This is a genomic window from Chitinophaga filiformis (assembly GCF_021646545.1).
Classification (GTDB): domain Bacteria; phylum Bacteroidota; class Bacteroidia; order Chitinophagales; family Chitinophagaceae; genus Chitinophaga; species Chitinophaga filiformis_A.
Genome location: NZ_JAKIRP010000002.1, coordinates 57,672 through 173,014, shown reverse-complemented (window position 1 = coordinate 173,014; position 115,343 = coordinate 57,672). Strand labels below are relative to the sequence as shown.

Annotated in this window: 76 protein-coding genes (2 of these 76 cut by a window edge); 25 read left to right on the top strand and 51 right to left on the bottom strand. The window is 46.7% G+C overall.

Annotated elements, in window-relative coordinates:
* Positions 1-959, bottom strand: the 5' portion of a protein-coding gene (locus tag L3C95_RS07100) for a TIGR03118 family protein (protein ID WP_236386145.1). It extends 70 nt beyond the left edge of the window; only the first 959 of its 1,029 coding nucleotides appear in the window; its start codon is at positions 957-959; the stop codon falls past the left edge of the window.
* Between the two features lie 545 nt (positions 960-1,504).
* On the opposite strand from L3C95_RS07100, the gene L3C95_RS07095 reads away from it, so the two are divergent.
* From L3C95_RS07095 to L3C95_RS07075, 5 genes are all read left to right on the top strand, one after another.
* The gene (locus L3C95_RS07095) at positions 1,505-1,996 is read left to right on the top strand and encodes a hypothetical protein (RefSeq protein ID WP_236386143.1); all 492 of its coding nucleotides are present in this window, start codon (positions 1,505-1,507) and stop codon (positions 1,994-1,996) included.
* 206 nt (positions 1,997-2,202) lie between these two features.
* Positions 2,203-2,730, top strand: coding sequence for an RNA polymerase sigma factor (locus L3C95_RS07090; protein ID WP_236386142.1), 528 nt, complete (start codon positions 2,203-2,205; stop codon positions 2,728-2,730).
* A gap of 1 nt (position 2,731) precedes the next feature.
* Positions 2,732-4,423 (top strand): hypothetical protein, encoded by a 1,692-nt coding sequence (locus L3C95_RS07085; protein ID WP_236386140.1) that lies wholly within the window; start codon positions 2,732-2,734, stop codon positions 4,421-4,423.
* Positions 4,424-4,519: 96 nt separating this feature from the next.
* On the top strand, positions 4,520-5,743 hold the full coding sequence (locus L3C95_RS07080; protein WP_236386138.1) for an AAA-like domain-containing protein: 1,224 nt from the start codon (positions 4,520-4,522) through the stop codon (positions 5,741-5,743).
* On the top strand, positions 5,697-7,205 hold the full coding sequence (locus L3C95_RS07075; RefSeq protein ID WP_236386136.1) for an AAA family ATPase: 1,509 nt from the start codon (positions 5,697-5,699) through the stop codon (positions 7,203-7,205). Before L3C95_RS07080 ends, L3C95_RS07075 begins: the two co-directional genes overlap by 47 nt.
* Before the next feature lie 33 nt (positions 7,206-7,238).
* Here L3C95_RS07075 and L3C95_RS07070 read toward each other — a convergent pair whose 3' ends face one another.
* The 22 genes from L3C95_RS07070 to L3C95_RS06955 all read right to left on the bottom strand — a co-directional run bounded on the left by L3C95_RS07070 (position 7,239) and on the right by L3C95_RS06955 (position 54,673).
* Entirely contained in the window at positions 7,239-9,851 is a 2,613-nt protein-coding gene (locus tag L3C95_RS07070; protein ID WP_236386134.1) for a TonB-dependent receptor, read from the bottom strand.
* Positions 9,852-10,122: 271 nt separating this feature from the next.
* On the bottom strand, positions 10,123-10,704 hold the full coding sequence (locus L3C95_RS07065) for an RNA polymerase sigma factor (RefSeq protein ID WP_236386132.1): 582 nt from the start codon (positions 10,702-10,704) through the stop codon (positions 10,123-10,125).
* Positions 10,705-10,813: 109 nt separating this feature from the next.
* Positions 10,814-11,371, bottom strand: coding sequence for a hypothetical protein (locus tag L3C95_RS07060; protein WP_236386131.1), 558 nt, complete (start codon positions 11,369-11,371; stop codon positions 10,814-10,816).
* A 75-nt stretch (positions 11,372-11,446) separates the two neighbouring features.
* Positions 11,447-12,478 (bottom strand): type IX secretion system membrane protein PorP/SprF, encoded by a 1,032-nt coding sequence (locus L3C95_RS07055; protein ID WP_236386129.1) that lies wholly within the window; start codon positions 12,476-12,478, stop codon positions 11,447-11,449.
* Positions 12,479-12,515: 37 nt separating this feature from the next.
* The gene (locus L3C95_RS07050) at positions 12,516-14,300 is read right to left on the bottom strand and encodes an OmpA family protein (protein ID WP_236386126.1); all 1,785 of its coding nucleotides are present in this window, start codon (positions 14,298-14,300) and stop codon (positions 12,516-12,518) included.
* Between the two features lie 38 nt (positions 14,301-14,338).
* Positions 14,339-15,346 (bottom strand): PorP/SprF family type IX secretion system membrane protein, encoded by a 1,008-nt coding sequence (locus L3C95_RS07045; RefSeq protein ID WP_236386125.1) that lies wholly within the window; start codon positions 15,344-15,346, stop codon positions 14,339-14,341.
* Positions 15,347-15,370: 24 nt separating this feature from the next.
* Positions 15,371-19,546 (bottom strand): PKD domain-containing protein, encoded by a 4,176-nt coding sequence (locus L3C95_RS07040; protein ID WP_236386122.1) that lies wholly within the window; start codon positions 19,544-19,546, stop codon positions 15,371-15,373.
* A 16-nt stretch (positions 19,547-19,562) separates the two neighbouring features.
* On the bottom strand, positions 19,563-28,499 hold the full coding sequence (locus L3C95_RS07035) for a gliding motility-associated C-terminal domain-containing protein (RefSeq protein ID WP_236386119.1): 8,937 nt from the start codon (positions 28,497-28,499) through the stop codon (positions 19,563-19,565).
* A 51-nt stretch (positions 28,500-28,550) separates the two neighbouring features.
* Positions 28,551-29,831 carry a DUF4302 domain-containing protein gene (locus tag L3C95_RS07030; RefSeq protein WP_236386117.1) on the bottom strand — a complete coding sequence of 427 codons (1,281 nt, stop codon included), beginning with the start codon at positions 29,829-29,831 and terminating at the stop codon, positions 28,551-28,553.
* A 37-nt stretch (positions 29,832-29,868) separates the two neighbouring features.
* Positions 29,869-30,780: a putative zinc-binding metallopeptidase gene (locus tag L3C95_RS07025; RefSeq protein ID WP_236386115.1), complete on the bottom strand. Its 912-nt coding sequence runs from the start codon at positions 30,778-30,780 to the stop codon at positions 29,869-29,871.
* A 27-nt stretch (positions 30,781-30,807) separates the two neighbouring features.
* Entirely contained in the window at positions 30,808-32,262 is a 1,455-nt protein-coding gene (locus L3C95_RS07020) for a RagB/SusD family nutrient uptake outer membrane protein (RefSeq protein WP_236386114.1), read from the bottom strand.
* A gap of 12 nt (positions 32,263-32,274) precedes the next feature.
* Positions 32,275-35,931, bottom strand: coding sequence for a SusC/RagA family TonB-linked outer membrane protein (locus L3C95_RS07015; RefSeq protein WP_236386112.1), 3,657 nt, complete (start codon positions 35,929-35,931; stop codon positions 32,275-32,277).
* Between the two features lie 296 nt (positions 35,932-36,227).
* Positions 36,228-37,241 carry a FecR family protein gene (locus L3C95_RS07010; RefSeq protein ID WP_236386110.1) on the bottom strand — a complete coding sequence of 338 codons (1,014 nt, stop codon included), beginning with the start codon at positions 37,239-37,241 and terminating at the stop codon, positions 36,228-36,230.
* Positions 37,242-37,447: 206 nt separating this feature from the next.
* A complete protein-coding gene (locus L3C95_RS07005; protein ID WP_236386108.1) occupies positions 37,448-38,032 on the bottom strand; it encodes an RNA polymerase sigma factor in 585 nt (194 codons plus the stop codon).
* Positions 38,033-38,324: 292 nt separating this feature from the next.
* Complete coding sequence (locus L3C95_RS07000) at positions 38,325-40,412, bottom strand: T9SS type A sorting domain-containing protein (RefSeq protein ID WP_236386106.1); 2,088 nt, start codon at positions 40,410-40,412, stop codon at positions 38,325-38,327.
* 39 nt (positions 40,413-40,451) lie between these two features.
* A complete protein-coding gene (locus L3C95_RS06995) occupies positions 40,452-41,621 on the bottom strand; it encodes a carbohydrate-binding protein (protein ID WP_236386104.1) in 1,170 nt (389 codons plus the stop codon).
* Between the two features lie 81 nt (positions 41,622-41,702).
* Positions 41,703-43,319: a glycosyl hydrolase family 18 protein gene (locus L3C95_RS06990; RefSeq protein ID WP_236386103.1), complete on the bottom strand. Its 1,617-nt coding sequence runs from the start codon at positions 43,317-43,319 to the stop codon at positions 41,703-41,705.
* Positions 43,320-43,477: 158 nt separating this feature from the next.
* Positions 43,478-44,932 carry a T9SS type A sorting domain-containing protein gene (locus L3C95_RS06985; protein WP_236386102.1) on the bottom strand — a complete coding sequence of 485 codons (1,455 nt, stop codon included), beginning with the start codon at positions 44,930-44,932 and terminating at the stop codon, positions 43,478-43,480.
* Between the two features lie 234 nt (positions 44,933-45,166).
* Positions 45,167-49,255, bottom strand: a complete 4,089-nt coding sequence (locus tag L3C95_RS06970) for a glycosyl hydrolase family 18 protein (protein ID WP_317207684.1) — start codon at positions 49,253-49,255, stop codon at positions 45,167-45,169.
* A gap of 320 nt (positions 49,256-49,575) precedes the next feature.
* Positions 49,576-51,873 carry an OmpA family protein gene (locus L3C95_RS06965; protein ID WP_236386101.1) on the bottom strand — a complete coding sequence of 766 codons (2,298 nt, stop codon included), beginning with the start codon at positions 51,871-51,873 and terminating at the stop codon, positions 49,576-49,578.
* Between the two features lie 26 nt (positions 51,874-51,899).
* Positions 51,900-52,910, bottom strand: coding sequence for a type IX secretion system membrane protein PorP/SprF (locus tag L3C95_RS06960; RefSeq protein WP_236386100.1), 1,011 nt, complete (start codon positions 52,908-52,910; stop codon positions 51,900-51,902).
* Between the two features lie 26 nt (positions 52,911-52,936).
* The gene (locus L3C95_RS06955) at positions 52,937-54,673 is read right to left on the bottom strand and encodes a gliding motility-associated C-terminal domain-containing protein (protein WP_236386099.1); all 1,737 of its coding nucleotides are present in this window, start codon (positions 54,671-54,673) and stop codon (positions 52,937-52,939) included.
* Positions 54,674-55,894: 1,221 nt separating this feature from the next.
* On the opposite strand from L3C95_RS06955, the gene L3C95_RS06950 reads away from it, so the two are divergent.
* Both L3C95_RS06950 and L3C95_RS06945 read left to right on the top strand, forming a co-directional pair.
* Positions 55,895-56,560, top strand: a complete 666-nt coding sequence (locus L3C95_RS06950; RefSeq protein WP_106602516.1) for a response regulator transcription factor — start codon at positions 55,895-55,897, stop codon at positions 56,558-56,560.
* 165 nt (positions 56,561-56,725) lie between these two features.
* Positions 56,726-58,816: a S9 family peptidase gene (locus tag L3C95_RS06945; RefSeq protein WP_236386098.1), complete on the top strand. Its 2,091-nt coding sequence runs from the start codon at positions 56,726-56,728 to the stop codon at positions 58,814-58,816.
* Positions 58,817-58,834: 18 nt separating this feature from the next.
* Here the strand turns inward: L3C95_RS06945 and L3C95_RS06940 are convergent, their stop codons facing one another.
* The 6 genes from L3C95_RS06940 to L3C95_RS06915 form a co-directional block, all read right to left on the bottom strand.
* The gene (locus tag L3C95_RS06940) at positions 58,835-59,173 is read right to left on the bottom strand and encodes a DUF4260 domain-containing protein (protein ID WP_236386097.1); all 339 of its coding nucleotides are present in this window, start codon (positions 59,171-59,173) and stop codon (positions 58,835-58,837) included.
* 251 nt (positions 59,174-59,424) lie between these two features.
* Entirely contained in the window at positions 59,425-59,577 is a 153-nt protein-coding gene (locus tag L3C95_RS06935; protein WP_236386096.1) for a hypothetical protein, read from the bottom strand.
* 72 nt (positions 59,578-59,649) lie between these two features.
* Positions 59,650-60,219 carry a Crp/Fnr family transcriptional regulator gene (locus tag L3C95_RS06930; RefSeq protein ID WP_236386094.1) on the bottom strand — a complete coding sequence of 190 codons (570 nt, stop codon included), beginning with the start codon at positions 60,217-60,219 and terminating at the stop codon, positions 59,650-59,652.
* 49 nt (positions 60,220-60,268) lie between these two features.
* Positions 60,269-61,780, bottom strand: coding sequence for a S10 family peptidase (locus L3C95_RS06925; RefSeq protein ID WP_236386092.1), 1,512 nt, complete (start codon positions 61,778-61,780; stop codon positions 60,269-60,271).
* 114 nt (positions 61,781-61,894) lie between these two features.
* A complete protein-coding gene (locus L3C95_RS06920) occupies positions 61,895-63,376 on the bottom strand; it encodes an alpha-amylase (protein ID WP_236386090.1) in 1,482 nt (493 codons plus the stop codon).
* 58 nt (positions 63,377-63,434) lie between these two features.
* The gene (locus L3C95_RS06915; protein ID WP_236386089.1) at positions 63,435-65,750 is read right to left on the bottom strand and encodes a DUF5703 domain-containing protein; all 2,316 of its coding nucleotides are present in this window, start codon (positions 65,748-65,750) and stop codon (positions 63,435-63,437) included.
* Between the two features lie 292 nt (positions 65,751-66,042).
* On the opposite strand from L3C95_RS06915, the gene L3C95_RS06910 reads away from it, so the two are divergent.
* On the top strand, positions 66,043-67,281 hold the full coding sequence (locus L3C95_RS06910) for a glycosyltransferase (protein ID WP_236386087.1): 1,239 nt from the start codon (positions 66,043-66,045) through the stop codon (positions 67,279-67,281).
* Between the two features lie 11 nt (positions 67,282-67,292).
* Here the strand turns inward: L3C95_RS06910 and recB are convergent, their stop codons facing one another.
* The 6 genes from recB to L3C95_RS06880 all read right to left on the bottom strand — a co-directional run bounded on the left by recB (position 67,293) and on the right by L3C95_RS06880 (position 80,813).
* Positions 67,293-70,757 (bottom strand): exodeoxyribonuclease V subunit beta, encoded by a 3,465-nt coding sequence (gene recB, locus L3C95_RS06905; RefSeq protein WP_236386086.1) that lies wholly within the window; start codon positions 70,755-70,757, stop codon positions 67,293-67,295.
* Between the two features lie 16 nt (positions 70,758-70,773).
* Positions 70,774-73,965: an exodeoxyribonuclease V subunit gamma gene (gene recC, locus L3C95_RS06900; RefSeq protein ID WP_236386085.1), complete on the bottom strand. Its 3,192-nt coding sequence runs from the start codon at positions 73,963-73,965 to the stop codon at positions 70,774-70,776.
* Positions 73,966-73,981: 16 nt separating this feature from the next.
* On the bottom strand, positions 73,982-75,787 hold the full coding sequence (recD, locus tag L3C95_RS06895) for an exodeoxyribonuclease V subunit alpha (RefSeq protein WP_236386084.1): 1,806 nt from the start codon (positions 75,785-75,787) through the stop codon (positions 73,982-73,984).
* A gap of 1,222 nt (positions 75,788-77,009) precedes the next feature.
* On the bottom strand, positions 77,010-79,178 hold the full coding sequence (locus L3C95_RS06890; protein ID WP_236386083.1) for a xanthine dehydrogenase family protein molybdopterin-binding subunit: 2,169 nt from the start codon (positions 79,176-79,178) through the stop codon (positions 77,010-77,012).
* A gap of 28 nt (positions 79,179-79,206) precedes the next feature.
* Positions 79,207-80,190: an FAD binding domain-containing protein gene (locus tag L3C95_RS06885; protein ID WP_236386082.1), complete on the bottom strand. Its 984-nt coding sequence runs from the start codon at positions 80,188-80,190 to the stop codon at positions 79,207-79,209.
* Positions 80,187-80,813, bottom strand: coding sequence for a (2Fe-2S)-binding protein (locus L3C95_RS06880; protein ID WP_236386081.1), 627 nt, complete (start codon positions 80,811-80,813; stop codon positions 80,187-80,189). Before L3C95_RS06880 ends, L3C95_RS06885 begins: the two co-directional genes overlap by 4 nt.
* Positions 80,814-81,252: 439 nt before the next feature.
* Between L3C95_RS06880 and L3C95_RS06875 the strand changes: the two genes are divergently transcribed.
* A complete protein-coding gene (locus L3C95_RS06875; RefSeq protein ID WP_236386080.1) occupies positions 81,253-82,722 on the top strand; it encodes a sensor histidine kinase in 1,470 nt (489 codons plus the stop codon).
* A gap of 2 nt (positions 82,723-82,724) precedes the next feature.
* On the top strand, positions 82,725-83,147 hold the full coding sequence (locus L3C95_RS06870) for a response regulator (RefSeq protein ID WP_236386079.1): 423 nt from the start codon (positions 82,725-82,727) through the stop codon (positions 83,145-83,147).
* Between the two features lie 15 nt (positions 83,148-83,162).
* Here L3C95_RS06870 and L3C95_RS06865 read toward each other — a convergent pair whose 3' ends face one another.
* From L3C95_RS06865 to L3C95_RS06855, 3 genes are all read right to left on the bottom strand, one after another.
* Entirely contained in the window at positions 83,163-84,719 is a 1,557-nt protein-coding gene (locus L3C95_RS06865; protein WP_236386078.1) for a UvrD-helicase domain-containing protein, read from the bottom strand.
* 30 nt (positions 84,720-84,749) lie between these two features.
* The gene (locus L3C95_RS06860; RefSeq protein ID WP_236386077.1) at positions 84,750-85,736 is read right to left on the bottom strand and encodes an ABC transporter ATP-binding protein; all 987 of its coding nucleotides are present in this window, start codon (positions 85,734-85,736) and stop codon (positions 84,750-84,752) included.
* Positions 85,737-85,804: 68 nt separating this feature from the next.
* On the bottom strand, positions 85,805-86,695 hold the full coding sequence (locus L3C95_RS06855) for a diacylglycerol/lipid kinase family protein (protein ID WP_236386076.1): 891 nt from the start codon (positions 86,693-86,695) through the stop codon (positions 85,805-85,807).
* Positions 86,696-86,757: 62 nt separating this feature from the next.
* Between L3C95_RS06855 and surE the strand changes: the two genes are divergently transcribed.
* The 9 genes from surE (at position 86,758) to L3C95_RS06810 (ending at position 95,561) form a co-directional block, all read left to right on the top strand.
* Entirely contained in the window at positions 86,758-87,489 is a 732-nt protein-coding gene (gene surE / locus L3C95_RS06850; protein ID WP_236386075.1) for a 5'/3'-nucleotidase SurE, read from the top strand.
* Between the two features lie 269 nt (positions 87,490-87,758).
* A complete protein-coding gene (locus L3C95_RS06845) occupies positions 87,759-88,271 on the top strand; it encodes a hypothetical protein (protein ID WP_236386074.1) in 513 nt (170 codons plus the stop codon).
* 125 nt (positions 88,272-88,396) lie between these two features.
* The gene (locus L3C95_RS06840; protein ID WP_236386073.1) at positions 88,397-88,909 is read left to right on the top strand and encodes a hypothetical protein; all 513 of its coding nucleotides are present in this window, start codon (positions 88,397-88,399) and stop codon (positions 88,907-88,909) included.
* A 537-nt stretch (positions 88,910-89,446) separates the two neighbouring features.
* Entirely contained in the window at positions 89,447-90,679 is a 1,233-nt protein-coding gene (locus tag L3C95_RS06835; RefSeq protein ID WP_236386072.1) for an aspartate aminotransferase family protein, read from the top strand.
* A gap of 13 nt (positions 90,680-90,692) precedes the next feature.
* Entirely contained in the window at positions 90,693-91,715 is a 1,023-nt protein-coding gene (locus L3C95_RS06830) for a zinc-dependent alcohol dehydrogenase (RefSeq protein WP_236386071.1), read from the top strand.
* 10 nt (positions 91,716-91,725) lie between these two features.
* Positions 91,726-92,409: an HAD family hydrolase gene (locus tag L3C95_RS06825; protein ID WP_236386070.1), complete on the top strand. Its 684-nt coding sequence runs from the start codon at positions 91,726-91,728 to the stop codon at positions 92,407-92,409.
* Between the two features lie 6 nt (positions 92,410-92,415).
* Entirely contained in the window at positions 92,416-93,582 is a 1,167-nt protein-coding gene (locus L3C95_RS06820; protein WP_236386069.1) for an MFS transporter, read from the top strand.
* A 32-nt stretch (positions 93,583-93,614) separates the two neighbouring features.
* Positions 93,615-94,676 (top strand): PLP-dependent aminotransferase family protein, encoded by a 1,062-nt coding sequence (locus L3C95_RS06815; RefSeq protein WP_236386068.1) that lies wholly within the window; start codon positions 93,615-93,617, stop codon positions 94,674-94,676.
* Positions 94,677-95,084: 408 nt separating this feature from the next.
* Positions 95,085-95,561: a Dps family protein gene (locus L3C95_RS06810; protein WP_236386067.1), complete on the top strand. Its 477-nt coding sequence runs from the start codon at positions 95,085-95,087 to the stop codon at positions 95,559-95,561.
* A gap of 90 nt (positions 95,562-95,651) precedes the next feature.
* Here the strand turns inward: L3C95_RS06810 and L3C95_RS06805 are convergent, their stop codons facing one another.
* A complete protein-coding gene (locus L3C95_RS06805) occupies positions 95,652-97,259 on the bottom strand; it encodes a sigma 54-interacting transcriptional regulator (protein ID WP_236386066.1) in 1,608 nt (535 codons plus the stop codon).
* Positions 97,260-97,436: 177 nt separating this feature from the next.
* Between L3C95_RS06805 and L3C95_RS06800 the strand changes: the two genes are divergently transcribed.
* From L3C95_RS06800 to L3C95_RS06790, 3 genes are read left to right on the top strand one after another with little or no spacing between them, the layout of a single operon-like run.
* Positions 97,437-97,847 (top strand): OsmC family peroxiredoxin, encoded by a 411-nt coding sequence (locus L3C95_RS06800; protein WP_236386065.1) that lies wholly within the window; start codon positions 97,437-97,439, stop codon positions 97,845-97,847.
* Positions 97,844-99,226, top strand: coding sequence for an alginate export family protein (locus tag L3C95_RS06795; protein ID WP_236386064.1), 1,383 nt, complete (start codon positions 97,844-97,846; stop codon positions 99,224-99,226). The genes L3C95_RS06800 and L3C95_RS06795 overlap by 4 nt, the downstream gene beginning before the upstream one ends.
* Before the next feature lie 4 nt (positions 99,227-99,230).
* Positions 99,231-99,938 (top strand): M17 family peptidase N-terminal domain-containing protein, encoded by a 708-nt coding sequence (locus L3C95_RS06790; protein WP_236386063.1) that lies wholly within the window; start codon positions 99,231-99,233, stop codon positions 99,936-99,938.
* Positions 99,939-99,987: 49 nt separating this feature from the next.
* Here L3C95_RS06790 and L3C95_RS06785 read toward each other — a convergent pair whose 3' ends face one another.
* From L3C95_RS06785 to L3C95_RS06745, 9 genes are all read right to left on the bottom strand, one after another.
* Positions 99,988-100,842: a helix-turn-helix domain-containing protein gene (locus L3C95_RS06785; RefSeq protein WP_236386062.1), complete on the bottom strand. Its 855-nt coding sequence runs from the start codon at positions 100,840-100,842 to the stop codon at positions 99,988-99,990.
* A 112-nt stretch (positions 100,843-100,954) separates the two neighbouring features.
* Positions 100,955-103,330 carry a GAF domain-containing protein gene (locus L3C95_RS06780; protein ID WP_236386061.1) on the bottom strand — a complete coding sequence of 792 codons (2,376 nt, stop codon included), beginning with the start codon at positions 103,328-103,330 and terminating at the stop codon, positions 100,955-100,957.
* Positions 103,331-103,405: 75 nt separating this feature from the next.
* A complete protein-coding gene (locus L3C95_RS06775) occupies positions 103,406-103,855 on the bottom strand; it encodes an ASCH domain-containing protein (protein WP_236386060.1) in 450 nt (149 codons plus the stop codon).
* Positions 103,827-105,929 carry a GNAT family N-acetyltransferase gene (locus L3C95_RS06770; RefSeq protein ID WP_236386059.1) on the bottom strand — a complete coding sequence of 701 codons (2,103 nt, stop codon included), beginning with the start codon at positions 105,927-105,929 and terminating at the stop codon, positions 103,827-103,829. The genes L3C95_RS06775 and L3C95_RS06770 overlap by 29 nt, the downstream gene beginning before the upstream one ends.
* 116 nt (positions 105,930-106,045) lie before the next feature.
* Positions 106,046-106,423 carry a VOC family protein gene (locus L3C95_RS06765; protein ID WP_236386058.1) on the bottom strand — a complete coding sequence of 126 codons (378 nt, stop codon included), beginning with the start codon at positions 106,421-106,423 and terminating at the stop codon, positions 106,046-106,048.
* A 95-nt stretch (positions 106,424-106,518) separates the two neighbouring features.
* A complete protein-coding gene (locus tag L3C95_RS06760) occupies positions 106,519-107,337 on the bottom strand; it encodes an AraC family transcriptional regulator (RefSeq protein WP_236386057.1) in 819 nt (272 codons plus the stop codon).
* Positions 107,338-107,406: 69 nt separating this feature from the next.
* Positions 107,407-108,513, bottom strand: coding sequence for a hypothetical protein (locus tag L3C95_RS06755; RefSeq protein ID WP_236386056.1), 1,107 nt, complete (start codon positions 108,511-108,513; stop codon positions 107,407-107,409).
* Positions 108,514-108,521: 8 nt separating this feature from the next.
* Positions 108,522-109,181 carry a hypothetical protein gene (locus L3C95_RS06750; RefSeq protein WP_236386055.1) on the bottom strand — a complete coding sequence of 220 codons (660 nt, stop codon included), beginning with the start codon at positions 109,179-109,181 and terminating at the stop codon, positions 108,522-108,524.
* Positions 109,159-109,713 (bottom strand): RNA polymerase sigma factor, encoded by a 555-nt coding sequence (locus tag L3C95_RS06745; RefSeq protein WP_236386054.1) that lies wholly within the window; start codon positions 109,711-109,713, stop codon positions 109,159-109,161. The genes L3C95_RS06750 and L3C95_RS06745 overlap by 23 nt, the downstream gene beginning before the upstream one ends.
* A gap of 123 nt (positions 109,714-109,836) precedes the next feature.
* Between L3C95_RS06745 and L3C95_RS06740 the strand changes: the two genes are divergently transcribed.
* On the top strand, positions 109,837-110,802 hold the full coding sequence (locus L3C95_RS06740) for a hypothetical protein (RefSeq protein WP_236386053.1): 966 nt from the start codon (positions 109,837-109,839) through the stop codon (positions 110,800-110,802).
* On the opposite strand, the gene L3C95_RS06735 is transcribed toward L3C95_RS06740, so the two are convergent.
* Both L3C95_RS06735 and L3C95_RS06730 read right to left on the bottom strand, forming a co-directional pair.
* The gene (locus L3C95_RS06735) at positions 110,799-111,437 is read right to left on the bottom strand and encodes a response regulator transcription factor (protein ID WP_236386052.1); all 639 of its coding nucleotides are present in this window, start codon (positions 111,435-111,437) and stop codon (positions 110,799-110,801) included. The two genes, L3C95_RS06740 and L3C95_RS06735, sit on opposite strands and share 4 nt — an antisense overlap.
* Positions 111,427-113,409, bottom strand: coding sequence for a sensor histidine kinase (locus tag L3C95_RS06730; protein WP_236386051.1), 1,983 nt, complete (start codon positions 113,407-113,409; stop codon positions 111,427-111,429). The genes L3C95_RS06735 and L3C95_RS06730 overlap by 11 nt, the downstream gene beginning before the upstream one ends.
* Before the next feature lie 160 nt (positions 113,410-113,569).
* On the opposite strand from L3C95_RS06730, the gene L3C95_RS06725 reads away from it, so the two are divergent.
* Positions 113,570-113,953 (top strand): hypothetical protein, encoded by a 384-nt coding sequence (locus tag L3C95_RS06725; RefSeq protein ID WP_236386050.1) that lies wholly within the window; start codon positions 113,570-113,572, stop codon positions 113,951-113,953.
* A 159-nt stretch (positions 113,954-114,112) separates the two neighbouring features.
* Here L3C95_RS06725 and L3C95_RS06720 read toward each other — a convergent pair whose 3' ends face one another.
* On the bottom strand, positions 114,113-114,502 hold the full coding sequence (locus tag L3C95_RS06720; protein ID WP_236386049.1) for a winged helix-turn-helix transcriptional regulator: 390 nt from the start codon (positions 114,500-114,502) through the stop codon (positions 114,113-114,115).
* Positions 114,503-114,586: 84 nt separating this feature from the next.
* Here L3C95_RS06720 and L3C95_RS06715 point away from each other — a divergent pair, with 84 nt between their 5' ends.
* Positions 114,587-115,343, top strand: the 5' portion of a protein-coding gene (locus tag L3C95_RS06715; RefSeq protein WP_236386048.1) for an alpha/beta hydrolase. Its footprint extends 44 nt past the window's final position; the window shows 757 of its 801 coding nt (coding positions 1-757); its start codon is at positions 114,587-114,589; the stop codon falls past the right edge of the window.

Sequence of the window (115,343 nt, the reverse complement as noted above, 5' to 3'; positions counted from 1 at the left end):
TGCGTCGATGGAGTAGATGGTATATTCTCCAGCGCCCATAACCCATCAATTACAATCGGATTATCCCCTTTCTTCAATTGACCTAAAAACGCTCCATCCTGATCATACACATTAATCTTCCCATCTCCAAAGTTCCCGATAATAATCGTATTATTTACTTCCCAGAATCCGTCGGCAGCAGCCACAATACCCCAAGGGGCATTCAACGCACCCTGTGATGCAAATCTTTTCACAAAAGATCCATCGGGTTTGAAGATGCTCACATACCCATTCCCCTCCCCTTTTACATCATCCTCTTTCACTGCATCCTGTTTTGCATATGTCACATATAGATTACCTCCTATACTCCTGATATTGAACGGCGCATAACCAGCAGGCATAGTCGGATCTACAAATGGTTTGCCGGTGACCATGTTGAAATCCTTGTCAAATACATCAATAGTTCCTGCATAAAAATTAGCGGCATACAGGAAATTAGCTGCACCATCTTTAGCCAATTCCAATCCTTTATAAACCGCATGAGCGGCCGATCTGTCGGCGACAGTAGTTGCTACCGCACCAGCGGCCCAGGCAAGAATAAGACCATCTTCTGTATTAAAGATAAATTTAGCTGGTGCCCCTCCTACCATAAAATCGCTTGTTCCATTATAAACGATACCCGTAGGTCTACCACCGGTGGAGCTTCCGGGAGCTCCGATACTAACGGGCGACTGCAAGATGGCGCCACTTTTATCGTAGACAGTACTGAGGCCGGTACCATTGTTCGTTACCCAGATGGCGCCTGCGGGATTAACAGCGATACCCCAGGGATTTATAAGATTGGCATCTACCTGGCCAGAACTATAAGGACCACTACCAACATCTGTTACAAGGGCCACCTGGTTGTAATTCTTGGTAACGGGAGGAGGATTATTGTTATTATTATAACCGTTGTCTTTACTACAACCTATGTTTAACACAAACAAGACTATTAAGCTGGCAAGGGGCCAAATAAAAGAATTTCGCACTGATGTCCGGATAGATCTGTCTTTACGTGACCCTGCGGTTACAGCATTTATCACCGGGCATCTTTCAAACAACACTATCATTTCTTTCAATTTAACGGTGAACGAATAAGGCATGCTACATAGCATGTCTGTACCAGGAAGACAAACTTGGGCAGGAACCGTACTTTTTACGCTTCACTGGAGGGACCAAACAGGACACAAGACATCTAAACCGCTGTCTATTAATTAATACGTGTGTTTAACCGGAAAAGTTGCCTTAGCATTCCGGGGCATATTTCTGCTGCACTTTTCATTCACTATACTATTTTGACCTTATAATAAGTGCCGCATCATAATACATTACGAATCAACTATGTTTAAGATAGTTTTAAAACAGTCCACTTAATACCCTTAACCGATTGAGCATAAAATATTTAGACAAAACCCAAAGATTTTTTTTCAGCGCACCCAACCTTTTGCCACTCCCCCACCGTTCATCTTTATAAAACAAGTACTCTATGAAAAAACTTATCGGAGTCCTGGCCGTTACCGGGTTTATTATTTTTATTCAAAGTTCCTGTACCAAAGAGTCGCTGCAGGAGAAAATGAAGGGAAAGGGCCTGGCATATGAGCAGGATTCCATTCCTACGGATAGCATTCCTCACGATACCATTCCACATGATTCTATCCCTCATGACACCATTCCTCATGACACCATTCCTCATGATAGTATTCCATACCCACCTCATGATACGTTCCCTTATCCGCCTCATGATACTTTCCCGCATACACCGTATCCACCACATGATACGTTCCCGCATATCCCATACCCACCACACGATACTTTTCCGTCCTATCCTCCCTATACCCCGCATCCGCCACATGACACGTTCCCGTCACATCCAACGTATCCACCACACGATACGTTCCCTTCCTATCCGAATCCACCCCGGCCACCGTATGATTCCTTCCCGCATCACGATACAGTAAGAGTTCGTAAGCGGGGCTAGAGCGATGGCTGTAACTAATCAGGCTCAATATCGTTACAGTAGTCAAAGGCCACAATTGCTACTGTAGCGGAGCAGGCTATATTTGTACTTTTACCGGAGATGCTCATAAGGGGAGCTATCCGGTAAAAGTCATTTTTAACAGCCACCTTCGCAATGCAGGCATAGCACGAGCATAAATTATTGTATACCTATCGGAACAATTTCATTTGGAAGATATTCAGGAATTGATCAAACAGTGCGTAGCGAACGACCGCTTAGGTCAGGAGAAACTTTATAAAAAGTTTTATCCTGCGCTATTCCTGTTATGCCGGAAATTCTTCCCGGAGCAGGCAGACGCACTGGAAGTGCTGAACGATGGTATGCTAAAGGTTTTTAAAAATATAGGACTATTTAAGGACGACAAGGGACAATTCTTCAACTGGGTATATACAATAGTGCGTAATACTGCGCTGGACAAGCTAAAGACCGCTAAATGGACAGAACATGTAGGTGTAGAGGGCATCGATGTTTCGCATAGTGATAATCCACTTTCTGCTATGGAGTCGGGAGATATCTATAAACTGCTGGATGTCTTACCGCCAGCTACCAGAGCTATATGCATTCTATTCTACCTCGAAGGATTTTCTATTAATGAGATATGTGCAAGATTACAATTGAGTCAGGGTACCGTAAAATGGCACCTGAGTGAGACAAGAAACAAATTAAAGCCGGTATTATTAAAGTATTATTCTTAAAATGGCTGAGCAACATCCGGGTAATAAAAACTTCAACAAAGAGGAATTACCAATTCCTATACCGCCTGCCGATCAGGCGTGGCAGTCCATGCGACAAAAGCTGGACGCCGAATTGCCTGTGGATGGGAATTTGCCAGCCCATACCCATGTACGCTACCTGTGGATAAAAGGCGTATTTGTGATAGCTGCTGTAGCGGCAGCCGGTGTACTCTTGTGGTATTACATGCGTAAACAAAATACGGGGTTAGCTGCTGCGGATAATGCTAATCATGATACCAGCCTGGCTTATATACAACCAGTATCTCCGGCGTCCGACAGCCAGACACTGAGACTATCAAAAGAGAACGATACTGCTTTTCAACACGCTATATCTCCAACGATAAAGAGTGCATCAACGATAGTCAATGATGTTCCTGTAACTGCGTCTTCCCAGGCGGCAGCCGGTCTACATCCATCCGAAACACAACCCGTATTACAATCATCGGCAACACAGCGATCAAACGCATCTACGCCATTACTGTCATCATCAACTGCTGGCAAACTACAACCTACAGGTAGAAAAATCATTACGTTACGGTCATCATCCATTGCTAACAAACCACAACCTGTAGCTGGAAAAACTACTAGCCAACAAACAGCAGAGCAATTGGCAACAGGCGAGGAACCTTTAAAGCAGCTTACAAATAACGACCTTCCTCCTATCGAAAAAAAGTCTACCGCTAAGCAACAGACTACCGGCAAACGGCCTTTCAAACAGCCTGTTGCCGGCAAATATCCCCTTACCGAACCAAAGAATTTAGCCAGGCAGGATGCAACAGACAAACAGCTGTCAAAGCCATCTGCATCTGACGGAAAACATTACGGGGGAACAACGCGTACGCCTGTCGCTGAGCCACTGGTAGCACAGAAACAACAGTTGTCAGCCAGTGCTCAGACCAATACAGACAAACACGCAGTGAGGGAAATGGAAGACCATCCCTCACTGCAATTATCATTTATACACGCTCCTGTTGCAGGGTATAAAACCAGCTTACAACATAAAGCAGATCCGCTTGTATTACGTCGCTCAGGCGATCAGCATGCAGAAAAACCCTGGGCTTTATATGCCCAATTGAATGTAGCGCTACCATTCTATGATAGCAGTTTCTATTTCCTGGGACCTAACGGAAAAAAACAATTCTACCGGCGCCTGATCCCTACTGTGAGAATTGAAAGGAGGCTATGGAAAGGCGCGTTGTCTTTGGATGTACAACCTTCAGTCAGCGCTGTTCCTAAATCCAATATACAAACGGACGTTGGCACCACATGGACGCCCTTTGATACCACCAGCTCTTTACTAAAGCAATTTGGTTGGGGACTAGCCTTGCAATACCAGATCCGCGTCCATTCCAGGTGGCAGATAGGTGCGGGTATACAGGCCAATTTCATGCAAAAGGCACTTATGCGGCTGACGGTTATGGACTCTACCATGAGAATCGTAAAAGATGGCATTTTTCCCGCCTCTGCGGCGGATAAACAAGATTTGTCAAGACTTCATATCAATGGCGTGGTGGAACTCGACTATATGGCTGGTAAATGGCAATTTGGGCTGCGCACCCTGGTGCCGGTTACACGGATAAGTAAAACAAAGGATATTTCAGCCAGGCCGGTAAATGTGGAAGTAGTGTTTAGGAGAAGGTTGTGGGCAAAGTAAAATGAGTTACCTCAAATTTATATATGCCAATAATTTTATTGGCAGAAATTTTGCCAATAAAATTATTGGCATATATTTGAAGAAACACGTTTGACAATGAATTGGTTATCCCCAAATACCATCACAGGAGACGCAGCTACTGCGGGACGATATTTTAGAAGAGAGAGAATTAACGAAGAATTCTGGCGCGAAATAAAAAAAGGTAATCACATACTTTTTGTGGCTCCCAGAAGGGTGGGTAAAACATCCATTATGATGGATCTTGCGGAAAACTGCACTGATCAGTATGTATGCATTTACCAAAATATCGAAGGGGTTACATCAAGAAGTGAATTTTATCAACGTTTATTTACGCTGGTCATACAATGCCTTAACAGAAGCCGTGTTCAATCTGTTAAGTCCTATTTACAATCATGTTTTAAGAAGTATGCTATCGAAGAGATTACCACTTCAGGCCTCAAACTTAAAACCTCAGAATTAAACTACGAACTGGAGTTACAGAATCTTATTCTTTCTCTTGAAGAAACAAAAGTACATACAATTCTATTTCTGGATGAATTTGCAGAAGTTATCAGCAGGATGAGCAAGTCAGATCAGAAAGAAGACGCAATAGCAATACTACATACACTCAGAGAGATCCGTAGCTATAAAAAATTTAAGAACTTCTCTATTGTCTACGCAGGATCAGTAGGATTGGAATTTGTAATCAGGAACATTGACAGACCTAAACTCATCAACGACCTCCATCCCATACAAACAGATGCACTCACTAATCACGAAACAAGACAGTTTATCCAACAGTTAACTAAAGACGCCACTATAAGTTTATCTGAACCAGCCATAGCGTACTTAATAAAAGTAGTGGAACATACATTACCTTACTACATCCAACTGATGTTGGAAGAGATTGATCATCTGGCCAGACAGCAGAATAAACCGGAAATATCTACGTCAGATATCGATAATGCGTTTGAAAATGTACTTAAGAAAAACAAGAATTTTGAAGACTGGTTGGAACGACTGAAAGACTACCAATCGGTAAATTTTAAATTTGTTAATGAAATATTAAAACATGCGGCACATAGGGAACAAATAACGATTCGGGAAATCTATGACATTGCCTGCCATGACAGTTATAAAAGGCAGGATGACTATATGGATTTTATAGATCAATTGACAAACGACGGATATTTAATTGAATCCCCCAGACATGTTTATAAGTTCATTTCCCCTTTCCTCAAAAGATTCTGGCTGAGAAAATACCCCGTTTATTATGAACAATTCAATTTATCAACGACATCTCTTTTATCAATCGGCTAACGCGGATGAGGAAACCATCAAGGCGAACTTTCTTATCCGTCTGTCCGAATATGATATTATTATCCAGGACATTATGAGAAATCCCATGAAGGGATCTGTTCAGCATTATTTGCTAATTGGACGTAGGGGCAGTGGCAAATCAACGCTACTAAAAAGGATACAGATTGAGATAGGCTCCAATCCAGCGCTAAAAGACAAATATATCCCCATCAATCTTGCTGAGGAACAGGCAAATATTTATAGGTTATATGACCTTTTGGAAGAGATCATTGGGGAACTGGAGCAGCATGGAATAACTCAAACTCCATTTGAATGGAATGACGATATACACATCTACACAAGGAAATTATTCGATCATTTGCAGCAAAAAATCACTCAATCAGGAAAGAAAATCATCCTGCTATTGGATAATATAGATCGTATCTTTGAAAATATTGAGGATGAAGCCAGCATACTAAGAGAATATCTTCTTAATTATGATAATATTCGGATTATTGGGGGCAGCACAAGAATGACTGAACATTTCTGCAAGTACAATAAACCATTCTACCAGTTTTTTCGCGTACTGGAATTGCGAGCATTAACAACCAAGGAAGTAAAAACTCTATTGCTTAGCTGGAGTGATCAGTTTGACATTCCACAACTTAGAGCTTTTGTAGAAACACGCCCCGGGCAACTGGAGACAATCCGTCTACTTACAGACGGATTGCCAAGAACGCTACAATTTTTTGTAAATATCCTGCTTACTAATGCTCAGGATACGGGGTATGAATACTTACATCATGTGATGGACAATGTTACCCCATTATATCAGGAAAGATTAAATTCATTACCCCCTTCCCAAAGAAAAATTGTGCTTCAATTAGCCTTTGTCTGGGAGGCCGTGGGTACAGGAAAACTGGCAGAAGTGACTAAAATGAATAATAATGCGCTCTCTGCACAGTTGAAGCAGTTAAGTGATAAAGGAATCGTAGAAAAGGTAGAGACTGGAAATAAGAATCATTTATATAGATTGGTAGAACGGTTCTTCAATCTCTGGTTAATTTTCACACAGGGAGGTCCATTGGAAAAAAGGAAGGCCAAATATCTGACTATTTTCCTTGAGGATTTCTATGCCATCGAAAAAATGCAGTTGCTAACTGGAAAACATCAACCAATTATTAACAAAATATCGTCGGGGCAATTTGAAAATCTCCACGAAACAGTACACGCTTTTGTGAAGAATGACCCTATCCAATCACGGCATTTATTACGACAGCTATTGCTACATGGCCAATTTAATCTTGTCTATCAGATATTCCATTCTCCCGAAATGGCAAATACATTACGTGAATTATTTGCGCCTATTTATTATGCCTGTCTCATATTAACGCAGACCAAGGAAAATATCCACTTAAAAATTCCACCAGAAATTACATCGACGGTTAATGTTATTCTTCAGGAGATAAAAGAAAAAAAGTAATATAACTGCCAAACAATGATAATTTAAGCCTTCCTACTTCCCCTTCAACAACCTCATATCCACCTGCAAAGTGGCCATAAAGTACCGTCCTAACAATCTGTTTTGATTCTCCGTCACGGTATTGCCCGATATACTCTGCGACAATCTCGATGTCTCATCCAGCAGGTTGAATCCCTGCAGGCGGACCGTCAGCTTTCTTTTAAAGAGCATCTTCTCTAAAGTAGCGTTTATCATCAGCGGATTAGCTGACAGCGCTCCGCTGTAGCCACTGTTCAACTGTTTATTAATATCAGCTCCCAGGCTGAATGTTTTCAGGAAATACACCTTGCCGTTCAGGTTGAAATTCCAGGTATGGATATTGGTGATATTATTCTGCTGCAGTATGTATACGTTCCGGTTGTAAGTATAAGCCACCCCACCCGTGAGCTCTGCTAATTCCCGCAGCATGTTGGCCCTGAGAGATTGCGTCATCATCAGGTTCTGGCCCGTTTTACGGACGTTGTCCATGTACAGGATATTATTGTTGTAAGAACTGTTTCCGTCCAGGAAGAGGTTGTATTTCCCATCAGCGAGGCGGTAAGACCATCCGTAGATGAAGCGGAAGTTATAATCACCACCAGTATTCAGGAAACGGGTTTCCTGTTTAACAGTATTAAAACTGTCTTTCACCAGAGAGACATTCGTCACCACCTTATCTTGCGTATAGTTACCCGACAGGTGAATGAATAAAGTATTCATTCCCGCATTACGATAATTGAAGAATAGAGAATGTGCAAATGAAGGACGCAGATCAGGGTTACCGATAATGGGAAACTGTGCATTGGTCAGATCAGGCACCGGTTGCAATTGCTGATAGGTCGGAAAGATCACATTGCCGGCGTAAGAAAGGCTCATCATGGCCTGCTTAGGCAGCTTGTACTGAATACGGAAAACAGGCACCAGCTTATTACTGCTCACCACCGCTTTGTTCGCCCCTCCCGCCATGCTGCTGGTCAGACTGGCCGGCTGTAAGCGCACACCGAAGTTGTAATCCCATTTGTTCTTTACCCTGCGGAAGTTCAACTCTATCTGGTGTTGCACCATCGTGTAAATGTAACGATTGCTGAGCGAGTCAATAAAATCGATCTTACCGTCAGGATTGACCCAACGGGTTTCCTGCCCGTTATCAGTATGGTTGTAATTGATCGAATAGCGGAATTCAAGACTGTTAGCAGAGTCGAGTGGCTCTATATAAGACAACTGGCCATTGCCGGTGAAAGTATTGTTCTTCTTATCAAGCAGCTGGTGTAATAAAGAATCCTTTGCAATCGTGCTGTCGGGATTATAGTAACGCAGGCTGTCGGTACCGTCCTGCAGATTATCGTTCTTCGTGGTATTGACATAGAGCCCGAGGGAAACGACCCTTCCCAGTCCCTTGAAGCGATGAGAAGCAAATAAACCCGCCAGGAACACGGGCGTATTGTTGGTGTTCAGACTGTTGGAAATCTGATCCTTACGCTGCAAGCCGCTTTGTATAGCACTGTTCATACTGCTGTTGAACGATTTGTTGCCGCTATAGTTCAGGTTGAAATTGACCATATCCCCCTCTTTCGGCTTGTACTCCGTGCCTATATTGATATTATAATTATCATTACGGCTGCTGTTATTGCTGGTATTAATGCTTGACAGCGTGCCATCGTCAGTCACCGTTTGTGAAGTGCTGAGCGACTCTATCTCACTGGTGGTGCGTCCGCCAATAATGCCCACATTCATTGAAAATTTCTCGGAGTAATTACCCCGGTAGTTAATGTTACCGGTAGAGGTGATAGTATTGCCCACCTGTGCAGAAATGTTGTTGGTATTACCGTTAATAGAGAGCTGCTGTTTTTCACTGAAATAATTCGCCAGTAAGGCAGCATTATACCGGCCATCATTGCCTATACCACCCAATGCCTGCCCCTGGTATACCTTTTCAAGATCGGCCTTCGTCTGGATATTGATGATCTTTTCCGGCTCTCCTACCTTGCGGCCGGTGGCACGCGCCAGATCGCCATAGTCATCTATGAGTTGTACTTTATCAATGAGGTCTGCCGGCAGCAGACGTGTGAGGGTTTTGATATCAGTGATCATGAAGTCTTTCCCGTTGATCCGCACCTTGGTGATCGTTTTGCCCATGGTCTTTACGTTTCCCTCCATATCCACCTGCATACCGGGCAATCGTTTTAAGAGATCCTCCGCTACTGCATTTTCGCGTAAACGGTATTGGTCAGCGCGGTACTCGATAGTGTCCTCCTTAATGACAACAGGCGGCACTGCGCCTTTTACCACCACTTCCTTCAATGTACTTGTCTTAATAGACAGTTTGATAAGCGGCAGATCTATCTCAGTACCTGCTTCTTTATATGAGAATTCACGGTACCATGTATCGTATCCGATCACAGTCACGCGGATAGTAAATACCGGTTGCGGTACATTCCTGAAAATGAATTTACCGGCATCATTAGCGATAGTATGCATTGTATCACGGCCTGCTATCAGCCATACATTAGCCCCGATCATTTCCTGACCGGTTGTATCCCTGACAGTGCCTGATACGTTATATCCAGTCTGTGCCAACAGGGTATGCAGACAGCAAAGGAAACAAATGAGCAGGAAAATCCTCTTCATACAAAAAAACTGGGCTTCATTTCAGACCTGTAATAATATGGGGATACTGTTGATTACGGGTTAACTATATAACTTGGCTAACTTGGCTAAAACTATTATAAATTAATCATGATTCCGGGGCTTCCTGTAAATGCAAAAGTATCCCAAAAGCAATAAGTAATTGCCTGTTCAATTTAGTCTTTTTTAGGGAGATGGCCAGTAAAAAAATGGCCGGACTGCATCATGTCTGCGGTATGGGGATAAAACCGGTAAAAAGCTCCGGGAGGAGCTTTTACACAGCTTCAGGTGTTTGTTCTCTTTCCATCATTTTACGCATATTCATAACAGCGTAACGCACCCTTCCCAATGCGGTATTAATACCTACATTGACGATCTGTGCGATCTCTTTAAAAGAGAGGTCGGCATAATACCGTAAGATCAGCGCTTCACGCTGTGCTTCCGGCAGGCGGTCGATCAATACTTGTACGGAAGCATGGGTTTCCCGCGTAATGATGCGGTGCTCCTGGCTATCCACGTGTCTATAATCGCTGTGGGCTAACTCATCCCTGTAGATGAGGACAAAAGCAGCCGTCTTTTTACGAAAATGGCTGATGCAGCAGTTATGCGCTATCCTGACAGCCCAGGCTATAAAGCGGCTGTTGTCCAGGTAATGGCCTTCGTTGAAGGCGTTGATGATCTTGATGAATACATCCTGGAATATATCTTCCGCCAGGCATCGGTCTTTTACCAACAGCATGATAGTTGTAAAGATCCTGTTCTTATGGCGATGTACCAGCACCGTAAAAGCACGGTCGTCGCCGGATCTGTACAGTTTTATGAGCTCTTCATCTGTCAGGTCACAATATCTTTTCATGTCATTATTTTTTTAAAAACACCGGGCAATAAAGAAGTTTGAAAAATCGGCCGCCCTGGATAAAGCAGCCATCTTACATGTGGTTTTGATGGAGATGGTCATTAGTAAACTAGTTCTTAATGCCAAGAAGTGCCTGCACTTCAGCATACTTGGTCCAGTCGATGCTCCTGCCACGCGCAGCAACATTACCCGGAACAATTACATATCTTACCTGGAATCTCTTGTTACCGTTGTTATCTGTCTGTGTGCTTACATTAAAGTTGCTGAACAACAGTAAACCGCCTTCTGTCAATACTTCCCTGATATACAGGTCGCCCTCTACATAAGGTACAGACGAAATGTTTGGCTGAGCAGCCGTATACAGGTTGAAATAAACTTTTACAAAACCTGTGCTCAGCAGCTCTGCATCAATGGCTTCTACGTCCACACCCCATACGTATTCGCCTGAAGCTGTATCCAGCGCAAATTGTGTATCCAACCACTCTGAATAAGTAATGTTAACGGATCCCGGATCCCCCTGGTCCCCCTTATCTCCTTTATCGCCTTTTGGACCGTTTGCACCCGCCGGACCTGCAGGACCAGCAGCGCCATCCTTTCCACAGGAAGCAATACCGATCATCAGTGAGAACATACATGCGACAAAGAAGTAGCTGGAAATTCGTTTCATAAGTAAATTGTTTGTTTGTGTTTAGTGAAGATGTTTTTGTTAAAAATTTATAATTGTGTCATTCCATCCCTATGATTAAAAATTGTTTCTCGGACAGAGATCGCCGTAACGGTTGCCCAGCAGGAAACCGATCAGCACTTCGTGCGTGCCTTTGCTGACCGTATTTAACGATGATGTAGTGTAGTCATAGGAATAACCAATATTCACCGTTGAACTGATATTCACACCCAGCATAGCGGCAAAGCCGTCTTTGATGCGATAGGAAGCTCCCCACCAGAAGCGGTCCCTGTACAGGAACTTCGCATTCACATCATAGCTTACCGGTGCTGCAGTGATCAGCCTTACCATCACCGAAGGCAACACACTCACGTCATCCGTCATCCAGAGCCTGTAACCTCCCGAAAAGAACAGGTGCGGCACCAGCTTTCCCCTGTATAGAGAATCACCCACTACTTTACCATTATCATAGGCTATTTCCTGGGGAACGATGTTCTGGACGGCCGCACCCATATAGAAGTCAGCACCGTACAATAAGAGGCCCGCATTCACTTCCGGCCGCCACTTGTTAAGCAGCTCGCTGGAAGCTACCACGGGATCGCCAGGCTGCTGAAACTGCAGCTTGGCAGCGTCTACTGACACGGATTGCATGCCTATGGAGATACCACCACTTACATTCAGCCGCGATGACAGCGGAATGTGATGCGCATATGTAGCACTAATCGAGAATCTGTTCAATGGGCCGGTCCTGTCGTTCAGAATGGTCACTCCCATCCCTGCATGGGAAGGCGGTGTGGTATACTCCTGCCAGTATGCCCTGCCCCTGGGGTTTTCGCCAGGAGGCGTCAGACCAGTCACACTGGCCTGTGGGTAATCACTTTTGCGAAGAGGACCATGAACGGTTAAGTAAGTCGTAACCGGTGCACCATTCAGACCGGTCCACTGGTGCCGGTGACTTGCCTTTACATCCCAGTAGTTTTCAATACCTGCTATAGCAGGATTGATGATGAATGGATTCAGGATGTACTGCGTATAATGCGGCTGTTGCTGTGCATAGATCCCCTGCGACAACAACGTCAGCAGCAGCAACAACAATGGTTTTCTTTTCATAAGCTTTTGTTTTTTAAGTGGTGTGCGGATAGCTTATTTATCTGCCGCTGATGATCCTGAACTCCGTTCTGCGGTTACGCGCACGGCCTTCTGGATTGTCAGATCCGTCAGGATTTGTATTAGGCGCTATCGGACGTGTAGCGGCATATCCTTTTGACTGCAGACGACTGGATTCAATGCCCTGACCTACGAGGTAATCTACACAGCTCTTCGCCCTGGCTTCAGATAGTTTTTCATTCAACTCATTGGAACCTTTGCTGTCTGTATGTGCACTCAGTTCGATCACGATAGCAGGATACTTTTTCAACATCGCCACCAGCCTGTCCAATGACGGGAAAGACGCGGGCTGCAGATAAGACATATTGAAGTCATAGTAAATATTCTCCAGTACAATAGGTCCGTCTGTTGTTGGCGGTTCCAGCGCAATCACCGTTGGCTCCGGTTTTGGTGCTGGCGGTGGCGGTGGTGGTGGTGGCACTACTTTCTGTAAGGAGAAGAGCTCCAGACAACAGGCGGCCGCACGGTCGGACGATAACCAGACATTCTCCAGGATATTCTCTTTACTACCTTTGCTGATGAAATACATATCATCTTTTACAGAGTTCACAGGATAACCGAAGTTCACCGGTGTACTCCAGGCACCCGCAGAATCCTTCGCATAGAAGAAGTCAAAGCCCCCCATACCTACCCTGCCATCCGTAGAAAATATCAGCAGATTGGAAGCTGCATGTACATAAGGCGCTTCTTCGTTCCAGGCAGTGTTGATCACCGGACCAAGGTTCTTTGTAAAGAAAGGTGTTCCTTCGCCATTCAGTTCTGCTTCCCACAGGTCAAAACCGCCAACACCACCTGGTCTGTCGCTGGCATAGATAAGACGTTTACCATCCGGCGTTACAAACGGCTGCTGTGCACTGTAACCAGGTACATTCAGCACCGTATCCAGCAATGCTGGTTCACTCCAGGTATCACCGCTCTTTTTGCTGCTATAGATCGCTGCGCTCTTCTTACCCTGTTTCACCGTCCAGCGTGTCATAAAGAGCGTATTACCATCCGGGCTCAATGCAATTACTCCCTGGTCAACATCCTTTGGTTGTGCAATGGCCAGCAGGCTAACCGTATCCGGTTGTCCGGACGCATAATTGGCGCTGTACAGACGGTTTACGAAAGCATGTCCTTTAGCACCTTTATCGGGCCTCGTGGAGGTAAATACCAGTACACTGTCTTTAAACCATACCGGGGCATAGTTGGCACCGATGGGATTGATCACTTCAGGCGCTTTCTCCACCTTATACATATTCAGATCAGGCTTGCCCATCTCTGCGATGATGAAGCGGAGGTTCTGCAATTCGCGTTGTGCTGTTTCGCGGTAAGTATCCTGCAGTGTATATGATTCCAGGAAATAAGTAAATGCTTTTTCAGCCAGTTCATGTCTTCCCAGCGCACGCAGGGCTACTGCATAATGATAAGGCGCCAGCGGGAAGGCTGCTTTATCAAACTCCATTGCTTCTGCATACCAGGGCACTGCCTTGCTGTAATCATGCAGCAAGCGGTAGCTTTCTGCCAGTTTATAGATAGCCTGTTGCTCGGTGCTTACTGTGGCCAGCGATTTCTTTGCAGAAGGCTGCGTGTTATAAGGCCGGTATGCAGCGTCACTTACAATCTTCCTGGCACCTGCCAGGTACTTCTCATAATACGGCGCTGCAGAACTATACTCTGCATTCTTGTAATAATAGTCAGCAGACCGCAGGTAGTTATAAGCAACCTGTCCTTTGCTTATGGTAACCGCTGAAAACAATACTGCTGTAAGAAAGATATGTTTCATGTTTTTCTTTTGATACGTTTGATGGATGAAGGTTCAGGTTAGAGACGCGGACAAACAAACTCCACTTCCTGTGAACGGAAAAGCTTTCTGCCGATGAAGGTGAGCGACAGTTCAAAACTGTTGGAACCCCTGGCCATCTTGCTCAGCTCAGATGTATTGATGTCATAACTTACACCAAGCGTAAAGTTCTTGTAGGTAAAACCTGCATGTGTAGATACTGCATCTTTGAACCTGTAATTCACACCCAGCAATACATCTGTCATAGGATTTACAAACAGCTGCCCGTAAGCACCGGCCATCTTCTCTTCTGCATTGCCCTGTCTCAGGTACAGCAGGTTAGGCGTTACGCTGATCACATCTGTAATAGCAAGCTTCACACCTGCATGGCCTGTAAAGCGCATTGGGAAACGGGCATCACCGTTCTTGCTGAACTGGTCTGTAGGACGTGTAAGATGTGATACAGAGAAACCACCAAAGAGGTTATACTTCTTTCCTGGCTCCGCATCGTAATACAATACACCGGCGCCTGCATCAAATGAGGTAGAGGATGTTCTGCTGAAGGCATCACCGCTGGGTGTACCGGGATTGTAACCGGTGATAGGATTCCACTGATCACCGAAGGTGAGCTTGGAAGCGTCGAACTTACGCTGGATCATGCCGAACTGTAAACCGAACACGACCCTGTGTGTACCCGCTGCACCCAAACGTACACCGGTATAAGAAGCACTTCCATAGGCGGTGGTATAGTTGTAACCACCATCGCCGGCCTTCTGGTTCAGTACACTGGCGCCGAAATTGAACTGCTTGTTCGTGGTGAAATCAGCAGCTACACCGTAGGTTGAGAACGGATCGCTGATGTTCCCCCATTGATTACGATAGATGGCTGAGATACGATATTGGCCATCAAATGCACCGGTCAGCGCCGGGTTAAGCCATGCCGGATACACATAATACTGGGAAAAATGCGGATCGGTCTGCGCTGTTGCTGTATTCCCTGTGAAGATCAGAAAGGGCAATACCAGGATGATAGATAGTATATTTCTCATTTTGGTCGATATTTTTAGCGGTTGTTAAAGTAAAATGACTACGTACCCGGTTAGTGGTGCAAATCCATTCTTTAGTTTTATGATATAGTAGTAAGTAGCCTGTGGCAACAGATGGCCTTTATAAGTACCATCCCATGGCGTTTTATAACCTTCTGAATAGTACACACGCTGTCCGTAACGGTTGAATACCTCCACCGTACAATCTGCATATTCCGACAGGTTAGTCAGCTCCCAGCGATCATTTATCTGGTCGCCGTTCGGAGAAAATGCATTAGGCACTTTTACGGGTTTGAATACTTTCACTGACAGTTCATCTACGGCGGTACAACTTCCCTCTCCTATTGCCGTCAGTGTATATACCTGGTCTTCCATCGCCTGCAGGGTTGGTCGCAGCGCAGTAGGATCAGACAGACCATCTGGCGGTGTCCAGCGGAATTTAAGTACCGTAGAATCATTGGCAGTGGCGTTAAATGTTACCAGCGTGCCCTGTGGTACGATGAAGGATTGTCCTGCATCTATCACCGGCTGCAGGTATACTACCACATTACTGGTGAACGGTTCAGATACGCAACCCGCACCATTGGCCACTACCAGCTGTACGGGGTAGTCACCTGGCTGACTGTAACGCTTCACGGGGTTTTGTTCTGTCGCTCCACTTCCATCGCCGAAGGTCCATGCCCATGAAACGATATCGTCATTGTCGTCTACGCTTCTGTCTGTGAAGATATTGTCAGCTCCCTGACACAGTGTATCCGGTGCAACGGTGAAGTCGGCCTGTGGCTGCGTAAAGAAGGCATCCAGCACCTTTTCTTTCGTCGAAGTACAACCATGTATTGAAGTGGTGGTCAATGAGACGGTGTATGAACCTGCCGTGCGATAATTGTAAACCGGAGATGCCATGGTAGATACGCCACCGTCGCCGAAGGCCCATTGATAGGTCAGACCAGCATTGTCAGGTATGGTAGACATATTCGTGAATCGCGCAGTACCTTCAGGCATACAGATGCTGGTTGGTAAGCCAAAGTCCGTAACCGGTATAGCATGCACTGCGATCGTCTTTGAAGCGGTATCACTGATACAGCCGTTGTTACTTACTGTTACCAGTTTCACATCGTATGTATCCCAGGCAGTGTAGGTCCTGTTGAAAGGAATATTATCTGTACGTGTTTCGTTAGTACCATCTCCAAAGAACCATTTCCAGTTAGTGATGGTACCCGTAGCAACGGTCGACTGGTCTGCGAAATTCACTGCTTCTCCAAGACAGATATCCTCGTTGGCTGCGAATGCAGGTTGTGGCTTCGGATGCACAGTAATAGTAGCAGAGATGGAATCGGTACAACCAGCCTGTGTGGTGAACACATACCAAACCGTGTGCGTACCTGCCCCTGCGGTCAGCGGATTAAATACACCAGTGGAAGACACACCCGGGCCTTTATAAGTACCGGTACCTGTCACGCCGTTCGTTACGCTTCCTTTTGCTACCGATATCACCCGCTTATCGTTCACACACACTGCAGGCAGTGCTGCGAATACCAGACGGGGCTTCAGGTTGAATGTTGCAGACACCGTCGTGTCTTTTGTACAGCCCTGAGCAGTGGTAACAGTATATTTAATATTATAAGTGCCGAAGCTTGTATAGTTGTGTTGTGGATTGGCTACAGCAGATGTGTTGGGATTCTGTGGCGTCGCATTGGCATCGCCGAAGTTCCACGCATAAGTGCTGATAGCCTGTCCGTCGGGTACAGTCGTTGTGCTATTGAACTGTACAAGACCATCTACTTCCAGGCAGTTCTTCGGATAAGTAAAGCCCAATACCGGTTTCGCATTAACCTGTACCTGCTTCTTCACAGTATCACTCACACACAGCTCGCTCACCTTTACAACGTGCGACACTGTATAGGTGCCGTATTTCGAATAATGTGCTGTTTGCGCAGTTGCTTTATCCAGGGATGCAGTAGTATCATTTCCAAAGTTCCAGTACCAGTTCTTCATTGGAGCTGTACCACCATAGGTAGATTGATCCGTCAGGCTGATACCTCCACCCTCACAAATGGCGGCAGGTACAGTAGTAAAATCAGCTACTGGCTTCGCTGCCACTATCACCGGAATAATAGTATCTGCCAGGCAGCCTTCTTTAGAGATCACACTCAGCTGTATATTCTGTTGGCCTACCGGGAACCTGCGTTTCACCAATGCGCCGCTATCCTGTATCGCTCCGGGGAACACCCATTTCCAGCGGTCTATTTCGTACCCATTACCGCTGCTGTCGCCCTTGAAGTACACCGTATCCATGGTACAACCCGTGAAATCAATTTTAAAGGAGGCTGTTGGCTTACGCTTAACATCTACGGTGATCTTTACTTCTTCTTTATGATCACATTTTTCAATGCTGGGGTGTGTATTAGTAATGGGTATCTCGTAAGTACCAATTGTACTGAAGAGATACGTACCCGGTAAAGTGTATTTATAATAGGGTACGCCATTCACCAGTTCTTCTCCCGTAGGCTGAGGATTGGTTAATGTTACATCAGCATTGGGCGTGATCATGTTCCCCAGCTTGCTGATGTTCCACTGCATCTCCGTTGGCTTGTATGCCAGGAGTACCGACAGTTCCACAGGTGTTTGCGTACAGGTAAATTCGTTCTTATAAGAGGAGGTATCCTGTTCATTGTGAATAACACCTATTACATTCAGGTTATTAATGAGCGTACCTGCGTTGTAACCATAACTTTCCACAGAACCTAAACCATAGGTAACAGCCGTGAATGCAGAATCACTTTGTACAATGGCCTGCGCCTGACCAGCGTTCCATCTTTTTATAACCACTGAATAACCGGGTTTATTAGGATGGGGAATGGCAACGGTCCATGCGTTCTTCTGTCCATCGATCGTCAGTGTTTCTGTACCTTTTGTAGGAATGATCATGGTGAGATAGTTCACCCGGATGCTTTCCCTGTTGTTCCTGTAAAAACCTATTCTTTTAATGGATTGCTCAACGGGACTGAGGTATACCATTTCCGGGTCGCCATCACCCCCTGTATTGGGACAGGCGCCGGTGGAGGCCATATATTGGGCAACGAGAACAGGTTTGTCTGATTCTATATAATCGGGTGTATTACTTTCAAATTCGTAGTAGGAATTGCTCTTAAGACCGGTGAGCTGCACACCATTACGCTTCACGATCGTCGTAGGATCTTTCACCACCACCTTGTAAGGATTGGTCATAAAACTACCCGCCGTGTTATCGGTAGAAGTAGGCGCGGTGAGATAACGTTTTCCCCATGCCTGGGAAGGAAAGACCTGCTGGATGTTATTGTCGCCACTGGAACCGAAATTACCGGCACAGGCGAGCGTAGTACGGCTACTACCGGAGAATACCGCTATAGGGAAACAGGTATCATTTGCGTTGGCAATAGACTTTACCGTAGTACCTGTCATTTCGTGACCGGCACTGCCGCCTAAGGATGCACCTATCACCTGGTAGATCTCTCCCCTGTTCAATGTAACCGTGAAAGGCACACCAGGCAGTTTACCGTTACGGGTGGGTACAGAGGGTGTGATCTCTACCCGGGTATTGTTATCTTTCGCTACCACAAACATCCAGGAGAAGCAGTCAAAATCGTAGTCCTGCTGGCTGTTCAGCGATACATAATAATACCCCCATGTTTCTTCAGGCATCAGCATGGTAGCACCCGAAGATGCTGATCCGTAGATGTGTGCATACGCTACAATGGGTACATCACTTACAATGTGGATCCCTTTTTTGATAAAGAGCCCCTCTCCTCCTGTACCACCGAAAGTAGGCGGTACGGAATATAACCTCGCATCGAAGGTCCCTGTTTTGGGAATCTGGTCTGTAGCAATAACAGTGTTGGCAGGGATGCTGTAAGATCTTGTCCAGGTAGTGCCATCTATGGTTACCGTTACATTTGCGGGTTCTTCTGCACTGAGGTACAAGACCATTTCCTGAGAATTGCCCCTGTTGGGCTCCATAAACTGGTGATGGCCATATCCCACCCAGAAGCTTTTACCTCTGTTGGATAAGTTCTGACCATAGGTTTGCAAACAAGTCAGCAGGATGAACAATGTAGCTGTCAGGCTGCTGAGGAACAACTTCCTGCTGCCAGTGCCCCCGCCCGAAGGCGGAGAGCAATAGCAAGCAAAGAATTGTCTGGTTAAAAGCAATGTCCATTTCTCCATAAAACCATTTTTTATATTACCTCAAGAGGTTGAGCGTACCTTTTCTGTCTACCGAGGTACCATCAGCCAATTTCAGTTTGCAGATGTAGATGTATACACCGGAAGGCTGTGCCTTGCCTTTATAACTACCATCCCATCCGAGGTTCTGACTGTTGGATTCGAATATCTTCTCACCCCACTGGTTGAACACCATGAAATGGAGCTCTCTTACCACTGCACCATATACCTTCCACACATCGTTCAATCCATCTCCGTTTGGTGAGAAGCCTGAAGGGATATATACACCGTCTGGCAATGTTTTACCGGTAACTGACTGGGACACTTTATCCTCGCAACCGGTAGCCTTCACCAGCAGTGTTACTGACTGCTGTGGTTTAAGACCTCTTATTACATGCTCCAGGCCCTGCGCACCGGAAGATGGTGTGATCCAGGTAGCGCCATTGTCTGTAGATACCAGGTAACCCGCCGCTCCGCTGATCTCATTCCAGGTGAAGCGGATCAGATCCACACCTACTGAATCTACTCTGAGCACAGGGGTGGCCAGTTGCGGTAACACCAGTAATACCGCAGGTGTACGCGCCAGACCGGCACAACCACCTTTTGTTGTTTCTACATAGTATACCGCAGCACTTGTAGCGTCTTTTATTTCAAGCGTAGCTCCTGCTTTGATCAATGCACCACCTGTAGCGGCATTGTACCAATTGTAAGAAGCGTTCGGATCAGGGTTCTGTACGGAGAAGGTGGCATCGGTATGTGCACAGATCCTCAGTGTGTCGGCATTGAGCGTAGCTGCTACCGGTTCACTCACTTCGATCGTTTTCACAGTATCGCCTACACAACCATCTTTCGTGATCACCTGCAGTTTTTCGGCATAGCTACCGGCAGCTGCATACTGTTTGGTGATGCTACGGGTATTTGCTGTAGTGCCATCGCCGAATGTCCATTGCCATTTAGTGATCGCTGCATTGTTTTCAGTAACTGCTGTTCCGTTGAATACAGCGATATCGCTGATACATCCGTTGTAACTGATAGAGAAATCAACCAGTGGCGCGGCAATCACCTTTACCGGCAGGTAAGTGGTGATACTGTTATCACAGCTGGCGATATCAGGGTTTGTCACTTTCACAGGGATCTGGTAAGTACCAGGAGCAGTGAAGGTGTAATCAGTAGCGATCTCATATTTGTAGTATGTCTGACCATCAATCACCAGTGTATCCACAGGTACCGGGTTGTTTGTCACCACATCTGTAGCAGGTTGCAGGTTCGCCACCTGGCTCAGTTGCCATGTCAGCGTAGCTGGTACCACTGGCAGCAGCGCAGTGAGGCGGAACGGTGTTTTCGCACAGGTGTAGGCGCTCTTATTGCCTGTTCCGTTGTGTACGTTGGTAATGGCAGGCTGCACATTCAGGTTCCTGATCTGCATGCCTACGTTGTATACATAACTTACGTCCGTACCGAAACCATAAGTAATAGCGGTGAAGGCAGAATCGCTCGTCACAGTGCTCAGGGCATCACCTGCGCTCCAGCGTTTTGTGATCACTACATAGTTTGGTCTGTTCGCGTGATTGTAAGAGTAACTGAATGCATTGCTGCCATCTATTAACAGGGAGTTCAGGCCTTGCTTATGGATAACAAGTGTAATGAAGTTGTACTGAACATTGGCCTCATTGTTACGGTAGAAGGTCGCTTTCTTTATGGCCTGCTCTACCGGTGTGATGTACACCATGTCTACGTCACCTCCCGGTGCATTGTTACAGGAGCCATCGATAGTGAAGTACTGCGCCACAGTTACCGGTTTGTCAGCCACGATATAATCGGCAGTCTTACTTTCAAATTCGTAATAGCTGTTGTTGATCAGGCCAGTCAGCGGTGTGTTGTTCCTTGTCACCACGGTAGCAGGATCTTTCACCAGTACACGGTAGATGTTTGTCATCAGGCGCACAGGATCGGCCATACCGGAAGCTGGCGCTGTCATGAAGGTCTTACCCCACGATTGTACCGGCTGATTTTGCTGCACCACATTATCACCATCACTACCGAATCCACCTGTAGTACCGCCGCAACCGAAAGCGCTGTAACTATTACCGGAGAATACTGCTACCGGATAACATTTACCATTTGTATTCTGTACTGCGCGTACGATACTACCGGAGAGATCATTGCCTTCATCCACATCTTTCATCGCACCCAACACCTGGTACACCTCTCCCCTGTTCAGCGTCACGGTGAACGGCTGGCCAGCGGCATGTCCGCCAACGGTTGCCTGTGATGGCGTGATCTCTACTACTGTACTGTCATTATCAGCAATGATGTAGAACCAGGAGAAGGAATTCGCATCACCAGCCTGGCGGGCTGACATCGGACGGTATTCATATCCGTAGGTACCTACAGGCATCAGCAAGGTGGCGCCGGCAGTCTGTGAGCTGTATTGATGCGCATATGCTGTTATTGGCGCATCGCTCTCGATACTGATACCGTAAGGATATAAGCCTTCACCTGTCAGACGCGCATCGCTCAATCCTGACTTAGGTATCATGTCGGTAGTCAGTGACGTGTTGGCTGGTACCAGGTAATCTTTACCCCATGCGGTACCATTTACTTTCACTACTACGTGTGCGTCTGTTTGTCCGGCTACCAGGTAAAGAGCGAGGTTCTGGTTATTGTTGGTCATGAAAGACCTGTCGTGACCATAAGCCACCCAGAAGCGGGTACCGATATTAGAAGTATCTGCACTGGCAGGACCTGAAGGTTCGAATATCAGGTTACCTCTCAAGCCAGTGAATTTGTCGAGATATTGTAGGGCTGTATCTGCAATGATATTCCTTGCCACATCTACTGTACTGCTATCATTGATGATCCAGGTATTGGCAGCATCTGTTCTGCCCAGGCGGATGTTCTTTTCTCTGTCCAGGTAACCCAGCCAGGAATCTACGTAGAACTGTTCCAGGTTGAATTTGTATGCACCGCCACCAGTTACATCCACGTCTGTGTAGAAGTACATGAAAGGTGTACCCGGAGCCAGGTTTGGCGGTACCACACCGGAGTAACGTTTCAGGGTGATGCCTGTTGGTACGGCGGTATTAGGATCCCAGGTGATCTTCGCTACAGTGTCAGAACCGTAGAGGAACTGCTGGGTGATACCAGGAGCTGGTGTGGCAGGGATAGCCTGCAGTACTGTCGGTTGTGCCGTTGGCAGGAATTCATAAGCGCCCATATCAGGCACACCTGCTGTCAGGGTAACGGGTCTGGTTTGTTTGTTGATATCATGATCGTTGCCTGCTATCTGCACACCACGGCCATGGATGGCCCATACATCCGGGTTGCTCAGTTCAGGTTCCAGTGTAGTTGTATTTGCAAAGGCAGGTTTGTGTACAATGGAACTGATATCCAGGTCAGAAGCAGCGATCCAGTCTGTCAGATTATCATAATCATCACTTGTACCACTTCTTGAGATCAGTACCGGGCCTGTTGTATAATAAGTATTGTAATCGCTGTTAATAAAGTCGCTGTATACATATTCTGCTGCCACACCGCCACCTTCATTGGTGAAGATATTGTTACGCAGTCTGACGTTGCCTTCAGTAGCATTCGTGTGGGAGAAGTATCCCGCTACATTGGCGCCAACTGCTGTGGAAACGTTGTATACAGAGTTGTTATAGTAGTTGATATTATTACCCTGGTTACTGTACAGACCATAAGCTACGGCGCCTGTCGTCTTCACACTGATCACGTTGTTTACAGTAGTGTTGTAAGTAGACGAGTTGTTGGCCAGTGCCCAGATCATGCCGGTGTTGCCTGTCACCGCTGCTATCTTATTCGCTTCTACCAGGCCGGTAGCAGCAGCTGAAGCCTGGCAATCTTGCAGGTTAATACCCCATATTGAACCGCTTGTATTACTGATAGTGATGGTATTGTTGCTTACCCTGTAAGCAGTATCACCATGATACAGCATGATACCGTAAACTGATGCAGCCAGCGGATCTTTGATATCAATCTCGTTCCTTGTCACCACCGGACGGGTCACATTACTGATATGGATACCGCTTGCATACATGCCGCTTACCTTATTGCTGTCTATTATCAGACCACGCACCTGCTCCACATCAGAAAGACCGGAGAAGTGGATCGCGCTGGCGCCATTCTTAATAGTGTTGCCGATGATAGCGATATTACCGCCGATGAAATCTTCTGCAAACACACCTACTGCATCGGTATTATCCACAGTCACAGCAGGCATATTTATATTGTTGTTCAGCAGGCTGTCTTTGATAGCAGTACCGTCAAATACCACTGCGCGTCCGTTAGCAGCGTTGCCGGCAGTAATGGTGATGTTCTTATAGGTAATGTAGCTGGCGCTGTCGAGCTTCAGTACATAGTTATTAGCTGCAGTGCCTGCAAAGGTCAGTGTAACAGAAGCCGGATTACCATTCTGACTGCGGAAGGTTACACGGCTGGTATCTGATGCGCCTGGAATCCGGTGCATGTACACCTGTTCTGTATAAGTACCCGGTACCACGTCAAAGATCACTTCACCGGCAATACCACACTCCATTGCTGCTACCGCTGTTTTGAATGAAGTAAAGTTCCTGTTGCCTGTACCGGTTGGGTTGATAGTGTAGACCCCTTTGATGAGTGGCTGATTCATGTTTACTGAAGCCACTACCGACCATGCAGTATCTGTATTGCTACATACCAGCTGACAACGGAAATAGTTGTTAGTACCCAGTTCTGTTTTAAATGCCGGGATAAATGCTGTGTCGCTGATATTGATCCATGGGCCGGTTGCGGAGTAGGAAGCCTGCCACTGGTAAGTTAGTTTACCGGCCGTTGTATTATCTATCAGATCGAGCGACACCATCGTACCCATACAGATGCCGGAGTTAGGAGTCACGACTGCTTTACCGGCGTTGATAGGCGTCTGGCAAAGCGGCATGCTTATTTCATACGCGCCTACGTCTGGTGTGGTCGCACTTCTTGGCTTACCCAGGATGTCAATAGCAATACCTTCCGGTGTGCCTGTGTTATCCATCTTATAGAACAATGGAGACAGGTTACCACCAACGAGGTCTGTATAGATAGGATCATAGTCTGTTGCAGCAGTATCCTGACCTGTCCCTGTTTTCCAGTCGGCCAGTGTTCTGCGCTCTCCGTTGAAGTCGCCGGTGTAGTTTTCTGTACCGCCGGCTTTTACGAAGTAGTTGTTATACTGGTGGGAAACGGTTCCGCCACTTATCTCTATCGCATGTTTCGGACCGGTGCCTGTACTGGTTACGGTGATATTGTTGTTAGTGAATTTAATATTGTCGCTGGAGTTGATATACGCGCCTGTAGAACCGGTCCATGTCTGATTACTTCCTGCACGGTCAACAGATACAGTATTGTGTGTTACAACGATGTTGCCGGTCCAGCTCACATAGATACCGTAACGGGTACCAGTGCTGTTCATGCTATAGATGATGTTATTCACCACTGTATCCGGCTTTGTCTCCTCAATGTCCAGGTTGTCGAGTGCAATACCATAGTAGGTATAATCATCCACCTGCGGCGTAGCATTCGCTATCTTGTTGCGGGCAATCTTGGCCCAGTCAGCACGTCCGCCGAGCGAGATACCATATACACTCCAGTCGTGGTTCTGACGGGTCGGACGGTCGATGGTATTCTCCGCTATCTGGGTATTGGAGCTGTATCTTACTTTGATACCTGCGCTGTAGTAATCCAATACCTTGTTTCCTATCACCACATTGTTCTTTGTTGCGTTGTTGCTGATACCTGTCAGGGTGATACCATAGTATCCACCGGTAATTTTATTCTTACTGAATACGTTGGCATCACACCAGTTGTTACCTGAGGAGTTATCTGCATCCTGATCAGAAGAGCTCACAACAATACCATTGTACTGGGTGCCTGTTGCATCCGCTTTTACAATGATCTCACACCTGGTAATGGTGTTGCTGTCGGCATGATTGAACAGCTGAACGCCATAACCAAATCCCCCTGTACCAGTTGCATCTATTCTCAGGCTGTCGAAGGTGATATGATCTGCCTTACGCAGTTTGATCACCGCTCTTTCCGCTGTGTTATCACCACTGAAATGGATCGTGTTGCCATTACCGTTGAAAGTAATGGTATTGATGGCGGAAGTACCCGGAATAGAATCCAGTATCAGCTGTTCTTCATAAGTTGTACGGCCGGCTACGACGTCAAAGATCACCGGTCCGCTAATACCGCACAGCATGGCCTCTTTGGCAGCATTGAAGCTGACAAAGTTGGTAGCGCTGGCCGGAGTGTTTTTATCGATCGTATATGTGCCGCCTGGCAATGCATTGTTCACTGTCAGTAACACAGGTGCAGAATAACCCGTAGTTACACCACAGGTCAGTGCCGCTCTGTAATACAGGGTGCTTGTTGCGGTGATGGTGCTGTCAGCGTATTCAGACGGAGCTCCCAGGTTGGTATAAGGACCAGCGGCGGTGGTGGCATACTGCCACTGATAGGTTTGTGACATTCCCATCGTGTTGCCCGTCAGACTTAACACCACCTGGTTACCTGCACACACTACCGGCTTGCTCACCTGTGCAGTACCACCTGTAGGAGGCGTTACGCAGGGAGGAGGTGTGAACTCATATGCTCCGAGGTCGGGCGCACTCACATTACGTGTTGCATTATTGATGTCTATGGCCACATTCACTACTGCACCTCTGTTATTCAGCATGGCGCTGGTAGCAGAATAGTTACCTGCAGCAATATCCTGGTAGAAAGGATTTACCGCGAAGGAGTTTGCATCCTGCTGGCTGGCAGTTTGCCATTCGCTCAAGGTAGGCAGGTTCTTTTCATAGAAGCCGGTGTGCTTGTTTGTTGCCAGTGGATTGATGAAGATGTCGTTCTTATCGGAGATAACATCACTTGTGGGATAAGCAGTACCGAAGTAAATACCGTATTGTGAGATATTCGATGTTCCTGTCAGCGTAATGATGTTATTGATGAATTCCACTCCTGCAGCAGTAGAGCTTTGGTTATATCCAGCTATTCTTGAAGAGGAAGTGTTTGTAGTAGATGTACCATCCATCGAGATGGTATTATGATAGATCCTGACGTTGCTGGAGCCGCTATTATAAATACCATAACGGATACCATTACCATTCAGGCCGTAGATCAGGTTATTGATCACTTCATTTTCCAGGCCGGTTATTGCGTCTACATTTTCCAGGAAGATGCCATAGAAAGCTGAAGTGTTGGTGAGGGCGCCACCGAATGGATTGCTGATGCGGTTACCATCTATTACCACTTTTGTGCTCAGGTCTGTGAGACCAATTGCAGTGAAGGTGGTCACACTGGAACGTGTCCCCCTGCTAAAGGTGTTGTTCTTTATGATGGCATTAAATGCGCCATGTACATAGACACCCCTGTTATAAAACTCGTTGATGGTATTGTTTAATACTTTATTCCGCTGGTTGGCTACTGAGGAGCTACCTACCAGGGTAATGCCGTAATAACCGCCTGTAATGGTGTTATAACTGAAAATATTATCGTCGCAACTGGTATTTCCCCTGCCAACCGGGTCGGTATCGGAAGCACTGACTACGATACCGGCGTAGGAAGAAGAAGTAAGCGTTTGCTGTACAGGAATAATACAACTGTCGATCGTATTGAAGTCTGCATCATTGATCAGCTGAACGCCGAAGCCCCATTGGGAAGAGGTAGTTCCTTTGGGCACTATTTTCAGGTTATTGAAAGTAAAATAATCCGCACCATTCAGTTTGATCACAGCAGACTCTGACTGTTTGGTAGGAAGGTAGGTGATGGTCTGGCCAGCACCGTTGAAGGTGATCGTATTGGTTGCAGAAGCACCACTCACCGCTGTGATGATCAATTGCTCGTCATATATACCGCTGCCTGCTGCTACGTTGAATACAACAGGGCCATCTATGCCACATTTGATATAATCATAAGCAGCATTGAATGAAGTAAAGTTACCGTTACCGGCTGGGGAATTCTTATCAATGGTGAACCAGCCATGAACGAGTGCCGGGCTTACTACCTGTACAGCGGTAGAGTTATCACTGCTGCCGCTGCCGGTACATGTTACCACACAACGGTAGTAAGTGCTCACCGACTGTGTCCTGTTCAGGAAAGCAGTATTAGCACCGGGAATATCTGTCCAGTTGGTATTGTCAGTTGAAGATTGCCATTGGTAGGTCAGTCCTGTAGCGGCAGTATTGCCGGTGAGGCTTAGTGTGAAACTGTTACCGCCGCATACAGTAGTTGCCGTAGTAGCAGTCGTACCTGCTTCCGGCACGCCGGCACATGCAGCAGCCGGTGTATAGTTCAGTATAATATCGGGACGGGTGGTCATTGTACCGGAGTTGCTCGTAGTAGCGGTACCACAGAGGCTACCCAGACCATCACTCCTGTAAGTATGAGAACCATTAAAACTCAGTCCTGTTGTCCATCTTATACTCGGGTTCCCGGTAAATCCATTGCCTCCGTTACACACTTCCACCAACAGGTTGTCCGTACCATTCCAGAAGAACGTGGGTAATACCGGGAAGCTATTTACACCTGTAACCACCTGATAGTTCACAGGGCCAAATACTGCATTACCGGAAGGTTCCCAGGCATTCGCATCCAGGGTGGTCTTCGCGGTAGTGGCGAGCTTAATAGTGTATCCGTCTATAATACTGGCGCTGTTCAGACTATTCACAGTGAACTTCACTGCGTTAATAAACCCTGGCTGCATGCCTGCAGCTATCAGTTCACTGGCCCGGTACAGATACTGTGCCCTGGAACCTTCGTAATAATCCTGTATCGGGCAGGGATATGCCGAGCTGGTATTGGCCCCGCTATTGGACCCGATCGTGATATCTACCTGTGCCGAAAGGCGGAGGACAGACAACAACAGTATGACCAGGTATAAAGAAGCCTTGTATAATACAGAAACAGGCTGATTTTTCATGGCTGTTTGTTTTAAATATTTCTTTCTTGGATGAATGATAGGGTGATGATATTATTGCTGCCAGCTGATCCAGCTACGGGCATCCTTTACATTCACCATATCAAAGGAAGTATTGCCTGTCTGCACGAAGTAGAATCCTTCACTTTCCTGGTATTTGGTAACAATAAGGCTCATAGTAGCAGCTGCGGCGTCGGGAATCTCTCCCCAACCTCCACCGGGATATGCAAAAGTGGTAGTACCATTGGATCTGAATGTGGGCGTAAACGCCGGACCATAGGCATAACCATCCGGTACAATACCGGCGAAGTCATATCCTTCACCATAATTGGGGTAATAGAACATAAAACGGAAACCTGCAATACCGGACACGTTGTAGGCGTCATCTACACCATTGACATGGAACCCTGTCGTAGAAGTCCAGTAAGAACCTGTTGACGCAGCCTGGTTGTACCAGCGTCGCCCTGCGTTCAGATCCAACACCTGTGGTTTAATTACACCGGTGACAACAGCAGTATGCTCACCTGCTTTCATCGTCATTTTTTGTCCGGCGCGATCCCACTTAATATCCGCAAACGATGAAAAGGTAAGCGCGCCATCACGGAAGGGGCTTGAGAATGAGACACCGTTACCATCGAAATAGTAATTGGCCGTAATGGTCTTTACATCATTAGCGTCAGGACGTACGAAAGTGATCTGGCGATACAGCTTGTCAACATAGATATCATACTTGTTGTCACCTACGGTCAGCTGTTTGAAATAAGTAAGGAACCGGGAAATATTATTGAACTCCCAGTTCCGTTTTTTATCGTAATAATCCTGTGCCTCCTGCGAGGTAGCTTTAACGAGAATGGCCTTGCTGCCATTCAGACGTCCTGTAAGTTTTATAGTGTCGCCATAGATACCATCTATCGCAAATTCAAAGTCAGAGAATAATCCTTTTCCATAGTAGCCACCGTTCTGACTGGCATCGGGATCGCACAGCACGTGGATATAGGAGTAAGTGTCAAACAACAGACATGGCTGCTGTAATGACTTCAGACGGAAACTGCTTTTTCTTACAGTAACGGACGACAAAGAGTCGAAGTCTGAAAACATATCCACCCTGTTGGCGGTATCAAATTTGAAATAGAACCCGAATGCTGTATTGGGTAAACCGGAAGGATATACAAGCGCCCGCCACCCGTAGGGAGCACCTGTCAACGCATCATTATATGCTGCCAGCGTTTCATTGATCCTGGTGTCCGGAGATTTATCAAAAACATCGTCATACTTCCGGCAGGAAGCAATTGCAACGATAATCAGTAAAAAATATAATGATAGATTTTTTCTCATAATGAGTTCGAAATTGATCTGGTTGATAAAGCCTTACCTAGTACAGCAGTTGTACGATAGATTTTCTGGTGTTGTCCTGCAGACTGTAGAAATCAATGTTGTAAGCCGCTTTAAAATAGTTTACCACCATCGCTTCTTTCTGTCTTAACCTGTCTTTGGCCTGCGCCTGGGAAGAGCCGTTCACACTGTATCCTTCCGGAATGCTGTTCACGATCCTGTCAAAACCCGCCTTTCCTTCTATCAGCATCATGGAGATCATTTCAACGAAGTCCTCATTTTCGTTTGACATGGCATACGCTGTTACGAAGCCGTCTTTGCGGGCTGTCGTATCAGCGATATTGTTCCAGTTACCGGTATAATAGCCGGCGCAGATCTTCTTGAATTCAGGAGGATACATTTTTGTCTGATGCAAGATGTGGCCAAATTCATGTTCGATGACATGGAAGATCTGTTTCACATTTCCGGTGTCTCTTTTGGTATAACCAGGCATATCTTTGGTACGGAAATCGTTCAGCAGGTACATCACTACTTTACGGCCTCCTTCTGCAGTACCGAGCGTGATGGTACCATTGTCATTCCAGCTGGCGCTGCCTGACAGGATGAAGAACTTAGGGCTGTATTTCTTGAAGAAAATTTCACCTGCGGCATTGATGTAATTATCGATCCACACTTTCTTGATGGCCCTGATAGCAGGGACTACCACTTCTTCGCGGGGTGGCACCAGGGTTTTGGTCACATCAAACTCAAACTGGTCCCATTTGTATTTTACTTCAATGTTGTAAGGAACAGTCATCGTATCGTGCAACCAGGCATCTAAAGATCCCGGAACCCAGGTATCGCCACCCAGGCCCGGGATGTCTTGCACACCACTGAGATCATCATCTCCTTTTGAGCAGGCAGCCAATACCGCCATTGCAAACAGCAAGAAGAATATTTTTATATGTTTCATATTTATGCGTTCTTTTTACGGTTGAGATTATCTGGGATTCAGGGCTATACCGGAGGTAGTGGCCGATAAAGGGATCTGCAACACACGGCGTTTATCGTCTGCCTGCAGTACCATCTGTTCGCCTTTGTCCGTATAATGCGTCACAGGCGCCTTATAGCGCTGAATGTCAAACCAGCGGTGTCCTTCCTGTACGAATTCAGCACGTTTGAGGTCAAGTATGGTCTGTAACAAACCGTTCTTTACATCTGAGATGCCATAGTAGTTCCTGATCTTCGTGGTAGTGATGCGGTGGGTAGAAACGCTGTAATTGGTGATACGTTTGCTGGCAAACAGGTTCAGATCTGCCAGCACATCATTGTTATTACCCAGATAAGCATTAGCCTCTGCCCTGTTGAACAATACTTCTTCTGTAGTGAACAGCGGCACCATTACATAAGGATCACCAATTGTAGCATTTACAGATGCCTTTACGAAGTATTCTGTCAGCTTAGGCACGAAGTAATCTCTGGTGCCATAGTAGTATAATGGATAAGCAAAAGACCCACCTGTTACATTACTGCCCAGTATCTGCTGCTGGATGTTGTAAGTCAGTCCGTATCTGTATTGCGCCACATAACGGCCATACAGTGATTGTGTTTCCACCAGCAGCAGGTTGGCTTTCTCAGAAGCCCTGGCATAAGTATCCCAGATCACTGCGGGGGTCATTGTTTTATAAGTAGTGTTCCAGGGGCGCATATTGCTGGCCAGGTCATTGTTGGGAAATACCTTGTTAGCATACTCCAGTACTTTCTGATAGTCCTTCTTAAAGAGATAGAACCGTGTAGCGAAAGCATAAGTGGCCGACTTATTAAAGTGATAACGTGGCACATCATAGTTATCATCACTGATCAGCGGCATACCCGCCAGCAGATCTTTTTCTATCATGTCATACGTATAAGCCACCGTCTTACGCTCATATTGTTTCATCACCACTTTTTCAGGTTCTGTTACATAAGGAATACCGGGATCACTGGAAGCAGTTGTTGCATCATAGAATTTGGAGAAAAAGGTTACCAGCATAAAATGTGCATATGCCCTGGCCACCAGTGCCTCTCCTTTCTGTGCAGTGTAACGGCTGGTATCGGCCGCTGCCTCACATGCTTTTAATGCGTTATTGGCGGCTGCAATAGCCGTATAACATGCCTGCCAGTAGTATTCGGGAGAATCCTGTTCTGTAGCTGATACATCATTGAAGAAATAAGGGTCCAGGTTAGTCCTGTCGGTCACACCGGCGCCTTTATCTTCCACGTTATCAGTCATCGCTTCTGCAAAAACTATATAGTTGGCCTGCGGATAGGCAGTACCCAGCAGCTGTGATACCTTGGCAGGGGTATCCAGTTCTGTCCAGCTGCTATCCGGAGATTTGTCGAGGTATTTGTTACATCCGGCTATGGTTATCAGACAGCCACTTATGACTGCTACCCTTGTGAAAAATTTCGTCATAACCATGTTTATTTAGAGACCTACTTTTAGTGATAGAGTGAATTGCTTTTGTATAGGCTGGGCTACACCACCTGTGTTGAAGAACTCGGGGTCCTGTCCTCTCAGTTTCTTGTCTGAATAGATCAGCCATGGGTTAATAGCCGCACCGGTCAGTGTGACATTGTTAAGCGCGGTTCTTTTCAACAGCGTAGCGGGCAACTGCCAGGTGAGTGATACTGTTTTCAGACGGATCATATCTCCTTTTGCCACTCTCGCGGTGGAGTAGTTGTAATTGTTGTAAGGATAAGCGCCGCCCAGCATTACCTGCTCCAGTCCGTCGAGGATGGATGGCGTCTGTGTTTCCTTCTCATCTCCCGGCATGATCCAGCGGTCATAGAACTCTTTCGGCATCGCATCCAGATCAGAATATGCTGTCTTGAAAGCAGGATACAGGCGGATCTTGTTACCCCACTGGTAAGTCACGAATATGTTCATGGACAAACCTTTGTAGCGGAAGGTGTTCGAGAATCCACCTGTTGCCGGAGGATCAACCGGTCCCTGGTATACCAGGTGAGATGTGTTCAGGTCCTGCAGGAATACGTCTTTGCTTGTATTACCATGCTGGTTCACAAACTGCGGCGTGCCTGTGTGTGGGTCCAGCCCTTTATATTCGAGAGAGAAAAGACCTCTTACGGGATAACCTTCTTTGTTGCCACCTTCTGCTACCACCAGGTCAAAGATCCTGGGGATGTTCTTGGCATTGGTGATCTTGTTGGTGTTGTAACCGAATGTTACATTGGTTTTCCAGCCCCAATCCTTCTTCTTGATCACATCACCACCTACCAGCACTTCCACACCTTTTGAGTTCATGTCGGCATAGTTGGCTGCTTTAAAAGTTTCACCACCGATACCGGAAGTTTTGATGATGCTGATCAGGTCAAAGCTTTTACGGCTGTACGCATCGATCGTGAAATTGAGCCTTCTGTTGAACAGTGTACCATCCAGACCGATATTGGTCGTGTATAGCTTTTCCCAGGTCAGGTCATCATTCTGCAGGTGAGCGATCTTGATCACTGACTCCACTTCATCGAGATGTGTTCTCTTGCTGTTAATTGTCTGGAATACGATGTTAGAGTTAGTAGCAGGTCCCATGCTGGCGGTCAGTCCGTAGCTGGCCCTGAGCGCCAGGTAATCTACCCAACCCAGGTCCTGAATGAAGGCTTCCCTGTCAACGTTCCAGGAAGCCGATACGCTCCAGGTGGGCAGCCAGCGTGCTGTGCTCGACCTTCCCAGTCTGTTGGAGCCATCATAGCGGGTCGTACCTGTCAGGTTATATTTATTGTTGTAAGCATAGGTAGCAGTGGCGTAGAAGGCAGCAAAGCGGTCATAGTCCTTGCTCATGCCGTAGTAAGGAAAACTGCTCTCGATAGTTTGCTTCAGGATCCGGTAGTCTGTAAAAGGTACACCGCCATTATTGTACTGGTAACCGTAACCGGTGTTGGATGAATTCTGGCGGTCTGCATATTTTACCTGCTGTCCTATCATGGCTGTCAGGCTGTGACGATCGCCGATAGTAGCATTATAGTTTAAGCTGTTGCGGAAGTCGAAGTTGATGAGCTGATCTTCTGTGCGGTTGTAGAAACCACCATAAGGCAGCACGATGACCGGTAATGCGTCCGGATTGGCAGGATCGCGGTAAAGGAACTTATTGTTCTCTGCGATGGTGGCATTGTCGGCAGCGCGATAAGCATTGGCCATGTTACTGTTCTCGGTGATCTGGTGTTCACGGGAAGACTTTACATAGCGCAGGGCGCCTACAAATTCATAACGTAAGTTCTTAGCCAACTTCCAGGAGAAGTCGCCCTGGAGACGGAGGTCCATCATACTCAGGTTCAGGTAATTGTTGGCCGATTCATTGATGATATTGAAGGGCGCATAATTCCTCCTGAAATATTCCAGTTCACCATGCTCGTCGTAGGCTGTTAAGGTACGGCTGGTATTCAGGGCATAGCTGAATGGATTGATGTCAAAATCGCGGTCATACTGGCCTTCTACCGGGTTGCTGGTACGGGTGAGTGCACCGGGCGCTCTTTGCTGACGTGCAGAACCGAGTACAGAGAAACCTGTGCTGACCCTGTCAGAGAGCTTATAGTTGTTACGGAAATTGAGTGTGTAACGGCTTACTTTATCGGCAACGGTCCAGCCATTATCATGGTAATAGCTGGTTGAGAAGTAAGACTGACTTTTATCTGTACCGGAAGATATGCTGAGGGAATGTTCCTGGATAAAGCTGGTCTTAAAGAGAATATCAAACCAGTCTGTATTGGCGGAAGCGTATCGCAGCAGGAACTGACGTTTGGCAGCGGGTGTATTTTCCAGCGGGAAATTTCCGTTGTCATCCGCATTCAGCATTTCATACATCTTACCATACACGCCTATATCTCCACGGGAGAGAATATCGGAAGTGAGCATGCCCTTCCGCTCCAGCTCTGCCAGTACTGACATCTGCTGGGCGGAGTTCATGATATTATAATTGCTATAGTTAGGCTTCAGCTGTGTGCTGTAGTTGCCGCTGTAGGTAACAACCGGTTTAGCGCCGGCGCGTCCTTTTTTGGTCGTGATCACCACTACACCGTTCATGGCGCGTGCACCATACAGTGCGGTAGCTGCCGCATCCTTGAGGATGTCGAAGCTTTCGATATCGTTCGGGTTCAGGCCCGCCACTGCAGAGCCGAGCAAGGTGGTAGGGTCGCCGCTGGACAGCTGGTCGTTAGAGATATTCACTACATCTTCCAGCACCACGTTATCTACTACCCACAATGGTTTGTTATCGCCATTGATAGAGGTAGCGCCACGTACGCGGATCTTCGGAGCGGTACCGAATGTGCTGGACACGTTCTGAATGGCTACACCGGCCACACGCCCTTCCAGCATGCGGCTTACATCTGCCATACCGTCAATCTTCGCTTCATCCATTTTAATACGGGCGGAGGCGCCGGTGAATTTGCTCTTATCGATATCCTGGAAACCTGTTACCACTACTTCCTGCAGTTTGGTTGTTTTCTCCTGCAGCTGTACATTGATGACACCACTCTTATAAGCTGCAACACTTATTTCCTGCTGCTGGTAACCGGTAAGGTTAAATACCAGTATAGCGTCGGCCGGAACGTTCTTCAGTTCGAAAGCACCTTTATCATTGGTGGTGGTACCACGGGTAGTGCCTTTAATGAGGATGGCTACGCCGGGCAGGGCTTCATTCTTAGGAGACATCACTGTACCTTTTACGTCCTGTGTGCGCTGGCTTACCTGCCGGTCGTTTTCCGGAACGGTCAGGTTGTCCATTTTTTTTTCAACGGGCCGGATCACGATGCGGTCATAAAGGACCGTATAGGATAGTGACAAGGGCTTCAGCAATTTCTTCAACAGATCGCCCACTTTTTCATTGCGTGCGCTGACATCTACTTTGTTGGCTACTATTATCTTGTTGCCTGCATAGATGAAAGATACTTCTGCGAGGTTTCCGATCTTGTCCAGTGCTTCTTTCAATAACACATTCTTCAATTCCAGTGATATCTTTTTGTCGAGGGCATCCTGTATTCCTGAAGCAGCTGCCGGCACTGTGATGGTTTGTAGCAACACGAGTAGTGCGAGCGTTATCAGGTGAAGGGATAGGGTCGCCTTTTTGAGCATCGGTTATGATTTGATTTTGGTTCAGTTCGGGAAATAGAGATCCCATTACCGGTCCTTGCGAGACCAGGGCAATAGGGCACCAGCTGCGGTGCAGTACATGTTTTTTTACTGAGTTAACTTTATAGGATATAGTTAACCGGATGGCGTTCTTTCCTGAGTCGTCATAAGTCGATTTAGTTTGGTTGTGTGCAATATTTATAAACTGGTCAAAAACAAGCTGGCTAGCATACTTTGGGTATGCTCAGTACATTTACTTAAGGTATCAGGCAGGTTAACTGTTAGTTGTGTCTTTTTGTCTAATGACAGTTACCTCCGGCAATTACATAGCCGTTTCCATTTTTATCCTTATTGATTTTGGCGTTCAGCGACACTGCGATCAGATCGAGTGCCTTCTCCAGGTCATCCACAATGTTTACATCTCCGTAAAATGCACAGTGTTGTATCCTTCCGTCTACTTTAATTTCTATATTGTAATACCTTTCCAGGTCGTTTACTACTTTTATTATTTCCTCTCCATCGTAAATAAACCGTCCCTGCTGCTTCTGCGAATAAAACCTTGCATCGTCGGTGGCGTCAGACATTTCCAGCAAATGCGTGTTACTGTTATATACCGCTCTTTTGTTGGCAGTGAGGATCACCTCTTTATCTTTCTGATCTTCTTCTCCTTTTGCTTCAACCTGTACCATGCCTGTCAGTACTACTACTCTTGCCTCTGTTACGTTCTTTGCTTCCATATTAAAGGAAGTACCCAGTACTTTAGTGCTGATCAGCGATGAAGCAACTATAAAAGGGAGTTTATCATCTTTTTGTACTTTGAACAGCGCTTCTCCTGTAAGCGTTACATTACGTTCTTTTCTTCCATAGTTGCCGGTATACTTCAAAGTTGTTCCCGGTTCCAGGTAAGCGACCGAACCATCAGGCAATGTCACTGTTTTCCGTTGTGTCCCGGATGTAACTGAAAGCTGTTTTACGGGTTTTCTGAGCAGGCCCAGGATGCCTGCCCCTGCTATCAGGATAATGATAGCAGCAACGGCTACTTTCCAGCGACTGAAGCTGATCCTTCTCACAACAGGTTCCGGTTGCCTGCGGGCGCTGATGCGCTGATGGATCTTTTCCAGTATACGCTCTGAGTGTTCTCTTTCCAGGACAGGATCTGTGTTGAGCAGGTCAGCATCATAAGCTTCTGCTGCAACTTCCTGCAGGTCTGTAAGATCGTTTTCATTCAAATACTGCAGCAGCCAATCCCGGTCTTCCTGTTTCCACTCCTTTTGATGCAACAGTTGCTTGAGGTATTCCTTCCTGTTCTGCACTATTTTGATGATTATTTACCCTAAATACGGCGACCCACAGGATGTGGGTGGGTGCGTTTACGAGAAATATTACATATTCTTATTTATAATGTGTCTTACTCTACTCTGGTTGGTTTCTCCATATATATTTAATTATATAACGGTCCTGCCACTGGTTCTATGGCATTTACATTCTCTGTCAATGACAGTCCATTATGGTTTACGAACTAATTTTTCATGAACAGCAGGAGCAGCAGCACATATTTGTGTTCCTTGTTCTTCTGTACGTACTCATTGATCCGGGTCATCGCTATAGATAAATGTTCCTTAACGGTGTTCCTTGAAATTTTCAGTTCTTCCGCTACTTCATCGTATGTTTTGCCTTCGAGTTTACATAAAGTAACAATCTTCTGTTTCTTGGGAGAAAGCTGGGAAATGGCATCTTCCAGTAAACGATATTGTTCTTCATAGGCAGCCGGATTGTCCTCCCAATTGCTGCCTTCAATATTCAGGTTATATAATTCTTTGTGAAAAGTATGTTCGCGCAGTTTCTTCCGGACGTAGTCCACCGAGAGGTTAAAGCTGATCACAAACAACCATCCGGCAACGGATTGGCCGGCATTAATGTCCTTTCTCTTTTCCCACAGGCGGGCATAGACTTCCTGCAAAATATCTTCTGTTGCAATGGGTTCCTTAACAAACTTGAAAATATTTCGATAGACTGCCTGGTGATATTTCCAGTACAGGGCATCAAAGGCGCTTACATCATCTTCTATTAATCTTACTACTAACTCGGCATCTTGTGTATTCATATCACGTCGTTTATATAATTCGTACTTCCCAATACAAATTATACGGCAGTTTTAATGGCTCCGGGTTTTCATTACAATGTTAAATCTCCATCTTTTCGACATATAAAATAGTAACAATTCTTTTTATTATGCACTATTTTATAACAAAAAATTAAATTAAAAGTATTTGGAATGTATTTACTACTGTAGAAAAGGGGAAAACAAAAAAAGCAAAAAACAGGAGTTACCACATTTAGTAGGTGGTAATCCTGTTTTTTGCTTTTTTACACAATCCCGGCAAGCAGGAAAGTCACTATTGCTTGATGATCTTCCTTATTTCAGTATCCTTACCGTTGAAGATCTTAATCAGGTATACGCCTTTGCTTACGCCTGAGAGGTCTATCTTCTCACCGTTCACAATACGTTTGGCCGGCAGTACTGTTTTACCATCCAGCGCAAACACAGTTACGTACAGGAATCCTTCCTTCGTAGTGGCGGTAGTTCTCACCACTACATCATTTACAAACGGATTCGGCAGTACGTTCAGGGTAGTACCCAATTTGCTTTCAGCTGCTGCTGAACTTACCTTCTCGATATACTGCAGTGCACCAGTAGTACGTGCTGCTGCTTTAGCGGTAGAAGGCTGGATCACGATGGAAGAAGTCCAGTCGTTGAGGTTCAGCGGTGCGCCATTGAGCGACAGGTCTACCAGGCAGGAGAAGTCTCCTCTGAACAGGTATGCCTCGCCACCGAAGTTATCATCCTTGTAGAGGATCGCTTCATAACCGCCGGCTACCTTCAGGGAAGAGATATCATCGTTCACTACACCTCTTGCCTGCAGCTGCGATAATGTATAGCTACCTACCGGTAATGCAACAGCGTAACCACCATAGTTACAATCTTTGTAAACGGTAGCTGCTGTTGTTGCAGAAGAAGCGATGGTACCGGTAATAGCATAGCTACCCAGGGAACCATAGTTGGAATAACCGGTATTGGCCGGATTCAGATAACCTGTGCCCGTTACAGATACGTAATAGGTACCTGCGCCCACTGTTGTACTGATAGATGCAGACAAACCTGTCGGGTTGCCGGTAGCCACTACGCCGCCGCTGCTGTTATATAAGGTAGCGAGGATATCCAGGTTAGGATGACGGGTAGGTGTTGCAAAGTTCAGCGACACTGCACCACCACCGGTAGTAAAGCTGTAAAAATCCACATCACCGGTACGCTCGATCACACCGTTGGTATTTACTGTGCCACCGCTCACATTCAATACAGCTGCGGCACCGGTAGATCCACCTGCATCATCTGTTCTGTAACCAACACCATAAGTGCTGCTGGCAATCTTTGCCAGGTCGTCTTCCAGCTGGTTGGCACTGGTGTACTCACCTTTACTCCACTGTACGATTGGCTCATAATAACCTACACCCATGATAGGCGCCCAGTCGCCATGACCTGCATAGTAACCTTCTGAAGGGCTGGTACGGCCGTCGTGACCAAGACCGAAAGTATGACCTACTTCATGAGAGGCTGCATCACCAGCGCCTTTTACGCCACCATTGAATACCCAGCAAGGAGTTTCATTACCCCAGTTGAAAGAACCCACGTAGGCAACACCACCAGCTCCGGGAGCAGCAGTATTGGTCGGTGTGAAGATGCAACGCATTCTCCTGTTGGCAGGATATGTATTGTACACGGCTTCACTGTTGGTCACATTCAGTCTGAAAGGACGGAAATCTTCACTCACCAGCTCCCACACTTCCTGCTGCTGCGCTTCTGTCAGTGTTGTAGGCGCTGCATTGATAGGATTACCGTTGTTCCATAATGTACCTGATACGTACTGCCCGTCAAAGTCCAGCAATACCACACCATTCGCTCCCGGAAGACTTTGCAGCTCCGGCAGGGCCAGAGCGCCCAGCACACTGGTATTGGCAGGTGCTATCCTTCCGGCGGTTTCTCCATCTGGTGCTTTGTTATAATCAATACATAAAAGCGAATCGAGGTGTACCTCTTTTACATAGGCCGTGCCTGTTTTATCTGTATAATATTTGTAACCTTTTTTGCTGCTGCGCAGGATGATATTTCCTGTTACCTCTCCATCCTTTACCTGCAGGTAGAAGGAAGAACCTGGTGTGTTCTCTATCTCACCGATCACGGCTTCCATGTTTTTACCATCTGTATGGCGGGCGTTCACTTTACCTGTCAGGACAGCACCTGCGCCTATTTTCAATTCTGTAGCGCTTACCAGTCTTGCATGTGGCTTTTGTGCCTGCGAGCGGATATCCTGCAGGATACCGGCAGGACTGCCCAGACGATAAGGCTCTTTTTGTTGTGCGTTTGTAATGGAAGCCGCCAGCAATGCCAGTGACGTTCCTGCTATATATTTTAACATTTTGCTCATAGGGTAAACTGTTTTACGTTTTTTAATAAAGGATGTGGTTTACAATTTGGTGATGCGGAACCAGTTAATGTTCCATCCACCGGATTGGGCGAAGATGCCGAAGTTGTAAGTACCGGCGTTGATAGTAACGTTGTGTGAAACGGTGGTCCAGTTCTGCCATCCCCCTGTGGAAGGAATGTCAACGTAACCGAGCACGTTAGCGCCAGCATTTACATCGAGCGACAAACGGCCGCCGCCATTCTGGCTGGCTACACGGTATTCTACCCTGTAAGTGCCGGTAGTAGGAATAGTAACAGCGGGATACGCCATCCAGTCGCCTGTTTCAATGTACCCTACGTTTGAACCGCCACCTGCATCAGTGGTAGCTTCCACCTGTACACCAGACATAGCGCTGTAAGACTCTGCCTGGATGGTAGTGGAGAAGCCCGGATTGGTGCCGCCACCGTTCTGGTATACTCTTACATAATCCACATACATTTTAGCCGGCAACGCACCATTGTTCACGGTAAAGCCAGGCCAGTTACCACCGATCGCAAAGTTGAGCAGGATAAAGAAATCGCGATGGAACTCTTCTGTACTGCCTACATTGTTGGCAATGTTGATCACGTTGTACTGTACGCCGTCTACAAACCATTTAATGGCATTGGCATCCCACTCAACGGTATAGACATGGTACCCGGTCACATTCACCGGCGTAGTGCTTCCATAGGAAGCATGGAGGCCATTGGTGCCTGTCCAGTGTACAGTTCCATTTACTTCTGCATTTGTGTTCACATGTTCCATGATATCTATTTCTCCGCAGGACGGCCATCCGATCTGGGCGATGTTGCTACCCAGCATCCAGAATGCAGGCCATGAGCCCTGGAAAGAAGGTATGGCAATACGTGCCTCTATCTTGCCGTATGTCCATGATTTTCTGCCCTGGGTTTTCATACGGGCAGAGGTGTAGTTCATGCCACCAAAGCTCTCCTGTTTGGCAGTGATCACAAGCTGGCCATTTTCAATTGAAGCGTTTTCCTGACGATAGTACTGTAATTCATTGTTGCCCCATCCGCCGGAACCGGTACCGGTTTCGAATACCCAATCGGGGCCTATACTGTTCGTAAATTCGTCCTGCCAGACCAGCTGCCAGTTCTGGGCTGATGCGGCGCTCCCTGCAAGCGCCAGACCAGCGGTTAACATGAGGGACAATTTTAGTGATCTCATCATAAAAGGGTTTTGTTTTTAAATGGTTAATAAAAGGGACTGTGTAAAAAGGGAAACACTCTCTGCCGGAGACTACAGTTTATATTATCTCTTCACGAATTTCTGGGTCACTTTCTTATCACCTTTCGTATATACCAGCAGGTATGTACCGGAAGGAAGACCATCTACGCTGATGTTGCTGACACCACCTTTGGCGTTCAGCACCTGTTTACCGTTCAGGTCATAGATAGTGATAATACCACCTGGCTGGTTAAAGTCACCTTTCAGGTTCAGTGAAGTAGCAACCGGGTTCGGATATAATAAAGGCGCTTTTTCAGCCACTTTATTTTCGAATACCACGTCTTTCGGATTTGTTGCAGCTACAGTAGCAGCAGCAGCAGTAGATACTTTTGTAATACGGAACCAGTTAATGTTCCAGCCACCTGCCTGTGCATAGATCCCTACAGAATAAGTACCTGCAGTAGCCACATTCACGTTGTGTGAAATAGTGGTCCAGGTCTGCCATCCACCGGTAGCAGGTACGTTCAGGTAACCCAGTACAATAGAACCTGAATTAAGGTCGAGTGATAACTGACCACCAGTGCTCTGGCTGGCTACCCTGTACTCTACCTTGTAAGTACCGGAAGTCGGGAAGTTAATGCTGGAATATGCCATCCAGTCGCCGGTTTCGATGTAACCTACGTTAGATCCACCACCTTCATCGGTGCAGGCTTCCGTTTGTACACCTGACATAGAACTATAGCTTTCTGCCTGGATCACTGAACCGGGCTGAGGATTCGTACCACCACCACGGTCAATTTTCACCTGGTAGATAGCACTCAGCAGCGAGTTAGCGTTGTTAACATCCTGAGACAGTTCCCACATCATGATACCACCGCCCTGATCGAATGCCAGGTTGGTTTTAGCTTTGATGGTAGGAATACCATTGTAATAGTCACTTCCGAAATAATCGGAATTTGGGCTGGCGCCCTGTGACAACAATGTTGCATAGCTGTTCCATGATGGACGGGCATAGAAAGGCACACCTAATATAGCTTTTGCCTTAGGCAGACCCCTGCCAACCCAGTAAGACAGCGACTGAGATGCATAATTGTAGGTAGAGTGTTCGTAATTATTATAATCATAAGCCATGAGGTTAAGGAAATCAACTACATTGAATACTCCGTTCAGGATGCTGGCGCCACCGGTACCAACAACTGCTGCTGTCAGCAGTTTTCCCTGGTTGTGAAGCGCAGTTGACAACTGCTGCATCAATAACAGGTAGTTATTTGCAGATGCACCAGCGTCCGGATATTCCCAGTCGATGTCCACACCATCCAGCCCGTATTGGTTTACGAAACTCATCATGGTATTAACGAAATTGGTACGATAGGTGGCATTTGCAGCAAGTGCTTCAAACGCGCCATCGTTACCATTGTTCCAACCACCCACTGCTATCAGCACTTTCACGCCATTGGCATGAGCGCTGCTAACCAGGCTGGATAATTTGGAAGGATTTTCGATGGCCTGGAGGCCACCTGTAGAAGTTGGTAATGCGAAAGAGTAGTTAATGTGCGTCAGTTTGCTGTACTGAATGGCACTCACACTGCCCGACCAGGAAGGCATATAGCCTACTACCTTGAATTGGGCAAATGTCTGTACGGAGATAAACGCACCTGCTGCCAGCAGCAGACACGCCTTGATCCATTTCGTTGTTTTCATGCTTTGTGTTTTGAGGGATAAAAAATAAGCCGGTCATGAACCGTGCATGCCATATTACAAGTTCCACTATTGCCTCCGGACAGAGATGTGTTTCCCTTTATACGCTCATGTACAAGAAGTGTAAAGCAGAACTTGTAATCAGGATATATTTCAAATGGTTATTGCTTAATAAACTGCCGGGACACCTTGTTGCCGCTCCTGTTAAATACAAGCGTATATACGCCCGGCCGCAGCCTGGAAAGATCCAGCCTGTTATTGGTATTCCTGAACGAGAGGACCGCTCTTCCTGTCATGTCAAATACCTGCATGAATACGCCGGTTAGGTCCTCATCTGCGGCCAGTATCAACTGACTGTTCGCAGGATTAGGATAAAGGATAAATCCTTTTACTAACGGCGCCGAAGGAATGCTGGTCTTCTGTACTGCATTATCAGCAGTTCGTGCACCGGAACCGGCACGGATGATCAGGGAGCTTGCCAGGTCGTTCCAGCCTTCATCTACGAGGCAGTCATTACTGGCTGTAAGCGCGAGGGAATTGCCACCAAAGTTATCGTTTACGTAGAGGCGTGTACTATATCCGCTGTTTACATTTACTGATGAAATTTCATCGTTCCTGATGCCAAAGGAAAGCAGTCTGGCAAGAGTATAATCGCCTGTCGGCAAACTGATTGCCAGTCCGCCGTAATTGCAATCCCTGTAAAACGTAGCAGCAGCCGTATTGAGGGTACCACCGCCAAATACGTTCCTGATAGCGGTTGCATAAGCTGCGGTTTGTGTACTGTTATCAATATCATCATACAGCCACATAAAACCGCCCTTGATACGTGCACTGCACGTATTCTTCCAGGTGGTCAGCTGGCTTTGTACCTGTGCGGTTGTTTTCTCTGCATCCCACAAACCGGCATACACCGGTATTGTACCGAAGTTCCAGTTGCAGGGAGAATTGTTGCGGCCACCGGAATAACACTGGAGGTCTATCCTGTCAACCGTTCCGGGGCGCTGGTTATTGGTATTGGTAGCTACGCTTGTCCAGAAACCGGAATTGGTATAGGGCACCAGGCTGACTTTAAAACCCAGATTGCCCAGCATGACTGCCAGCGCGGTAGCCGAACTTACGTCGTACGCACTTTCATCATCAAAGCCTATCGCATCCACCATCGGGAAGGTATTCCGCAATGCATGGAAGTTACGGTACAGGATACTGCTGCTACCTGTACCCTGCGCAGCAATGAGATTTTTTATGTTGGTAAAGGTAGAAGATCCCCAGGCGCTGAGACAGAACTCCAGCCTGTTGATGGTAGTGGGCGCAGACTTCAGCCGCGCCATGTCATCCACAAAATTGGGATAGGAACTGCCCCCAACATAGGCGCCATTCTGCACCAGGGGGAATTCAGCATTGAAGTTAAAGTTGCCGCTGGCATCAATGTGAATGGTCCACACCACTACATAGGTGTATCCTGAATTTCTCAGTTCATTGATAGCATAACTGCGGTTCTTGTAAATGGGGCCGCCTCCGTAAATACCTGATTGCGCCAGCACCGTTAGGTGGCCGGCTGCAATCAGGACAGGAATAATAAAGCTCTTAATACATAAATGTGTAAAATTTTTAATCATACCTATGGAATTTTAGCATCAGCGATAAATTATTTCGAGGGAAGTGAAGGGGCCTTATGGCCGGCTCCACAGAAAGAGCACTTAAAGAATTACAGTATTGGAAGGTGTAAAAAGCAGCATACAGACTCTCGTTTTAATGATATGGTTGATAGAAAAATCAGTAATTAAAAGTTAAGAATCAGGAACTAAGAATGACATTCTCAGTTCCTGATTCTCTGACTTCTAAATTACCTCTTACAGGCGCACTACTTTCGCAGTACCCTTACGACCGCTCTTCAGATGACTTGTTTTCAGTATCCAGGAACCTGCTGGTACCTGAGAAACATCCAGATCAACTGTTTGCTGGCCTTTGGATGCCGCGATGTATTGTTTGCGGATCACGGCACTTCCACCGGTGCTCCACAGTTCGATCAGTACTTTCTCGCCTGCTGCAGCGTTGAACTGTACTTTCAGTGTAGTACCTGTCAGCGGGTTAGGGAATACTAGTACTTTCTCATTTACAACATTGTCAGGCGCAGGAGATACGGCTGCTACGGTTGCAGCACTTGCTCCGCATGCACCCAGTGGTTTCCACCACCAGTCAGCTGTACCAGGAGTTACGTTATACAGTCCGTTGGACAGGCTTTCATACAGGTTACCATTGTATACCACTTTATCGCCCATGTTGTACACGGCAGGATATGGCTGGTAAGTTGGCACACCTGCACAGTTACCGGTGTTGCCACCGCCTACTGTGATAGTTACTGTACCGCTGGTAGTTGAAGCGTTGCCATTGTCGGTAGCCTTAGCAGTGATGCTGTAAGAACCGGCTGCAACATTGCTCCAGGTGTAAGAATAAGGACTTACAGTAGCTTCGCCCAGTTTAGTGCTGCCGTTGAAGAATTCAACTTTAGACACGGTACCGTCAGCATCTGAAGCAGTAGCCTGGATGGTTACTGTAGCAGGAGCTGTAAATGTAGCACCGCTGGCAGGAGAAGTGATGCTTACAGCAGGAGCCTGGTTGCCAGGATTAGTACCGCCGCAATCACTTACATATGCCCAAACCTGACCGGCGCCGCTGTGGGTATCAGGTTGGTCGCCCTGTGTCCACCAGTTGGCCTTATAGATCTTACCGTTGTAAACTGCCTGCATGTTAGCAGTGTAAACAGCGGTAGCTGACCAGGCAGCAATACCGTCGCAGGTATTGCCACCTGTGCCGTTTACTGTAACTGATACTGCAGATGATGTGGCAACAGCACCGCCATTATCAGTAGCAACAGCAGTAAGGCTATAAGTGCCTGCTGTTACGTTAGTCCATGTATAGGTATAGGGAGCACTAGTGGCCTGACCTAATCTGGTCGCGCCATTATAGAATTCAACTTTAGAAACAGTACCATCAGCATCAGATGCACTTGCAGTGATAGTGATGGAAGCCGGTGCAGTGAAAGCAGCGCCTGCAGCCGGAGAAGTGATGCTCACTACCGGAGACTGGTTGCCCGGAGTAGAACCGAAGAAATAAGGATAGTAGTTGGCAGCAAACTCGCTGTTGTTCACTTTATCCCAGTTTACAGACCATGTCATGATACCACGCAGACCGGGATAACCAGCTGCTTTACGCAGGGTGTATCCACCACCGTATGATTGCCCTTTGGTCAGATAGTTAAGTGCTTTCTTTACTTCGGCAGGAGCAGTATAACCACTACCAGCAGCACCAGGAGCAGCAGGCAGACCGAATGCTACCTGATCTTCACGCAGTGCAGGGAAAGTCTGGCTGGTACCTGATACAGGGAAGCCCTGTAACAGCATCTCAGTCATAGATACGATGAAGTCAGCTGTTGCTGAGTTGTATACCTTGTTGTCCAGGCCCATTACAGAACCGGTATTGTACAGCTGCGGCTGTATCCAGGACAGTTCGTTACGCAGACCATAGATGATAGGCAGATAAGCACCTACCAGCGGAGAATAGGTAGCGCCGTAAGCTGTCTGTACATAGTAAGTTTCAGGCGCCATTGTCAGCAGACAGGTTTTACCCTGTGCCTGACGGTAAGCAACGATCTCTTTCACGGCTGCGATCAGGTTCACTACTTTAGGCGTAGTTGGCGCCATAAAGTTGTTATCGCCATTGTTCAGCTGCAAAGAGGTACCACCTTCGATGTCGATGTCAAAACCATCGAAGTTGTAAGTATCCAGCAGGTTTTTCATGCTGGTAACAAAAGACTGTTTATTGGCAGTGGTATTCAGCATGAGCGTACCAGTCTCACCACCCAGTGACAGTAACACTTTCCTACCCTGTGACTGCAGCGTAGCGATATCAGCTTTGAAATCTGCCACGGTTGTTCCTTCCGGAGTGAAGCTTACAGTAGAATAGTCGCTGCCGGTAGTACCGAAAGCTACTTCTATCACGTTGAAACGGCTGTCTACATCGCGTAAGCGGATATAAGGAGCAGAAGCGAGGTTCCAGTTATGCCAGTAACCTACCACTACTTTACCGCCGGGAGGAGGAGGATCAACAGTACCTGATTTTACGGTAACTGATACTGCAGATGAAGTGGTAACAGCGCCTGCATTGTCAGTCGCTACAGCAGTGATGCTATAAGTACCTGCAGCTACATTGCTCCAGGAAATGCTGTATGGAGCAGCAGTAGCGGTACCCAGACTGGTAGCGCCGTTGAAGAACTGAACTTTGGCAATGCTGCCATCGCTGTCTGTAGCATTAGCGCTGACAGTGATGCTTGCAGGTGCAGTGAATGATGCATTTGCAGTTGGTGCAGTCAGGTTCACTGATGGTGGCTGGTTGGTCGGAGTGCTGCCATCAGCAAATACAGCATTGATCTTATTTACAAGCGGAGAAGTAGTGTTAGGACAATAGATAAGCTTGCCCTTAGCAACGGTACTGCTGGTCATGTTCAGCATGTCTCCGTATACCTGCCAGATAATAACACCTGCCAGTCCATTGTCCTTGATATATTTAGCTTTCTCTCCTACTGAACGTTCGTTGTCGTAGCTCAGGAAATAATTGCCTTTTGTTTTGTAAGGTACTTTTGCAACATCATCCCAGCCTTCAGTCCAGCCAGAACTTGTTTGCTGCAGAATGTAACTGTAGTTAGGTGTACCATCCCACAGGTCTTTCGCCCAGTTGGTATAGTCAGCGCAGGTCTGGATAGGACCATCCGGTTGTACAGTCTCAGCACGTTTGGTAGTAGCAGCATTCAGTGCAGCCGCACCGCTGGTTACTACACCACGGCCATAGAAAGGAGCACCGATGTTCACTTTAGACATGTTTACGCCCAGGGCTTTCAGCGCTTTCACAGTAGCATCTACGGAGAAGTTGCTGTATTCTGCACCCGGATAGTCGTACAGTGGAGCGTTGTGACCAGCTTTATTAGACCATCCGCCATTGTAGTCGTAGGTCATCATGTTGTAATAATTCATTGAATTATTCAGACGAGACCAGTTGAAACCCTGCAGTTTGGCAGGAGAAGCGGCGAATGCAGCTGTGATCAGTTTATTCGGACCAATAGCGGCTCTTACTGCTTCTACCAGCGTTGCAAAGTTGTTATAGTCGGCAGTGCTGTATCTTTCAATGTTCATACCTGGATCGTTAGGATATTCCCAGTCGAAGTCGATACCGTCAAAGCCCATGTTGATCAGGTCAACGCAATTGGCCACAAACTTAGCCCGTTTGGTAGCGTCGGCAGCCATTTCAGGGTAGTGTTTACACATACTCCAGCCACCGATGGAAGCCATTACTTTTACACCTTTGGAATGAGCCAGGTCGAGTACGCCCTGTGCACCACCCTGTTTAGGAACAGATAAAGGGAAAGCGCCGGTTTTGCCGGTGTTAACGTTTTTCCAGCCGCTGCCTTCATTACGGTATCCCAGGGTATAGGCATAACTGCCTTCAGAGATATAATATAATGGAGCATCCAGCTCACCATATAGCAGGAACATATCCCAGCTGCTGTAAATGTCCTCATTTACGAGCGCACCGGGTTCCTGTACAGCGCCCACCTGGTAAATATTTTTGTTGCGGAAGTCCCCACTGTGCAAGGAACCGTCTTTCGCTACACCGAAGAAGGAGAAGTTAAGGATGGTGTACTGCGAATAATCCACGTTCAGTTGGTTATAACCTCCTTTGGGCACGATGCCAGCCACGTCTTTCCAGGCATCCCATTGGGTGATATATCCTATCACCTGTTTGTTGTGGTTCTTTGTCGTTGCGGGCACCTGCGGACTTACCTGCGCCATGAGGGGGGATATGCCCAGCATGAGGAGCAGTACCAGCAAGGCATGTCTTACGCGATGGTATGACAATGCGCTACGAAAGGTAGAATTTACTTTCATTTATAACGGTTTTTTTGAGACGATATGGAACTACTGGTTTATTTCTGCTTACAATAATCCAAGCCACAGGTTGTTGTTACGTCAGGTTGCTCTTTAAGTAAGTATGTGCAGATATAAGACCGGTCTTCACAGGCAAATGGTATTTTAAGGCGTATGGTTAATACAAAAAACTCTTTAGTTCGCTCTTTTCCAGACTCTCTATAAAGGTGTCGTACCTAACGTGGTATGGTACCATCCCAAAAATAATTTTTTTTGTTATATGCAAAACGCCCTCCCGGTATTGTACCGGGAGGGCGTTCCTTTATTCTGGTAGTACGATCTTACTTGTGAATGATTTTCAACATGGTACGTCTTGCGCGCATGTACTGTTCATCCGTACAAGGTGCACCTTTACCGCATGGATCTTCGGGATCTTTACCGATATTCTCGTAGTAAAGTCTGTTTGAAGCTACACCTTTTCTTACCAGGTAGTCAATTACTGCGTAGCAACGTAAAGCAGAGAGGTCCTTATTATAGGCGTCAGAACCACGGCTATCGGTGTAGGAACGTATCTGCAGTTTCCAGTCAGGGTACTGGTTCAGCACCACGGCAACCCTATCCAGCAGGTTCCTTGACTTAGTGGTCAGGATAGCACTGTTATAGTCGTAGTAGAACTCCATATTCTCCATTTTGTTCTGGATAGCATGGTCCATTTCTGACATTTCAATATCCTGTCTGGTTTGTTGCGGCTGTGCAACGGCTACAGTTTCGATCTTCTCAGCTGGTTTTTCTGCAACTGGTTCTGGTTCGTATTCTGATTTTGGCTCGTTTACAGGTACTGGAGGAGCTACCACAGGCGTCTTCACTGGTTTGCCGGTTCCTGGTTTAACAGGAGGTGTACGCTTGACAGGCGTTTTTACCGGTTCTTTAACCGGCTCGCTCGCAGGTTCGTTTTTAGCTACCAGTGGTTCTGAAACCGGGTGCTGTGTAGTACTAACTGTAGATGGAATATCTATCGGAGCACTTACAGGCTGTTTCGGAGAGTGTACCACTGGTTCGTCAGCAGGTTTTGCCGGAGTTGTAGTAGTAGCCACTGTTCCCGGTAAGCTGATCGGCGCAGTTACAGTTTGTCTCGGAGATACCACCACCGGTTCATCCGGTTTAGGCGTTGCCACCCCTGTTGATTCTGCCACCTGTGGTTTATCAGCAGGCTTGTTCTGTGCCAGTATAACCGGGTTTGGATTTGATCCCGGCTCCGGATCTTTATAAGGCTGGATACCCTGGTCGTTGTTGAACCTTTCTGTGAAGTGAGTATCCATGAAACGGTAGATATCGTCACTACCACCGCCGCCGGGACGGTTGGAAGAGAAGTAACCTTCATACATATTCGCCTTCATGATGAAACCCAGATCATCGCCACCGGAGTTGAACGGATAGCGCAGGTTCTGCAGGCGATGCCATTCAGTTCCCTTACCGGCTACACGGAAGATGTCAAAACCTCCCATACCCGGATGACCTTTACTGGAGAAGTACAACATGTCTTCTTCATTATAGGTCGGGAATGCTTCATCGAAAGGAGTGTTGATGATCGGACCGCAGTTCTTAGGTTTACCCCATCTGCCGTTCTTCTGTTTTTCACTGAACCAGATGTCCATTTTACCCTGACCGCCTTTTCTGTTGGAAGCAAAGTACATGGTCCTGCCATCGCGGCTGAGGGCAACGTGCCCGGTAGAAGCACCGTTGGAGTTGATCTCTTTCAGTGGTTCGAGTGGTCTCCACTCATCACCTGATTTCACAGACCAGAACACCATCATTGTACGTTCACCATTTACAGGACCGCGTTTCTTACGGTTGGCGATATCCTGCTGCCATGAGTTCAGTGTTACATAGATGGTATCTTCCCTGGCGTTAAAACATACAGGTCCGATGTGATAAGGTACCAGGGCTAATAATTGCGGCACTACTTCTTCAACGAAAGTATTGGCCACGCCCTGTGAATATTGTTTAAAGATATATGCCTTGTAATAGGGCTGATTGGTACGTGTATCAATTTTGGGATTCTTCTCAGGCAACAGGTTCATGGTCATTTTACGGTAGCCGTTGGATACCAGGAGGAGACCCTGCCTTGTTACACCGCTTACGTAATCCGAGCCGGAAGAACTCAGTTCCTTGATGTTCTCCATCGCCATGTCGAGACGGTTGGTCTTCCATGCGATAGCACTGTCACAGCCAGCCATCATAGCGTTCGCCAGGCGGACACTATCTGGCTTTGAACTTTTAAATTTGGCTATCTGTTGTTTTGCTTCAACATATTTACCTGCACTTTTTAATATTTCTCCATATTGCAGATGTGCCACTGGCGGACAATCCGGACGTTGATCCATTTTCTCATACCAGAAGGCAGCGTCTTCATACTGGCCAATTTCACGGTTACAGAGAGCTATACGTTCCAGGAGATCAATAGAAGTTTTGGTTTTCTTCTTTGCAATGATCCTGCCATACAGGGACCCTGCAACAGCATACTCCTGTCTTTCAAAAGCCTCATCAGCCCTTACCCGCACGCTTTTCTGCTCCTGGCCAAACAGCATCACCGGAACCATCAGAGTGGTGCATAATAATATCGCGTAACAACGTAGCATATCGAGATTTGATGATCTTTTAAATATTAAAAATAGCGGGGATTGGATGTGCTGAAAAGCTTTGAATTAAATAATAGACCGATCGAAAGTTCATGCGAGCCGCCCTGTATACCTGCCAGTTTGTTCATGCTGTAGTCATAGGAATAACCTACACGGAACTTGGGAGAGACGTAATATTCGAGGATAGCACTTGCCGCATTGGCCTTGTCAAGTGATGTATTACTTACAACTGATTTCTTGTTGAATACAGAGAGATTCGTTCTGTAGGAACCGCCAATCCATAAAAGTTCATCAATGTGCATCATCAATGTTGCGTCCAGACCTGCAGGACCTGCGAAGTCGGTTTTGAACAGCACTGATGGTTTGAGGTAAATGTTATCATTCACCGGGAACATGTAACCTGCAGTTAAATAAACATGTTGTTTTCTGCGGATACTTTCATATGTATATCCTCTCCATTTATAACCGGAGCTACTGTACTTGGAGAAGAGATCCAGTGCAGAGAGACCAATATAAAGTGAAGGAGTATAGTAATAGATACCTACACGTGCATCAGGAGCGGTAGACTTGGCAGAACCATCAGGAATGATACGGTCGCCGTTATCCAGGTAGATCAGGTCTTTACCGCTCAGGCCATACTGTGTTGCACCTACGCCGATACCGAGGCACAGGCGGCGCGTGTCTTCTTCATCGAGGCGTATACGATATGCATAGGAAGCATAAAGAGAAACAGCGCTCTGAGGACCGAGGTTATCCATCATGGCCTGTACACCCAGACCAACGTTTGCGTCTTTGTTACCTCTGTTCAGTGGACCGTCCAGCGATACACTGGCAGTACGTGGAGCACCGTCTATACCGGTCCACTGCTGGCGGTAAGCGGCGTTAAGATGCAGTACATCCTTATAACCTGCATATGCGGGATTGATGCTCAATCCGTTAAAGATATACTGGCTGAACTGGACACTTTGCTGTGCACGGGAACCTGCTGCCAGGCAAAGTAATAATACTACAGTAAACCATTTTTTTGTCATGTACATAATTGCACTTTTAGGATCACAGTTCATTATCTAATAATCATTACCCAGCCTTTGAAAACCTTTACTCCTTCGGTAGGGCTGTTCAATTCAAGGCGGTAGTAATAGGTACCTTCGCTTAATCCTGTCGCATCCCAGGTGTTCTGATAGTTTTTGTCCTGGTACACAATGCCTCCCCAACGGTTGAAGATGAACAGTTGACTGTCAGGGTATTTATCAATTCCTCTTACTATAAAGTGGTCGTTCTTTCCATCTGCGTTTGGTGTTACCACGTTGGAGATCACCATACCTGCAGCCTTACCGGCTGTCTTGATACTTGTTACGGTTCCCTTATCGCAACCTGCTTCTTTAGGGTCGCAGTGGTATGTTGCTTTGGACGTAGAGTCGGAGTTACCACCGATCTGTATCCTTGCTGTGTTATCGATACTCTTGATACCATCAGGCAGCGGATCAACCTTTACTTTAAAGTGGAGTGTGGCAATTGCACCTGCAGCCAGGTTATTTACTGCCCACATTACTGTGTTGGAACCTACCAGGTGGATACCACCATCTGTAGCAGATACGAAAGTCGTCAGTGCAGGAACAGGATCACTTACCTGGAGGGTAGGGATAGTAACGTTACCTGTGTTGCGTACATATATAATATATGACAGTTCTTCACCTGAAGTTACACTGGCCTCACCGCTGGCATTCAGTACTATTTTCCATCCTTCGAAAGAAGTCACACTCACGATAGGAATAGTAGTAGATTCTTTACCTGCGCCATTTGGATCTGGCTGGTTAGGATCGGTAGCGAGGGATGGCAATGTTTCAACGAATCCTTTACCATTCCCGTTATTTACGGTCGCTGTATTTACGATAGCTTTAGCGCCTGTCAGGTCTGTCGCCACCCTTACACGGAAAGAACGGACAACTGATTGTCCCGGATCCAGTAAAGGGATCGTCCATTGCAGCAGGTTATTAGCGTCAGGTGCTGCGTCGGGTGCATCGTAGAAGTTGGTATATATGGGAACGAAGTCCTGAATCACCACATCTTTCAGTTGCTCGGTACCTGTATTCTGTACGTGTATTACATAAGTAACCAGGTCGCCTGACTGGATAGTATTGTTCGGACCAGTACCGGTGTAGTTCACGCTCATCCAGGCGATGGAGTTCATACCATTATCAACCGGGGTCCTTGTAGCAGGCCATCCTTTGTCGACACCTATAGCGGAGTTGATGTTGTTGTCAACCGCAGGTGCGAAAGTGTGCTTTAATCCCAGTCCATCTCCGATGTCTACATAACCGGTATTATTAATATAGTCTACACCGGTTAAAGCACCATCCACATTCACGGAAAAGGAAACTGAGGTCTGTGCGCCGGGAGCCAGTGGCAGGTTGTTCCATGACAGTACATCATTATTAAGCGTACCGCCTGGAGAAGCACCATAGAAAATGGTGTGTACAGGCAGTGTGTCCACTACACGCACTGTGAGGGCTTCATCACCGGTATTTTTAATAAAGATCTTATAGTCGATCTGGTCTCCCACCTTTACGGCGCCGTCAGCACCGGAACCGTTGTAGGAATATGTTACCCAAATGTCAACGGATTTGGTATATGGTTTACCGTTAACGGTAATACCGGTAGCTGCTTTTTTTCCGGCTGTCGGAATATTGGCCTTCGCTGGCAACCAGGTCATACCTACTATAAAAAGTAGCATGAACAGGCAGCGATCAGACATCTTTTTAATATCGGTAAAGACCAGGCCAACTCGCTGCTGCATCATCGTTTGCAGATTTAAGCGAGAGTTATAATTTATGCGCATAGGCTTAGGATTACTGCAAGTAGTGTATTTTGAATGCTGTTGTACCAATGTATTGCTCTCATTAGAAACGCCGTGCACCAATTGTCCTCTTATTATATATATAGATCCGGGCAAGCCGGGGACGGTGGTCAGGCATATGGAAAATTGCTCTCAGAGCAGTCCACAATTCGTATAAGGCAGCGTTCTTCATTGGTTTAGGATTATGATTTATAAATATCCGACAGTCAAGGATATAGTAAATTCGAATATAAAAATATCTATATTTATTGATAAAACAATATCTTTTTAAAAATTAATGAGCATTAACCCCTCCTACTTCTCGGTTATAAATCAAAACATTACAAATGAAATTGGGGCACATACTATGCAATTTGGCATATAAAAATGGCCATTTTCCGGGATCAATCACATGATATTTTATATACATATGACCATTGGAATAACCTTGCTGATGAAGGCTTCGGGGCATTCAAATATATATTTTAACTCATACAATAAACATATGGTGGCTGAACGTTATAACTACCCTTACCGGCCCAACGAAGAATGTGGTTATTCACATTTTTTAAACAAGGAAACGACCCGAAATGTGGATAACTTTTCTTATCACCCTTGTACGCATATTTTCAAAATGACATTTTCTGTAATATTATTTTACCCTATTTCTATGAGATTCTCTCTGTTCCCTCATTCACAGCATAAAATTCCTATATGTGAACAAATCACTATATTTACTAATATAAATGTAGTTACCTAGATCGCTTTACCAGGCCCGGCGGGAATAAGCAGTAAGTATATGCTCACCTTTTTTTGAGTACTAGCGCTTATTTTATATATGACGAAGATCATTAGTTGAAATCGCACCCGTTATTCTATTCATATTTACGCCACTGGAAAGACCATTCCCATATCTTCTACCTGAAAGACCATGTTTAAAAACAGCTGATGGAGGCTGCACGCGCAACGGAAAAAAACTATGCCATACGTGTGTCTGCATTCTACCGCTAACTCATTAATATTAACCAATTTAAAATGCACACGACCATTCCATTCTGTTATTACACGAGTAATTCTGGCCTGCGGAGACCGGAGCCATTAATGCCTGACCAGTATCCGCCATGTATATGGGTATTGTAATCGGTTACATTCATACCTGTATATCAACCTGCAAACACTTTTCTGATGAATACTGCAGTCTATAAAATTTTACTTGTAGATGAGGATCAGGTATTTGTAAGACAGACCCGGCAGTTATTGATTACCCAATCTTATGACATCCATACAGCCTCCTCAGAAGAAGAAGGAATCATCATCTGCCAGCAACAGCAACCCGATCTTATCATTTGTGGTGCACACCTGCGCGGAACAGGCGGGCATCATTTCATTATGGCACTAAGGAACGACCCTGGTTTTGATCATATTCCGCTGATCTTCATCAGTGTAAAAGATAACAAACAGGAAATGCGCATGGCCATGAACCTTGGCGCAGATGATTATCTGGCAAGGCCGTTCAGAAAACGCGACCTGCTGCTCAGTATTCGCTCGCGACTGGGCCGTTTTGCCAAGTTCAATCATGTGCATACACCTGACGAAACCAGAAGTGTATCTCTTGCTAACTCATCAACCGCACAACAGGCACTGTATCACAGGCTTGGTAAAGCTGAAAACCGCATCATAAAAATGATCGCAGAAGGCAAAAGCACCAAGCAGATGGCTGATGAATTAAATGTGAGCATCCGTACTATCGAAAATCACAGGTACAGGATCGCCGGCAAACTTGGTATTGCCGGGCGCAACGCGCTGACTGAATTTGTGATCAGGAATATTATACAGCAGCAGAAACAGTAGCCCACTGAAATCGGAATTAAGGGTCAGGAACCAGCAACTCAGTACAGCAGCGCTTCTTCACCGATGCCGGCTGTAATGAATTGACTAAAGTATCGGAATGTCAATTTGTATTCGTATTTTCTCATTCCTGATTCTTAATTCCTGATTTTAATTCTCCTGCTACTCATGATCAGAAGTATCCTTCTCTCCACAACCCTTCTCCTGCACATATACTGCGTAAACGCTCAACAGTTTACGATGGAGGCGGTTACCAGTTATCCCTTCCCCTCCCTGCTTACCAGCGCATCCACCGGCAGTAGTATTGCCTGGGCGTTGAATGAACAGGGAAAAAGGAATGTATATGTTGCCACCGGTCCTGATTTTACTCCCCGGAAACTCACCGGCTACACGCAGGACGACGGACAGGAGATCAGCAGCCTGTCTATATCGTCTGACGGTAAATGGGTAGTGTATACCCGTGGAGGTGATCATGGTGGAAAAGAAAGCAGTAATCCTGTGAATGCCACCCACCAGCCCATACCTCCCAAAACTGAAGTATGGTCAGTACCTTTTGCTGGTGGTACTGCCAAAGTATTGTCAGAAGGCGATTTTCCCGTCATCTCCCCCCGTGGCGACAGCGTTGCGTTCATCAAGGGCGGTCAGATATGGATCGCTCCCACAGACGGCGCTGCTCCCGCCCGGAACCTGCTTACGCTCAAAGGATCCTGTCACAGTATTGTATGGGCGCCCGATGGCTCCGGACTTGCATTTGCGAACAACCGTAATGATCATTCCTATATTGGTGTATACCGCAACGCAGGTACTCCGCTGCAATGGATGGCCCCTGGCTTTTCCAAAGACTTTTCGCCCCGTTGGTCGCCCAATGGCAAACAGATCGCCTTTATCCGTATACCCGGTACCGGTGGTGCTACCGATTCACTACTGGCCAGGAGACACCAGCCCTGGGCTATCTGGACAGCAGATGTAGCCAGCGGAGAAGGCCGGCTGCTATGGAAAGCGCCCGTTACCCTACGCGGTTCCATTCCAACCACGGATGGTGGTACGAATCTCAACTGGCCCGTGAATGACAGGATCGTGTTCCTCTCCTACCACGATGGATGGCCACATCTCTATTCCATCGCACCAGGAGGAGGCACACCACTGTTACTTACGCCAGGCGCATTTATGGCCGAACATATTGAGCCAACTTCTGACGGGAAATGGATCGTGTTCAGCGCCAATACGGGTTCCACAGCTACCGACATAGACCGCAGGCATCTCGCCCGCGTACCGGTCGATAAAGCAGCGATGGAAATACTCACTTCGGGGGATGGTATTGAAACATACCCTGTCGTAACCGGCGATGGCCAGACGATTGCCACATTTGCCGGTACTGCACAGCAACCCTTACTGCCTGCAGTGATGCCTTTTCAGAAAGGCGTTCCCAGTGTAATAGGCAAGGAACTATTGCCAGGCAATTTCCCTGCGGCGCAGATGGTGACACCGAAGCCGGTTACCTTCAAAGCGCCTGATGGCACACTGGTGCATGCGCAGCTGTTTGAACCAAAAAACAAGGCAGCAAAACATCCTGCCGTTGTATACATCCATGGCGGCCCTCAGCGCCAGATGCTGCTCGGCTGGCACTACATGGACTATTATGCCAATGCTTACGCTGTGAACCAATACCTGGCCAGCCAGGGATTTATAGTACTGTCGGTGAACTACCGACTGGGCATCGGTTATGGCTACGAATTCCATAAGCCGCCGCATGCCGGCATCATCGGGGCATCAGAATACCAGGATATCAAAGCTGCCGGTGAATGGCTGGCGGCGCAACCGCAGGTGGATGCTAAAAAGATCGGTGTATATGGTGGCTCCTATGGAGGCTTTCTGACCGCACACGCCCTGGGCAGGGACTCAAAACTATTCGCCGCAGGCGTAGATGTACACGGTGTGCATAACCGTACGCAATTTCTACCTCCTCCTACTGCCAACCCGGCTCCGGATGTTGATACCGCTTTAAAAGTGTCATGGTTGTCCTCGCCCGTGGCCTATGTCAGCACCTGGACCTCGCCGGTACTGCTCATTCATGCTGATGACGACCGCAATGTGGATTTCGGCCAGACCATCGACCTTTTCCGCCGGCTGGAGGACAAAGGTGTGCCATTTGAGTATCTCGCTATTCCCGACGATACCCATCACTGGATGAAATACAGTAATGGGCTTACGGTCGACAAAGCGACCTCCGCATTCCTGATCAGACATCTGAAAAAGTAAGACTATTATTTCCCGATCTTACCCAGGTGTGTCTTTAAAACCGGTTTCATACTTTAAACCGTAACCAAACATCCTGTCCATTACCGAATGGGCAAACAGGATAATGCCGGTGAAAACGATCCAGTCGAGGCGGAAGTACAGACCAGCCAGATAAACGGCCAGCGCGATGCCTTTGTGATGCACCAGGTTGTAAATAAAAGCGCCGGTACGGTTGCCGGCCAGGTAGCCCAGCATGGAAAGATCGGGTAACAGGATACATGCCGGGAACAGCCACCAGGCATATGGCGATTGCAGGTGAAAAGCAAGGATGGCGAGCAGGAAAAGCGCCAGTTCTTCCAGGATAAGTATGGTTTTCATTAATTACAGGCAGGTTTAGGCCGGGCATAAAGATAATTACTTATATGAATTGCGGAGGCATGTGGTCAGGAGGGTAACAACAGTGTACGACTATGGTACGTATCCGTATCCACTGTCTATCTACAGGCGCTGTACTATAGCGTTAAAGGCACTATTCTATAGCGATGGCTATAGAATAGTGCCTTTAACGCTATAGTACAGCGCCTGTAGGTTATAGGTCCCACTATATTGCTATACTATACTAACTATATTCATGCAGGCATCATCCTGGTGGCAATCCCTATCCTGTTCCAGGAGTTGATAGCCACGGCCGCCATCATTACCTGGGCGGTCAGCTTTTCGCCCAGCACCTGTATGGCCGTGTTATACGTGGCATCGCTCACATGATTGCTGATCAGGGTCACCTCTTCGGTGAGGGCCAGGATGGCTCTTTCTTCCTGGGAAAAGAAAGGCGTTTCCCTTCAAGAAATGACTGTTCAGATTTTCTTAGCCCTGATCTTACTCAGGAATTCGGGTGTGAAACCCAGGTAGGATGCCACCATATATTGCGGGATGCGCTGCAGGAATTCGGGATACAGGTTGCTGAAATGATAATAACGTTCTTCGCCGGTAAAATCGTAGATGTACCGGATGCGCTGCATGGAGGCAGCATATGCCCTTTGCAGGATTAGTCTGAAATAACGTTCCAGGGCTGGTATTTTGGCAAAAAGCTCCTCCTGAACTCTCCAGTCCAGCACAGCTATTTCAGAGCGTTCTACGGCCTGTATGAAGTATTGTGAGGGCATTCTTCTATCCAGGCTGTTATAGTCAGTGATCCACCAGTTATCGATACCGAAATGGATGATCTGTTCAGATCCTTTTTCATCAATGTAATACTGGCGGAAACAACCTTTTAAAATGAAATAATTGGCATTGCAGATGGCGTCCTGCCGGAGCAGGTATTCTTTCTTTTTTACCTCCTGGTATTGTAGGCAGGACAGTATGATCTCCTTGTCTTCTTCCGTCAGGTCTATAAACTTGCTGATATGTGCGATGAGCCTTTGCATACACAATATTACGGTAAAGAAAGAAGGCTCCTGTACGGAGCCTCCTGTTTTAATATTTTGCGGCCTGTCCTTTGGCCGGGATAGATTCCATGATAAACTTCCTCAGGTTCTCATTTGCTGCAGCCAGATCATCCTTTCTCAAATACATCATATGCCCGCTACGATAACCTTCCCATTTCAGACGGTCTTTCAGTTTGCCGCTGGGGTCCAGCTGCCACATGCTGTATTTGGCATTGAAATAATCGCAGGCCCCATCGTAATACCCGGATTGCACCAGCAGGTGCAGGAAAGGATTCTGGGCAATGGCCTGACGCAGGTTCTCACCTGTCTTGTCATCCTTCCTGTCCCAGGGATGCACATCGCCGAACATGTTATACTTCAGGTCTGTTTTGTAATTCAGTTCATCCCGCAGGTAGATGTGGATAGCTGGTGTAAAGGCCTGTAACCAGGCAGTCAGCTCTGCGTTATAGTCAGGGCTTGTGCCACCTGTCTGACGATCTATACCCCTGTAACGGGAATCCAGCCGGCCGACAGTATATCCCTGGTCACGCAGCAGTTCTTTCCAGAAAAGGTTCGTAGACACATCCAGGTTATTTTCCTGCACCACCAGCTCCTTCAATCCGCTGTAACGTGCAATACGGGCGCCGATGTTTTTACGTTGTGCATCATCCAGCGCGCCGCCCTTTGACAATGCAGGGACCAGCTCATTGATCGTGAAGTTTTCCACTTCAGGCAGTACATCATTCAGATCTTTCTGCTGCAGGTCGGCGGGCAGCTTTTTATGGTACCAGGCAGTAGCCGTAAAATAAGGCAGTTTCAGGGCAGCGTCCAATGGTCCGTTACGCAGTATACCCAGTTCTGTCGGCGATACGAGAATAACACCATTCAGGTACATCCACTGCGCATCCTGCAGCTCCAGCGCCAGTCCGGATACACGGGTGGTACCATAGCTTTCGCCTATCAGGAATTTGGGAGAGGCCCAGCGCCCTTTGCGGGTTACGAAAGTATTGATCCATTCCGCCAGGTATTTGATATCAGCATTCACGCCATAAAACTTGCTGCCGGGAATATCTTTACTCACGGGGCGGGAATAGCCTGTATTCACAGGGTCTACATACACTATATCGGCAACATCCAGGATGGAATGCGGATTATCGCGCATACCGTAGGGCTGTACCGGGTAGCCCTCATCATCTATGTTGAGCATCCGCGGACCGGTATAACCGATCTCCATCCATACGGAAGGCGTACCGGGGCCTCCGTTGAAGGAGATCACCAGCGGACGGCCGGATTTATCTTTTACATCATCTCTTTCATAGTAAGTATAAAACACACCGGCAATAGGTTTGCCTTCATCATCCCACACGGGAATGCTGCCTGCGGTAGCGGTATAAGGCACCCGCTGGCCTTTGATCGTCACTTCATGTTTGGTTACTACGGAAGAGTCAACAGCCAATACTCTGGAAGGCGAGGGTTTCATCTGCGCCTGTGCCGGCAATACAGCCATCCGCGCAATGACTGCACCTGTAAGCAGCAGGGGCAATAAGATCTTGTTGGTCATAAATTGATTGATAAATGGTTTCAGGGTAAATATAATAGAAGCAATCGGCTATACAGCGAATTTTGGGATAAAAGGAAAAATCCCCGTTTGCTGTTCGCGATGTACCAGCTACTATCATTCCCCCGGCACCCATACTGATACTGCACCCGCAGCACAGCGGAAATCGCCCCATCCTTCCTGGTCTATCACGACTTCCTCCCCACGCCTGCCCAATATATCCTTAAACGGTTTCCCTGCGTAACGCTTTCCAATTTCCATGTGTTTGTTTCCTTCCTCTGAGTTGGAGATCACAATAGCGCAACCGCTATGTTCTTCATCTCCCTCCCGTGTCCAGCCAATACAATTGGGATGGTCGAAATAATCCCTTTGCGGGCCATAAGCATACTGATCCCGGGCGGCGAGCAGTTTGTCCAGTCCCTCCACACGCGCCAGCTCTATCGTAACCTCCTCTCCATCCTCATTTTCGCCGGTGTAGGTTGCACCATACAGATCGGGATAGAAAACACAGGGATAACCGTGTTCACGCAGTAATATCAGGGAGTACGCTATTGGCCTGAACCAGTTCTCAACGGGAGCTTCCAGCGTCTGTAGTGGTTGTGTATCATGATTGTCGATCAAAGTCACCGCAAGGGCAGGCTGCTGCAATACCAACGAGCCTTCAAAGATGGTAGTAAGATCATACTCCTTGCCCGCTTTGGCTGCATCAAAGAAGTTATGATGTAAAGATGCGTCAAACAGGGACATTCTTCCTTCAATGGCGTCGATATATTTCAATGCCGGTTCTACGTCGTCGGCAGCCCAGTACTCTCCTACAGCAAAAAGCTCCCTGCCGGTAATTTTCCGCATGTGGTCCAGCCATTCCTTCATAAAACCAGGCGTAATATGTTTCACCGCATCCAGTCGAAAGCCATCAGGCTTCACAGTATTGTAATACCATTCTCCCCATCGCTTTATTTCTTCACGCACTGCGGGATTCCGGAATTCGATATCAGCACCCATCAGGAAATCAAAGTTGCCTTTTTCTTCGTCCACTACATCTTCCCATCTTTCACCGTATTCATTCTGTATGCTGAAGATCGCATCTTCGTCAGATCCGGTGATATGATCTATGCCGGTAAAACACTGATGATCCCATATAAATGCAGAATGAGTTCTTTTACGTCCGGGGAAAACAAATTTGGTATAGGCCTCGGCCAGCATTGGATCAGAAGTGAAGTTATTCCTGTCTTCAGGATCTACTCTCCTGACAGTTATCTTTTCTGTTTCATCACCTCCCATCAGGTGGTTGACCACAATGTCCACATATGCCTGCATACCGGCGTCATGAATAGCTTTGACAGCGTCGATGTATTCCTGGCGGGTACCGTAACGGGTACGTACTGTTCCTTTCTGATCAAACTCACCAAGGTCATAGAAGTCATATACATCGTAACCACGGCTGTCGATACCACCTGCACCTTTATAGGCAGGCGGCAGCCAAACGGCGTTAATACCCAGGGCAGCCAGTTTCGGTGCTTCCTGTTTTACTTTGTTCCACCAACTTCCGTCGCCTGGTACGTACCAGTGGAAGTATTGCATCATTGTACCGTTTTTCATCCGTTATCATTAATTGGGGAAAGATATGAATGGGGTACAAACCACATGCCACCGTGTTTTACATGATGATCACGTCCCTCTCCCGGGCGGCGGGTGTCACTTTCAACTGCTCCACTTTACCATTACTCACCTTTCCTTCGATAATGGTATTGTAGGGTGCATGCAGTTTGAACACCGCATTCCATTCTGCCGGCCAGGCGGGTAACAGGTAGATCTTGTTTCCATCCACCTGCAACAGCATTTCCTGTAAACCGGTCATGGCGGCTCCTCCCCAGTTATGATCGGGTGTCCAGTCAAAGCCGGGCCCCCAGAAGGCGGGAAAGCGGTGAGGACCATTGGCGAACTTTAGTTTCGTGAGTGCTGCCGCCTCTGCTGTCAGTCCCAGGCGCGCAGCAAAAATGTTGTATTGCCGCCATCCTACATGGCTGCGGAATTTCACCGCATGTGGATCATATTCCCAGGTGTTGCGCGCAATATGCAGGTCAGGCTTACCCACTCCGTAGATACCCCAGGGGAAAACCGGGTACAATTGTGGTGTCTCCGTATTCTGCACCCTTTCCCAGGCAAGCGCCGGTGCAATGGTTGTATGTCCGGTGAATTCTGTCAACGCAATAGGCGGCACTCTTTTCTTCATCTGTAAGATCCTGCCCAGACGCAATGTGTCTTCCTGTATTTCCGGCAGTTCAGACATTCTTTGCAGGATGACCTGTAAAGCAGCAATAACTGTTGTGGAATTGTAGGTCATTTTGAAGGTCTCCGCTGCTGATGTTGGGAACAGTATGTATTGTCCCTTTTCATTCAGTTCTTTAACACCTCTTTTCTTTGCGAGCTGCCGGTAATGTTCATCGTAAAAAGTCAGGCAGCTTTCGATGAATGCAATATGTTCAGGATTTGATATGCCGGTGTAACGGTTCGCGTCCAGCATCATCAGGCAAAATTCAAACACTGTTTCCCACTGGTATTCCAGCCATGCATTATATTCCACGCCGGGATCGGCGCCGGTAGGTCTTTTAGGTTCGTACTCGGTGACGTTAGGCAAGCCGAAGTTCTCAATCTGTTCTGTAAAGCAGGCGCCAGGATGCGCCCAGTATGTCTGACTACGGAGTTCCGCATTCTTCTTTATCCGCAGATAAAAATCAAACTGTCCTTTCATCAGATCGGCATCTCCACTTTTCAGGAATGGATAGTATACCAGCCGCTGATTCTGCGCTGTCATCGTACCGCCACCCCAGAGGCGGAAATCGGGAGAGAAAGGATACTGTGCACTGACATAACGCGGATCGAACGTAAAAAGACCACCGTTGAATTTAGTCGGCCATTTGCCGAAGGCGTTACATCCCAGCATATAACGGAACAATTGGTAGTTGCGTCCGACAGTTACTGCTGCCGTATCTTTACTATCTATGTATATGTAACTCCTGTCCCAGAACTGCTGCCACCATGCCAGTGTTTTACGCCGGGCTGCATCCCGGTTGCTACCCGCAGTTTCCATTATGTACTGCAACGCTTCGCTCCACTCACTGACACCGGCAGTTTGTGCCACTTCCAGCCCTATTGTCAGATGCTGTGAACGCACCGCTTTCTTACTCTGCAAAGACCATCCGCGATAAGCCGCATCTGCGTAAGTACCTGAATCTATTCCTGCTGCTACCATCTGATCGCCCCGCATCATGCCGCCAAAGGTGTTATTCTTTAAAGGATCATACAACTGGTCCGTCACTGCTCCCATCCCTTCCATTTGTACCGTATATGAAAAAACATCCTGCACACCGGCACGATTACGGTGATAGAAAACAACATCATTTCCCTGGAAACTTATATCATCTTTATAGGTTGTAATGGGGAATGATTGTAAGCGCTTATAGGAATTTGTACGGCATTCTCTGGTATCTGTAATGAGGTGATCTGCATATCGCCATGATTCATAAGTAGCGGTCACCTTCACCGGATCATCATTCTTTATATCGATATGTACTACGGGATTAAATACATCCACCCATATCTCCATATCCGTATGCTCATCCCGGATCCGCACACTTCCCTGCTGCAGTTTTAACTCCTGCTTAAATCCTTTCAGCCCAAGCGGCCCTGAGGATAATTTCAGTCGCACCCTTCCCAGTTTTAACATGGCATTGTTCTCATCAAATGTGCCGCTTCTTGACAGATAGCATAGTACCTCTCCATTTTCCACCCAGACATTCAGCCCAATATCTCCTCCTCCACAGGGCATGGCATCAGCAGCACTTTTACCCGGTGTATCCCAGGACACGTCATAACGGGAAACAGGCGTCTGCTGTGCTATGGCATGATGCCTGCAAAAGATTACAGCCAGACTCAGACACAAGATTAATGGCAGGGTATTAACGCCTTTCATAATACATGGAACCGGATTTAAATGCCCCTAAAATAAGTCGTTAAGCTGACAATTAATAGATTATCCTAAAAGGGGACTACAACATTTCTTTTTTCGACAAGCGCGTGTTTTTATCATCAGAAATCCCTTAGCTTTGTATCACTCTATCGAACGAACAACTTCACTTACACGCTGAACCTACAACTCCTGTGCAACGTTCCTGTCAACATAATAACCATTAAGGTTAATGCTGTAAACCTTAGTAACGCTATTCTTTTACAAGCATTATCACATACGCTTTTAATATTTTATTATGACAAGTAGTATCGAACAACTTGCCGGTAAGAAAGTATTATTTGCTACTATCTCAACTGATGCCCATATTGATCCTTTGACAGGTTTAGCGAAGTATTTACAGGATTTGGGGTGTGATGTAAGATGGTATGCATCGAAATACTATACCGCTAAATTCCACCAGTTGTACATTTATCATTACACACCGGGAAAACACAGGGCTGTAAATGATGAACATGTAGCTACCGTCAGACACTTTGAGGACATCCGCTACATCTATGAGGCATTTCCTTTCGATATCCTGATAGTGGACAACATGTTCACCGCCGCTCCTATCGTTCGTAAGATACTCGGCGTACCTGTGATCGCCATTGGCGTAGTACCGCTGGCAGAAGCATCCCGCGACCTGCCTCCCTATGGTCTTGGTATGCCTCCCTCCTATCATTTTTTCGGCCGGTTAAAACAAGCAGCTTTACGTTTTCTCATAGATAAGATACTGTTCAAACAATCCCGTAAAGTACATGAGCAGGTCTTCAGGAGATATGGCATCAGGAACAAAGGTGTCAATATGCTGGACAGTATTGTAAAGAACGCTGACCTCGTCCTGCAGATAGGCACTCCCGGGTTGGAATACCAGCGCAGAGATATGGGAAGCAACATCCGGTATATAGGCGCCCTGCTCCCCTATTCAGTTGGGAAAAAAGGAGCACCCTGGTTTGATAACAGGCTGCATCAATACAGCAAGATCGTACTGGTTACACAGGGCAGAACAGAAAAAGATATTAATAAGATCATCATTCCTGCGCTGGAAGCATTCCGCGATTCGAATGTGCTCACTATCGTCACAACAGGCGGATCAAATACGGCAGTATTACGTACAAGATATCCTTACCGGAATGTGATCATTGAAGATTATATTCCTTTCAAGGATGTGATGCCTTATGCAGACGCCTTTATCACCAATGGAGGTTATGGCGGCGTGTTATTAAGCCTGCAGCACAGCGTTCCCATCATTGCAGCTGGGACAGACGAGTGCAAGAACGAAACATCTGCCAGGATTGGATACATGAAGTATGGTATTAACCTGCATACAGAAAATCCCCGTGCAGATCAGATCAGTGAAGCATTTGATGTTATAATGGAGACCCCTCTGTATAAAACGAATATATCGAGGCTGATGGAAGAATTCAACCAATACGACCCTATTCCGCTTAGTGCGGGATATGTGGCAGACCTGCTGATGAAGCGGCCTGCGTGAAACAATATGGTTTAATAGATATCAAACAGCTTTTGCTGTGGTGGCTGTTTTTTATTGATATTGGGCGACAGGCTATTCTCCAGCTGCAATATTTTCGTCAAGGGTGGCTTACTGGTAAAAATGCCGGTAGGCTGCCCTTTTCTGATCCCTCTTACGAAACAGTAGATCACGCCACCAAACTGCTTTTCGTAGTTAAATGCATGCAGGCGGCTTTCTAAATACTTCTTCGCTGCCAGTGTATAGATGAGGTATTGCAGGTGATAGTTGTTCTCATTCATGGCGACAGACAAAGCAGCCGGCGCATAGTCTGCCGGTGAGTCGCCCAGGTAATTGGATTTCCAGTCAAGGATGTAAAATTTTCCTTCATGCTCAAAGAAGAGGTCCATTTTACCATTCATGATCCCTTCCAGCTCATGACTGCCATGCTCATGGAAACGGCGAACGATCACGCTGGTCCTGTCGTCAGAAAGACCATTCAACATATCAGGAAAGAAGGCTGACACAGGGAAGTCGAACTCGAATTCCGGGATACGTTTATGCCATACAACGGCTGACAGCGGGAAGGTTTGTCCTCCTACATGGATGTCGGTATGTAACACATGTTCCAGCAGCTGGCGCAGCATAGGTGCGTATATTTCCTGCTGCCCCGGTACAAAGCGGCGGATGGTTTCTGTCAGCCATTTCTCCCAGCGGCTATCTTCAGAGAAGTTGATGTTCTCGAACAGGAAGTGCAACAAGTTACCTGTCTTCGCACCTCTCTTCAGCGTATGGAAGATGAATGTCTCATATGGATCTTCCTGCTGCAGAGGACGTCCTTTCAGGCTCTGTTCAGCTTTTGCTGCCAGCATGGTATAACTCATCTTCCGCCAGTTCTGCTCTTTCAGCACAAACCTGACAGGTACGTCTGTACCGGTATTCGCCACTGCTCCGGTATTCCGGTTCGCATCCTGTTCCGGCGCTACCGGCAGGTCCTGCTCAAACTTTATAATATCGGGAGGCGGCGCTGCGGCTATCAGCGCCTGCAGAAAGGTCAATAAGGTGGAATTGCTATAGTACTTGCTGTTATTACGGAATACAAAACACTTATATACACCACGGGTGATGGCAACATACAACAGACGTCTGTTCTCCTGCTCTGCCTGACGGGCATAGGAGCTACGCTGTTCATCCGTCATACGTTTCTTTTCTACCCCCACATAATCGCCCGTAACAGGATCACGGAAGCTGAAGAACTCAGCGTGCTTGTTCTCCACAAAATCAAGGAAGGGGGCCATGACGATCTTATATTCCAGGCCTTTACTCTTGTGAATGGTCACAATATTCACCGCTTCTTCATCACTTTCCACCCGCTGCTCATATTCATCTCCTTCTGTGGCCATACCATCTATTCCCCGTTTCAGCCATGATACCAGTTCCGTCATCGATAAATTCTTACGGCTCTGGATCTGATGCACCAGCTCTGTTAGTTGAAACAGGTTGGAAATAACACGTTCCCCGCTTTCTGTATGTGCGTGCAGTAATATGTTACGAACATTAAAGTCTGTAATGAAGTCCATCATGGCAGTATAAATACCATCCTGCTGCCAGCGGTTCTTGTAGTTGCCAAAAAAAGCCAGTGTAACTTCATCATCCAGCAGGAGCACATCTTCCAGTTTGAGATTCGTAAAAGGCGACAATAAGGCCCGGTTGATAGAAGATCTGTTTGGCTCCAGCATTGCTTCCAGCAGGTATAAGAGATAGGTAGCCTCTTCGGATTGTAAAACCCTGGCGTCATCTACCGTTACAGCAGGTACTCCCAGTTTCGCCAACTGGGCCTTCACTTCCCTTCCCTGTCTGCCGGTACGCACCAGTATACCAATATCAGAAGGTTTGACAGGGCGTCGGTTCTCTTCATTCCCGATAGTATATTCCCCGCTTCTCAACAGCAAAGCTACCTGTGCCGCTACACTTTCGGTCAGTTCATTGCTGTTGGAAGCATTAAAAACCGTGATAGGTACATCTGCTTCTTCGCCTCTGAATAAACGCCCTTTTGTATTCCTTTCGGGACTCTCCACTTCAATGTAGTTGATCGCATTCCCTTCCCCATTGAAATAGAAAGTATCGAAATCCGGCACCGGCAGGAAGAAGGTATTCATCGCCGCTATAAACGGCTCAGAGGAGCGGAAGTTATGGTTCATACCATACACATGCTGCACGCTGGCTCTGGCCTTAAAATAGGTAAAGATGTCGGCTTTACGCCATGCATAGATACTCTGTTTAGGGTCGCCGATATAAAACAGGATAGTGTCTGTGCCGAATGCCTTCTCGAAGATCTCATATTGCATCCTGTCTGTATCCTGGAACTCGTCCACAAATACTGCCTTATATTTTTCCTGCAGCACCTTCACTAATTGCGGATTATTCTTTTCCACCAGTGAGCGGTGCAGGTTAGTGATCATGTCATCATAGCTCAGCAGGTTATTACGTTTCTTATAACCTTTAACGCCTGCTGCAATTTCCTCTATCGCAAAACAATACAAGCGGCTGATCACCTGCTGCACGATGCCTTTACGTTCTTCATCCAGGGCGGCTACTTTATCCAGGCGTTCCAGCAGATCGGGGAACAATTTGGCGATGTACCCTGCAGAGCTACGCTTTTCCTTTATAACACCAATGAATTGCGCCGGATCATCGACACATGGCAGGAGCGCTTTCTTCGCGTACTGATTGCCTTCACACAATGCTTTCAGCCGGTCTATATTATCCTTCACAAAGGTCGTCAGCTCCTTTTCAGCCGCATCTCTCCTGTCATCCACCGCATCCAGCTGCTGTAACCACTCCTCCTGTTCCTTTGCTTTGATCTGATATCTTTTACCTGGTTCGTAGGCGAAATAGCGCTTACCTCCCATATGCTCATTGAGCGCAGTTGTGATACCAGGCATCATGCCTGGTTCCCAGATCTTTTCCAGCAGGCGGATGTGCAGGGTAGTCACATATTTGCGCCAGAACTTCTGTACTTCTTTCTCTATCAGCGTGCGGGTATCCTGTATCATCTCTGCACCAAACAGCTGATCGGTTTCAAAGGCGAATTCGTTCAATGTCTTCTGGCAGAAACTGTGTATTGTCAATACCGCTGTTTCGTCGAGGAACAATACCGCGTCTTTCAACTGCTGCTGTACCTGTTCCAGGCCATTACGCTCAACTGCTTCTTCTACCAGCCGCAGGATGTTGTCGTCCTTTATTTCCAGACCCTGACTGGCCTTGTAAGCATTCCGCACAAACATCCGGATACGCTCTTCCAACTCAGCGACAGCAGCCTTTGTAAAGGTCACCATCAGGATCTCTTTTACAGACAATGCATTTTCCAACACCAGCCTCAATACAAGAATGGCGATGGAATACGTTTTTCCTGTACCTGCACTGGCCTCTATCAGGTTGCTATCCTGAAGTGGCACAGTACCTGCGTCAAAATACTGGTAGTTAATATGTTCAGTCATTGTGTTCTTGCCTGTATTAATTGTAATAACCCGGTATCAATTCTGCCAGCGGCAGCAGTACATGCGCGCAGATGATCTTATAAGTATCCAGTGTGGCTTCATCACTGAAGAAGCCGTTTTCATATTCGCGGAAAATATAAGGATCTACTGTACGATCGTCTCCTTTGTCCAGGGCCTTATCCACCTTCTTCACAAACTTGCCGAAGTCCAGGTCTGCCACATCTGCAGGTTTAATATCAAAGTCAGGATAGAATGGTGTGATACGTTCAAAACCATCCCTGAATATATCCATTAATGCTGTTAATCTTCTTAATGCCTCATCCTGCTCCAGTGGCATTGCCTCAAAGGCCTCCTGCTTACTGGCTCCTGAAATGAAACACATGCCTGTCAGCACGCCTGCTGCTCTGCCTGCGAGATAACGGATATATGCCTCTATCAGGTATTTATCCTCCCGTTTCGACCACGACACCTGCACCAGTTTACCATCGAACACGCTGTGAATAGTACCTTTCAGCAAGGTCCCTTCTATGTCCAGGTTCACCTGTACGGATTGCTCCTCAGCACCATTGATACAGGTCCTGTACTTATCCCGCACGGGCTGTACTTCCGATTCAATCTGCTGCAAAGCTACATATGCCATATTCTTCAAGGGCAGTCTGCCAGTCTTCACCAGGCGGATCTTCATATTAGCGATGGCATTCGCATCCATCTGCAGCAACTCATTCTTCAGGTTCCACTTCTGCAGACTGTCCAGGTGAAAGATCTCTGTTTCATTCAGCAATACCTGCTCATCGTTATAGTAGATGCCTAATACTTTGTTATAGTATGCTTTGAAAGGATTTTTAAAGAAGCGTACCAGTTCATCCAGGTCTACCTCTTCCAGTACCAGCGGCTCCATCACCTTACCGGCCCGTGTAATGGGTCGCTCCGGCACGGTTGTATTCAGGTAACTGTACAAGCGTTCATCTCCCGTCATATACTTCCTGCTAAAGCCCTGTAAGGGTTGCCGGGTCACCAGTTGACTTCGCACCAGGTCCGGTTCATCCGTACCGGTTTCTATATAGTCCAGCAGTTCATCCACCAGTGCGGAAGGGGGCATACGGCTATTGTCTTTGGCGCTCTGTCCCACATAACTGATGTATAAGTACTGACGGGCCGACAATACTGTTTCCAGGAAAAGGTGTTTATCGTTATCCTTTACGTTACGGTCGCCCCGTTGTTTATTCTTCTCCATCAGGTTAAAACCAATGGGCTGCTCCCGACGGGGAAACTTATCGTAATCCAGTCCCAGCATAGCTACCACCCTGAAAGGAATACTACGCATGGGGATCAGCGAGCAGAAGGTGATACCGCCATTCACAAACAGGCCTGTGCGGGTAGTACCCGTCAGCGTTTGCAGGAAACTGTGACTGAACACATCAAACGTCACGGTATCACTCATATATTCATTCAGCAGGTTATAGTCTGCCAGCTGCTGCATCAGCGTGTTATAGTCTTCATCCACTTCTTCATCGGGCTCGTACACCATGTTGTGCAGCAGGTTTTCTATATACTCCACCCAGCCGCTGATACTGCGTTCCTTCTTACGCTCTTCCACAGCTGTGATCAATACCTCGGCGAAGTGACAGAAACGTATCACTTCCAGGCTATCACTGCCTTCCAGGATATCGAGCGGGAAGAAACTGTCATCACCTTTACCATATTCTTCACCACCGCTCATACAGATGCCGAACATGATCCGCCTGATACCATATTTCCAGCTCACCAGGAAGGTTTCATCTTCCTTCGCGCCATGTATGCCGAAACGGATATTTGCCTGATCTACTACGGAACGTACCAATGGCACATTATTGATTCCGAAACGTTTCCTGATATAGGATGAATCCAGCAGCTGCAACACCTCTTCCGCCTTAAAGTTCTCTTCATTCAACCGTAGGATGGCATGCAGTGCATTGAAGAGGTTATCGCTGTCTGCGTAACTTTCGTCCGCTATCGTGTAGCGGAATTTATAAGGAGCGTTATTGAAGATCGCTTTAATGTAGGGCGCATAGGCATCAATATCCCTCACCATGACTACGATATCACGGGGCGACAATGTCTCTTTTTTTCTGTCTATCAGATGCACCAGGTAGTTGTACAATACTTCCACTTCACGGGCAACGGTATAACAGTTATTGATAGTGATGGACCCATCTTCAATATCTTCGGGGAAGATGCGGTTCCTGTTCTCATTGGCATTGTTAAAAATATCATGCTGGATCTTATTCAGCAAGGTATCCGGTTCCGGTACTACTACTCCTTCGCTGTCGTAGGCATTGATAAAAGCATCATACTGGAAGAAGAGCCCGAAGGTATCCTGTACTACCCGGCCCCAGCCCATCAGCAGCGGATTACCCGCCACGTCTGACTCGAGCAGCGGACGGCCTTTTAACCGCCAGCGGGCCTGCTGTTTCTCACTCTTATCTTCAAACCAGTAAAGCTCCGGCGACGGGTTGATAATATGGAAATGAACATCAATAAAAGCAGACAGTTCATGCAGTATCTGCACGTGATATGCTGTGATGATGGAAAGGCCGAAGAGATGTACGGTACTCATACGCTCCGCCAGCAGGGCCTGTTGATCAGGATTCTTCAGCATATCGAGGATGTGTTGTCCGACGATCGTTTTATCCGGCAGCGTATTACCTGATACTTTCTTGGCTTTGCCCCAGAGGTATTGTTGCCAGTCCATCTTTGCCAGCGGATCTTCGGCCTGTTCATTCCACTCACGGATCATCTCCGGGCGATAGATCTGGTACTGGTCAAAAAGGTCAGCTGTTCTTTCAGCCAGCGCCATTCGTTTCAGGTCGCTATCCGGTTCAGTATTGTGATAATAAGTAGCCACGGCGGGATAAGTTTCGCGGAAGGCGTCTTCTCCCAGCAGTTTGTAGAGCAGCCAGGTAAGGTTCCTGCCGGAAAGCATTTCAGTATAGTGGCCATCCATCAGGAAATAGATCTGATGGATGAGGTCATTCGGTTTAAGGAAACGGCAATTGGCGGCAATACCGAGGTATTCCGCCATCTGCAGTTTCAGCCAGTTGTTCATACCCTCCGTCTGTGTAACGATGAGATGTTGTTCAAACACCCGGCTGTGAGAAGCTTTAAGTTCCTGTGCCAATCCCATGGAGAGTACCTCCAGGGAATTGGACACTTTCAGATATAGTGCCATAAGTGTTATTCAATTGTCAGGGATGGTCATCCGTAAAACGCTGACCGATACCCGAAGCTCTTTCCACGAAGCGTTCTGCTGTCAGCGTCAGCACGTCCGCTGATGCCTGCACATACACTTTCTGTTTTGCCCTGGTAACACCGGTATACAATAATTCCCGTGTCAGGATGGGCACATCCTTCGCTTTTGGCAGGATCACCATCACTTCTTTAAATTCTGATCCCTGGCTTTTATGGATGGTCATGGCAAATACGGTTTCTGCCTCCGTTAGATACCCGGGCAGAATAGCCTTCAGCTCCCCGTTACTGTCCTCAAACCATGCCATGAGCACTCCATCTTCATCCGGGCGAATAATGCCCGTATCGCCGTTAAAAAGGCCATGTTCGTAATAGTTACGCGTCAGGATAATGGGACGGTTCTCATAAAAGTCTGCATTTACACGGATCAGCCTTTTATCATGCAGGATCTTTTCAATAGCCCTGTTGATAGCGTACAGCCCTTCCTCTCCTTCCCTGATCGCACACAGCACACGAAGATCATTCAACAGTTGCAGCGCTGCACGGATATCATTCTCCACAATAAACGCGCTGTAACCTGATACAAAATCCCTGAACAATTCTTTTGAATACGTCTGATCGATGACGACCTGTTCATCGGCTCCCGGCGTCAGGAAGCTTTGTATCGCCGTCCGGTCATTAGCGATGATCGCCTTACTGAACTTACCGATCCCTTTTTCTCCGCTGAACCGGTGACTACGACGCAGTTCTACCAGGTGTTGGAAAAGCGGATGTGTGTCGCCTTCTTTCACCTGTGTAACCGGCAGTTTCCTTTGTTCATCGGCAATAAAGGAATTGATCAGTGCCAGCCTGCCGGCCGTAAAAAGGTTCAGTGCATCCTGTGCCTGACAAAGATCGCCGAACAAGCTACCTGCCTCTACGGAGGCCAGCTGATCTTTGTCGCCCAATAGTATCAGTCTTGTTCCTGCACCAATAGCGTCCAGCAGTTTGGCAAACAAGGCTACGTCGATCATCGAGCATTCATCCACGATAACGACATCGAAGTTGAGTGGATTTTCTGCATTATATGCGAAGTACGGACTATCTTTTTTGGAGCGCAGCAGCCGGTGAATAGTACTCGGTGTCAGGCTCTGGAACTGTGCGGTAATGGTCTCATCCACCGGCAGCTGTGTGTTCCGCAGGCTCTCTGCCATACGTGCCGCGGCCTTCCCCGTAGGAGCTGCGAGTGCTACTTTGAGAGACGGATCGAGATTGTAGAGTATAGCCAGGATCTTCGCCACAGTAGTGGTCTTACCGGTACCCGGGCCGCCGGTGATGATCGTGAAATTGTTCAGCACTCCTGTTACGGCAGCACTGAGTTGCCAGTCTGCCGGATCGCCGCCGTCTGCTTTGAATGCCGGCCCTGCGGCAAACAGCCTGCTAATGAATGCGCGGTTTGCTTCCAGCATGTCCAGTCTTTCCTGCAGCACTGTCTTTTCCGTGGCGAGGAACTGGTGGATGCGGCGCAGGAAGATCGTTTCATACCGGAAGTACCTTTGCAGGTACAGCCGTTCCTGGTACAGCACAAATGGCTGCGTATCACTGCCATTCTTTGCTATCAGCGGTATGTGTTGTAACTGCTTACTACCCACCGGCAGATTGTCGCAGAATGCGGGCAGTTCTCCGTTATTTTCAATACGTTTACCCAGGTGCAGGCAGATATGGCCTTCACTCAGCTTTCTTGAAAGCAGGTAGGCGTACGGCTTTAGCGCCGGTATCTGGAAGTATTCTGCAAATTGCTGGTGGACGTCGTTGATTGTATGCATATCTCGTTTCGTTGCCTGTCGCCTCGCGGTTGGGCAATCTGTGAAATTACGATTTTTATCGTTGTTGTTTCACAGGGGGATTTTCCGGTTTCTTTGTCACGGCGGGGGGATTTCAGGGGATTGACAGAAGGGCTTGTCTGAATTATTGGCATGGCCAAAATTGGGCCACGATGACATGCTTTATCCATGCCTTTAACATGCCTTTGACATGGTTTTAGTCTTTGATGGTCGGAGGAGGTGGGATGTAAAAGTTATCCACAATTCGGGAGGAATATATGCACATGTGGTGCTTCATTTGCGTTTTTGGAGTTTCTGATTTTGGTGCTGTGTTTTGTGTGATTTGGTGTTGGGTTTTGGTGCTGTGTTTTGGTGCTGTGTTTTGGTGCTGCTGGCTTCAGGTGGGACCGCTGGCTGAGTTCTTTGAAGCTGCGTGCTATTGAGCATTTTCAAGCGGAGGAGCGGTGGGATATCTATTTAACCCCTGGTAGGACGTGTCGGCCGGCTTCAAACAACTAAGGCCAGGGTCTCCACCCGAAGCCCTCCGCCGGACTCCCAACTAGTTTTATGGGTAACGTATGCACCACAAACAGAAGTGTAGAAGAAACGGACACACTCCAAAAGTTCTCCTAATACTCTTAAAAAGATGTATTGGGCAACAAATATGATCTCCCCGGATGGCTCACATATGGCAACAATTTCGACTCTGCCTTTTGCCTCTTATAGACACGATTAATATAATACAATATAAAAACACTGTAAGAGCATGTCAAAAGCATAATAGGCATGTCAATGAGGGATGATTCCGGTAATAAAAGTATCCCTATTGACAATGAAACCCAATACCACCACAGCCCCCCGAAGGCAGCGGAAGGCTTCGGGTGGAGACCCTGGCCTTAGTTGTTTGAAGCAGGCGCTGATACGATGCACCAGTGGGTTCATAGCATTCCTAATGCCCGCCCGATTGAATATGCCCAATAGCAAGCGGCTTCAAAGAACTACAGCCAGTGGTCCCACCTGAAGCCGCAGCAGACGACAAACACAACAACCACCACAGAAACTCCATAAGCCTTAGAACACTGAAGCAAAGCTGGTACGTCTGACACGGCGGATGAACAGCATTCCCGAAACTGCATATGCCAGGGAAGACTTGCAGCAGACAACGCGTCAATATCGGCGGAAATGGCAAAAAGAAAGGCCCCCAGAATATGGAGGCCTTAAAAAATTAAGCAGACAATATCTTATCCGGCGTTATGGGAAGCTCCCGGATACGCTTACCGGTAGCGTGATAGACAGCATTTGCGACTGCAGCAGAGAAGCCGATCAGAGCGATTTCACCCATACCTTTCGAACCCATCGGATTAGTGACCGGATCAGGCTTGTCTATGAAGATCGTCTCAATGTGCGGTACGTCGGCACTTACAGGCACATGATAATCTGCCAGGTTGTTGTTCACAAAACGTCCGAAGCGGTGGTCGATGATACCTTCTTCTGTGAGCGCCATACCGATACCGCCGGTTACACCGCCGATCATCTGACTGGCTGCAGTTTTGGGACTTACAATTCTGCCGGAATCAGCGACTGTTACAACTCTTTTCACTCTTACAACACCGGTAGCAGGATGTACCCGCACTTCTGCGAAGTGAATGGAAAAAGAATACAGGGAATACTTCTCCAGCTCCGCACCACCCTTGGATGATTTTGTTACTTCGAAGAAAGTCTTGTTCTGTTTCGACAGTACCTGCTGCAAACTGTCTGACTTACCGGCAGCCGGCTTCACAGTGCCATTATCGAATGCCAGTCCTGCTTCTGTCAGTATACCTTTCAGGGCAGTACACACATCGAATACGGCTGATCCTACAGAAGATACGGTAGAAGAACCACCCTGGCTGCCGGAGGGTGGGAAGGCGGCATTACCGAGTTCAAAGCGGATGTTTTCTATAGGCAGACCAGTTACCTCGTGGGCGATCTGCACCATGGCAGTACTGGTGCCGGGACCAATGTCACTGGTAGCACTCTGTAGTAGTAAAGTGCCATCGGCATTCAATTGTGCACGACAGGTAGACTCACCACGATGAGCGCCGAATACACCGGTACTCATGCCATAACCTACCAGCCATTCGCCGTCCTTCATGGATGCAGGGGTGGGATTACGTTTGGCCCAGCCAATCTTTTCGCTGCCCAGCTGGTAGGCTTCTTTCAGGTTGTTGCTGGAAAAGGGTTTGTTCTTTTCCGGGTCAGTTTCTGCAAAGTTCTTCAGCCTGAACTGCAGGGGGTCCATCTTCACTTTATATGCCATTTCATCAATAGCCGATTCCAGTGCAAATGCGCCGGTAGCTTCCCCGGGACCACGCATCCAGATAGGTACGCCTCTGTCAAGTGGAACAATGCGGTATTTAGTAGTTACGTTCGGGCAGGCATACATGAAACGGGTCATGGCAACGGTACCCTCGGTAAAGTCGTCGTAGTTGGCAGTTTCGGCGGTAGCTTCATGGTAAATACCTGTCAGCTGACCATCCTGGGTGGCGCCCATGCTGATATTCTGAATGGTGTAAGGACGATAACCTACAAGCGTGAACATCTGATCGCGGGTCAGCACCAGTTTCACCGGCTTTTTCAGTGCACGGGCAGCGGCGGCTACTACTACTTCCTGAGGCCAGGTGCGTAAGCCCATACCAAACCCTCCGCCTACAAATTCGGAGTGTACCTGTATATTCTTCTCGTCGATCTTAAATGCACCGGCAAGCGTGCGCTGGGTGGATTTTACACCCTGCGTTTTGGCATATACGGTGAGTTTATCATCTCCTTCCCAGAAGGCGAGGATACCTGCCAGCTCCATAGGATTGTGTACTTCAATGGGAACGGTATAATCTGCCTTCAACACTACGGGAGCAGTATTGTGTGCGTTGGTATCACTACCGCGGGTATAGTCGCCCAAACGGGGAGGCATCGCTGCTTTGTCCTTGTTCTTCAGCAGGTCAGTATGATGTTCGGCTTTGTTGTAGGTGGCTGTTACCAGGGAAGCGGCATGCTGCGCGCGTTCCAGGGTATCAGCAATGACCACAGCAACAGGCTGACCATTGAAGAGTATTTTATTACTGCCTAACATGCGGTATCGCTCTCCGCCGGAAGAAAGTTTACTGTTGTTGCCCTGATCTGCCCAGCCAGGGATGGCGGGCATGTTCAGGTGAGTGTATACTGCCAGTACACCGGGTGCGCGTTCGGCGGCTTTGGTATTGATGCTTGTAATGGTACCACGTGTAACAGGGCTGGTCACCATTACACAGAAAGTAACTCCCGGCACTTCAAATTCTGCAAAGTATTTCGCCTTACCAGTCACTTTGGCCCTGCCATCTACCCGGTTGATCGGCTCACTTTTTTTATCGATTCCCATATGGTGGGTTTTAAACGTTTAGAAGATGTTATGCCTGCGCGGCAGCTGTTTTAAGCGCTTCCACTATGGTGTTGGGCGCTAGGGTGAGTTTGAATTCATTACCTCCCTGCGACTTCGCATTGGTCATGGCCATACTGGCCGCCTTGCGGAAGTTCTCTTCTGTGGCAGGCTTTCCTTTCAGCCAGGCCTCTGCTTCCTTCAAACGCCAGGGTTTATGCGCTACACCTCCCATGGCGAGTCGTACGTCGGCAATGTTGCCACCCTTGATCTGCATAGCAGCACCTACTGACACGAGTGCAAATGTATAGGACGCACGATCGCGTACTTTCAGGTAATGCGTATGTTCCGCTAACTGGTTGAAAGGAATATCTACAGCAATGATCAGCTCTCCCCGCTGGAGATTGTTGTCCTGTTCAGGCGTATCGCCCGGCAGACGGTGAAAATCTCCAAAGGGGATCTTCCGTTCTCCTTTAGGCCCCGCCACGGTAATGACTGCATCCAGGGCAGTGAGTGCAATGCACATGTCGCTGGGATGTACGGCAATGCATTTGTCGCTGGCGCCAAAAATGGCGTGCATCCTGTTAAAACCTCCTATGGCGCCACAGCCGGAACCGGGGCTACGCTTATTACAGGGCAATGCGCTGTCGTAGAAGTAATGACAACGGGTACGCTGCATCATGTTACCACCTACAGTGGCCATGTTCCTCAGCTGTGGAGAAGCGCCTGCTTTCAGGGCCTGCGATAAGAGCGGGAAGTGTTTGACGACAAGCGGATTTTCTGCCACAGCAGTATTTTTTGCCAGCGCACCTATACGGAGACCGGTTTTAGTTTCTTCGATTGTTGCCAGGGGAACACTGTTAATGTCTACTAACCTTTCCGGGCTTGTTACACCACTCTTCATCAGGTCTACAAGGTTGGTACCGCCAGCCAGGAACATAGCGGTTTTCTCTTTTGCCATCGCCGCAATGGCAGATTCTTTGGAGGTGACCCTCACATAACTGAACTGGTTCATACTTTTTTCCCTCCCTGTTTTACGTCCATGATAGCATCTACGATATTGGAATAGGCGCCGCAACGGCAGATATTGCCACTCATGTATTCACGTACTTCGTCCGGTGTATTGGCATGCCCTTCCCGGATGCAGCATACGGCAGACATGATCTGTCCGGGTGTACAGTATCCACACTGGAAACCGTCATGCTCCAGGAAAGCTTCCTGCATAGGATGCAGGTTGTCGCCATCTGCCAGTCCTTCGATGGTGGTCACGTTCCGGCCTTCCGTTGTCAGGGCGAGGGTCAGGCAGGAGTTCACCCGCTGGCCGTCCACATGTACGGTGCAGGCGCCACATTGTCCGTGGTCGCATCCCTTTTTCGTTCCGGTCAGGTGCAGACGTTCCCGCAGCAGGTCCAGTAAGGTAACACGTGGTTCTATCCTGACGCTTTGTTTCACCCCGTTGATGGTGACATTCAGCGGCATTGTTTCAATAGCCGATGCGATCTGTTCATCAATGCCCTTCTCAGCGGCTTTGATCACAGTGTCGGGCGTTAGGGCCAGCGCGGTGATCAGGGAGGATTTCTTCAGGAAAGAGCGCCGGGATGTACCGGTATGCTCCCCGTTTTTGAGTTGGTCATCCATAGTTTGCTTCAGTTTCAGTTTGACAGTATTGTGCGGTTTATCGTTTGTTGTGTAAAGCCTCCGGCAATTTCAGGTTTTCTGTTTACTTCATCGCTTCCTTATTGCCTTGAATGGCGTATTTCAACTTAATGAATTTAGTCAATAACGTGCGTCATGAAATGACGAATGGCAGGTGGCTACGCCGCAAGATATCGATAAAACCATCATCCCGGCACATAAGCCTTTACCAGCACGTCATACGATACAGCGTCGTTATATACACTGCCACACAACGAAATGGATGTATGTAGCAGTGCAGACATTGCCAGGGATGCCACCAAAACTATACCGGAGGGCTATGCCGGCCGTGCTATTTTCCGGGATAGTCCTGTTTTGGTCCTCTCCTCCTGCATCTTCAAAATTGGGCTTGTAGCATTTTTTTACTAGACTTGCCGGTACAATGAAGATATCTCATTACATATTTCTGGGATTTGTGTCCGTCCTGGTGCTGTTTTCCATCACGACTTTCGTCAACTTCAGCCTGTCGAATGCGGTAATGGAGAACAATGATTACTTTACCAGGTCCACCAACCTGGTGCGTAACAGCAGCAGGTTTCAACGGAATCTGCTGACAATGGTGAATGGGCTTAGGGGCTACCTGCTAACGGGCGAGAAGTCGTTCGTGGAGTCGTATGATACTGCCAATATTGAAAACGAGCAGCTCTTAAAAGAAATGGCGGGACTCATTACCGATTCTGCCCAGAGCAGGATGCTTACCCACATCAGGGAGCTGAATGACCAATGGACGGAAGAATATACAGACCCATTGAAACAGGCCAAAATGTCCGCCGCCATCAGCCGTCAGCACCTGGATACCTTTAACAGGGTATATAAGGAGAAGTTTGCCTCCGGTCACGAAAGAAGCATCCAGACGGCCCTGCAGGAACAGTTTAAAGCATTTTCCGCCTCAGAATACGCCATGCGCGAGATCCGGAAACAGGAGCTGGCAGCCTCTGTGACGCGCACGAACAGATTGTCCTTACTGCTGACTTCCACATCCATCGTGCTAGGATTATTCATTATCATCTTTGTTACTTTAAAGATATCCAGGCGTATCAGGGTAATGACAGATATGGCCAACGATATTGCCGGCGGGCGTTATGATGTCACCATTCAAGACATTGGTAAAGATGAACTGAGCTCCCTCGGGAATGCCCTCAACCATATGTCGCAAGAACTGTCCAGGAATATTACCCTGTTAAAACGCTCCAATGAGGAACTGGACCAGTTCGCCCAGATCGTGTCCCACGACCTGAAAGGCCCGCTGAGAGGCATTAGTAACGTTGTGTCCTGGATTGAAGAAGATCATCAACAGGAGCTGACACCAAAGGTGAATGAATATATGGGCATCATCAAAGGGCGTGTTCACAGGGCTGAAAACCTGATTGAAGGGCTGCTTTCCTATGCCAAAGCAGACAAACAGGACATTGAAAAGGAAGAGGTGCAACTTAATGCCCTCGTGAAAGAAGTGGTGGAAAATTTGCCTGATACCGCCAATGCACAGGTACAGATCAGCAATCTGCCTGTGGTTCACGCCGAGAAACTATGGCTCTTTCAGATCTTTTCCAACCTGATCAGTAACGCCATCAAACACAATGACAAGCCGGCTCCCAGCGTTAAAGTATATTATAAAGAATGGCCCGATTATTATGAATTTTTCATTGAAGACAATGGAAATGGTATTGCAAAGCACTACCAACAAAGGATTTTTATTATTTTTCAGACTTTAAAAGACAGAGACAGCTTCGAAAGTACGGGCGTGGGACTGGCAATAGTCAAGAAAATCATCGACATGAAGAAGCAACAGATCAATGTAAATTCATCGCCAGGGAAAGGTTCTGTCTTTTCGTTCACCTGGTCAAAAGAGTAACAATGCAACCGATCAATATTTTATTGGTAGAAGACGATACGCTGGATGTGATAGACATTAAACGTTCACTAGATAAATTGAATATCTTTTACAAACTGACCAATGCAAAAAATGGTGAGGAAGCAATTATGCTATTGGATGAACAGATCAGTTCAGGCAGCGGCCCATTGCCGGATGTAATGCTGATCGACATCAACATGCCTAAGGTGAACGGGTTTGAAGTACTGGAATATATGCGCGGGCGCCAGGAATTTAAGCAGATCAAGCGTTTTATACTGACCACTTCCGGCGACCGTGATGACAAAACCATGGCGGAAAGACTGGGCGTATCAGGCTACATCATCAAACCGTTAAAACTAAACAGTCCCAGTGCTATGGACGCATTTAACCTGATGATAGACCTGCTGAACTTCAAGAAGAATTAACAGCGATACTGCATACTACTTTCTTTCTCCTGCGTACACATAGTTCTCCCCTTTTGTCTCTGCCGCAGAGGCCCTTCGTTTCTTAATGGCCGGCACTAGTTTCTGTTGTCCTGTCAGGATCTCCTGCGGAATATACAGATGGCTTTTAGCCCTTGTAATGGCTACATAAAGGAGATTGATCTCTTCTGATAATTTCGAAATATTAACCCTGTCGATATTCTCTGCCTGTTTCACGACCTTGTCGTGGGTAATGAAGTCGTTTGTCAGCGTCACCTCGTCATATTCCATTCCTTTGCAACGATGTACGGTAGAAAAGATCATATCGGCCTTCTCTTTATCATCGTGCTCCAGGTGACAATCTTTCAGCTTTTTGATATACCCGGGGATCTTTGTTCCATATTTCTTCACCATGTCTACCAACATCCCCATTTGCGCCTCTCCGGTGGTTTTAATATACTCTTCCAGGTCGTCCATGCTATCCATGCTGGCAATAGTTTTATCCCTGATACGTCCTACGTCCCCTGTATAAAGATTCAGGATATCATATACAGAAGCGCCTTCATTGGCATAAGTATAATTCTCCAGTCGGCCCTCAAAATAGATGGTCCTGATCTCTTTCTTTTCGATCAGCAGTTCAATTGCCTTGACCAGTAAACCCGCATTCGTTCTTGCTACTACCGCGCGGGTATGGTTCTTATGAGATTTCCCAAAGCCGATGATCTTCACCGTCAGGGGAGCGCTGTACAGCTTTTTCCACTGTATGACATAAGACGCCAGATCAGCAATGTCCTGGTCGAAACGGAAGCTGGTACTGAGCGTAAATAAAGGGTAGTTCAGTTTATCGAGGGAGTTCACTGCATGCCTCCAGCCATAGATCTGCTGATGACTGTCTCCTACCAGTACCTTGGTACCCTGTTGCGAACGGAACACGTCCAGCATCGCGCCGGAAGCATCCTGTCCTTCATCAAAAAGGATGATGTCATAGTCCAGGACAGGACGGGCCAGCTGGAACTTCTTCAGGTAGAAATCGTGTGTGATGGGAATCTCCCCCTTGTTCATTTTATCAAGGAACAGGCGGGTCTGGTACTGGATGTCCTTTTTGTATTTAGTGGCGAATTCGATGGCTTCCTTATCTGTCAATATATCTTCATAGTCGAGTTCCTGCACGCGGGCAGGCGCACTGTTGCAGAAATAGGCAAGATAGGCGTTGATATGTGTAGCGAGGATCGATTCTGTATGTTTCCCTTTAAGGCCCCGCAGGTTGAGGATCTCTACGATCTCATTGATCTTGTATCCTTCACTTTTGAGGGTATATTTTGAGCCTCTTACGATGTAATAGAACGCCAGTGAGTGGGCTGTTTCCACCCTCACGTGAGAGAGCTTCATCGCTGCAAATTTCCTCTCTGCTTCCAGCTTGACGGTTTTGTTGAAGGCGAGGTATAGAATGCGTTTATCAGGCCTTGCCTTTGCGTATTCGGCCAATGTGGTGGTTTTACCGGCGCCGGCTACGGCGATGATCCTGATATCTCCTTTACTTTTGATGATGGCGGCCTGCTCCTGGGTCAATTTCATGGCGTGAATTTACGTCATCCGGGGTTATTATCAGGCATACCAGACATCATCCGGGGATAACGACAGGTGGATCTCCTCTCCTTTGCGGTGATGGCTATTGCCTGTTTTAACCGTGACTACACTGGAAGGCAATTGTACTGCTATTTCATAGATGCTTCCCATGAAATGTACTTCCGTTACTGTTCCTTTCAATGTATGTTCTTTTTTATCCGTGATCTCAAAACGTTCGGGGCGGATATACAGGCTTTTACCGTTCACATTGATACCTGGCAGGCCTTTGAAATCTTTCGCAGCTGCAGCAGGTATCAGGTTGTAACTGCCGAACAGGGCGGCAGCATATTCATTCACAGGCTGGCTGTATACCTGCTGAGGAGCTCCCTGTTGTAGTATCTGTCCGTCTTTCATGATGATGATCTCATCGGCCCAGGACAAAGTATCCACCGGGTCGTGTGATACCATCAGGCAGGTGATATCGAAGCGTTCACCTATTTCACGGATCACTTTTTTTAATGTATTCTTATGGATGGGATCGAGATTGGAGAAAGGTTCATCGAGGATGAGCAGACGGGGAGCAGTGGTGAGCAGTCGTGCCAATGCCACGCGTTGTTTTTCCCCTCCTGACAACTGATCATTCTTTCTTTTCATCAGGTGGCTGATGTGACACAGTTCATAAAGTGCGTCTGCTTCTTCGTCAGATAGATTAGTATTGGCGTAAGACAGGATCTCTTCCATCCTGTAATGGTTGCGCAATTCATAATGCTGGGAAAGATAAGCTATACCCGGTTGTCCTGGCAACAATCTTTCCAGCGGGCCTTTCACACGCACGTTCTCAAACAGCACTTGTCCACCGTCTGCCTGTGTCAGTCCGCCTATAATTTTCAATAAGGTGCTTTTACCCGACCCGGACTCTCCCACTATGGCTATCTTCTGGAATTCCTTTTGTGTGAAGCTCACACCCTTCAGCACTTCTTCATTGCCTTCCTGCTTGCGCACGCCCGATACTTCTAACAAATTCATATAAAGGTAATATCACATAAAAAGCTGCAAATTACCACTTATACAGGGAGGAAGCAAGCAATCTATACTCAGGCCGGGACTAAAAACTCCAGTTCCCGCTTCAAAATGCTGACAATGTAGCTTTTGCCCTTCCCCACTTTTATCAGTTCATCGTCGATATGGGCATGTTCGTCTTCCCAGCCTATCCGGATATTTTTGCCTTTTATAACGGGAAGATCGTAGTCTTTATGTGCAGCTGAGGAGATCCTGTCTTGTATGTATGCTGAAAAGGCTTTCCTTTTATCTTCTCCCAGCAGGATCACTTCCATTTCTCCGTCTCCTACATCTGCATCACCATTCAGGTTCAATCCGGGGCCGATAGAGCGGATGTTCATCACTTCCACCAGCAGGTATTTGCCGGAGTGGTCCACACCGTCAATTTCCAGCCGGCATTCCTGGGCAGTATAGTTATCTATGACGTCATGCAACATTTCCAGGGCCATTTTCAGCTTTTCTTCCGGCTCATCGGGTTCTTCCAGTTGTTTCATGGCTTCCATCAACACGGGGAATACGCCAAATCCGAAGCCTTCGAGGAAAAACATCTCTTCATGAAAGCCGGCTATCCTACCCACGTCAAACTTTTTGATACGATGCTGATGCCAGGAACCGATAATATCATCAGGATTTCCTACCACATCCAGCGATCGGCTGATATTGTTGGCAGTACCCATGGGCAGTAACGCAATGGGATATCTTCTATCCGCTTTACCGCCGAGGAATTCGAGTATGACCTTTCTGACAGTACCATCGCCTCCTGCAATGATCACAAAGTCTGCATCGGGCGTGAGGTCTTTGACCCATTCTTTTTTGACATTGGAATATATACAGCGGATATCATGAGCACTGATCTGTTTTACCAGCTCATTTTCGGAATGATCTTTATCGCCCGCTTTGGGGTTATGCAGTAAATGCGCTTTCATAACATATTATTTGCAAAAAGGATACCATGCCCTGATGGCATGAATTTGGAGGCCGCATAGGTATGAAAATACTAATCACCAACGATGACGGCATTTACAGTCCGGGCATAGCTGCCCTTGCAAAAGTGGCAAAGCGGTTCGGAGAGGTAAGAATAGTAGCGCCGGATGTGGAACAGTCTTCTATGGGACATGCGGTAACGCATTCCCGGCCACTTTCCTTCAAGGCTTCTCCTATCAACTTTGAAGGTATAGAGGCTTACAGGGTGAACGGCACACCGGCCGACTGCGTGGCATTAGGTACTCACCTTTACGCAAAGACAGATGTTGTGCTTTCAGGCATCAATATGGGGCCGAATCTCGGTAACGGCATGTGGCATTCAGGTACATTGGCTGCCGCCAAGCAGGCTGTACTACTGGGTATAAAAGGCATTGCACTGAGCACGCCTGTGGGTAAATCAGAACCCAATTTTCCTGCTTTTGAGAATTATGTGGAAATGGTGCTTCAATTGTTGCTCGAAAAACCCGGATTGAGCCTTTTTAACGTCAATTTTCCACCACTGCCCAAAGGCATCCGTTGGACGCGGCAATCTGTTCGTCTTTATGATGGAAAGATCGTACCGGGTACCGACCCCATGAACCGTAAGCACTACTGGTTTACCGTTACCCCGCTGGAACCGGCAGAAGAAGGTACCGACAGGTGGGCAGTGGAGAATGATTTTGTTTCCATCACCCCATTACGGCTCGACCTTACAAATGAAGCAGAACTACAGGCGGCCCTGAATAGCCAGTCCTAGATCAACCAGGTATACTTGCCCTGGCAGTCATGTTAACCGCCAGGGCATACTCTTTCCATTATGTTTGCTTCCACCCATTAACATTATAAATAATATTACTATATTTGCGCCCGCAAGCCCCCGGGGGCATGATTGTTTTTTACCGTACAACTGGATGTTACACTGAATGACTGTTTTACTGTATCCGTCAATCTGATAACAAGAAAACCTAAGATATTCGTCATAACGACGATGTTTAACCTATACCAAATAGAACCAATTCACAGATCATGAAGAAATTAGTTTTTAGCCTGTTCGCTGCCACACTGTTCCTTGCTGCTTGTAGTAAAGACGATGAGAATCCGGACCAATCTCCTGTAAGTGGCTTTACCTACAACACAGAAACTGTCAATACTCCTTATGGCTACCTGTTTGACTGGGCTACTGACGGAAGACAGATCGCATTTGCAGATAAAGACATCGCTGTTGATGGTTTTGCGGGAACTGCCAGCGCTGTTGGTATTGACCTCGACACCGTTATTTCCGGCCAGACATATACGTATAAAAACAGCGACTCTACCGGTTACGATGGCACCAAGAATTTTGAAGATGCATATGTATACTTCAAGCAGCCATTCGCCGATGGTGAATTTACAGAAGCATCCACTTACCAGGATTCCCTGATCGGTGGCTCAGTTACTGTGAAAAAGACCCAGGAAGTTTATAGCGTAGTGTATGAACTGAAGTACAAGACCATTACCGTTAAAGGTGAATACAACGGAGAAGTGAAGGTTATCAAATAACTGATAAAATTTCATTATAAGAAGACTGTTTGCCTATGGCAGACAGTCTTTTTTTTATATAGTCATCAGAAACAATTTATATATTTGCATCATTATCGGTATAGACTACAAGAAACCTACAACTAATGAAGATGTCAACTCTCAGCCTTGCGGCTGCTATACTATTTTTATACTTCTCAGGGTGCGTATATGGTGGCAATGATGGTGTAGATCCGCGTAATGGTTTTACACTGAATGATTCCCTTTTTCACACGGACTATGCCATCAGGAAAAACTGGACAGGCGGCGTTGAAGTTGCCTTTACTGACATGAAGCAGTCAGCCTCCTTTTCCGGCCAGGTGCATACTGTTCAATTCCTGCTGGAAACACTGTCAGATAAAGTCACTTATACCTATATGCCATCTGATTCGGCGGCATTTGACAGCAATAAGAATTTTGATGTGGCACTGCTCTATCAGAATGTCACTTACAAAGACGGACAGGAAGTAACCGGAACAGGAGAGATACTCAGTAAACCTACAGGGGGCAGTCTCACATTCGTACAAGGTCCGCAATACCAAACCTTCACATATGTACTTGAATTTGGTGAGCGTCGTATCAGGGGTGTTTACAAAGGAAAGGTTACCGTAATAGAATAACGACGCTAGCGTTGTTCTCATAAACGAAAATGAAAAGTAATACGGGAGTGGCTGTTCCGCATCAATACCGGAGCAGCCATACCTGTTTTACGGAGTTACTAACATGTGAGCGCAACATCATTTCAGTTGCTGTTTTATAACACTGTTATACCATAAAATACATGCAGCAGTTTAACAGGTCCACTGCATGCAGCATGAATGCAGCAGTTCTATGAAACCGTTAACTACAAAGCATTACAGCTCATCTCATTTCCTCTCTCACATCAACAATTTACAATCCTATTTAATAAAAAATAAAGGATTCGTTTAAAACAAAAAAAAGAAATTCTCATAAATACATTCTACTTTGGCATCGTGAATTTTGATAATGAAGCTAGACACATTTTCAGGTCCACCACGTCTTAAAAAAAATTGTATAACCCGGATTCCCTGCAGGAAGTTCAAGAAACATTTGTTCGTTATGTAACTCAGTCTATGTGACCCGTTATCTTACGCCATTCCACCATTTTTGATTTTCTTATGTAAAACCCAACCCCCATGTCTGTTAACATTCAGTTTACTAAAGGCAGTGGCATACGCCTTTATACTTCGCATGACGAAGAGTACATCGATGCCGTTTCAGGTACCTTTAACCTCGCTCTCGGATACAGTCATCCGGAAGTGGTAGACATTCTACAGCAGCAGGTAAAAGACCTGATACATGTTTCCTCCTCTTTTACCGGCGAACTTGCTTCCAATGTGCTGAACAGCATACTGGAACATGCTCCTGAAGGCATTACTGATGGCTGGATGCGTGACATCATTGGCTCTACGGCCAATGAAGGCGCTGTTAAAATAGCCAACAAGTTCAATGGTAAAAATGAAGTCCTCAGCCTGTCCCTCTCCCATCATGGACAAACACTTTTTACGACCAGTATTTCAGGCAACGCTTTCAGAAGAAAGTCGTTCGCCAATACCATCTCCAACAAACACGCTATTGTACCTGCGCCCTATTGCTACAGGTGCCCTTATTCTGCCAAGTATCCCAATTGCGGTTACCTGTGCACAGAAGCCATCTATGACTATGTAGAATACGGCGGCTCCGGCAACGTATCCTGCATCATCATGGAACCCATCCTGGGCAACGGCGGAAACGTTGTACCGCCGCCGGGGTATTTTGAAAGGATCAAAAAGATCTGTGATGAACTGGACATAGTTCTCATCTCAGACGAAGTACAGACCGGCATCGGCAGAACAGGTTACATGTTCGCCAGTGAGCATTTTGATATGCAACCAGATATCATCACGCTGGCAAAAGGATTAGGCGGCATAGGCATCCCTACTGCGGCTATCCTTTACAGGCCTGAATTTGCCGTGCTGGAAAAATTTGAGCACTCGTATACGTCAGGTGGCAATCTGCTCTCCCTGGCAGCTGCTCAGAAAACGATGGAGATCGTATCCCGCGAAGGATTCCTCGAAAACGTGCGCGATAACGGCGTTATACTCGGCCAGCTGCTCAACAGACTGAAAGAGCAATACGGTCACTTCATCGGCGACGTAAGAGGAATGGGATATATGTGGGGTCTGGAGATCGTTGATAAAGACGGCGCTCCGGATGTACCGCTGACCAACAGGATCATCGACAAAGCACTGGAAGAACATAAACTTATTCTGAGAGGTTCCAGATATGGCTTTGGCAATGTTGTAAAAGTAAGACCCGCTCTCACGGCCACTGTCGACGATGTACAGGAAATCTGCGACAGGCTGGACAAATTATTCAGTCAGCTTTAAAAAATTGTTACCCATGCAAGCTATCGTTTATCACGGTCCCTGGAACATTCAACTGGAAGAACGGGAAGACCCCGCCATCACATTGCCCGATGAAGTCATCGTAGAGATCCGCGCTACCGGCATCTGCGGCACAGACCTCAGCATCATCTCCGGCGAATATAATGCTAAGGAGAAAGTGATCATCGGCCACGAATCTGCCGGTGTAATTGTTGAAAAAGGCAGAGGCGTTGAAAACTTCAATGTGGGCGACCGTGTCATTATCGACCCCACCTACTACTGCGGTTATTGCGAGAACTGCAGGAAAGGCTTACGTAATCACTGTTTCCTGAAATCAAGGACCGAGGCGGGCGTTTCCATTGACGGTACGTTCACGAAATACTTTAAGACTACGAAACGCTTCATCTATCCCCTGGCAGATGATGTACCTTTTGAACAGGGCGCCATGTCAGAGCCACTCAGCTGTGTGCTAACGGCGGTGAAGAAGCTGGCAGTCACTCCATTCTATAATGTAGCCATTCTGGGCGGTGGTCCTGTCGGACTATTGTTCTACCTGGCATTGAAACAATACGGTATCCAGGCAGGCACCATCTATGAGACTTCTGCCAATAGAACTGAGCTTATCACCGACAACGATATTCTCACTTCAGGCTGGTACCTGTCTGGTCATTTTGCACCTCGTAAACACCAGTACGACCTGATCGTAGATACGACAGGCAGCATGCTGGAAAAATCGATCGATGCAGTAGCCGATGGCGGAAAGATTGCACTGATAGGACTGCGTAACAATCAGCAGACCATCAATCCGCGTGAGATCACCGACCGCAGTATTTCCATCATCGGCTCCATCGATTCACAAGACACTTTCAAACATGCTGTGGATCTCATCAACGGCCAGGTGCTGGGACTGGAAAAGATCATCACAAAATCATATGGCATCGATGAATTTAAGGATGCTGTATCAGACCTGGGATGTAATGTTGCCAAACGTCAGCGTAACAATGACATTTCCAGTCTGAAATCTGTTATCAAGTTTTAAAACTGCTTTTATGAAGTACATTATTTTTGATATAGATGGCACATTGACCAATACGACAGAGATAGACGATCTCTGTTTTACTAAGGCCATTGCCGCTACTTTCAATTTTTCCGACTTTAATACCAATTACGGACATTACGAGAACACCACCGACTCCGGTATCCTCAACCAGTTATCGCTTGAGCGCAGGAACCGTCCGTGCACCGTTACGGAGATAGAGAACTTCATTGATTGCTTCTGCACATTACTGGAAGCCGCTTATGAAAAACAAGCCAGTCATTTCCGGGAAATCCCCAAAGCAGGAAAGATCATCAGCACACTGGCCCGTAATGAAGATCTGCGCATAGGTCTCGCTACCGGTGGATGGAAACAATCTGCCTTGTTTAAATTGCAGTGTGCCGGCATTAATATTGAAGACTGCAGTGCGGCTTCATTTGCACAGGATGCTTTTGCAAGACGGGATATTATCAGCCATACCATCAATAAGATGAACAAGCGGCATAATGAGTCGCCCGAGCTGTCAGATATTATATATGTCGGTGATGGCAACTGGGACTACCAGGCCACGCTGCAACTTGGCATAAAGTTTATCGGTATTGACAACAAGAAGCTGGCCCACATCAACGACATCATCAAGATCTCGGACTATGACGAACTGGAGCAGCATATTGGCCTTATGACCTTAACCTCGTAACGATTTATGAAAGATCTGACTGTCCATCTTAACCTGAAGCGGTCTCACCGTATTGCAACAAGCGTATTCTTTTTCATCGCCGGACTGACCTACGCCAGCTGGGCCTGCAGGATACATGACATTAAGGCCATCTTCCGGCTGAACAATGCCGCACTGGGAGGTGTACTGTTTGCCCTGCCTATCGGCCTGATGGTAAGTCTGCCGGTATCGGGCTGGCTGGTTACCCGTCTGGGTAGCCGGAAAGTGCTGATCAGCGCCGGATTGTTATTCCCCCTCATGCTTTCTGCGATCGGGCTGGCTTCAGATATATGGCAGTTAGTGATACTATTGTTCTGTTTTGGCTTTATGAATAATGTTTTTGAAATATCCATGAACACACAGGCTGTTGGAATTGAGGCATTATATGGCAGGTCCATTATGGCTTCTTTCCACGGTCTGTGGAGTTTAGCAGGTTTTGCCGGGGTAGGGCTCGGCACTATCGCTATCAACATGGAGCTGCCGGTGTTACAACATTTCATTTTCATCTGTATCATCTGCTGGGCATTGGTGTTGATCTTCTATCGATACCTTTTGCCGGCGGATGAAGTTTCCGACAGTTCACAACCCATCTTTGCCAAACCAGACAGCAGCATTCTTAAACTCGGATTGATCGCATTCTGCAGCCTGGTAACAGAAGGTACCATGTTCGACTGGAGCGGTATCTATTTCCAGAAGACAGTGCAGGTACCTGAACACCTCACTACTGCAGGATATATTGCCTTCATGAGCACCATGGCCGGCGGCAGGTTCATTGCCGACCGCTTTGTTACAAGACTGGGTGCAAAAAAAGTATTACAGATCAGTGGTATGCTAACCACCTCCGGTTTATTGCTGGCGATCTGTTTTCCCTTCCTTGTCACTGCCACTATTGGATTTCTCCTGGTGGGCATCGGCGTATCTTCTGTAGTACCGCTGGTGCTGGCGTTGGCGGGTAAGTCTAAAACACTGGCCCCCGGTGTTGCCATTGCCGCAGTATCTACGGTCGGATTCCTGGGTTTCCTGCTGGGGCCTCCGATGATCGGTTTCATTTCCGAAGCCACAGACCTGCGCTGGTCTTTTGCCATCATCGCAGTGCTGGGTTCAGGTATTACCTTACTGGCTTCACAGGCAGGTAAGATCTCTGAAGAGAAATAGTTGTATTTTTGGCGGTCCAAATCCTCAGCTCCATGATATCGCTAAGTTCAAATTACCCGGTACTTGCCGACCAGCAGGCCGTATTTAAACCCATTACTGACAGGCATTACTCAACGTACAATGAGTGGTTTACCATCAAACCCGCCGCCGGCAACCAGGAAGACAGGCAGGTGGCGGCCGGATGGATTTCGCGTAAGGGACCCGCTGTTAGTGAAGATCGTATATTCATGGCCATTTCCGGTCATCAGGCTATTATCGTGTCACTATTAGCTGCTTCTTTGCAGGGAAAGGCCATAGCGGTGGATGAGTTTACCTATTCCAATTTTCTGACCATTGCCCGACTGCTGAATATACAGCTGATCGGCTGCAAAACCGATGAAAAAGGGATGTTACCATCGGCACTGGAAGCAGCCACGGCACAGCACAATGTGAAGGCCATCTATATTATGCCTACCATCAACAACCCTACTGGTGTCGTTATGCCTTTGGAACGCCGCCTGGAACTGATCGATATTGCCCGTAAACACGGACAGATCATCATTGATGATGATGCCTATGGTTTCCTGGAAGACAATCCTCCTGCCAACTTCGCACAACTGGCGCCTGATCTTGGCTGGTACATTTACAGCCTGTCCAAACCTTTTGCGCCGGATGTTAAGGTAACATTCATTGCGGCTCCCGAACAATACCGGGATCAAATCATCATGATGCTGAAACTGACTTCCAGCAATCCTTCCACTTTCTTTACCAGGTTTGTGTCGGCAGCTATTACCAGTGGAGAACTGGAAAACCTGATCCGGGAAAAACGTATTGAAGGTAACAGCAGGCAGGTAAAAACAAGAGCGGTGCTTTCGGGGTATGAGGTATACGGACATGACAATGGTTTTCACTGCTGGCTGAAACTGCCGGGTGGTATTACGGCTGCGTTCCTATATGCATCGCTGTTGAAGAAAGGAGTGGAAGTTATGCCGGGTACTATCTTTGCCGCACCGGGTGTTAATGCAGGCGAGTATATCAGGATAGCGATGGGGGCTGAACGGGATATGAACAGGGTGACAGAGGGGTTGGAGATTATCAAACAGCTGATCGGATAAATTATTCAACGCTAAGTAGCTCCGGTTTCAGTATGGGATGTCGGTCGGCGCCTCTCTGGATGTCGATTTGGCGTTGTCAAGCGAATAGGGTTTGCATACCGATTGGGCAGCACTTGTCGTATCGACGGAGAGCCGAAGGCCCGACATTCCCATCTGAAACCGGGTGCTACTTTCGCTCTCCCTATGACTGTTTATATCGTTTCCTTACTATGGCCCTGAAACTTTTTGCTGTTGTAGGCTTTACTGTAGCTACTCGCGCCGTCCCCTATCCTGTTTATAGCGTTTCCTTACTATGGCTCTGAAGCTTTTTGCTGTTGTAGACTTTACTGTAAATGATGTGTTAATTATTGCCGGAAGAATTTAAAGCAATAAGAATGTTCTACCTTAGCAGCATTAAACAAGCGATATATGAATACGAATATTGGTATTACAGAAGCAAACAGACAGCATGTGGCTGACCAACTGGCTAAATTACTGGCTGACGAGTTCTTACTTTATACTAAGACCCGTAACGCACACTGGAATGTAGAAGGACCCGATTTTCACTCCATGCACCTGTTCTTTGAGTCACAGTACGAAGAGCTGGATGAGATCATGGATAGCGTAGCTGAAAGGATCCGTGCTATCGGTCACTACCCGCCGGCTACACTGAAAAGATTCCTGGAACTGACCCACCTGACCGAATACAGCGAAAGGACCAATGATAGCCTGGGCTTCATTAAAGAGTTACTGGGAGATCACGAAAGTATTATCGAGTTCCTGAGGGGTAACGTTGATGCATTTGCAAATACTTATAAAGATGCAGGCACCAGTGATTTTATCACAGGACTGATGGAAACGCATGAGAAAATGGCCTGGATGTTACGTGCGCACTACCGCAAATAATTACCAACCTACTCTCTATAAAAGGAATCCCGCGGCTGCATGCTGCGGGATTCTCATTTATATACTAGCAGTTATGTATGTAAATGCTGATCAGGATATCAGCGTTTCCTTTTTGATACCTAATTTCTTTATCCTGGAATTTAAAGTAGATACACGTAGCCCCAGTACTTCTGCAGCGCCACCAGGTCCAAACACTTTACCATTACATCTTTTCAATACTTCGACAATATATTCCCGTTCCATTTCCGCCAGTGTTTTAGTATAGTCTTTTTCTTCCTTCACAGTATTCTTATAGATCACAGGCAGATCTATTTCCCTGATAACATTGCCGTTTGTGAGCAGCACACTTCTTTCGAGCAGATGTTCCAGTTCCCTGACATTGCCCGGCCAGTCATAACTCATCAGCTCTTTCATCGCCTTGCTGGAAATGCTCATTTCCTTACGGCCTGCGTTCCTTGAATATTTTCCTACGAAGTGATTGGCCAGTGCAGGAATGTCTTCCTTCCGTTCGCGGAGTGGAGGAAGGGTAATGGGAAATACATTCAGCCGATAGAACAGATCTTCCCGGAAACGGCCTTCCGCTACTTCTTTTTTCAGATTACGGTTCGTAGCTGCAATAATGCGGACATCTACCTTAATCGGGCCTTTACCCCCTATCCGTTCAATCTCCTTCTCCTGGATAGCTCTTAGCAGTTTTACCTGCAGATCTACCGGCATCTCTCCTATTTCATCGAGGAACAAGGTGCCTTTACTGGCCAGCTCAAATTTTCCGATGCGGCGTTCTGTAGCACCGGTAAAACTGCCTTTTTCATGTCCGAACAGTTCACTCTCTATCAGGCTGGCTGGCATAGCGGCACAATTCACCTTTACCATTAACTTATCTTTCCTGGGAGAAGAGTTGTGGATGGCACGGGCTACCAACTCCTTGCCGGTGCCTGTTTCGCCCAGGATCAGCACCGTACTGTTAGCATAGGCCACCTGTCCCAACAGATGGAACATTTTCTGCATAGCTTCACCTGTCCCGATAATATCGCTGTAAGTGTATCCGGTAGCACTAGCCTCTTTGAAATAATGGTTTTCTTCCTCCAGTTGCTGCTTATACCGGTTGATCTCTTCCATCTGCTGGATGTTTGCTACAGCCAGTGATACCTGCCCCACGATCTGCTCCATAATGTCTCTGGCATCCCTGGTAAATGCCCCATGTGTTTTGGCATAAAATGAAAGCACTCCCAGTTGTATATTATCGCAGATAAGTGTGATGGCGGCTATTTCCTTAATGCCGGCTTCATGCTGAATAACAATATGTGAAGGCGCATTACCGGCGGCCACCAGTTCATCCAGATCAAATACGACACTACCTTCCGTTTCCAGCACCTTGTTATATACTCCATCCTGTATAGGATAGGTAAGAGTGATCAGGTCTTTGTATTGCCTGTGGTGCTGAGCGGTGGACTGACTGTCCACCAGGAATGTTTTCCAGTGTTTTCTATCCTCACAGATCAGGGTAACAGTGGCATGCGAGAAGGCAAACAACTGACCAAGTGTCTCCCTGATCATTGACATCAGACCCGGTTTATTTTTTATACGGATGATCTCTGCACTCAGCGAGAGTAAGATCTCCTGCTGCCGTATCTTCTTTTCCAGCGCTTCCTGCTGATCCGAAGTGTGAGCAGTTGTTTTATGAGTTGATTTCGCCATGGCCTGTAATTAGAAGTGCTCCGGATCAAAATTACTTATTTCTGCTTTATTGGAAATGTACAACACTTGTCATGATTTGTTGATCTGGCAATCTGCTTCTTTCAGATACCTTTGATAACAGAACGTTGTTAAGACAATCAACCCGACATCATACATCAATTAAATCTATCATGCTTTATGAAACATCACGCTACTGCTGTATGGTCTGGCCCCGGGAAGGAAGGGAACGGCGTACTCACAACTGAAAGTAATACGCTGGATGAGCAATTGTATTCTTTTGACAGCCGTTTTGGCGACGCTCCCGGCACTAATCCCGAAGAGCTGCTGGCAGCAGCGCATGCAAGCTGTTACACTATGAAACTCAGTTTTGTATTAGGAGAGGCGGGGTATGTACCCAACATCATCAGAACAACTTCTTATGTAAGTCTTATTAACGGCGCCATTACAGAGTCACATCTGATCGTAAAAGCTGATGTTCCTAAAATAAGTAAAGCATTATTCGAATCCTGTATCAAAGATGCGGAGGCTAACAGTCCTCTGAGTATGGTACTGAAGGCACGGGTCCGGGTAGAATACGAACTGACATGAATAATAAGATCATATTTCTTTTTATCGTTTCTTTTTGCCTGCGGCTGCAACCGCTGGCAGCACAGCAGTTCAAACTGCTGCGTTACAATGAAGATTATTCCTATCTCAATAAAGACAGTTCCCGGAACTGGCATAGTAAGATCAAATACTTTCCGCTCTTCCATAAAGACCATTATTACATTTCCTTTGGTGGTGAAGCCCGTTATGAATATGCTGCCACGAGTCATGAAGACTGGCAGAAAAATGGTGAAGGAAACAATCACGTTTTATTACAGCGTTACAATCTGCATGCAGACCTCCACCTCGGGCCATCAGTCAGGGTGTTTGCACAGCTGAGCAGTGCGTTGGAAAGTCTCAGTAAACTGGATCCCCCTCCGGTGAATAAAGACGAGTTGAACGTGCAAAATCTCTTTGTTGATGTACGGCTCAAAACATGGGAAAAAGAGAAACGGTCTGTTACCGTCAGAGCAGGCAGGCAGGAACTGGACTATGGTACCGGCAGACTGATATCTGTGCGGGAGGGCACGAACGTACGCAAATATTTTACCGGAGGAAAGATCATGTACAATGCACCTTCCTTTGGTGCAGATGTCTTTGCCATGATGGATGACGAAATAAATCCGGGTGTCTTCGATAATCAACCAACGCATGAAATCAATCTGTGGGGAGCATATTCCTATGTGATCATTCCCGGGCAGGGAAACCTCGATATGTATTACCTGGGGTATCATAAAGATGGCGCCACCTTTGAAGAAGGCACCGCGAACGAAACACGGCATACGGTGGCTGTCCGGTATTGGAAATATGGTGGCGGTTTTATCTACAACCTCGAATCCGCCTATCAGTTCGGCTCCTTCGGCGATGGTCATATCAGCGCCTGGACTACCGCTATTGACATTGGTTATTCCTTTGAAAATACATTGTATAAACCCTCCATTAACCTGCGCAATGATTACATCTCCGGCGATAAAAAGCCGGGGGATGGCCGCCTGGGCACCTTCAACCCCATGTATCCGAAGGGAGGGTATTTCGGGTTCAATCCGCGCATAGGGCCTGCCAACCTGATAGACCTTCATCCTTATGGTACGCTGACTTTCAGCGAGCGGTTCTCTGCGCAGGCAGATGTAGTGCTCAACTGGCGTTATGCTACGGGCGATGGTATTTACAGGCCCAGTGGTTCCTTTAATGTACCGGGTGCAGGATCTGACGAAAAGTATATAGGTACCGCTTATCTGCTCAGTGCAGAATATGTGTTCAGTAAGTTCATCAAACTGAGTTGCGGCGCTCAATACTTTGATACAGGGGCCTTCATTGATCAGCAGCTCACCTCTTCCGTTAATTCCTTTTTTATCAATACACAGTTATCATTTAAGTTCTGATCACATGAAAACATTAAAAACAAACCTGGCGGGATTATGCTTCTTTCTACTATTTGCTGCAACCATGCAGGCGCAGGACCTGCCAGCTATCGGGACGTCCGGTATTGCGGGTAAAGCCGCCGGTATTGCGGTAGAAGTAAAGGTTCAGAGTCCTTCGGCACAGGTCACTCCGCTGCAGATCGCCTGTGTGTTCGAATATACAGAAGGCGATATCACCAATCCTCCTGCCCTGCCGGCGCAATTGAATGGTATGTTACACCTCGACGAAGCATTACACGGCATCATTACTGAATTGCGCAAGAGTGGCAAGTTTACAGGACATGCATTTGAAACATTGCTTATCACGCCTCCTCCGGGCACTATTCCTGCAAAGCAGTTGTTGCTCGTAGGACTTGGCAACAGAAATACGTTCAATGCAGATATCATGTATACGGTAGGTAGTATCGGTATGAGAGAAGCATTACGACTGGGCGTAAGCGCTTACTCACATGCCAGCGATATTAAAGATGCAGGTATTGATTCTCCTACAGCCGAGGTAGCGGAGAATGTGGTGAAAGGAGCGCTGGATGCGTACAACACACAGTTACATCTGAAAGGGAAAAAGATGGCGAGGTTCAAGCCACTGGTAAAGTTGACGTTATTGTCCGGCCCTGCTTTCTATGCACCGTCATCAGCAGCCGTTAAAACAGCACTGGCAGCATATGCGCAATAAGAGATCTTATTCCGGAAGAAACGGCATACAGCTTCTTCCGGAGCAGATCTTACACAGTCTCTACCAGGCTGTGTTTAAACCGGGTGAAGTTCATGCCGGTCTTGGATTTAAAAAATTTACTGAAATGCGCCTGGTTGTCAAACCCCAGGTCAAACGCGATCTCTTTCAGGCTACAGTCAGAATACAGCATGCGGCGTTTTGCTTCCAGGATGATCAGTTTGTGGATCTGATAGCTGGCAGTGAAGCCTGTTACTTTCTTTACGGCGGAATTGAGGTAATTAGGTGTAACGCTTAAAGCATCTGCGTAGTCGGCTACTTTTTTCCTGGTGACGAATTGCTGTTTCAGCATTGTCATAAACTTTCTCGCAATCTCTCCTTCTCTTGATACTACCAGTGTATTTCCTACCATTCCCAGTTCCCTGGAAAGATAGATCATGAACACATTGAGCAGGCCAGATAATACTTCAGAACGCATCCACAGATTATTCTCACACTCGCGTTTCATTTTCCTGACCATTTCCTCCAGTTCTTCCTGCATAGACTCGTCGGCCCGGAAACTCAGTAACTGCATGTTGAGGATAGATTCTTCAAAAGAGGACATCATCTCCTTGAGATTAGGGGCCAGATAAAGAGAGTCGGGCGGGAAAGAAAGATAATAGCCGCTGGCGGAATGATCGAGTTGAAATTTCCTCAATTGGCCGGGAAGAAAACAGTAGATCTGTTGTCCGCTTACCGCATTGCTCTTCCCATCAGCCTCTATTATACCGGCGCCATGTTTGCACCACAGGATCTCGACATTTTCCAGTTTAAAGGCCTGCCGGCCATCAAGCATATTAGCGGCGGCCGATCCGAGGGTATAGATTTCAATCCGGGGTCCGGGTAATTTTGCTTCGTTGTGGCTCATGACTGACGAGTTTGATTCAGCTATATTAGGCAAGATGGATGCCATCTGCATAAACGAATAAGAATCAGTCATTTAGACAAATATCCAGCCCAAAAATTATGGCGACATTTCGCTAATTAGTGAGCCTTACTTTCGACATCTCGTCAAAATTACCGGGGGTGACACCTACCCTGAGTGCCCTCAATCCTGCCAATCCCTGGAGGTCTTCCAGTTCAAGTTCTTCCAGATCGTCGTTCAGGGTTCCTTTTTCCTGCAGGTAATGAATAAAGGGAAGGTAGTCTTCAATGTCCTTGCGGTCGAAGTAGATCAGCACGATCTTATCCGGCTGCGTCAACCGTTCTTCGGAATGATGAATATGTACCTTATCGATCCTCTTTTTAATCATCTGGTACCGGATATTATAGGCCCCCTCCACATCAAACTTTCTTTCATCGGCCCTGAAGCTGATATCGATCGTATGATTGTGTACGAAGATCAGCTGTGTGGTACGCAATGGAATAGGCATTTCCGGCAGTAAAGCAGCAGTCAGCTGTGCCACTGCTGCCATAGAAGACAATTGCCATAAGCGCAGGTTCTTCAGGTGGAAGTGATTGAATGGATGATTGGGAGCAAACGCCTGTCCGATATAGATATCGTATTCCACTCCGTCTGTCCTGAACTTTTCAAAGTAGCAGGGGTAGGATCTTTGCAGCTGGTCTTTCTCTGATTCAAAATAGTTATTGACCACATTATTGATCATCTGCATGGACAGTTCCAGCGCATGTTTGTTGCCATATACATTGCTATTGAACTTTTCCAGTGCCAGCATATAACCTGTCAGCAGTTCATTATTACCGTTATGCTTTGACAGATGCGTCAGGTAAGGTGTTGTCTCTTCCTTGAAGAAGGTCACCAGTTTATTCTCGTCGCTGCCATTCAGCTGTTCCTGTTTCAGTACTTCTTTCCATTTACTGCATTTATAGATCATCTCTTCCTGCAATACAGACTGATGTTGCAGCTGCAAAGCAGTTAAGGTGTTCATGAGCAGGCTCAGATGGCTATCCAGGTCGGATATAATGGCTTTATTCCTTTCAAGAGTGGAGTTCCGGATATCCACGGCGCCATATAGCGGAAATACATCATTGAAATGGATCGTTTCTGCCTTTTCGGGCAGGCCTCGTTTTCTGTCATGCAGATAGTGCCAGGCCACCTCATTAAATTTCCACTGTACTGATGGTTGTATAGAGGTAAATTTCTCTTTGATGATATTTTCTATCTCAAGATTAAATTCGTCAATATAAACCTGCATCAGGCTTCCCAACGCCGCCAATGCAGGCTCCAGCAATGAAACGACTGTTTCATCAAAAGTATTATTCTCCCATGTATGCATGGCCACTACTCCTACCGGCTGACGGTTGTAAAACACCGGCAGCAAAGCAAGAGACCTGACCTTCAGTTTCCGGAAATGATCCAGGAAAGGGATCTCTATTTCTTTCGGACCAAAAATATCTTTAGAGAAAAAAGAGTTCGGATTCGAGAAATAACCTTTTGCCTGTTTACGGAAAACCTCCGGCGACAAGCGCTCGCCCCATACATCGAACAGGATACCTGTTCCACCTTTCCGATATCCGTATACGGGTTCATTGTTCACCGTTACCAATGGAAACAGATCAAATTCTATCGTCTTATTTCTTACTATTGTTTTCAGGGACTGGATCACATGCTGATAGCTGGTCTCATCATTATCCGGCGTTCTGGCTAGTCTGACACTTTCTATATTCTCAACAGCCTTCTCGGCAGTAACATCTGATATTGTCACCATCGTTATGCCTCTGAACCGGAACATCGATAGGGGCATCATCTTTTCAAAGACGCCATATCCTTCCTCTTCGGCCAGACGTACAGACAACTCTGTAAAGTCGGGGGTTGGCAGTTCGCCGACAGGCTCTACCTGCAGGAAATCAGTATTGATATGCACGGCAAAATATTGCAACAGTCCTGTTTCGGTATTCACACCTGCATGGTATTGCTCTACCGGTACGGGAATACGGAAATTGTACAGCCGCTGTAAGATGAAAGAATACACCAGCTGTAATCTGTTCTGATGGTACTGTTCGGGTGTTTTGGTCACTACATACTTATCCTGATCCGCTACTGTTCCATGCATTAACTCGAACAACATTGCAGTACCGTAAAAAATAACCGGCTGGAAAGGGAAGCCAAGTCCCCAGGCCACCTCATTTTCATCTGCCAGTGGCGGGGACAGGCAGACATACATCTGTTCCAGCAACTCTTCGTATTCATGAATGTTCTCAAGCGTAAGGTCAAGATTCTGCACATTATGCTTTTCAAACAATGCCAGTGCATTCTTATATATACCAGCCTTGGCCGTTTTCTCTCCTGCTACCCGCCTGCGCAGATAGTCGATGAAGGGATTAAAGGAAATGGCCGCGTCCAGCGGTAAAGGAAGGCCTTTGTTGCCGGAAAGGTCCAGTATGTTCTTTTTCATGGCGTAGATCTCTTGGAGCGTTTGATACAAATTTAGGGAACATCGCTAAATTCAAGCGTGTATCGGGGTCAACCGTCAGGCACAGGACTGTTCTCTTTCTTTGCCTTGTAAGTCCAGATATTGTTCAAATACCTGATTATCGTAATACCGGAATGTCTGGGGAGGACTAAACCGCGGAAATCTTTGCTTAATCGTATCCAGACTTATATCATCATTCAGCCTGCAAATCTCCCTTAATGAGATACCCACTGCGGTATTTACATTTCTATAATATTCCTGGAAACGTTTTTCATCGATACCAAGACGACTCTGATGTTCAAGCCATAATTGTTGTGGTGCCATCTTAAGAATCTTTTCCACGCGACAGTAACCTATTACAGCTTTAACGGGTAAGGTACAATATACTATCACCATATCTCCTGGCTCAACACTGGGTGTTGCCTTGCGTAGTTCAATTGATTTCTCTCCATTAAAAATCTTCTCTGCGAATTCCGGCTTAATTGATATCAGCATTACTTTGCTCATGTGTCGACTGTTGACTAAGCTTATAAATTTCGTTAAATACCTCTTTGCTGACTTCCACGGGACTAGCGAAAGAGTTGGGAAGTCGACCACATTTTTCCATCACAGCACATATTTTTTTGAAAGATATAACCTTTTTAAATACTTCCGTGTCACTAAACCGGATAGCTTTAATTTCCTTATAAGCATTTCCTCCGGTCATTTTAATGATATCCGACCATTCGTAAATACCAAAGTTTTTGAATCTTTGGTACAAACTCTTCGCCTCTCCTGTATAAACCTCATCCATATAAGAACATGCGACTATCCCTCCATTCCGATCTATGGCAGAAAAGGGGTCTTCACTAACATACCACAAGATCCTTGCCGGTGCCTTTTCCGATACAGGTTTTACGCTCCTGTAATAGATATTTTCTTTACTCCATGCTAGTTCTGCCCGGGAGCCAAATAAACTCTGGCTACTAGCGAAATGGTCAAATAACTGAGAGGCCCAAAGGGATTTTATGGGAATTATATAAGTAGGAATGTTCGGGTCAACGAACTTCAGGGGCCATAACCTTCTCTCCACCTGCAACATTAAATCGTCCAAAACACCTTTATCTATCTTTTCCACGCGATCCCGGACATGTTTAAGTTCTCTACTGTTGTCAATTACCCAAGGATTCCTTAATACATCATCGAATAGATACTGTCCTTCCAGGACTATTTTATCCCAGCTGTCCCCTTTATTTTCAAAACCAAATGCCTGCAATATTTCGCTTTGAATAATGGTAAGCTTATCCTCAGAAATACGTATCAGATACTTCTTTTCCTTAAGCGCCAGCTGGCATATATCATATAGCAACTGTTGAAATAAAACATCCTGAATTTTACCTTTTCTAGTTCTTATTATCCTTATCAGGGCATGATCATTCTGTAAACACGCCGCAAATATTCCCAGGCAATTCCCCTGAGGATCCTTTACTATTTTTACGGTATTGTTGTTCACATCTACGGCAATATCCGAAAGAAGGCGATGAAAGTGAGGCTTTTTCTCCTTCATGCCTGGCTGCCAAAATACATCCACCAGTTGGTTAATATCATTTACGCTAATCTTATTATAATCATACCTCGCCCCTGCCACCCTGTAAGTCGCATAGTCTTTAGAATTTAGTAAATGATCTGTGAAAAGAATAAAATCCAATGGGCGCAATATCCTGACATTATAGGCATTATAAATTTCTTCACTTTTATCAAGGATGCCAGTATCCATTGTGATAAAATACTTTAATCCACTGGCAATACATTCAGCCATCTGCAAACGGTCAGATAAATCGTTCTCTGATACACCTATCATAATAGCCTTTAATTCTTCGAAAATTATATCTCTCTTATGCGGTTTGAAACGCACCATCTCAAATGCGGCTATAAACTTCCTTGTATTCGCAGCTCGTTCTTTGTCAGCGTCGCGGTTTATTTCATTATAAATTTCCTGCGCATAGAAATATTCTACTTCGTCTTCCAGCCAATCAGCCTGCAATGACATTGCCTCAATGTTCTCAGAAGAATGTTCGTCCCTAAGCTTGATAATTATATTGGAATCAAGCAATGCCTGTATTTTCTCCGTTTCTAATGATGTGGATGAAAATAGATCGTTATTTCCGAAATCATATCTCCATTTTATCAGAGACTTATTATCATTATTTCTCCCGCGTTTTTCTCTTACCGGTTTAAAGCCATACTTTTTCCAAAATCCGGAAGCTGCTTTATAATCCTCCCGGCAAGTAAGTGTAATTCCTTTAACCTGATATTGAAATTTGTCTCTCAGAAAATCAACTAATCTGCCAGCAACCCCATTGTTTCGGTAGTTGCTGTCAATACATAAATGAGTAATAGAAATTAGCTGATTACTACGAATAATTCTAAATAGCAGATATCCTACCAACCTGTCAGCGTCAATTGCACCCAAAATGCAATTTTTGCCTGCGTGTTCATAAAATGCCCCATCGGGGAACATTCCCAATGTCCGCGCATTTTTCCTTCCCATGACAATAACCTCCTCTAACAGAGGATCTGTTCGTAAAATATGCTTAATCATTTAACACCTTATAAGATTAACCAAAAAATGAACATTTTTTAGTGGTCATGGGGAGAAAGTCAATGCCCTAATTTACTACTTTTTCAATAACATTACTTTTACATAATTAATTATTTCTATCCTCTAAACACCGTCTCCAGCAATATCCCCGTTGGCGTACGCAGGAAAATCCGCCGCTGACCTATATCCGGCAGATCCATAGATGAGAACTTTATTTTCAGATCGGTCAGCCTTTGTTTAAATCCCTCATAATCTTCCATAAAAAAAGCGGTATGATCAATAGCTTCTGCTGCAGCATTCCCATTTCTGTCATGATAAAATGAACTGGGTATAAGATGTACCAGCGGAGTATCTTTCCAATAGAGCCAGTGTCCCGGCATAGCCCTGGCAATAGCCGCAGGTCTCGGGCCTTCCACAAGATTAAAAACCTGGATGAAAAAATCCCTTGTTTCCTCCAGATGATCTGTTCGCAGCGTTGTATGGTCAATGTGCATAACCGTGGCATTTTAATTGTCCTGCAAAGTTGAGATGATGCTAAGGCAGGAAAATTGAACGAAACAATGATTATCCTGTACAAACTGAAGATAGGTCAAAGTGCCTGTTGCTGTTTCTTAAACGCAGAAGGCGTCTGATTGAAATAGGCCTTGAATGACCTGTTCAGATGGCTCTCATCACTATATCCGAATTCCTCCGCCAGCTGAGATACTGTTTTATTCCTTTCCACCAGTTGCTGAGCGATCAGTTTCAATGCGTATTCCTGCACGTACTTTTTGTAGGGGCAGCCGGTAGCGTTTTTAAAATACTGGTTAAAGTAACTTTTGCTGATGAGGAAGGTGTCTGCCATTTTTTGAACAGAAAGCAGGTGCTTGTCTGCGATATGTTGATGAATATAATTGAGGATAGACTGGATCTTGTCGTCTTTGGCTGTGGCGGTATGCTCGCCTTCGTCTTTGACGGTGAGCGCCATGATGAGGGACAATGCATTTTTGATGATAATATGCTGGTAAGCTGTTTCTTTCCGGTGTTCCGCGATGATCAGTTCCATCAGTGGTACGATCTGTTGTTTATTATTGCTTGTTGCAGACAGTTTACGGTAGGGTGAGGACAGCCGGTTAAAAAGCGCTTTAAACCTTGCATCCTGCAGGAAATCATGGAAGAAGTCTTCATGAAACTTTACAAAGCAGATAGCGGTTCTCTCCTGAAAAATAAAGAAGTGACTGTCCTGTGGGGCAAGAATGAACAGATCTCCCTTTCCATAGTTATAACCGTGCCCGTTGATCGTATGCTGCCCTTTTCCCCGCATGATATAAAGCAGTTCATAGTGGGTATGCTTATGCAGGGGCATAGGCCACTTATCGGTGATCACATAGTCGATTTCCAGCTGCTGTGTAAGGTTCCTCGTATACATAAGCGAAAATTACGGGAATTCCCGTAATTCTCTGTTTTCGTGCTAGCCGGTCGTATTTGAGGCAGACCACTAAAAGCTTTGTATTAGTCTTATACCGGGCGTAACGCCTTTAAAGAATTCATGAAAGTACAGGACAGGTTCAATTTTTGTTTTTCCTTCAAACAGCGACATCCGTCCTATACCTGCCCGGAAGGTATGCTTTTCAAAATAGTCCCCGCTGCGGTGGATAAGATAACTCACCGAGAAAACATACTGCAGGTAAGGCTCCTTTTTCTCCACTTCTTTTCTTCCTGGTCCACCGCCGTATACCAGCGTCAGGAAATCGTTGCGGTAAGTTTTCACCCGGCCCTCACTGTCCTTTCCGAAGAAGAAGTCAGGTTCCCAGTAGGCGCCTATTTCACGCGTTTTTCCACGGTTGCCCATGGTGCCTGTTATGATGGTAACACCCAGGCTGAAAGATGGTACAAAGTAGTTTTTGTAGTTCTGGATGGCCACAGATGGTGTGAAGGCCAGATAGTCGCCGTGCGTGTAAATGGAGCCCGCTGATGATTTGGACGATATGTTATAGTCTTTTTTCAGATGCATCATGCCGTTATCACCTCTCACCCAGTTAGTGTACACATTTTCCCTGAGGCTGACCAGGCGTGCCTGCAAACGGCCGTCTGCATAGGTGGTAAGGTCATCCAGATGGTTCACGAAGAAACTGATCCTGTACCGGTGGATAGTTTTTGTGCCGGGAACGGGCACTACACCGATGAAATGGACGGTATCCTGTTCCAGCTTGAGGGCGGCCACATCCTGCTGCTGTACAAGGAAGCTTTTGCCTGCAGGCCGTTCCTGCCTGATACGGATCTTCTTTGCGGCCGGCGGTTCCATTACATAGTCGATGCGTTTTACGGAAAGTTCGTCGGTCAGCGAATCTTTCAGCGGGGTCAGATCTTTCAGAAATATCTTCAGCAGTGAATCGATATTTCCTACACGGGCAAGGTCTTTCATATCTACCAGCTCTATCTGCATTTTATCGCCTTTATCGAGCGCGATGAAAAAACGTTTGTTGATCTCATTAGCTGGCAGGTCAAAGATCCGGTCTTCATTGGCAGCGGGTTTATTTTGCTGGGCATGCACTGTCCCGGTGATGCTCAGTAAGAGCATCAGAAAGTAAATGTTCGTTTTCATGTTGTTAGTTAATTTTTGGGCGAGGAAGTTGTTTTCTGGTTCTTGTCGGCCACTATCTGGCTGGCGAAACCAGCCGGACCGCTAAGACTTATTTTGAATTGTTTGTGTTCAGGATATACATAGGCATTACCAATCACGTCACCACCTACATCATTGATGTGGACCACCCTCATTTTTTTAGGTGCTGCCGCAACTGCTGTCGTTTCTGCCAGTATCGAATCAGGATGAGGAATGGCTTTTATGATTGGTGGTAGTATGGCCATTACGTCAGCAATAGCGGTTGGTTTCCTTTCTTTGACGGCAACCGGTATTTTTTTGGCGAACGTATCCTCCTGAACCAGTATAGCCGGGCGCTTTGCGATAACAGGCACTTCTTTAATATCCGCGTCGTCCTTATCTGCTTTCTTTTTATATGGATTCTCAACATAGGATGCGGGAGGCGTGAGCTGCGTCTGGTGCTCTTGTCTCGTGAAAAAAAGCGTTACACACGCAAGCAGCAAACAAGCCGCTGCCCAGTACCAGATCACTCTCTTTTTAGTCTTTTTTTCGTCCATCCGCTGATGCAAACGGCCCCATGCCACCGCTTTATCAAACGGTGCCTCACCTGGCAAAGCTTCCAGAGCATCCAGTTCACCTATCCAGCTATCACTGTGTTTTTCGTTTGACATACTCAATATTTTGCTGCGTGAGCATTTTTTGTAATAAGGATTTGGCCTTGCTTAACTGTGACTTGGAGGTGCCTTCTGATACTCCCAGCAAGGCGGCTATCTCCGCGTGATTCATACCCTCAATGACATACAGGTTGAATACCGTTCTGTAACCTGCGGGTAATTGTATCACCAGGTTGAAGATCTCTGCGGCCGACAGATTGTTCAGCACATCCTCTTCCAGGGCCATTGTTTCAGCCACATGTTCTGATACCACCACAAATGCGTTCTTCTTGCGCAGGAACATCAGGCATTCGTTGATCATGATCCGCTTCACCCAGTTATGCAGGGCGGCGTCTCCCTGGTAATGCAGGTCCGGCAGGGACTTAAAGAACTTATAAAAGCCATCGAGCAACAGCTCTTCGGCATCCTGCTGATTCCTGACATAGCGGCGGCATACCATCAGCATCCTGTCTGACAACAGGTCAAACAGGTATCGCTGGGCCGCCGTACTGCCTTTTTTAGCTTCTTTTATGAGTTCCGGTATATTCAAGAGAACAGCGGGTTTGTATTTCTATAAATGCAGTTTACAGAGAAAGGGTTGCCTCGTCAAATAAATTTTTCCTGACGGCGATATTATTGCGTTTGACTATCTTTAATGCATATTCCCTTACATATGAAATTTCCAGATAAAAACAACCTGATCGCAACCCTCGTACCGGTTGTATTTGCGTTAATTGTCCGTGGTCTTTTCAGCGAGACCGTGCCAGGCGATTTTTTTAAGCTGATGACCTTTGCCTTCCTGTTCTTTGTCCCTTTCGGTCTCGGCGCATTAGCCATCAAGCTTGCTCCCATTGAAAAGGTATATTCAAGAGCCTACCGTATATGCATGCCATGGCTACCACTCTCTATCTTCTTTATTGTTACAATACTGCTTAAAATTGAAGGTTGGGCATGCTGGATCATGATCATGCCGCTCTTTCTCGTAGCGGCATCCATAGGAGGCTTAATAGCAGGGCACTACAAGATCAAAAAACATAAAAATGAGAAGATGTACATCTCGCTCATTCTATTGCTACCCTTGTTCATCTCTCCTATCGAACAACGCATTGCCAAAATACCTGGCCGCTACAAGGCGGATACCTACATAGATATCCATGCCAATAAAGAACAGATCTGGAATAATGTAACACGCGTAAGAGAAATCAGCGAAGCACAGGATAAAGGATGGTTCACAAGGTTCCTCGGATTTCCCCGTCCGATAAAAGCAGAACTGAACTTTGAGGGACCGGGCGCCTTCCGTAAGGCCATCTTTGATAAAGGCCTGATATTCGACGAAACTGTAACAGATTACCTACATCAGCAGAAAATGAGTTTTACTATTAAGGCAAATCCATATGATATTCCATCTACCACGATGGATGAACATATAGTAGTGGGCGGCGACTATTTTGATGTACTGAACGGCACTTATGAGCTTGAGGCTCTAAACGATCATACATACAGATTACATCTGTACAGTCACTTCAAACTGACCACATCCTTTAACTTCTATGCCAGCTGGTGGGCCGGCTGGATCATGGAAGATATTCAGAATAATATATTACAGATCGTTAAACAGAGGGCGGAACATGGCAATTAGGGTATTAGCTTCAGCTCAATCGCTGCCCTGATCATCGCTGCCACATTTTTGACTTCAAATTTCTGCAAGAGGCTTTTGCGATGCGTTTCTACTGTCAACGGACTTAAATGTAATGTTCCGGCAATATCAGTTGTAGTCATACCATCGGCAATGAGTTGCAGGATTTCTTTTTCCCTTTTGGTCAGCCTGGGAATATCTTTTAATTCATTCACAGAGGGCCTGGACAAGATCTCTTTCACCGCATGACTGAAAGTGAGTTGTCCGTTCAATGCCTCGTTAATACATGATATTAATTCTTCTCCGGAGATGTTCTTCAGCAGGTACCCTGTTGCGCCATTCTGCAACATCTGCAGCACCATACTGCGTTCACTGTGATTGCTCAATGCCAGCACACTGGTATCTGGCGATAGCTTCTTTATTTCCCTGCAAAGATCGATGCCGCTAACATCAGGCAGGCTGATATCCAGCAGCACAATATTTATAGCGTGCCTCTTCAGGAAATGGATAAAGTCTGTCCCTGTGGTAAAACAACCCACAATGCTGATATCGGCCGCATTAACCAGCAGTTTTTGTAGTCCCTCCTGTACAATTGGATGATCATCCACAATGGCAAGTGTGGTCTTATTATCCGACATGTAGTTCTATATTTATTGTAGTTCCTTCGTTGATAACAGATGTAATGTCCATCATTCCCCTCAGGAAGCCTACCCTGTTCCTGATATTACTAAGTCCTATACCCTTTCCGTTGACGGAAGTGTCAAAACCTTTCCCATTGTCTTCCTGAGTGATCAGGAAGGTATCTCCATCCTGGCTGCATTGCAGGATAATATTACTGGCTTCTGCATGACGCATAGCATTTGCCAGCAGTTCCTGTACAATGCGGTAGATGTTTATCTGTGTTTGTTCCGGCATAGACGGTTCAATACCATAAGCCTGAAAATCTATTTTTACAGCAGCTGTCATCAACGATTCACTTAAGTCTTTCAGTGCGGTCTGCAACCCAAACTTCAACAGGTTGGCCGGCATCATATTGTGGGCAATACGGCGCAGCTCTGTCACTGAATCATCCAGCTGGCTGATGGTCTTCCGGAGTTCCCCCTGTTGTTCAGCTGCTATCTTCTCTACCTGGCCTGACAGGTTTATTTTCACACCTGCCAGCATTCCTCCCAGGCCATCATGCAGATCTCTGGCGAGCCTACGGCGTTCCTGTTCCTCCCCCTGTAACACGGCCTGCCCGAATTGCAGGCGTTGTTGTTGCTCAATGTCCTTCAATTCCTGCCGATGGTTCAGTTCTTTTTGCATGAGCAACTTTCTGTTACTACGATAGTACAACAATGCAAATGTGGCCACTATCAGTAAAAGTAAAGTAGTTGAAGCAAGAAGTAATATATATAAACGGCTGTTCTTTGCTGAGAGGGCTGCCTGTTCATTTTTTGCTTTCAGTGTAATGATCTCCTTCTGACTTTCAGCGCGCTGGTACTTTATTTCGAGGTCATTGATATCATTAGCGAGATCACTTTCATGCAGGCTATCGCTCAGGTGTCGGGCCTGTTTCATCCATTCATAGGCAGGCTTCATCTGTCCGAGGCCTGCATAACTCGTTGCCAGTCCCTCATATATTTCCAGTCTGCTGCTGCCGAGCTCCATCACTTCCTCATTACTGGAAAGTTCCAGGAGTTGCTGTTTTGCCGGTTCATATTTTTTATTGGCCAGTAATGCTTTTACCTTATAGAATGAGAGTTCCTGTATCACATAAGCTTTATTAGGTCCCCGGGCAGCCGTTATTCCTTTATTAAAACTAGCCTCTGCCTGTGTATACTGCTGATCATGTAAATAACACAATCCTTCCACCATATAATGCACGGCATACAACTCTGAATCGGGATAGGGAGCAAGCAGTGTTTTTACAGTGGCGACTATTTTCTTCGCCTCATCATATTTCTTCAGGTAGACGTAATTCTCTCCTGCCCTGTTCAGCGCGGCCACTAATCTTGATGGTTGTGTGTTGATAGATTGAAAGATCCTGATAGCTTTATCAAAGTAAGGTTCAGCTTTGTCGTATTGTTCCAGGTTCATAAATGCGAGACCTACACCTACATATTGTGAAGCCACAATAGCACTATCGCCTGCTTTGAGTGCATATGGAATGGCCCTGTTCAGCACAATATCAATGTAGCCCCTGTCATCATCTTTTCTCTGCCGGATGGCTGCACGGTTTATCCATACGTTTGCTCTTGCCTGGTATGCTTCCTTTGTGGCAAAGCTGTTTAGAAGACTGTCTGCGACGGCAAAAGAAGCATCACTCCTGTCGATATCGGAACTATAATAGATATAGCCTTCATGTCCGTAGGAAATAGCCTGCAGGAAGGGGTACTGTTTACTCAACCTACGTGCTTCATCCAGGCATTGCCTGGCCTTTGCCGTATCTCTGGGCACCCAGTAATATACCAGTGCATAATGAGCTCTCGCCTTTATACTGTCGGAGCGTGTATGCTGTAATATGGTTGTCAAGCTATCATAATATCTCTGCTGATCAAGGGGCAACTGTGCTTTGCTACATAAAGAGATTACTACGAATAATGCTACAAGGTTAAGTACACGGATCATGGTGGGTAAAATTAAAGAAATACCTGGAAACAGGTAGAAATAAATCATGGGTTCCCGGTATTGTCATGGCTAACGGGCAAGTATAACTTTGTTTTCCGATAACAGGGACGCCGAAAACTGATTAACTGAAAGAGTAGGCATTTTACCAAACTTTGCATGTATGAAATTTTTAAGAAACGCCCTTCTGGCATTGATGTTCGCCTCAACTTTTACTGCCTGTTCAAAAGACGATGATAACAAACCATCATCTTCTTCCCATAAAGTTGTATTCAAAGCTATCGCCAGTGCAGGTTGCACACTCACTGCAGCTGCCTATGCTTATGATGGCCATCAGACAACTGCTACCGGACTTAGTGGCGCCACATGGACCAGTCCAGAGATCACCGTTCCACCGGGCACTGTACTGGTAACAGCAGCAGTAGTCGGATCGGGAGTAAATGCTTCTTCATCATTAAAAGTGCAGATCTTTGTGGATGGGGATTTGAAAAAAGAAGGTATTTCAACGGGAGAAATTCTCAATACGTCGGCCACCTACAGCTTTTGACACTGATATATCTGTATATAAAAAGTCACATCTTTTGTTGAAATCCCAGCAAAACGAAGGTGTATCATCAAGTCTGATACACCTTCTGCTATTCGAATGCCTGATAGCGGTTTATCATTGTTAAAATAACGCTGAGCATCTTGTTATACTTCTCACTTTCTACTTAGAAAATTTACAGAACTCCATAGGACCAGATCCCCAGTCTTTTTTGCCCCACAGATGCAGGTCCAGGATAATAGCCAGCAGTGCGGCTCCTTTCTCTGTCTGCGTATAAATGGTTTGTGGAGGCACTGTATCAGGCAACATTGTTTTTTCTGCCAATCCTTCATCCACCAGCTCTTTCAACCTTTTCCCCAATACCTGATCCGACAGGGAAGGAAAGGCTTCTTTCAGGCGACTGAACTGCCGTACGCCCTGTGAGATGCAGTACAGGATCTGCATCTTCCACCGGGGACTGATCATCTTCAGAATTTCATTCACTTCACAGGAAGCAGCCAGTATTTTCAGGTTATATGCATTGGTAGAATTCTCCTTAATCTTGCTCGCCATATAGATTCATTTAAAGGCTCACTTTCGGGTGAGTTATTGCCAGCCATAATAGGCCGGGATAAATTTGCCTCAAAAATAAACATTATGAAAATAAGAAAAGTCAGACTGGCATTCCTCCTGTTGATATCCGTTTTCATGTTAACGGATACACACGCACAATCACCTTCTTCCAAACATCCCGTATATGTACTGGTACATGGCGCCTGGCATGGCGGCTGGTGCTGGCAACGCGTAAGCAGTCAGCTGAGGGAACATGGAGGTATTGTATATACGCCTACGCTCAGCGGACTGGCAGAGCACAAGAATATACTGAGTCCTGCCGTCAATCTGGAAACTCATATCTCAGATATTGTCAACCTTATTGAAATGGAAGATCTGCATAATGTGATACTTGTAGGCCATAGCTATGCAGGAACCGTAATTGCCGGTGTTGCCGACAGAATTCCTGAGCGGCTGAGCAAACTGGTATTTCTGGATGCGATACTACCGGAGAACGGCCAGAGTGCATTCTCTATTCAGCCGGAAGCGGTGCAGGATGCCATGTCAAAAGCCGCAGAAAAAGACAGCGGCCTTACTATCCCGGCATGGCCCGCAGAGACATTCGGAGTAAGCAAGCCTGCAGATGCCAGTTGGGTAAATGCAAGACTGTCAGGTCATCCTTTCCGGACATTTACACAAAAACTGACATTACAGCACCCCTACGGTAATCATCTTCCCCTGATCTACATAGCCTGTACCGTCAAAATGCTGCCTTCGATAGTGCCCTTTGCTGAAAAAACGAAGAATAGTAAGGACTGGAAGTATTATTCGCTGGCAACAGGGCATGATGCCATGATCACAG

What these genes read in the sequence shown, in the direction of transcription:
- L3C95_RS07095 (WP_236386143.1), top strand. Translation starts at nt 1,505, where the DNA reads ATGAAAAAACTTATCGGAGTCCTGGCCGTTACCGGGTTTATTATTTTT.
- L3C95_RS07085 (WP_236386140.1), top strand. Translation starts at nt 2,732, where the DNA reads ATGGCTGAGCAACATCCGGGTAATAAAAACTTCAACAAAGAGGAATTA.
- L3C95_RS07080 (WP_236386138.1), top strand. Translation starts at nt 4,520, where the DNA reads ATGAATTGGTTATCCCCAAATACCATCACAGGAGACGCAGCTACTGCG.
- L3C95_RS07075 (WP_236386136.1), top strand. Translation starts at nt 5,697, where the DNA reads ATGAACAATTCAATTTATCAACGACATCTCTTTTATCAATCGGCTAAC.
- L3C95_RS07070 (WP_236386134.1), bottom strand. Translation starts at nt 9,851, where the DNA reads ATGAAGAGGATTTTCCTGCTCATTTGTTTCCTTTGCTGTCTGCATACC.
- L3C95_RS07065 (WP_236386132.1), bottom strand. Translation starts at nt 10,704, where the DNA reads ATGAAAAGATATTGTGACCTGACAGATGAAGAGCTCATAAAACTGTAC.
- L3C95_RS07060 (WP_236386131.1), bottom strand. Translation starts at nt 11,371, where the DNA reads ATGAAACGAATTTCCAGCTACTTCTTTGTCGCATGTATGTTCTCACTG.
- L3C95_RS07055 (WP_236386129.1), bottom strand. Translation starts at nt 12,478, where the DNA reads ATGAAAAGAAAACCATTGTTGTTGCTGCTGCTGACGTTGTTGTCGCAG.
- L3C95_RS07050 (WP_236386126.1), bottom strand. Translation starts at nt 14,300, where the DNA reads ATGAAACATATCTTTCTTACAGCAGTATTGTTTTCAGCGGTTACCATA.
- L3C95_RS07045 (WP_236386125.1), bottom strand. Translation starts at nt 15,346, where the DNA reads ATGAGAAATATACTATCTATCATCCTGGTATTGCCCTTTCTGATCTTC.
- L3C95_RS07040 (WP_236386122.1), bottom strand. Translation starts at nt 19,546, where the DNA reads ATGGAGAAATGGACATTGCTTTTAACCAGACAATTCTTTGCTTGCTAT.
- L3C95_RS07035 (WP_236386119.1), bottom strand. Translation starts at nt 28,499, where the DNA reads ATGAAAAATCAGCCTGTTTCTGTATTATACAAGGCTTCTTTATACCTG.
- L3C95_RS07030 (WP_236386117.1), bottom strand. Translation starts at nt 29,831, where the DNA reads ATGAGAAAAAATCTATCATTATATTTTTTACTGATTATCGTTGCAATT.
- L3C95_RS07025 (WP_236386115.1), bottom strand. Translation starts at nt 30,780, where the DNA reads ATGAAACATATAAAAATATTCTTCTTGCTGTTTGCAATGGCGGTATTG.
- L3C95_RS07020 (WP_236386114.1), bottom strand. Translation starts at nt 32,262, where the DNA reads ATGACGAAATTTTTCACAAGGGTAGCAGTCATAAGTGGCTGTCTGATA.
- L3C95_RS07015 (WP_236386112.1), bottom strand. Translation starts at nt 35,931, where the DNA reads ATGCTCAAAAAGGCGACCCTATCCCTTCACCTGATAACGCTCGCACTA.
- L3C95_RS07005 (WP_236386108.1), bottom strand. Translation starts at nt 38,032, where the DNA reads ATGAATACACAAGATGCCGAGTTAGTAGTAAGATTAATAGAAGATGAT.
- L3C95_RS07000 (WP_236386106.1), bottom strand. Translation starts at nt 40,412, where the DNA reads ATGAGCAAAATGTTAAAATATATAGCAGGAACGTCACTGGCATTGCTG.
- L3C95_RS06995 (WP_236386104.1), bottom strand. Translation starts at nt 41,621, where the DNA reads ATGATGAGATCACTAAAATTGTCCCTCATGTTAACCGCTGGTCTGGCG.
- L3C95_RS06990 (WP_236386103.1), bottom strand. Translation starts at nt 43,319, where the DNA reads ATGAAAACAACGAAATGGATCAAGGCGTGTCTGCTGCTGGCAGCAGGT.
- L3C95_RS06985 (WP_236386102.1), bottom strand. Translation starts at nt 44,932, where the DNA reads ATGATTAAAAATTTTACACATTTATGTATTAAGAGCTTTATTATTCCT.
- L3C95_RS06970 (WP_317207684.1), bottom strand. Translation starts at nt 49,255, where the DNA reads ATGAAAGTAAATTCTACCTTTCGTAGCGCATTGTCATACCATCGCGTA.
- L3C95_RS06965 (WP_236386101.1), bottom strand. Translation starts at nt 51,873, where the DNA reads ATGCTACGTTGTTACGCGATATTATTATGCACCACTCTGATGGTTCCG.
- L3C95_RS06960 (WP_236386100.1), bottom strand. Translation starts at nt 52,910, where the DNA reads ATGTACATGACAAAAAAATGGTTTACTGTAGTATTATTACTTTGCCTG.
- L3C95_RS06955 (WP_236386099.1), bottom strand. Translation starts at nt 54,673, where the DNA reads ATGATGCAGCAGCGAGTTGGCCTGGTCTTTACCGATATTAAAAAGATG.
- L3C95_RS06950 (WP_106602516.1), top strand. Translation starts at nt 55,895, where the DNA reads ATGAATACTGCAGTCTATAAAATTTTACTTGTAGATGAGGATCAGGTA.
- L3C95_RS06945 (WP_236386098.1), top strand. Translation starts at nt 56,726, where the DNA reads ATGATCAGAAGTATCCTTCTCTCCACAACCCTTCTCCTGCACATATAC.
- L3C95_RS06940 (WP_236386097.1), bottom strand. Translation starts at nt 59,173, where the DNA reads ATGAAAACCATACTTATCCTGGAAGAACTGGCGCTTTTCCTGCTCGCC.
- L3C95_RS06930 (WP_236386094.1), bottom strand. Translation starts at nt 60,219, where the DNA reads ATGCAAAGGCTCATCGCACATATCAGCAAGTTTATAGACCTGACGGAA.
- L3C95_RS06925 (WP_236386092.1), bottom strand. Translation starts at nt 61,780, where the DNA reads ATGACCAACAAGATCTTATTGCCCCTGCTGCTTACAGGTGCAGTCATT.
- L3C95_RS06920 (WP_236386090.1), bottom strand. Translation starts at nt 63,376, where the DNA reads ATGAAAAACGGTACAATGATGCAATACTTCCACTGGTACGTACCAGGC.
- L3C95_RS06915 (WP_236386089.1), bottom strand. Translation starts at nt 65,750, where the DNA reads ATGAAAGGCGTTAATACCCTGCCATTAATCTTGTGTCTGAGTCTGGCT.
- L3C95_RS06910 (WP_236386087.1), top strand. Translation starts at nt 66,043, where the DNA reads ATGACAAGTAGTATCGAACAACTTGCCGGTAAGAAAGTATTATTTGCT.
- recB (WP_236386086.1), bottom strand. Translation starts at nt 70,757, where the DNA reads ATGACTGAACATATTAACTACCAGTATTTTGACGCAGGTACTGTGCCA.
- recC (WP_236386085.1), bottom strand. Translation starts at nt 73,965, where the DNA reads ATGGCACTATATCTGAAAGTGTCCAATTCCCTGGAGGTACTCTCCATG.
- recD (WP_236386084.1), bottom strand. Translation starts at nt 75,787, where the DNA reads ATGCATACAATCAACGACGTCCACCAGCAATTTGCAGAATACTTCCAG.
- L3C95_RS06890 (WP_236386083.1), bottom strand. Translation starts at nt 79,178, where the DNA reads ATGGGAATCGATAAAAAAAGTGAGCCGATCAACCGGGTAGATGGCAGG.
- L3C95_RS06885 (WP_236386082.1), bottom strand. Translation starts at nt 80,190, where the DNA reads ATGAACCAGTTCAGTTATGTGAGGGTCACCTCCAAAGAATCTGCCATT.
- L3C95_RS06880 (WP_236386081.1), bottom strand. Translation starts at nt 80,813, where the DNA reads ATGGATGACCAACTCAAAAACGGGGAGCATACCGGTACATCCCGGCGC.
- L3C95_RS06875 (WP_236386080.1), top strand. Translation starts at nt 81,253, where the DNA reads ATGAAGATATCTCATTACATATTTCTGGGATTTGTGTCCGTCCTGGTG.
- L3C95_RS06870 (WP_236386079.1), top strand. Translation starts at nt 82,725, where the DNA reads ATGCAACCGATCAATATTTTATTGGTAGAAGACGATACGCTGGATGTG.
- L3C95_RS06865 (WP_236386078.1), bottom strand. Translation starts at nt 84,719, where the DNA reads ATGAAATTGACCCAGGAGCAGGCCGCCATCATCAAAAGTAAAGGAGAT.
- L3C95_RS06860 (WP_236386077.1), bottom strand. Translation starts at nt 85,736, where the DNA reads ATGAATTTGTTAGAAGTATCGGGCGTGCGCAAGCAGGAAGGCAATGAA.
- L3C95_RS06855 (WP_236386076.1), bottom strand. Translation starts at nt 86,695, where the DNA reads ATGAAAGCGCATTTACTGCATAACCCCAAAGCGGGCGATAAAGATCAT.
- surE (WP_236386075.1), top strand. Translation starts at nt 86,758, where the DNA reads ATGAAAATACTAATCACCAACGATGACGGCATTTACAGTCCGGGCATA.
- L3C95_RS06845 (WP_236386074.1), top strand. Translation starts at nt 87,759, where the DNA reads ATGAAGAAATTAGTTTTTAGCCTGTTCGCTGCCACACTGTTCCTTGCT.
- L3C95_RS06840 (WP_236386073.1), top strand. Translation starts at nt 88,397, where the DNA reads ATGAAGATGTCAACTCTCAGCCTTGCGGCTGCTATACTATTTTTATAC.
- L3C95_RS06835 (WP_236386072.1), top strand. Translation starts at nt 89,447, where the DNA reads ATGTCTGTTAACATTCAGTTTACTAAAGGCAGTGGCATACGCCTTTAT.
- L3C95_RS06830 (WP_236386071.1), top strand. Translation starts at nt 90,693, where the DNA reads ATGCAAGCTATCGTTTATCACGGTCCCTGGAACATTCAACTGGAAGAA.
- L3C95_RS06825 (WP_236386070.1), top strand. Translation starts at nt 91,726, where the DNA reads ATGAAGTACATTATTTTTGATATAGATGGCACATTGACCAATACGACA.
- L3C95_RS06820 (WP_236386069.1), top strand. Translation starts at nt 92,416, where the DNA reads ATGAAAGATCTGACTGTCCATCTTAACCTGAAGCGGTCTCACCGTATT.
- L3C95_RS06815 (WP_236386068.1), top strand. Translation starts at nt 93,615, where the DNA reads ATGATATCGCTAAGTTCAAATTACCCGGTACTTGCCGACCAGCAGGCC.
- L3C95_RS06810 (WP_236386067.1), top strand. Translation starts at nt 95,085, where the DNA reads ATGAATACGAATATTGGTATTACAGAAGCAAACAGACAGCATGTGGCT.
- L3C95_RS06805 (WP_236386066.1), bottom strand. Translation starts at nt 97,259, where the DNA reads ATGGCGAAATCAACTCATAAAACAACTGCTCACACTTCGGATCAGCAG.
- L3C95_RS06800 (WP_236386065.1), top strand. Translation starts at nt 97,437, where the DNA reads ATGAAACATCACGCTACTGCTGTATGGTCTGGCCCCGGGAAGGAAGGG.
- L3C95_RS06795 (WP_236386064.1), top strand. Translation starts at nt 97,844, where the DNA reads ATGAATAATAAGATCATATTTCTTTTTATCGTTTCTTTTTGCCTGCGG.
- L3C95_RS06790 (WP_236386063.1), top strand. Translation starts at nt 99,231, where the DNA reads ATGAAAACATTAAAAACAAACCTGGCGGGATTATGCTTCTTTCTACTA.
- L3C95_RS06785 (WP_236386062.1), bottom strand. Translation starts at nt 100,842, where the DNA reads ATGAGCCACAACGAAGCAAAATTACCCGGACCCCGGATTGAAATCTAT.
- L3C95_RS06780 (WP_236386061.1), bottom strand. Translation starts at nt 103,330, where the DNA reads ATGAAAAAGAACATACTGGACCTTTCCGGCAACAAAGGCCTTCCTTTA.
- L3C95_RS06775 (WP_236386060.1), bottom strand. Translation starts at nt 103,855, where the DNA reads ATGAGCAAAGTAATGCTGATATCAATTAAGCCGGAATTCGCAGAGAAG.
- L3C95_RS06770 (WP_236386059.1), bottom strand. Translation starts at nt 105,929, where the DNA reads ATGATTAAGCATATTTTACGAACAGATCCTCTGTTAGAGGAGGTTATT.
- L3C95_RS06765 (WP_236386058.1), bottom strand. Translation starts at nt 106,423, where the DNA reads ATGCACATTGACCATACAACGCTGCGAACAGATCATCTGGAGGAAACA.
- L3C95_RS06760 (WP_236386057.1), bottom strand. Translation starts at nt 107,337, where the DNA reads ATGTATACGAGGAACCTTACACAGCAGCTGGAAATCGACTATGTGATC.
- L3C95_RS06755 (WP_236386056.1), bottom strand. Translation starts at nt 108,513, where the DNA reads ATGAAAACGAACATTTACTTTCTGATGCTCTTACTGAGCATCACCGGG.
- L3C95_RS06750 (WP_236386055.1), bottom strand. Translation starts at nt 109,181, where the DNA reads ATGTCAAACGAAAAACACAGTGATAGCTGGATAGGTGAACTGGATGCT.
- L3C95_RS06740 (WP_236386053.1), top strand. Translation starts at nt 109,837, where the DNA reads ATGAAATTTCCAGATAAAAACAACCTGATCGCAACCCTCGTACCGGTT.
- L3C95_RS06735 (WP_236386052.1), bottom strand. Translation starts at nt 111,437, where the DNA reads ATGTCGGATAATAAGACCACACTTGCCATTGTGGATGATCATCCAATT.
- L3C95_RS06730 (WP_236386051.1), bottom strand. Translation starts at nt 113,409, where the DNA reads ATGATCCGTGTACTTAACCTTGTAGCATTATTCGTAGTAATCTCTTTA.
- L3C95_RS06725 (WP_236386050.1), top strand. Translation starts at nt 113,570, where the DNA reads ATGAAATTTTTAAGAAACGCCCTTCTGGCATTGATGTTCGCCTCAACT.
- L3C95_RS06720 (WP_236386049.1), bottom strand. Translation starts at nt 114,502, where the DNA reads ATGGCGAGCAAGATTAAGGAGAATTCTACCAATGCATATAACCTGAAA.